This window comes from Lysobacter yananisis (assembly GCF_031199375.1).
Taxonomy (GTDB): domain Bacteria; phylum Pseudomonadota; class Gammaproteobacteria; order Xanthomonadales; family Xanthomonadaceae; genus Lysobacter; species Lysobacter yananisis.
The window spans coordinates 1861890-1977232 of record NZ_CP133568.1 but is presented as its reverse complement, the minus strand read 5'-3'; the positions used below and the strand labels follow the sequence as shown (position 1 = coordinate 1977232).

Sequence of the window (115343 nt, the reverse complement as noted above, 5' to 3'; positions counted from 1 at the left end):
CCGGCGATCAGGGTCTGCTGGGTCGGCCGGGTCATCACCGCGCCGAGCGCGTAGCCGGCGACGCAGGCGAGCAATCCGGCATACGAGCCGGCGAAGGCGATGGCGCCGGTGGACAGCGCCATCAGCGCCACGCCCAGCACCAACACCTGCGCCGCGCTGAGCCGCCGCTCCAGCCAGCGCACCAGCCCGTACTGCAAGGCCACGGTAATGCCGGCGCTGAGCGCGAACATTGCGCCGACGCCGTCGACGCTGCCGGCCAGTTTCTGCGCCAGCAACGGAAAGCTGATGTTGATCTGCACCGCCAGGAACCAATACAGCATCAACCACCCGACCAGGGCCGCGAACGCGCGGTTGGCGCGCACCAGCCCGAGGCCGTGGCGCAGCGGCGGCGGTTGCGGCGGCATCTCGAACTTCGGCAGCAAGCGCAGGGCGATGACGAAGTTCAACGCGAAGCACGCCGCCGCGGCCAGGCAGACGATGCGGAAATCGAAGCGCAGCAGCGCCACCCCGAGCAGCGGGCCGAGCGTGGTCGCCACCCCGCTGACCCAGTTGCTGATCGCGTAGTACCGGGGCCGCGACTGCGCGTCGGTCAGCGCGGCGATGCTGGCCTGGTACGGCGCTTCGAACATCGCCCCGCCCAGCGCCGACAGCGCCATCGCCAGCAGCAGCAGCGGCAGGTCGGCGGCGAAGGCCAGGCTTGCGAAGCCGGCCGCGCGCAGCAGCACGCCCAGGCAGATCATGCGCCGCGCGCCGTAGCGGTCCGACAGCATGCCGCCGAGCAGCGCGAGCCCTTGCTGCAGCAACTGCCGCACCGCCAGCGCCAGGCCGACCGCGGCCGCCGCCATGCCCACGCCGTCGACGTAATGCACCGCCACCAGCGGCATCAGCATGGCGAAGCCGGCCACCATGAAGAAGGTGTAGACCAGCAGGCCGTTGAGCGCGCGCTTGCGCGCGGCTTCGTCCAGGACCGGGCCCGCGGCGACGGATGCGGGGGGCGTGGCGGCGGCGTTCATGCCCGCGCTCAGGCGGCTTCGCGCGCGCCGAGGCCGTCGGCGCGGTAGAGGTGGATCGGGGTCGGATCGGCGCTGAACTGCGAGAACGGGAACGGTTCGGCCGACACCGCCGACACGCCGTGGCCGAGAAAGCGCGGCACGATCGCGCTGCCGGTCTGCGCGTACACCACCAGGCCGGTGTCGCGTTCGCGCGCGACCTCGACGATGCGGTCGAACGAGCCGTTGCTTAGGGTCATGCCGGTGGCGATGACCATGTCGGCCCGCGCCAGCACCAGTTCCATGTCGGCGACGACTTCGGTGCCGTCCGCGGTGTGTTTCAGGTTGAAATCGCACGGCAGGCACACGCCGCCGCGTGCGCGGATCGCCTCGACCAGCGGATTGACCACGCCGATCAGGCCCACCCGCATGCCCGGGCGGATGTCGAGCAATCCGGCGATCGCCGCGTCGCGCGCCTTGGCCCGCTCCAGCGGCGTGCCGTGCGGCAGCAGTTGCGCCCGCGCCTGCGCCTGTTCGCGATGCGGATAAGCCAACGCGAGGTACGCATCGAGCGCGGCGATGCGCACCGGCGTGCGCGGATCGCGCAGCAGCTCGGCCAGGCTGCGGCCGGACAGTTCCTCGGCGATGGCCGAGTCGAGCTGGTCGCGTTCCAGGCAGCAGCCGCCAAACGCGGACTCGGCGCGCAGCACCAGATAGTAGTTGCGGTACTTGGTGTCGGTGCCGGGGAACTGGGTGCTTTGGCGGACCCAGAACGCGCCGACCGCGTGCAGCGCGGCGGGATCGGGGCCGTGGGCGCCGCGCAGGACGGCTTCGATGAGGTCGGCGACGGTGGTCGGGGCGGGTGTGCGCATGTCGGGCTCGGTGGGTGGGCGAAAAGTCGCTGCGTCGCGAGTCAGGTCGCGAGTCAGGTCGCGAATCAGGCCGCGGGCGCGACCGCTTCGTCGGCGTAGCGCAGGGTCAGGCCGGCGACGGCGCGCTCGGCGTGGGCGCGCGCGTGCGGGCCGTCCGGGTCGGTGGCGACGACGTGGCCCAGGTAGCAGGCGTTGTCGATCGGCGCGGACACGTCGGTGCCGGCCACCGCGGCGAGGCTGTAGCGCGCCACGCGCGGATCGGCGTCGAGCGCGGCGGCGCCGTCGAGCGCGAGCGCGCGGCCGGCGCGCGGCGGCACCAGGAACCGGATCGCCGCGCTGGCCACGCCGGTGTCGCGCCGGCGCAGGTCCGGCTCGCGGCCCAGCGCCAGTTCGATCTGCGCATCGAGCAGATCGATTCCGGTGACGCGCTGGATCAGCTCGGCGATGTAGTTGCCGCCCGGACGCGGATTGATCTCGACGATGCGCGGCCCCTTCGAGGTCAGCTTGACCTCGGTGTGGCTCAGGCCGTGGTCGTGGCCGACCGCGGCCAGCGCGCCGCGCACCAGCGCCTCGACTTCCTGCGCCAGCGGCGGCTCCAGCCGCGCCGGGAACATGTGGCCGTCTTCGATGAAATACGGAAAGCCGGTGACGCTCTTGTCGGTGATGCCGATCACCGTGGTCTGGCCGCGGTAGGTGCAGGCCTCGACGCTGACTTCCTCGCCGTCCATGTATTCCTCCAGCAACAGCAGCGGCACCCGCTCCTGCTCGCGGAAGTTGCGCGGGAACGCGGCCAGCGCGTCGAACGACTCGCGCAACTGCGCCTCGTCGCGCACCAGCTTGACGAAGGCGCTGGACGCCAGGTCGGTCGGCTTGACGATCAGCGGATAGCCGATGCGTTCGGCCTCGCGCCGCACCGCCTCCCACTCGCCGGCGACGGCGAACTTCGGATTCGGCAGGAACGCGCGCTCGATCGCCTCGCGCACCAGGTCCTTGCGCCGCTCCATCACCACATTGTCGGAGAACGCCTGCGGCAGGTTCAGCGCCTGCGCCACTTCGGCCACGGTACCGATGTAGTAGTCGCAGATGGTCACCACGCCGTCGAACTCCAGCGCCTCGTGCTGGGCGCGCAGGAACTCGACCAGCGCCGGCACGTCGTTGGTGTCGAAGCTCAGCACGTTGTCGGCGTGCTCGATCACCGGATGGATCTCGCGCGAACGCGGGTCCTGGTAGTGGCCGCGGTTGCGGGTGACGAAGGTGTAGCGGTGGCCGAGCCGGGCGATCGCCGGCGGGAAGATCCGGCCGGTGCCGCCGACCCAGCTTTCGATCATCAACAGATGCGCCATGGCGCGAAGCTCCGTGGGAAAGGGGTTCAGTGCGCGGCCGCGGGCTGCGCCGCGGTCGCGGGAAGGGGATGGACGTTCGGCTCGAACGCGGCGCGGTTCCAGCGCATCGCCGACCACGGCAGCCGCAGCTGGTCCAGGCGCTGCACCGGCGTGGGCTGCAGCCCGTCGAGCGCCAACGCGTCCGGGTAATGGGCGAACACGCCCTCGACATAGCGATGGCCGGTGTCGGCGGCGAGGAACACCACGTTGCGCTGCGGATGCAGCAGAGCCTCGCGCCGCGCTACCAGGTAACAGCAGCCGCTGGACAGCCCGGCGAACAGCGCGTGTTCGCGCAGCAGCGCGACGGCGCCGGACAGGCCGTAGTCGAACGAGACCCAATGCACCTGGTCGTACAGCGCGTGGCGCACGTTGCGGAACGGGATCGAACTGCCGATCCCGGCGATGATGATGCCGGGGTCTTCGATGTGCTCGCAGCCGAAGGTCATGCTGCCGAAGGGCTGCACGCCGATCAGTTCGGTATCGCCTGCATGTTCGCGCAGGGCGCAGGCCAGCCCGCCGGTGGAACAACCCGAGCCGACGCCGCCGACCAGGGTCAGCGGCGCGCCGCGCACGCCCGCGGCGATCAACTCGGCGACCGGCTCGTAACCGCAGTAATGGATGTCGTCGTGATACTGCTGCATCCAGTGCAGGTCCGGATCGGCCGCCATCAACTCGCGGATGCGCGCCACCCGCAGGCTCTGGTCGAGCTTGAGCGTGGCTTGCGGCTCAACCTGCTCGACGGTGGCGCCGAGGATGCGCAACTGCACCATCAGCGTCTTGTCCACCGTCTTGGAACCGACGATGCGGCACTTGAGCCCGAACTTGTGGCAGGCCAGCGCCAGCGCATACGCGTAGATGCCGCTGGAGCTGTCCATCAGCGTCGCGCAGGGACGGATCCGCCCGCTGGCGAGCAAGCGCTCGACCGCGACCAGGGTCGAATACACCTTCATCGTCTCGAACCGCGCCACGTACAGGTTCGGCGCCAGCCGCACCAGATCCGGCGCCTTGATCGCATCGCTGATGTGGGCGTGCACGGGGGTCGCGTTCATGGCCCGGTCTCGATCAGGCGGCAGGACCGGCCGAGCCCGGCGAAGAACGCCGAGACCTCGCCCAGTTGCGCGCTGTCGGGGCGCTGCGCGAACAGATAGCCGAGCAGGCTGCCGGTGTGCGCGATCACCAGGCCGTCGGCGCGCAGTTCGCGGCGATGGCGCAGCAGGATGTCCAGGTGCGCCTTCGGCGTCACCCATTGCGCCAACTGCGCGCTGCGGGTGGCGACCTCGCACACCGCGACGGCGTCGCCGCGCTCGAACGCCTCCAGCGCGAGGTCGAGGTGGCTGCGATAGGAAGAACGGTGCCGCCGGTAGTGGCGCAGCAACGGCTCGGCCAGCTTCTCGGTTTCCACCGTGCCGCCCTCGTCGATGTAGCACGCGTGCAGCCGCGGCGCGTGGGCGAACTCGCGCAGCACCCGTTGGCGGCCGCTGAGGTAGAGCGCGTAGCGGTCCAGGAACACGCTGTCGGAGCGCTCGATCGGCCGCAACAGCGCGGTCAGTTGCTCGTGCGTGGTGCGCAGGCCGAACACCCGGTCCAGGCAGCGCACGGTCGCGACCAGGTCGGCGGTAGAACTCGCCATGCCCTTTCCGGTCGGCAGTTCGCTGTCGTGGCTGAAGCGCCCGGGCGGCAGCGAGACCGCATGCAGCTGCAGATACGCCTCGATCGCGCGCCGGCACTTGTCCTTGCCGGCGAGATCGCGCTTGATGTCGCCGTCCTCGCCCGGCAGGAAATGCATCCAGCTGTAGCGCCGCACCGGCAGCGAGATCAGGCCGATGTGCAGCTCGCCTTCGTGCTCGCACGGCCCCTGCCACAACTCGCCCAGGGTGCCGTGGCACACGCCGCTGCAGGCTACGCGCAGCGCCGCCTGCGGCGCCTGCACGGCCGCCGCGCTCGCCGGCTCCAGCGCCGGCCTGTCCCTCGATTCGGTCCGTTGCAACATGCGCATCTCCCCAGCGCGAAGGTCAACCGTCGAAATCCACCGTCAGCTGGGCCACGTAGCGGCGCCCGTCGGTGAGGCCGAAACTGTTGTTGCCGTAGATGTTCCAGGTGAAGGTGTCGCCGACGTTGGCCACCAGCAGGCGCAGGCTCGCCGGCGCGTCGCCGAGGCGGAAGCGGTAGCGCGCGCCCAGGTCGACCAGCGCATAGGCCGGCACCCGGTTGCGGCCGTCGCGCGAGGCCACGCGTTCGCCGTAGCGGCTCATCGATGCGTCGAACGACCAGCCCGGCAGCCACGGCGGCCGGTACTCGACATCGGTGCGCAGCATCTGTTCGGTCTGGCCGATGGGGCGGTCGCCGACCCGGCCCAGCCGCACCGCCTCGCCACTGACCCGCGGCCGCATCAGCACCGCGCCGGCGACCAGGTTCCAGTTGTCGGCGGGTTTGCCGCTCAGGCTCAGCTCGACGCCGCGATGGCGCACTTCGGCCAGCGGCGCGAACACGTTGTTTTCGTCGGTGGCGAAGTACGGTTTGCGCACGTCGAACGCGCCGGCCACCAGCTTCATGTCCTCGCCGAGCTTCCAGCGCAGCCCGGCGTCGCTCTGGCGGGTGCGGATCGCCGGCAGCGCCTGGTTGCGGTTGGCCGCGTCGTCCGGGGCGATGCCGCTTTCCTCCAGGCCGCGGGTATGTCCGGCGTACACCGCCAGGCGCGGACTCAGCTGCAGCGACACGCTGGCGCTGGGCAGCCACGGATCGTCGCGGCTCAGCGCCGGCGCCAGTCCCGGCTGGACGATGCGCTTGCGGTAGCGGCTGCGCTGGATGCCGAGGTTCCACTCGCCGACCTCGCGCCAGCGGCCTTCGTAGGCCAGGCCCGCGGTCCACTGTTCGACATGGTCGTGGGTGCGCTCGCCGAACTCGAACGCGTCCGGACGCGGCTGAGGCTGCGGCTCGCCGAGCGGCCGCCAGCCGTAGTCGATCGCCGGCGCCGAGCCGCCGTATTCGTTGTCGACGCCGCGGCCGCGCACCGCCGCATGCAGCACGTGCAGCCGCGGGCCTTCGCGGAAGCTGCGGCTCAACCGCAGTTCGCCGCTGGTGGAGGCGTAGCGCTGGCGCGGATCGGCGACCACGCGCTCACGGGTCAGCCCTTCGCGGGTCGTGTCGGCGAACAGCTCGGCGAAGCCCTGCGGCTGGTCGTTGATCGAACGCACCACGCCGCCGGCGAAGGCCCAGTCCGCGCCGATGCGCGCCTTGGCCAGCACGCCGAAATTGCGGCTATCGTATTCGTTGTCGCTCCAGCTCTGGCCAAAATGGCGGCGGCGCTCGATCTTCGGCGGCCGATAAGGACCGGCGGTCAGGATGGTCGGCGCCACTTCCTCGTCGCGGCCGCGCGAGATGCTCCAGAACGGCAGGATCTCGACGTTCTCGCTCGGCCGCCAGCGCGGCACCAAGCCCGCACGCACGTAACGCGCGTCGGCGCCGTCGTAATACTCCTCGCGCGAGATCGCCAGGTTCGCGGCGATGCCGAAGCGGCCCTCGGCCAGCGGCAGCCGCGCATCCAGTTCCAGCGCCGGCGCGCCGTAGGCGTTGAGCGCGGCCAGCACGCTGAGCACGCGCTCGTCGCCGGCCTTCTTCAGGCGATAGTCGACGATGCCGGTCGGCGCCGGGAACGGATAGTTCAGCGCCGACGGGCCGACCCGGATCGTCGAGCCTTCCACCAGCGCCGGCGGCACCGTGCCCTGGCGATCGAAGTAGATGCCGTCCATGCGCACGTTGCCGGCGTCCACCGGCGAGAAGCCGCGCACCTGCTTGGCGCTGTACAGGCCGATGCTCTCGTTGCCGAGGGTCGCGCCGAACGCGTCCTCGGCCGCGGTCACCGCGTTGTCGCCGGCGCGCTGGGCCTGGACGGCACCCGCGCACGCCGCGAGCGCGGCGCCCACGGTCCACAACCATGGCGTCGGGATCCGTGTCTGCATGGTCACAGCTCCGCCGGCCACTGGCGCAGGCGCCGCAGCGCCCAGGCGCTCAGCGCGGCGGCCAACAGCGTCAGCCACAGCGCGGTCGGCAGCGCGCCGGCCACCCGCGACCACGCTGGCGCGTCGTGCCAGGCGTACGCCGGAATCGCGTCGAATTCGAGGAAGTTCATCCGCCCGTAGCTGTCCGCGCGCGGCTTCGGCGTCGGCGCGGAGATCTGGCGCTGGATGCGCGGATAGAACCATTCGCGCAACTGCCGCTGGTAGCCCGCCGCCTGCCGCTCGAAACGGCGATGGCGCTGCGCGTCGGTGCCGGCCAACTGCGCCAGCGCCTGTTCCATGCCCAGCGGCGGCGCCAGATAACCGGCCCACTGCGACAGGCGCTCGCGCGCGCTGCGCGCGCTTTCCTGACGGTCGCGCAGCGGCTGCAGCCGCCGTTCCAGCTCCGGCGCGAGGAAGGTCATGCGCGTCGCGTAATCGAGGCTACCGAGCTTGTCGAGCGAGCCAGCCAGATCGCCGCGGGCGCGGAAGTCGCGCGCCAGCAGCGCGTCGCGTTCGCCGGCGATGGCGTCGTTGGCGCGACGTTGCGCGTCGACGTAGGCGATCGGCGCCGGCGCATCGCCCAGCCGCGCTGCCGCGCCGCTGCCGAGCAGCGGCAAGCCGATCGCCAGCACCGCCCAGACCGCGCTCATCAGGCTGATCGCGCCGGCGGCGCCGGGCCACGCGGACACCACGACGAAACCCAGCGCGGCCCAGAACCCCAGGTAGGCCACCACCAGTGCCGCCGACGCGATCAATTCGGGAACGGCCGCGGCGAGATCGGCGCCGGCCGAGAATAAGGACACCGCCACGCCCAGCAACACCGCCGGCGCCAGCCAGGCGAAGATCGCGGCGATGCGCGCGCCCAGCCACGCGCGCGGGCCGACCCGTTGCGCCGCGATCAAGCGCAACATGCCGTGGTCGCGCTCGAAGGTCGCGAGCAGGCCGATCAGCACGATCGCCGCGACCGGCAGCAAGTACACCAGCACATAGCCCAAGTCGAAGCGGCCCAGGCCGAGCGCGCGCGGGTTCTCGAAGTCGTAGGCCGGCTCCACCCCGAACGGCGTTTCCAGCTTCACCGGCAGGCGCGTGGGCATCAGATCGCTGCCGCCGACCGCCAGCGGCGACAACGGCAGGTTGGGCTTGTAGGCGTGGGCGCGCAGGAAGTAGCGGCTGAAGCCGGCGACGTCGGTCGGGTCCTGCCAGTACGGCACCGGCTCGTCGGCCGGCTCGGCGTAGCGGCGCGCGCGTTCGAGGATCTGCTGGGTCCAGGCCAGGTCGGCGGCGCGGCTGCGCTGGATCGCGCGGTCTTGTTCGCGATGCAGCGCCGCGCCGCTGTGCGCGCCCCACAGCATCGCCGCGAACAACAGGCCTAGCACCGCCCACAGCAGGCGGCTGCGGCCGACGTGACCCAACTCCCAGCGCAGCAGTTCGGCGAAGCCGGCGGTGCGCGCGGCCGGCAGGTCGAGCGCGCCGAGGTGTCCGGTCTGCGCGCTCATGGCCGCAACCTGCGCGCGGCCAGCGCCAGCAGGCCCGCGGCCAGCGCCGCCCAGCCGAACAGGCCGGCCAGCGCCGGCGCGGCGTTGCGCCAGTTCGCCGCCAGCGCCGGTTGAGGCGCCTGGAACTGCGGCACCTGCGCCCACAGCGACTCGTCGTTGGTGTGGCGCGGCTGCGCGCCGTTGAGCGGATGCGCCATCACGTCCTCGTTCATGCGGTTGACCAGCGCGCGCCGGTATTGCTCGGCGGCGTCGATGAAGCGGCGGTGGTGGCCGAAGTCGCTGCCGGCCAGCATCGGCGACAGGCTCTGCATCGCCGCCGCCGGGCTCAGCCAGCCCCACGCGGCGAACGCGCGGTCCTGCGCTGCGACGCGGTCGTAGAAACCGCCGAGCACGCGATCGAACACCCGATGCGAATGGCGCTCGCTCAAGTCCAGCTCGGCGCCGCGCGCGTCCACCCGCATGTCGCCCACGTCCTTGGCGCCGTATTGCGCGAGCAGCGCCTGACGGTGTTTCTTCGCCTCTTCGGCGGTCCAGAACGACGGCGCTTCGTCTTGCAGTTGCTGCTTGACCTGTTGGCTCGACGGCAGCGGATGCGCCGCTTCCACCGCGCTGCTGGCCCAACGCGGCAGCGCCAGCGCCAGCGCGATCCACAAGCCGAACAACAGCGCCAGCGCTCCGCGCACGCTGCGCGCCAGCAGCGACACCGACACGCCCAGCGCGGTCAGCACGCCCAGGTACAACGCCATCGCCGCCGCCCACAGCGCCAGGCGCAACGCCAGGTCCGCGTTCAACGCGCCGAGCGCGGCGCTGGCGACGGCCGAAGCCGCGACCACCGGCGCCAGCAACGCCAGCATCAGCGCCGACCAGATCGCCAGCGCCTTGGCCGCGACGATCGCGCGCGGCCGCAGCGCCGCGCCCAGCGCCAGGCGCAGGGTGCCGCGCTCGCGATCCATCGCCACCGCGGTGAACGCGAGCAGGAACGCGACCAGCGGCGCGAACGCGATCAACAGGCTGGCCGGGCTGGCCAGGCCGGCGCGCTGCAGCGGCGAGGCGTCGCCCTGCGGCCGGTACAGCATGTCGTTCTGCACGTGCGCTTCCAGCCACACGGTCTGGCCGACGAAGGGTTCGGCGCCGGGATCCAGCGCCGCCAGCGCCGGGGTCGGCTTGAACGCGAAGATGCTGTAGTGCGCGGCCGAATGCGGGTCCTTCTCGCCCTGCCCCAACCAGCGCGCGCGCTCGGCGCGCGCGGCCTCGTTCTTGGCGGCGTTGCCCGCGGCGACGCCGGCCAGATCGAACGCGAACGCCAGCAACACCAGCGCGGCCAGCGCCAGCAGCGCCCACCACGCGCGCCGGTCGCGGCGCAGCAGGGTCCACTCGTAGCCGGTCAGCGACGCGCTCATGCGGCGGCCGCTCCCGCCGGGTCCGCGGCGTCGAGTTCCTGCAGGTACAGCGCCTCGATCTGCGACGCCGACAGTTCGCTGGTGCGGCGCTCGGTCAACAACCGGCCCGCGCGCAGGATGCCGAGGCGATGGGCGACGTCCTTGACCCGGTACAGGTCGTGCGTGGCCATCAGCACCGCGACGCCGCGGCGCGATGCCGCGCGCACGCCGTGCGAGAGATCGTTGGCGGCGCTGGCGTCCAGGCCCGAGGTCGGTTCGTCGAGCAACAGCAACTGCGCGTCCTTGGCCAAGGCGATGGCGAGGCCGACCTTCTGCCGCATGCCCTTGGAAAAGCCGCCGGCGCGGCGCGCGTGCGCTTCCTCCTGCAGGCCGGCCTGGCGCAGCAGCTCGCGCGCCTGGTTCGCATCGATGCGCCGGCCGCCGAGCAAGGCGAAATAGGTCAGGTTCTCGATCGCATCGAGCTGCGGATGCAGCATCACCGTTTCCGGCAAGTAGGCGATCTTGGCGCGCGCGCCGAGGCGGTCGCGGGCCACGTCGATGCCGGCGACCTCGATGCGGCCGGCATCCGGATCCAGGAAGCCCAGGATCAGGTTCAAGGTCGTGGTCTTGCCGGCGCCGTTGGGGCCGAGCAAGGCGTACACCTCGCCCGGCGCGATCTTCAGCGACAGCGCCTGCAGCGCATGGCGTTCGCCGAAGTCCTTGCGCACGCCGTCCAGTCGCAGCGCGTCCGCGCCGTCGTTCGTCGAGTTCATAGGTTCACCCTCAAGGTCAGCTCGACGCTGCGCGGCGCGCCGAGCACGAACTGGTCGGCGGCGCCGCCGGTCCAGTCGGCGTACAGCGCATCGCCGAGGTTGCGGCCGTACAGCGCGATCTCGCCGAACGGCAGCCGGTAGGCGACGCTGGCGTCCCATACCGTGCGGCCGGCGACGCGCAGGCGGTTGGCGTTGTCGGCGTACCACGGGCCGACGTAGCGGGCGCCGGCGCCGACGGTCAGCGGCAGCGCATCGAAGCGATAGCTCGCGTGGAGCTGGGCCAGGCGTTCGGGCACGTTCGGCGGCACGTTGCCGGCGCGGTCGGCGCCGCCGGCTTCGCGCAGTTTGTCGAAGCGCGCGTCGAGCGCGGCGATGCTGGCGTCGATGCGCAACGCGCGGGTCAGCGACGCCGCCGCGCTCAGTTCGACGCCGCGCGAAGACTGCGTCCCGCCCTGCACCGACAGGTTCGCGTTGTTCGGATCGCGGGTGACGATATCGTCCTGCTCGATCCAGTACGCGCTCGCGCCCAGATCGACGCGGCCGTCCCACACGCTGCTCTTGATCCCGGCCTCGGCCGAGCGGCCCTGGGTCAGTTCGAAGCGCGAGTTGGCCAGCGACAACAGCGGCAAGCTGCCGACCGGCGCCACCGAAGTGCTGTACTGCGCGTACAGCTGGATCTTCGGCGCGAGGTCGTAGACCGTACCGACCCGCCACGACAACGGTTCGTAGTTGCGCTCGAAGCGCGAGCGCGCGCCGGTGTTGCGGTCGACGATGCGCCGTTCCAGCTCGATCCGGTCGTAGCGCAGTCCCGCCAGCAGCAGCCAGCGCTCGCTGAGGTTCAGCGCATCCTCGGCGAACACCGAGTACACCCGGGTGCTCGAATCGAAATCGACGCGATTGCCGGCGCCGGGGAAGTTGGCCGCGGTGTCGGCGAAGCCGGCCGATCCGCGCCGCGGCGCGAACGGGTCCACCGCCGTGGTCGTGCCGAACCGGCGCATGACCGCGAAGTCGCCGTCGCTGACCTCGGCGCCGATCGCGGCACGGTTGCGGCGGCCGCCCCAATCGCCGTCCAGCGACAGGGTCGCGCGCTCGACCCAGAAGCGGTGATCGTGCTCGATCCGGGTGGTGCCGCGGTCGAGCAGGCGAGTGCGCGGGTTGAACGCATAGGTTTCCGAGTTCCACCAGCGGCGCTTGGCGTCGTAGTAGCTGAACTCGTTGGAGAAACGCAGGCCCTCGCCGATCTGCCAGCCCACCCGGGTGCGCAGCCAGTCGCCGCGCGAGTCCTGCAGGCCGTTGTCGACGTTGTAGTTGCGCCGGCGCAGCGAACGGTCGAGCACGCGGCCGTCGGCGCTGCGCACCAGCGACGCCGGATCGCGCGCCAGCGCCGCCGGAACCAGCGGCGTGCCCCAGTAGGCGGTGTCGTAGTCGTCTTCGAAATGGTCGAGCGCGACATCGACCTCGACCGCATCGCTGGGCCGCCAGCGCGCGGCCACGGTCGCCGAGGTCGCCTCGCTCGCGGTGCCGTCGACGTAACCGTCGCTGCGCCGGTGGCTGGCGATCGCGCGCAGCGCCAGGCGTTCGCCGACCGGCTCGTTGAAATCCACCGCATAGCGCTGGCTGCCGAAGCTGCCGATCCCGACCAGGCCCGAGAACGCGCGGCCGTCGAAGTCGGGACGCTTGGGCACCAGGTTGATCGCGCCGGCCAGCGCGCCCTCGCCGTACAGCACCGAGGCGGGGCCCTTGAGCACTTCGATGCGCTCGAAGCTCCAACTATCGAAATCGCGGGTCACCAGCGGCGCCGCGCTCTGGCGCACGCCGTCGTACAGCAGCGCGATCGCGCCGCCGCTGAAGCCGCGCATCGAGGCCATGCCGGGCGAGGACGGCAGCTGCCCGGCGAGCACGCCCGGCGCGGCGTTGAGCGCCTCGACGCTGCCGCGCAGGCCGCGCGCCTGGATCTGCTCCTGGGTCAGGGTTTCGACCGCGGCCGGGATTTCGCGCGCGCTCAGGCCCAGGCGCGAGGCGGTCGGCGCCGGCCGGTCCCAGGGCGCGGCGGCGGCGCTCTCGACGGTGACCTTGTCGAGCAGCTTGGGGGTGGCGCCGCCGGCGGAAGCGTCGGCCGGCGCGATCGGATCGATCGCGTCCTGATCGGGCGCGGCCCGCGCCGCGCCGGTCTGGGCCAGCGCGGCCGGCAGCGCGAACGCCGCCAGCGCCGCGCCGGCGATCCAGCGCGTCGCGCCCAGACGCGCCGCCGCGGGACCGCCGCTCCCGCGTCGTTGCGCTTCGATACCCGCCGCCGCTGCCGCGCGGCCTCCCCGCCTGCCTGTACTCACTGCGACCCCTGCTACGCTCAAAGTGTGAAATGAAACGATATATCATTTCATTATCGACACAAGGTAAGCGCGGCAGACCGGGCCGTCAATACGGGGTGAAGAGATTCCGTCCGGAATTTGTGCGCGCCGCCGCTGCCGGGCGCGGGTAAGGCGGCGCGGGCCGGACCGCGCCGCGCCGGAGCCGACCGCCGGTCAGCCCAGGCGGATGAAATCGCAGGCCGCGGTCTTGCGCGCGCGCTGGGCGACCTCGAAGCCGTTGGCCGAGCCTTTGTGGTCGGTGTTGCCCTCGATGCTGAGGAAGCTCTCGGCATTGCCGTCGAAGGCGAATCCGGTGTGGACCCAGTCGCTGGCGCTCTTGCGCACCAGGAACACCGAGCACGCGCCGAGCGCGCCGAAGCCCGGGCTGCCGCCGGCGACCGTGCGCCCGGCGAGGAAGCGCCCGGCCGCCCTGGCCTGCGCGGCCAGTTCGTCGCAGCCGAAGCTGCCGGCGATGGGCATCGCCCGCTGCGCGCGCTCGGCCGCCTGGCGCAGCACCGTGCTGACGAAGCCGGCGCACCACAGCATCGAATCGCCTTCGCTGCCCTTCATGTACAGCCGCACCCACGGCCCGCGATTGGCGCCGCCGATCTCGATCGGATGGACCGACAGATGCTGCTCGGCGAACCAGCGCACCAGCTGCGGATACGGCTTGTTGGCCGGCGCGGCGGCGGCGATCACCCGCGCCATCGGTTCGGTCAACGCCGCCCACAGCGCCGGCCCGACTTCGCCGGCATAGGCGATGCGCTTGCGCGCGGCGAACCCCTGCAGCGCGCGCTCGGTGCCCGGGCCGAACTTGCCGTCGATGGGGGTGCCGTTGCCGTGGAAGCCCAGCCATTCCTGCACCCGTTTCACCGCCGCGCCGCTGGCGCCTTGGCGCAAGGCGCCGGGGAAGTCGAGTTCGCGGCGAACGAACGATTGATCCTGCAGCGGCATGGTCCTGCTCCTTGAGGCCGACGCGTCCATGAAGGCGGCCGCGCGGCGTGCGTCGCGGCCGGTGCGCGCAGCGCAGGCCGCGCGACGTTGAAGCCAACGCTGCCGCGGCGGCGCGACGGTCACGCCAGGGCGATGCACGAACGCAACGTCGCGGCGGCCGATCAAGCGGCAAAATCGCGTTTCCGCGAACGGTTGAAGAACCTTCTGCGCAGACCCCTCATCTGCCGGCGCTCTTGTGGGAGGGACTTCAGTCCCGACGCTCTTGTCCCAGACCGCGGCGACCCGAGCGAAAAGCATTGGGCCTGAAGGCCCTCCCACCCCGACCGCCGCTCACTGCGCGTCGTGGAAGATCACCCCGAGCGTATGCCGCGTCCCCGCGCGCAACGCGCTTACGCCATGGCGCAGGTTGACCCGGTAGAACCCGCGCGCGCCGCGCTGCGGTCGATGGCGCACGGCGAAGACCACCGCGTCGCCCTGTTGCAGCGGCACGACCTGCGCGCGCGACTGCATGCGCGGGCGCTGCTCGGTCAGCACGAACTCGCCGCCGTCGAAGTCGCGTCCGGGCTGCGACAGCAGGATCGCGACCTGCAGCGGAAACACATGCGCGCCGTACACGTCCTGGTGCAGGCAGTTGTAGTCGCCGGCGCCATAGCGCAGCAGCAGCGGCGTCGGCCGCGTCTGTCCGGCCGCGTGGCAGCGCGCGAGAAACGCGTCGAGCGTGTCCGGATACGCATCGTCCACCCCGAGCATCGCGTTCCAACGCGTCGCCACCGGCGCTAACCGCGGGTACAAGCTTTCGCGCAGGGTTTGCAGCAACGGCGGCAGCGGATAGCGGAAGTAGCGGTATTCGCCGCGGCCGAAGCCGTGGCGCTGCATCGTCACGCGGCTGCGGTAACGCGCGTCCTCGTCGTAGCCCTCGGCCAAGGCCGCGCATTGCCGCGCGCCGAGCAGCTTCGGCAACACGGCCCAGCCGTCCGCGTCGAGCGCGGCGGCGAGCGCATCCCAGTCGTAGCCGGCGATGCGGCGGCACAGGCGCTGGCGCGGATCGCGCGCGGCGTCCGCCGCGGCGTCGGTCTCTGCTCGCATCGGTCGGACGCCCTCAAACGTATACGGATGACGAGCGTCATGCTGGCGATGCGCGCCTGCGCGCGCCATCCGATTCTTGCGCCCGGGCGGTTTGCCGATCATGCGCGGCGATGTTCAGCCGCGAGCAAGGCTGCATCGCGAAAAACGCGAAAAACCCCTTGAAAACCATGACTTCAGGCCTAGTCCGAATCCGAAGTACCGTAAACAGAACGTTTAGTTCCCATAAAAATCCCGGAAAAATTCAGGCGCTATTGAAGCGCGGCGACGATACTGCGCACACCGAATCCACAAGTACGCCTTACCCCGAGGCGCGTGGAAACGGAATAAGACCAATAAGAGGCTAGACCTTCATGAAGCGTGCATTGCTTGCCCTCACCCTCGCCGCCGCGCTGCCGTTCACCGCTTCGGCCGCGGAAGGCATTTCCTACAACTACGTCGAAGCCGGCTACGCCAAGTTCGACGCCAAGAACAAGTTCGCCGACTCCGATGGCTGGACCATCGCCGGTTCGTACGCGTTCCACCCGAATTTCCACGTCTTCGGCAGCTACAGCCAGCAGGAGACCGATTCGAAGAACCTCAACATCGGCGGCAACGTGTTCCGCATCCCGAGCACCGATGTCGACCGCTTCAACGTCGGCCTGGGCTACAACCACGAGCTGAGCAGCCGCGTCGACCTGGTCACCCGCATCGCCTACGAGCAGAACAAATACGACTTCGACAACGCCCTGGGCGGCGGTTCGCAGAAGTTCAAGGGCGGCTTCGTCGAAGCCGGCGTGCGCGGTTCGCTGGCGCCGAACTGGGAAGGCTATGCCTTCGCCGGTTACCAGGACTTCGACAAGGCCGAGCGTTATGGCGACCTGACCAAGCAGTACGACGGCAAGTTCTACGGCCGCGTCGGCACCCAGGTGAAGTTCAACCAGAGCTGGGGCATCACCGCCGACGCCAAGTTCGTCGACGGCGGCCACAAGGAATTCTTCATCGGTCCACGCTTCAGCTTCTAAGAAAGCGCTCCGGGAAGACTCCGGCAACACTCGCGCACTTTTCTCTCTCTCCCTCGAATCGTCGCGATGGAGCCCGGCCGCAAGGCCGGGCTCTTTTTTTGCGTGTCGGTCGCGGCGAAGAGGCGCGCTGCGTTCGCGCCGCGGATCGCACGCGCATCGCGGCATGAAAAAGCCCGGCATCGCCGGGCTTTTGCTCCGTACTACCCGGCGCGCCTCAACCGAACAGGTCGTTCGGGTATTCGGGCTTCTGCTCGCGCGCGAGCAACTGGCGCAGGCCGTCGGACGGCGTGATGCGGCCGTGCAGCACCTCGCGCACGGCGCTGGAGATCGGCAGTTCGATGCCGTGGCGTTCGGCCTGGCGCATGACTTCGTCGGCGGTCTGCACCGACTCGACCACCTGGCCGATCTCGCGCACCGCGTCTTCGATCGACTGGCCGCGGCCCAGGGCCAGGCCCAGGCGGCGGTTGCGCGACAGGTCGCCGGTGCAGGTCAGCACCAGGTCGCCGAGGCCGGCCAGGCCCATCAGGGTTTCGGGCTGGCCGCCGATGGCCTGGTTGAGGCGCAGCATTTCGTTGAGGCCGCGGGTGATCAGGCCAGCGCGGGCGTTGAGGCCCAACTGCATGCCGTCGGCGACGCCGGTGGCCACCGCGAGCACGTTCTTCATCGCGCCGCCGAGTTCGGCGCCGAGCATGTCGTCGCCGGTGTAGGCGCGGAACGCCGGGCCGTGCAGCGCGTCGGCCACCGACTGGGCGAAGTCCGCGTCCTCGGAATGCACGGTCAGCGCGGTCGGCAGGCCCTGCGCGACTTCCTTGGCGAACGAGGGGCCGGTGACGACCGCGAGCGGCACGCCGGCGCCGAGCGTTTCTTCGGCGACTTCGTGCAGGAAGCGGCCGCTGCCGGGCTCGAAGCCCTTGGTCGCCCAGGCCACGCCGGCGTGCGCGGGCCGGTGCGGGGCCAGTGCGCGCAGGGTTTCGGCGAAGGCGTGCGAGGGCGTCACCACCAGCACCAGGTCGGCGTGCGCGAGCGCGGCCGGCAGGTCGGTGGTGGCGCGCAGCGCATCCGGCAGGGCGATGCCCGGCAGGTAGCGCGGGTTCTCGTGGCGGCTATCGATGGCCGCGGCGACGTCGGCGTCGCGGCCCCACAGCACGGTCGGATGACCGTGCCGGGCGATCAGGGCGGCCAGCGCGGTGCCCCAGGAGCCGGCACCGAGCACCGCCACGCGCGGCTTGGGAGTCGTGGTCTGCGAAGTCATGCGCGCGGCGGGCCCCGATGCGTGCGCGGGATCAGGCGTTGCCGGCGGTTTCCGCGTCGGCCAGGTTGCCCTGGGACGCGCGCTGGCGCAGGCCTTCGGCGTACAGCGCGTCGAAGTTGATCGGCTGCAGGAAGAACGGCGGGAAGCCGCCGGCCTGGATCAGGTCGCTGACCAGCTGGCGCGCGTACGGGTACAGCACGTTCGGGCAATGGGTGCCGAGCATCGCGTCGAGGGTCTGCTCGTCGAAGCCGATCAGGCCGAACACGCCGGCCTGCTTCACTTCGGCCAGGTACATCGGCTTGTCGCCGGCGGTGCAGGTCAGGGTCACGCCGAGCACGACTTCGAAGGCGTTGTCGCCGACGCGCTGCACGTTCTGCGACAGGTTCAGCTGCAGCTGCGGCTGCTGGGTCTCGGCGAACACCGCCGGCGCGCCGGGGACTTCGAAGGAGACGTCCTTGACGTAGATCTTTTCGACGGTGAACGCGGGGCCGGTTGCGGCTTCGGCCGGCGCGGCGGCGCCGTTGACGTTTTCTTCGGACATCGTGGTGACTCCCCCAGCAAGATGAAATTCGGAAAAGAGGCCGATTATGCCCGCTCGCCCGCGCCGGGACCAAACGGCCCGGCGGCGGCGGCGCGGGATCGGCCGCGGAACTAAGGTGGATTGAGGCGATTGCGGCGCGATCAAGTCCCCGCGACGCGGGCGGACCGGTCGCCGCGCCGGAACCCCGGCGCGCCTCACACAATCGCCCGGCGCGGTCGCCGGCGGCGAGACGCGGCGCCCAGCCTAAGCGGCGCGCGTGGCGGCGATACGACAGCGGCGACGGGCGCGGATCCGGATTGGGACGGCCGCTGGCGTGGGCGCGGCCTCGCCGGGAAGACCGCGCGAATACGCCGACGCGCGCCGCGTCAGCCGGCGAGTCGGCGCGGCCGCGACAGCGTCAGTTGCGGCCCTTGACCAGCGGCAGCTCGGCCTGTTGCCAGGCGGCGATGCCGCCGTCGAGCCAGTAGACCTTCTCGAAACCGGCTTTCTTCAGGCGCTTGGCCGCGTCGGCCGAGGCCTGGCCGTTGCGGCACACCGCCACCACCGGCAGTTGCTTGGCGTTGGCCAGCAGCTTGCTTTCCGGATCGAACTGGCTCGGCTGGACCGAGCGGCTGCCCGGGATGTGGCCCTTTTCGTACTCGCCGATCGCCGACAGGTCGATGACCAGGGCGTTGTCGCGGTTGATCATCTGGGTCAGCTCGGCCGGACGCAGGGCCTTGTAGCCGCGGAACAGGCGCGCGGTCTCGGTGTAGATCAGCGCCAGGGTCAAGCCGACCAGGCCCAGCGACAGGTACAGGTGGCGGCCGGCGAACGCCAGCAATTCGTCGAAACTCACGGAGTCAGCTCACGCTCGGGCGGGGCCGGCACGGCCCTCGCGGGGCGGGGATTGTCTCTTAGGCGGGGCCGGGGCGCAAAAGGGCCCTGCGGGGCCCGAGCGAGCGGGGAGCGCAGAGGAGCGAGGAGTGAGCGAAAGCGGCTTTCGCTCCTCTGCGCTATTTCCTCGCCCTTACTCGCCTTGCCAGAAATCCGGCAGGCCTCCGATCAGCCACCAGGTCTTGGCCACCGGATCCCATTCCCAGGCCTCGATATAGCGCACGCTGCGCTCGGCCATGGTGTGGCGGTTGATCACGCCGATGTTGACGACGCGCGCCGCGGTGCCCTTCTTCTTGTCGACCTCGCTGCCGACATCGTTGTAGCCGGACACCTGGATCTGCTTGTAGCGCTCCAGCTGCATCGGCGTGGGCGCCAGCTGCTTGCGCAGCTCGGGCTTGATCAGGTTGGCCGCGCCTTCGAAATCGCCCCAGCGCACCGCCGCCGAATAGGCGTACTGCATCTCGGTCAGGCGGTTGTTCTGGGTGCCGGTGGTCTGGCAGCCGGCCACGGCGAACGCGAACAGGCAGGACAGCAGCAGGTACTTCACGAGGCGCATCGCGGGCTCCGGCTCGAAGGCGGTGTGGCGTGCATCCTACCCGCACGCCCGCGCCGCGTCAGGCCCGCGACCGCCTCAGGCCTTGGCGATGGCGACGTAGCGCGCGGTGAACTCGGTCGCCACGCCGCCCTCGGGCAGCAGCGCGCGCGCGACCAGGCCGGTGCGGGCGCGGCCGCGGCCGCGCAGGGTCTGCACGAACAGGTCCCAGTCGGCGCCGTCGGCCAGTTCGGCCTGCACTTCCAGGTCGCCGAACAGCGGCGCCAGGTAGCGGATCTGGCTGTCGGCGACGAACACTTCCGCGCGCAGCTCGGCCAGCTCCAGGCCGAGCGAGACCAGGCCCCACGAGGCCAGGGTCATCACCGAGGCCAGGCTGCCGCCGAACGCGCAGCCCTTGTCGTTGACGTGGTGGCTCAGCGGCGCGCGCAGGCGCAGGCGCCTGCCGTCGTAGCCGGAAATGCCGACGTTCATCGCCGCCACCGGCGGCATGGACTGGTAGTGGGTATGCAGGCGTTGCAGTGCGGCGTCGAAAGTCATCAGCGTCGGTAGCGCGGTGCGAAAGATGTTGAGGAGCGGAACGACACGCCAGGCGAACCAGCGCCGGGCGGACTACGGACCAGGCCGACAACGCCTGGCGAACAAACGCGTGCGAATGGCGCTGCGACGTCCGGCGGCTGCCTTCGCGCGCGGCGCTGTGCGAAGCTGACCGCATGAGCCGCGAGCCGCTGACACCGCCGCGATGGTACGTGATCTCGTTACGTCCGAGTGACGATAACGAGGCGATACGCTGTATCGCAGCGCAATACGGCAGCGCATTGATCGAGCTGTCGCCATGGACGATCCGCAGCGAGAACACCGCCGTCGCGCGCGCGGCGCTGGCCTCGGCGCTGCAGTCGGCGCACGTGCTGGTCACCAGTCCCAACGCCGCGCGCGCGCTGCGCGATCTGTGCGCGGCCGATGCGCGCGCGGCCGCGCCGTCGTTGCCGCGGCCACCGCAACGCGAGGGCCAGGCGTGGTACGCGGTCGGTTCCGGCACGGCACAAGCCTTGGCCGAATCCGGCATCGCCGATGTGCGTTGGCCCGAACGAATGGATAGCGAAGGCCTGCTCGCCCTGCCCGGCCTGCAGCGTTTCGACGCCGGCGAAGCGGTGGGCCTGCTGACCGCGCCCGGCGGCCGCGGCGTGATCGCGCCGACGCTGGCCGCGCGCGGCGCGCAGGTGCGGCGTGCCGACATCTACCGGCGCGAGCCGGCGCGGCTGGACCAGTTCATGGTCGCGCGCCTGAGCCAGGCGCGCGCGCCGCTGCTGCTGGCGCTGTCCAGCGGCGAGGCGCTGCAACGCGTGCTCGCGCAGTTGCCGCCGCCGGCGGCCGCGCGGCTGCGCGAGGCGAGAGTCAGCGCGGCCAGCGAACGGCTGGCGCAGTCGGCGCGCGACGCCGGCTTCGCCGACGTCGGCGTCGCCGCCGGCCCCGGCGCGCGCGAGTTGCTGGCGCCACTGGCGCACGGCGATCGCGACTGAAACCGGGTCGGGCGATGCGGCTCGGCCCGGCCGTGCTCGCGGGTCTCTTCAGCTGGACCTGTCCGTGCCGGCGGGCGCGACAGCGCCGGCAAATTCGGATCGGTCAGAAACGGCTCGGCTGGAATGACGCGGTCGCGGCTCGATGCAACGGGCGCCCGATGACGCGGCCGGATCGAAACGGCTCGTTCGGATCTTTCAGGTCGGCGCGTACGGACCGAACCGGCCGCGGCCGCAACGCCCAGGCCGGGACGGCCGCAGCGATCGAGCGAACGCACCGAATCGGAACCGCCCGATCCAAACGCGAGCCGGCGCGGACGGCCGCACTCGCGACGGCCACGCTCGCAACGGCCCGGTCAGCGCCGCCCGTCCCGCCCGCCGTCCATCCCGGCCAACCGCCCGACCGCAGCGCGGCGCGACCGCGTCAAGACTGTCTTGATCCGTTCATCCGGTAGCATGGCCGGGTCATGAACGACCCCATCGATCCCGTGTCCACCTCCCCCTCCACCGCTGCCGCGCCGCGTCGCGGTTCCTCCGCCTGGCTGTGGCTGCTGTTGGCGCTGCTGGTCGCCGCCGGCGGCGGCTGGTTCGGTTGGCGCGAGTGGCAGCAGCGCGAGGTGCGCGAGCGCGAGCAGGCCGCCGACGGCGCGCAGCGCCTGGAGGCGCTGGAGCAGCGCGTGGACACCTTGCGCACCAACCAGGACGCGCAGAACCGCCGCATCGTCCAGGCCGACAGCACCAACCGGGTGCTGCGCGACGAACTGCACGGCATCGGCCAGCGCGCGGCGCTGATCGAAGACAGCGTGTCCAAGCTCGCCGATCCCAACCGCCACGGCGCCCAGGCCATGCGCCTGGACGAAACCGAGCTGCTGCTGACCCTGGGCCAGCAGCGCCTGCAGATCGCCGGCGACCTGGAAGGCGCGCGCCGCGCCTACCTCCTCGCCGGCGGCGTGCTCGACGGCATCGACGATCCGGCCTACCTCAGCCTGCGCCAGACCCTGCTGCAGGAAACCGCCGCGCTCAAGGAACTGGGCATCGAGCCGCGCATGCAGGCGATGGCCAAGCTCGACGCGCTGGCGCAGGGCCTGAGCCTGCCCGAAGACACCGCCAAGACGGTCGCCGCCGAGCCGTCGCCGTGGTGGCGGCGCGCGTTCGGCACCCTGATCGAGACCCAGCCGGTCAACCGCACCGTGGCCTCGCATCCGGCCGACCGCGCCGCCGCGCTGGCCGGGCTGCAACTGGAAATCTCGCTCGCGCGCGCGGCGGCCGAACGCCGCGACGCGGCCGGCTACAAGGTCGCGCTGAAGCGCGCCGAACACTGGGTGCAGCGCCTGTCGCCGCCCTCGCCGGCGCAGGACCAGCAGCTCGCGCGCCTGCGCGAACTGGCGGCGATGCCGCTTTCACTGACGGTTCCGACCCTCGGCACCACACTGCAGCAGTTGCGCCAGCTGCGCACGGCCGCGCATTGACGGCCGCCCGCACCGAACGCACCGACTGGGCCCCGAGGAAGGAGGCGCCGCGATGAACCTGTTCCGCAATCTTCTGTTTTGGATCGTGCTGGCGCTGCTCGGCGCGCTGGTCGCGCAACTGCTGCTGCAGGACCCGGGCCGGGTGGTGATCACCTACGGCGGCTACGACTACCTCACCAACGTGCCCAAGGCGCTGTTGATGCTGGTCGGCGGGCTGATCGCGCTGTGGCTGGTGTGGAAGGCGCTGAGCCTGCCGTTCGTGGCGATGCGCCGGCACCGCAAGAAGCAGGCGCGGGCGCGTTTGATCGACGGCCTGGATGCGCTGCACCAGGGCCATTGGACCCGGGCCGAGAAATCGCTGGCGCAGGCCGCGCGCAGCCGCGACGTGGCCGCGATCGCCGCGGTCGGCGCCGCGCGCGCGGCCGCCGCGCGCGGCGACGACGCGGCGCAGGCGCAGCACCTGGACGCCATCGCCGCCGACCATCCGGTCGCGCGCGCATTGGCCGCGGCCGAACAGGCGCTGGCCGAGGAACGCGCGGGCGATGCGCTGGCCGCGCTCGACGCGCCGGCCGCGCAGCCGCTGCCGCCGCGCGGACTCGCCCTGCGCGCGCAGGCGCTGGCCGCGCTGGGCCGCGCCGGCGAGGCCTACGGCCTGCTCGGCGCGCTGCGCCAGAACAACGCCTGGCCGACCGCGCGCCTGAGCCGGCTGGAAGCGCAATGGGCCGAAGCCGCGCTGCGCGAAGCCGCCGACGCGAACGTGCTGGCCGACCTGTGGGAAAGCCTGCCCAAGCCGCTCAAGAACGAACCGGCGGCGGTGGCCGCCTACGCCGAGCGCGCCGCCGAGATGCGCTGGGAAGAGGCCGCGGCCAAGAGCCTGGAACAAGCGCTCGACGCGCGCTGGGACGAGTCGCTGGCGGCGCTGTACGGCCGCCTGCCGATCGGCCGCCTGGACGCGCGCCGCGCCCAGGCCGAACGCTGGCTGGCCGGGCATCCCGGCAGCCCGGGCCTGTTGCTGAGCCTGGCCCGGCTGGCGCGCATGCAGGGCCAGTGGCCGCAGGCCGAGGCCTACCTGCATCGCGCGCTCGCGCAAGGCGCCGGCAGCGAAGCCTGGGAAGAACTCGGCCATGGTTTCGCCCAGGCCGGCGACGAAAGCCGCGCGCGGCTGAGCTACCTCAACGCCCTGCGCGCCGCGCGCGGCGAGGCGCCGAGCGAGCTGCCCGGACGCGACCTGCGGCAGAAACTGTTCGACGAGGCGGTGGTCGAAGAGCGCGACGAATTCGGCATGCCGCGGTTGCGCGGCTGAGTTTTCGGGTACCGCGGGATTGCGCGCGGTTTCGTCGCGACTGATACAAAAGCGTCGGGACTGAAGTCCCTCCCACAAGAGCGCCGGCGTCGCCGGCCTGTGCGGGTGTGGTGGGTGGGCCTTTCAGATCTGATGCCATTCGCCCAGGTAGCCGCTTGTTCCTTCGCGATCGACAGGAAGCGTCGGACTGAAGCCCCGCCCACAAGAGCGCCGGCGTCGCCGGCCTGTGTGGATGCAGTGGGAGGGCCTTTCAGGCCCGATGCCGTTCGCCCAGATGGCTGCCCACTCCATCGCGACTGACACAAGAGCGTCGGGACTGAAGTCCCTCCCACAACAGCGATCCGGCTCGGGTATGGGGCTTCAGGCCCGGCGCTTTTCGCGCAACTCGACGGCCTGTTTCATCGCAGCCGAGACAAGAGCATCGGGCCTGAAGGCCCTCCTACGACTGCCGCTTGCTCTTGTGGGAGGGCCTTCAGGCCCGACGCTGTTCGCTCAGGTCGCCGGCCTGTTGCGACGCGGCCGATACGAAGGCATCGGGACTGAAGTCCCTCCCACTGGCGCTCAGCGCAGCGGCACCGTCAACGTCGCCGGATTCGACGCCGGCGAGCTGAAGCTCACCGTGCCGCCGATGCGGCTGGCGCCGGCGTAGCGCGCGTCGACGGTGTCGATCACCAGCACCAGGCGGCGGCCCGGGGCGATGTCCCAGCTGGTCGCTTCCAGCCGCAGGTCGAGGTTCTGCGCCACGCCCGGGCGCGCGCCGCGCAACGAGATCGGCTTGTGGCTGAGCAGCTCGCCGGTGCCGAGCAGGTCGACGCTGTAGAGATAGGCGAACAGGCTCACCTCGCTCTGGCTCGGCGTCGCGGTGATGCGCAGCTGCGGCATGCCGCGCAACTGCGCGCCGCTCCAGTACACCGGCGTCTGCCACACCGCCGCGCCGGCGCGCGCGACCAGCGGGATCGACGCGACCGGCGCCACCTGCAGCGATTGCAGGAAGCCGCTGACCATGGCCACGCCGGAGCCGGCCACGGTCGGCAGGCCGGTCAGGATCGAGTGGTTCCAGCCCACGCTCGGCGCGCTGCGCAACTCGCCGGTGGGCGCGATCGGGCCGCTGGGCTTGCTCAGCGCGAACACGGTCGCGCCGGCTTGCACCGCGTTCCAGTCGGCGTAGCCGCGCCAGTCGCCGTCCTGCGATTTCAGCCGCACCGCCGGTTCGCGCGGCACGCCGTTGTCGGCGCCCTTGAGGTGATGGTCGAACCAGCGCTGCACCGCGGTGTAGGTCTCGTTCGGCAGGCCCAACGCGCCGGGCGCTTCGATGGTGGCGTGGTCGCCGTGGGCGAACAGCAACTGCTTGGGGCCGCTGAGCGCGTTGTAGAAATCCACGTACTGGCCCGGCGGAAACAGGCTGTCGTTGAAGGCGTTGGCCAGCAGCACCGCGGTGCCGTTGCGGTTCAGCGCGGCGACCTCGGTCATCGGGCTGCGCTGCGGCACGACCGGCAGCAGGCCGGCGACGGCGCCGTCGAAATCGCCCAGGGCGATGCGCGCGGTGGCCTGGGCCAGTTCCGGCCCGGGCCGGCCGGTGACCGCGCCGGCCACCACCAGCAAGGCCGCGCCCTGCTGGCTGACGGTGCGGTTGGCGTACAGCGACGCCTCCAGGTCGGCCCAGCCGCTGAGCGCAGCCACCGCCTTGATGCGCGGGTCGCGCTCGGCCGCGAGCAGGCTGATGCCGGCACCGTAGGAAATGCCGCTGGCGCCGATCCGTTCCGGGTTGGACGGCGTGTTCGCCAGCGCCCAGTCGATCACCGCGCTGACGTCCTCGACCGTGCCCGGCCCGGCGATGTCGATCTTGCCGGCCGAATCCCAGAACCCGCGCGAGGTGTAGCTGACCACCACGTAGCCTTGCGATGCCAGCTGGCCGCCGCGGCCGACGTATTCCAGGTTCGGCACGCCCCAGCTGGCCGGCATCACCAGCAGCGGGAACGGGCCGGGGCCCTGGTCCTTGGGCACCATCACGAAGGCGCCCATGTCGGCGCCGTCCCAGCCGGGTATGCGCTCGTAGCGGCCGGCGAAGCCGCCGGCGTAGGCCGGGGCGAGGATGGACAGGCACAACAACAGACACGACAGCCACAACGAATGAATCCTGCGCATGAGCTCGTCCCCTCCCAAGGACCGGTCCTGCACTCGTGGATACGTTTGCGTATGGTTTACCGCCCCAGGACCGTACCACCGCGAATGGATGCACAACAATCGCGATCCCGGAGCAGCAAGGTGAACGAGGACGACGTGGGTCACGGGATGCACATTTCGTACCCAGAAAAGTGCAGCTTCGGCATGCATTCGAGGGCCGACGGCCGCGCTCCGCCCCGTGCCGCGGCAACCTCATGCCGCAGCGTCGCTCCGGCGCCCGCGTGCGCAGGGCCCGGATGCGGCCGTCCGCGGCCCGCCGCGCGGGTTTACCCCCGTGGGCGGCGCACCTAGACTCGGCCCTGCGCCCTCGCCGTCCGCGCGAGTCCGGATCGAGGTAAGGATGCTCATGACCCCGCCGCGCGCACCGCTGCCCTGGCTGCTCGCCATCGCCTGTCTGGCGGCGGCCGCTTGCGGTTCCGGCGCCGCCCCGCCCCCTGCCGCCGAGGCCTCCCGCCCGATGACGCCCACCGACGCGAACGCAGGCGAACGCATGGTCGAGGTCAATCTCGGCCCGCACCGCTTCCGCATTGCATCCAACTACTTCGACATCGAGCGCGGCCAGGACGCCCAGGGCTTCATGCGCCTGATCCTGCGCTGGCCGGAGCTGGCGCCGCTGCCCGCCGGCACGCATTACCTCAGCGGCGGCGAAAGCGAACGCGCGCGCAACATCGACATCAGCCCCGATTACATCGACCGGGTGCCGCTGCAGACCAGCCTGGAGCGCGACCTGATCTCCAACACCGATTCGGAGCAGGAGCGGCGCGAGAACCCGACGCTCAACCCCGATCTGCGCATCCACGGCGATCCGGTCCATGGCCTGACGCCGTACTACACCGACTTCGCCAAGGTCGACGCGTACTACCGCGAGCGCTACGGCAAGCACGGCGACACCGCCGCGCAGCGCCACTCGCCGTTCAACAACGACTGGCTGGTCGGCCGCGACGCGCAGGGAACGCTGACCACGGTCATCAAATGCACCTCGCGCGAAGAACCCGAGGGCGCGCGCATCGTCGAAGGCCGGCTGGAACTGCTCGATGCGCCGATGCTGCCCAGTTGTTCGCACAGCTTCCTGATGCCGCGCTACGGCGCCAACGTGCGGGTGAGCTACCAGCGCATCTTCGTGCGCGACTGGAAACGCATCGAGCAACGCATCCGCGAGATCTTCGACAACGGCTACCTGGGCGACGCGCCCGCGCGCTGAGCCGCCACTTCAGGGAGGAAACATGAGCGGATTGACCCAGCAAGACCTGAACGTCCTCGGCCACTACGCCCGCACCGGCAATCGCGAGCTGTACTGGAACTACCTCGCCCGGCACGAGGATTCCGACGGCTATGGCCGGCTCGCGCTGGGCGTGGTGCGCAACGACAACGCGCCCGGGCGCGTGGCCAACATCTATGCCGACACCCGCGCGCGCGAAGACGGGCGCAACCTGCGCGAAAGCGACTGGGAACGCTTCGGCGTCGACCTGATCAACCAGGACCTGCGCCGCCGGCAGATGCATTTCAACGACAACCGGCCGGACCTGGCGCTCAACCTGCCGGCCCGCGATGTCCAGCGCTCGCACGACGTCGCCTTCCACAACGCCCGCATCGATCCCGACGCGTGGACGCCGCGCGCCCTGCTGGAAGCCGCGCGCAACGGCCGCGGCGAAAGGGAGGTCGAGCGCATCTGGTCGAACATGCTCGACAACGGCTACTTCGGCGGCCCGCGGCTGGGCAACACCATCGGCTCCATCGCCTCGAACATGTCGGTGTGGGAAGGCGGCGCGTACACCGGCCGGCTGTTCGCGGCGCGCGGCCTGGCCACCGGCGCCCACGCCACCACCGACCCGAACACCATCGGCGGCCCGCCGCTGACCTTCAGCTACAACGAGCGCGACCGCAGTTGGACCCAGATCAGCAGCGGCGGCATGGTGTCGCACGTCAGCGAAGTCACCAATCCGCGCATGCTGGACGACCTCAACGACGCGCGCAGGACCCGCCTGCACCGCCAGGACCTGCGCGACGATTTCCATCCGGCCGACCCCAACCGCAATCGCCCGATCATGAGCAGCCCGTGGGTGGTGGCCGACGCCGGCGCCGCGGACCGGCCGGGCCAAAGCGCGGTCGCGCTAGCCGCGGCGCGGCCCGGCGAGCTCAGTCCCGCGCAATGCGCGATCCACGACCAGTGCCGCGACGGCGTGCAGCGCCTCGCCGCCGGCTACGGCCCCGAAGGCGAAGCCAACCTCAGCGCGCGCCTGGCCCGGCTCGCCGGCGACCAGGGTTTCCGTCAGGTCGACGCGGTGCTGACCGGCGGCGGCAATGCCTTCATCGTCGAGGGCAACCCCACCGACCCGGCCAACCGCAACGCCCACGTCGGCCTGCGCGAGGGGCTGGAAACGCCGGCGCGGGACTCGCTGCAGGCGATGGCCGCGCAAGGCGCGCAGCCGCGCGAGGACGCGACGCCGCAGCAAGAGCAGCAACGCACCGCGGCGCGGGCGATGGTCTGAGGGCGGGCGCGGCCGCAGCGGTCGCGTTGGCTCGCGTCGCGGCGCTATGCGGCCTCGACGCGAGCGCCGGAAGCTGCGCTGCGCCGGCAGGCGCGCGCCGTCAGAAATCGACGATCTCGCCGTTCTCGTCCAGGCGCGCGTGCGCGACGCTGCGGTCGCGGATCAGCGCGAGCTGGGCCTCGACGATCTTGCGCCGGTAGTCGGCTTCCTCGGCCTCGAGCCGTTTGCCGGGAAAACCGCGGTCGGCGCGCAGCGCCTCGAAGGTCGCGCGCGCGTCGTCGAAACGGCCGAGCCGGCGCTGCAATTCGCCGACGAGCATGCGGGTGTCGTAGCCGCCGCTGCCGGCCTCGCGCAGGGCGCGCCGCTGCCAGGCCGCCAACGCTTCTTCGGCGTAGCGCGGGTAACGGCGCGGGCCGGCCTCCCAGGTGGCGACCAACAGGCTCTGCGCGATCGCGTCCTCGGACTCGCCGAGCAGGGCCTGCTGCCGCGCCAGCCGGTAGTACGGCGTGTCGTTGGCGACCCAGCCGCGATACTCCGCGCTGGCGACGAACTCGCGCAAGCGCGCCAATTCTGCCTCGCCGTAGCGGCGTTCGCGGTCGAGCACGACGAAGCCGTTGCCCGGGCAGACCGGCAGCGGCCAGGGCGAGGCGATCGGGCCGTAATGCTGGCCGTCGAAGTAGCGGCCGAACGCAGTGCCCGACGCCGCGACCCGGGTCTGGAACGGCTGGCCGTCGATGGGGCAGACGAAGTTCGCTTCCATGAACGTCATCGCCGCGGCGGAGTGCGGCAGCGATGCGAGGGCGAACAGCAACAGGGCGTACGGGCGCATGACAGGTCCTTGTCGTGGCGGGTGGGCATTGTGCCCCAAACCGCGCGGGCCGGCCCTGGGGATCGCGGTGGGGCGGGAATGTCGCGGCGGATACGAGAGCGTCGGGACTGAAGTCCCTCCCACGTCGTCGCGCTGTCGCAGCGGCTTCCCGCTGCGTCGCTACGCAGCCGCCTCGCGGGCGCGCAGTCGCGAAGCCCGCCGTCTTAGCGAGGCCCCGGCCATTGTCGGAGGTCCCGGCAATTCTTGGAGAGCCTTGCAGTTGCGGGAGGGTCTTGCAGTTGTGGGAGGGCCTTCAGGCCCGACACCTTCCGATCCGCCGCCACGCAAGGGCCGGTCCCGGCCGAGACAAAAGCATCGGGGCTGAAGCCCCTCCCACGTCGCCCTTTCCGCTTCGCCGCAGCCGCGGGCGCCTGCGCAATCGCCGGCGCCCGGGCTCAACCGGCGCTCAACGCTCCAGGATCGCCACCACGCCCATGCCGCCGGCGGTGCAGATCGAGATCAGGCAACGCCCGCCGCCGCGCTGCTTGAGCTCCTTGGCGGCGGTGGCGACGATGCGCGCGCCGGTCGCGGCGAACGGATGCCCGGCCGCCAGCGACGAGCCGTTCGGGTTGATCTTGGCCGGATCGATCCGGCCCAGCGGCGCGTCCAGGCCGAGCCGGTTCTTGCAGTAGTCCTCGCTCTCCCACGCGCGCAGCGTGCACAGCACCTGCGCGGCGAAGGCTTCGTGGATTTCGTAGATGTCGAAATCCTGCAGGGTCAGGCCGTTGCGCTTGAGCATCTCCGGCACCGCCACGGTCGGCGCCATCAGCAGGCCCTCGCCGTGGACGAAGTCGACCGCGGCGACCTGCGCGTCGCGCAGATAGCACAGCACTTCCTGGTTGTGCGCCTGCGCCCACTCTTCCGAGGCCAGCAGGCACGCGGCGGCGCCGTCGGTCAGCGGAGTCGAGTTGGCGGCGGTCAGGGTGCCGCGGCCGGAGATCTTGTCGAACGCCGGCTTCAGCGTGGCCAGCTTTTCCAGCGTGCTGTCGGCGCGCAGGACGTTGTCGCGCGAGACGCCGCGGAAGCTCACCACCAGGTCGTCGAAGAAGCCGCGCTCGTAGGCGGCGGCGAGCTTCTGGTGCGACGACAGCGCCCACTCGTCCTGCGAGTCGCGCGAGATGTTCCACTGCTTGGCCATGTCCTCGCAGTGATCGCCCATGCTCTTGCCGGTGCGCGGCTCGGCCACGCCGGGGAACTCGGGCTTGAGCTCGCGCAGGTGGAAGCCCTTGAACGCGGCGAGCTTGTCCTTGGTGGTCTTGGCCCGCGCCGCGGTCAGCAAGCGCCGGCGCAGGCTCTTGCCGTAGACGATCGGCACGTCGGAGGTGGTGTCCGAACCGCCGCCGATGCCGGCCTCGATCTGGCCGGTGGCGATCTTGTTGGCGATGGTGATGATCGAATCCAGCGAGGTGCCGCAGGCGCGCTGCAGGGTGATGCCCGGGGTCAGCGGCGACAGCCCGGAGGACAGCGCGGCCTCGCGGCCGAGGTTCCAGTCGCTGCTGTGCTTGATCACCGCGCCCATCGCCACTTCGCCGAGCTGCTGGCCGTGCAGGCCGAACTTCTCGACCAACGCGCCCAGCGTGCGCACCGACATGCCCAGGTTGCCGACGTCCGCATAGGCGGTGTTCTGCCGGCAGAACGGGATTCGCACGCCGCCGAGCACGGCGACGGGACGGTTTTGACGCATCGGCAGCACCTCTGAAGACCGGGTTTCGGGGAAATTCGTGCGGTTTTTGACGCGGGCCCACCCGGCGGAGCGGGCATAATGGGCTTCAGTGTAGCGCCGCCAGCGCGCTCTACCAAACGCCAGCGTATCCTCGGTGACCATGACCTCCGAATCCCCCTCCGCACGCGGCCCGGCCGCGCCCCTGCACGTCCTCGGCGCGCTCGCCCTGGAGCTCAAGGGCGACGCCGCCGTGCAGCGCAGCGCGCTCGCCCGCCACGACGCCGGCGCGCTGTCGGAGAAGATCGCCCGCGACCTGGCCGGCTTCGCCGCCGATACCGCCGCGCTGGACCTGGTCACGGTCGGCGCCCACTACGACCCGGTCGAGCTGCTGCGCCCGGGCTGGCCGCTGCACCGCGAACTGGACGAACTCGCCGCGCGCGCCCCGCGCGAACGCGGCGCCGAACAGGCCGGCCGGGTCATCGCCTTCGGCGCCCACGACGACCAGTTGCCCGGCGCGCTGACGCCCTCGCCCGACTTCGCCGGCGGCCCGCTGCGGCTGGTGCCGTTCGCGCTCAGCGGCTCGCCCGAGCTGGTCGCCCGGGTCGGCGAGACTCTCGAATCCAGCCTGCTCGAACGCGGCATGGCCGGCGCCGACACCGCCCTGGCCGCGCAGGCCGCGTTCGGGCTCAAGGTCGAGCACGCCCGCTACCTGACCGTGCACGACCTTGCCGCGATGATGGCCCTGCAGTACGACCACGCCGGCCTGGGCCCGCTGTGGCCGTTGCTGGAGACCGCGCTGCTGCAGCCCGAAGGCGAACAATGGCTCGACGCCCTGCCCGAGCCGCTGGTGCACTACGCCGACGGCGAGGCCCGCATCGCCCTGTTCTCGCCGGCCGCCTGGCACGCGCGCTACGCGCCCGAGGCCCCGTGCGACACCGCCGAATGCCGCGACAAGCTCAATCGCCGCTACCAGCACTTCGAAGCTCGCTTGCGGCAAATCGCGGCGGTGCTCGGCGCGCATGGGGTGCCGGTGACGTTCGTGCATTGCGACGGCGAGCAGCCGCGCGAGGAAATGTAGGCGCCGCCGCGCGGCATCGCGCAGCGCGCGCTGCGCGGGCCAAGACGGCCTCAGCGGTCGGCCTCAGTGATCGGCCTCAGTGGCCGCCTTTAGTGGGAGGGACTTCAGTCCCGACGCCTTCCGTTCCGCTCTGCGCGCCACCACCCGCGCTGAAAACTCACTCGCCGGCACTGCGCCCGCCCGCGCCGAATTCCTGTTCGAACAAGTCGTAGCCCGCATCGACCATGCCCTGCGCGCGATAGGTGCGCTGCGCCGCGGCGTTGCCGCGTTCGACGTACAGCCGCAGGCCGACGACATCGGGCGTCGCCTGCGCCAACGCCGCGACATGACTGTGCAGCGCTTCGTACACGCCCTGGCGGCGGTGTTCGGCGGCGACGTAGACGCTTTGGATCCACCACCACTCGCCGTTGCGCCAGTCGCTCCACTCGCGGGTGAGCATCAAGGTGCCGGCGGGAACGGCGATGGTCTCGTGGCCGGCGGTCTGCGCTTCGCGCATGGCGACGAAGTAGCGCGCCTTGGCCGGATCGGCCAGGCCGGCGCCGACGCCGGCGTGGACGGTGGCCGGGTCCAGGCGCTTGTGTTCGGTTTCCCAGGCCATCGCCAGCATCCACTGCGCGATGAGGTCGCAATCGGCGGGGGCGGCGTCGCGGATGCGCAGGTGGGTCATGGCGATGGGCGCTTGTGGGGTTTGCGGTATCGGATCGGAAGGCATCGGGCCTGAAGGCCCTCCCACTAAAAGCGCGAGAGGGCGATGCAACGGCGCGACGCGCTGCGGACGCGTCGCGCTTGCGCCGGCTGCAACGGCCGGCCTGTGTTCAGCGGCCGGTCTTGATCACGCCGCAGGCCAGGCGCGCGCCGGCGTTGCCGGTCGGCTGGGTTTTGTAATCGTCCGCCGAAGCGTGGACGATCACCGCGCGGCCGGCGACGTCGTTGGGCGCGCCGCCACCGAGGGTCACGCCGCTGGCGTGCGCGTCGACCTTGGCCACGCCTTCGGCGTTGGCGACGAGGTTGTCCATGTCGCCGGCGTGGTGCGCGCCGCGATCGACCTGGCCGTGCGGCTGCGCGGCCGGATTGAAGTGGCCGCCCGCGCTGGTGGCGTCGGCGGCGCTGCAATCGCCCTTCTCGTGGATGTGGATGGCGTGGGTGCTGTTCGGGGTGAGGCCGCCGATCTCGCCGGTGATGTGCACGCCGTCGCCCATCGGACGCACGTTGAGCTTGCCGCTGACCAGGCTGCCCGACGCCGAGGCCAGCACCACGCTGGCCGAACTGGCGGTGGACACCGGCTTGGCGATCGCGGCCGGCGGCGGCGTGGGCTTGACGGACTGGCCGCCGCACGCGGCGAGCGCGGCGGTGGCGGCGGCGAGGACGGCGATGCGAAGAGTCGCGTTCATTGCGGTGCTCCTGGTCGGCGGCGTCGCGCAGCGACGCCGGGTCGTGGAACCGACGCTAGCTGGGCCTGGGTTCAGCGCGGGTGAAGCGCGATGGCGTGGCGGCGCGGTAGGGGTGGCCTTGCCGCGCGATTATGGCGGCGATGCGGGCGATGGCGCCATCGATGCGGCGATCGGACAGGACGCGCATCGTCCAGCGCGAAATTTTTTCGCGAGCCGATTCCGTGGTGGAAGCGCCCTCGGATCCGATGCTGTTGTGGGAGGGCCTTCGGGCCCGACGCTTTTGTCTCGGCCGGGACGATGCCCGCGGCGAGCTTCATCGAGTCGGAGCGAAAGGCGTCGGGCCTGAAGGCCCTCCCACAACAGCCATGAAGCACGCTCCCGCAGAAGCGGTATCGCTGAGGTCGTACTCAGACCGCATCCCTCCTCAGCGGCGCTTGCGCCCCGGCCCGAGCTTGCGCGTCAGCGTGTTGCGCCCCAACCCCAGGCGCGCGGCCGCTTCGGTGCGGCGTCCGCCGGTGTGCGCCAGCGCGGCTTCGAGCAGCGCGCGATCGAAACGCTCGCGCGCGTCGGCGTGCAGGTTGGCGCGGCCTTCGGCCAGTTGCGCGCGCGCCCACGCCGACAACAGCGCCTCCCACGCTTCGCCGGCATCGGCGGCGCGCGCGGGTTCGGCGCCGAGCGCCTGGTCGAGGTCCTCGCGCGCGATCGCGTCGCCCGGCGCCAGCGCGGCCAGCCGCCAGCACACGTTCTCCAATTCGCGCACGTTGCCGGGCCAGTCGTGCGCCATCAGCCGTTCCAGCGCGGGCTTGGACAAGCGTTTGAGCGGCGTGCCGAACCGCTGCGCGGCGGCGGCGAGGAAACGCTCGGCCAACTGCGCCACATCGCCGCGGCGCTCGCGCAGCGGCGGCAGGCGCAGGCGCACCACGTCCAGCCGGTGCAGCAGGTCGGCGCGAAAGCGCCCTTGCGCGACCAGCCCTTCCAGGTCTTGATGGGTCGCGGCGATCACCCGCACGTCCACCCGGATCAGCTCGCGCCCGCCGACGCGGAAGAACTCGCCTTCGGCCAGCACCCGCAACAACCGGGTCTGCAACGGCAGCGGCATGTCGCCGATTTCGTCGAGGAACAGACTGCCGCCGTCGGCCTGTTCGAAACGGCCGACATGGCGGCGCTGGGCGCCGGTGAAGGCGCCGGCCTCGTGGCCGAACAATTCGCTTTCCAGCAATTCGGCCGGGATCGCCGCGGTGTTGAGCGCGACGAACGGCCGCTGCGCGCGCGGCGACTCGCGATGCAGCGCGCGCGCGACCAACTCCTTGCCGGTGCCGGTTTCGCCGGTGACCAGCACCGACAGCGGCGCCTGCGCTAGCCGGCCGATGGCGCGGAACAAGGTCAGCATCGCCGGCGTGTCGCCGATCAGCGCATCGGCCGGCGCGGCATCGGCGGCGGGCGGCGGCTCCGCGACTGGCGCGCTCGTCGAGAGCGTGCGCGCGGCCAGCGCCACCGCGTCGTCGAGATCGAACGGTTTGGACAGGAACTCCTGCGCGCCGCCGCGGAACGCGCCGGCGGTGCTGGCGACGTCGGTGTAGGCGCTCATCACCACCACCGGCAGCGCCGGCGCGCGCGCCTTGAGTTTCTCCAGCAACGCCAGCCCGCCGTCGCCGGGCATGCGCACGTCGGTGAACAGCAGGTCCGGCGCGCCGCGCTGTTCCAGCGCGTCGAGCGCGTCGGCGGCGTTCTCGAAGCCGTCCACGGCGTAGCCGGCCTCGCGCAGCGCGGTGGCGAGCACGAAGCGGACCGAGCGGTCGTCGTCGACGACCCAGATGCGCGCCGCGCTCATGCGCCGGTCTCCGCGCTGGCGTTGTCTTCGATATGCATCGGCAGCAGCAGGGTGAACACGGTGTGGCCCGGACGCGAGCGATAGGTCAGCGAACCGCGGTGCTCGCGCGCAACCTGCTGCGCCAGCGCCAATCCGAGCCCGCTGCCTTCGGCGCGGCCGGACACCAGCGGCAGGAACAACTGCTCGGCCAGTTCGTCGGGCACGCCGCGGCCGTCGTCGATGATCTCCAGACGCAGCGCGATCGGATGCGCGCTGTCGCCGACGCGCGCGCCGTGCTCGACCCGGGTGCGCAGGTGGACGTGGTTGGCGCCGGCCTCGATCGCGTTGCGCGCCAGGTTCCACACCGCCTGCATCAGGCGGTCGGCGTCGCCGGCGAATTCGGGCAGGCTGGGATCGTAATCGCGCACCAGCCGCACCGCCCAACCGGCGTCGGCCTCGGCCAGGCGCAGCACGCGTTCGAGCACGGCGTGGATGTTGAGCGGCGCGTGCGGGCGTGGCGGCGCCGGGGTCAGCAAGCGATCGACCAGGCCGGTGAGGCGCTCGACTTCGCTGTCGATCAATTCGATCAACTCGCGCGCATCGCGATCGTCGATGCGGCGCGCGAGCAGTTGCGAGGCGCCCTTCAAACCGGCCAGCGGGTTGCGCAACTCGTGCGCGAGGCCCTTGAGCGAGGCCGACAGCGCCGACGGCAGCAACAACGCCGGGTCGTCGCCGGGAAACTCGTCGACCGGATGCGCTTCCAGCAACCAGCCGCCGTCGTCGCGCCGGCTCAACCACAGGTCGGCGAAACGCTCCTCGCCGTCGGCGTAGCGCAGGCGCATGCGGCGCATGCGCAGCGGCGCCTCGTCGCCGCCCGCGCGCGCCACCGCCAACGCCAACCGGCCGTCGGCGTCGAGCCCGGCCAGCGGCCAACCCAGCAGCCGGCGCACGCCGATGCCGAACCAGCGCGAGAACGCGAGGTTGCAGCCGGTCAGGCTGCCGGCCGCGTCGCTCCAGGCCACGGGAGTGGTCAGGGCATCGAGGCTGAGGTCGGTGGAGGGCGCGGGATCGGAGGGCATTGCACCATGTTAGTGCAAAGAATCGGTCGTTGCGGTCGCGTTCCGCCAGTTCCCCGGCGGCCTGCCGATCATCGCGCCCGCTGCAGACTCAGGAACTTGTACATGTTCTCGATCGTGCGTTGGCGCCGCGAAGGATCCATTCCGCCGTCGTCGACCAGTTCCAGCCCGGCGTCGGCGATCCGGTTGGAAACGACCGCATTGTCGATGTCGAGGTCCTGGCGGCGGACCAGGCCGGACACCCGGTAAGTCTGTTCCCTGCCGTCGACATCGAGCGTCAGCAGGCCCCGGATGCGCACGCTGCGTTCCGGGTTTACCGCCACCACCTCGGCCGGAATGATGGTCAGCAGATTGCTGGACGCGGCCTGGGGATTGCTCGCGACCGGGGGCTTGGCCCAGGTCGATTTGAGCGCGAAGACCTTGATCGCATCGCCTACCCGATGCGCGGGCTGGGTCGCGGGGTAACCGACATAGTCGTTGACGTCGACCGGGCCCTTGCGCTCCAACGCGGACGCCGGCGGCGGCGACATCGGCAACGGCGGCGCCTCCAGCACCGGCCCGGACGGCTCCGGAGGCGGAGGCGCGGCCACCGCGGGGCTCCGGGCCCCGACCGGGCCGGCGCCTGCGGCCAAGATCATCAGCAGGGCCAGGATCGATGCGTGTCGGCTATTGGCTTGGGTACTCATCTGGGACGTCCTTTTCATTTCCGGTCGCGGGCGAACGAGCGAAGGGGCCGATTTGTCCGTACCCGGGCGGCAAGGCGTTCCGGATACAGAAGGGTCTTTCTGTGCCGGGGCAACCGGCTGAAAAGCAGAAACGCCCGTGGCCGCGGCTATTTAACCACATGGTTGACAGCAAGCCAGGACAGGGTGTCGACTGGCGTCCCGGCCGCCGACCTGGCCCATCCGATCGAGGAAGACTATGCAAGGCGAACTCGCAGGCAAGGTCGCGGTGGTCCACGGCGGCAGCGGCGCCATCGGCGGCGCGGTGGCGCGGGCGTTCGCGCGCGAAGGCGCGCGGGTGTTCCTGGCCGCGCGCGGACGCGAGCGGCTCGACGCGACGGTGGCCGCGATCGGCGCGGCCGGCGGCGACGCCGAAGCCGATTGCCTCGACGCGCTCGACTCCGACGCGGTCGCGGCCCACGCCGACCGCGTCGCCGAACGCGCCGGCCGCATCGACCTCGTGTTCAACGCCGTCGGCTTCGTCCACGTGCAGGGCGTGCCGTTCACCGAACTGAGCCTGGCCGACTTCGAACTGCCGGTGCACCGCTACATCCGCAGCCAGTACGCGATCGCCCAGGCCGCGGCGCGGCACATGGGCGACGGCGGCGCGATCGTGTCGTTGGTGACGCCGGTGTCGCGCATGACCGGCCCCGGCTACCTCGGCCACTGCGTCGCCTGCGCCGGCGTGGAAGCGCTGTCGCGTCACCTCGCCGGCGAACTCGGCGCGCGCGGCATCCGCAGCGTGTGCCTGCGCTCGCATGTGATTCCGGAAACCTTGGAGCACGGTTCGCATGCGCGCGAGGTGTTTCAGCCCCAGGCCGATGCGGCGGGCATGAGCCTGGACGAGATGATGCGCGCTGCGGCCGCGAGCACGCCGCTGCGGCGGTTGCCGACGCTGGACGATATCGCAGCGGCGGCGGTGTATGCGGCTTCGCCGCGGGCGGCGGCGATGACCGCGGCGATTCTCAATCTGACCAGCGGGGCGTTGGTGGATTGATGCCGCCGCGGCGTTGGCCGCGGCGGCACGCGGATCAGGGTTGCTTGACCGCGTTCGACGAACCGTTGGCGACATAGATGCTGTTGCAGTTGCCGGCGCCGTCGTGGCTGAAATCGATGTAGGAATCCGGCCCGACCGCGCCCGCCGCCGTGACCAGCGCCGCGCCGGTCGTCGTGCAACTCACGTAGCCGCCGGCCGCGTTCTGCGCCTCGCACCCGGCCTGCAAGCTGTTGCCGAGCGCACTGACGAAACAACCGATCGACTGTTTGGTGTCGGCGCTGTTGCGCGCGGTACCGGCCATGCCGAACGCGCCGATCGTATGACCCTGAGCGTTGGTCTTGAAGGTCACCGGCACATTGGCCTTGTCGCCGGCGTGGGCAGTCGCGGCCAGCGCCAAGGTTGCGGCCAGCGCCACGGAAATTGCGGGTTTCATTGTAGTTCCTCCCTGAAAGCCCTTCGGAATGAAGGGGCGCGGGCACTGGAACACGCGCCGGCGATGGCCACAATCGCGATTGCCGATCCGAATCGTGGAGCGCGCCGGCGGTCGCAGCCGCAGCGTGCCGGCCATCGCAACCGCCCTGCTCTGACCTGCGCGGCAACCCTGCCGCCTTTGTGTCGCGAGCCCTGAGCAGGCGCGGGCGCCTCATAGGCCGGCATCGCCGCGACCAACGCCGCTACCGATCCGCCATCGCGGCCGTGCCCTGGAACGACCGCGATGGCGATCGGCTCACGGCTGCCTGACCGGATTCACCGAGTTGCTGGCGACGTACAGACCATTGCGGTTGCCGTTCGCGTCGCGGTTGAAATCGACATAGGGATCGGGCCCGATCCTTTACCGAATGAACTCGCCCGTATCGAGTGGGCAGGCTCCCGGCTGATGATAGAGGCGATGCTTTTCGCAATACTCGGTTCCGGAGTTGGGATTGCAGTCCCATTCCACAAAAACGGCCGACTCAGGTACCACGAAATCGGGCAAATCCTCAAGCAGTTCCGGCAACGCCCCCCATCCCACCGGCGCGAATACCTTCACGTATCGCCCCTGCGAAATGTCCTGCGTCATTTCGCGAAAAGCTTGTGGAACGGTAATCGGCACTTCGAGTTTTTCCACCATCCACTTCGCAGCGGACATTATCCGGTCCTGGTCCACCAGCCCCCAGACTTCGAACTGGGAAAAAGTAGAGAACTCATCATGTTCCGACATCGAAAAAGCCCTCAAGATAGAAAAAACCGTCAACGCAAACCGCTGCCATCATTGAACATATAGCTTCGACCGGGCTTGTATACAATTCTGCTGTTGTTGACAACACCGTAGTCCATATTGGTCGAGGTCTGATTAAAGCGGAACGGCGGGGCGTTGGCAGGCACAATGATCGAAGAACGCTGCGGAGACCCGGCTGCGATGAATCCATCGAGCGAGAACTGGTCGCCGGATCTGTACACCCGCCCCATGGCGATGTCCTGGGGAGTCGGATTGCTGACCTCTTCCCGATTGTAGATGCTGCGCCAGTTCCGGCCGCTCGCCATCCGCGCCCCGCCTGGATGGGTGTGCATGATGAGCATTACATCTTTCGATCGAGGCCCGACCGACACGGACTTGGCCGTACCCGAATAGAGCGTATAGAAGCCGCCGCCGCCATTCTTTCCAGGTCCGTGGGTATAGGTCACGGCAAATTCGACGCCGTGCTTTTTTGAAGCATCGATGATTTCCGAGAACGTGGGACGCCGCGCGATCGCGACACCTGCCGCACCCGGCAACCCCTCTCCGGGGAGCACGCCATACAGCAGCATGTTTATCTCGTCGGGCGTTTCAAGACTGACCGTTTTTCCGGCCGTATCCCGCAAGCGAGCGGCAGCTTCCAGCCCCGGCATCGCAAATGCTTCGGCGCGCGTCGTTGCGCCGACTTGAGTGACGTTGGACAGATCGTCACCCGCCATCAATCCCGAAGAACCCGCCTGCCCGCGCGGGCCCAACGGCGCCCAGAGCAAATCCTTCATGGAAACGGCGCCACGAATCTCGATGGCCGCTGCGCCCACGCCGAGCACCCCGCCGAGAATCTGCAGCCCTCCGGAAACGTAATTTCCGTCGTAGATGTCCCGCGCACCCGAACCTATGCCGGCGCCGCCCATGAAGGCTCCGAACACCGGAACGAGAGTTCCTGCAGCCCCGAGTGCGCCGGCGGCCCAAGTCGCTCCCATGAACTTCAGGAACTGCTTGGAGTTCTCCCAACGGAACTCACGCCACTGTTCGTCGGTGATGTGCATGTACCGCTCGCCGACGCTGGACCGCCGCGGACCGGTGTATGTCGAGTTCAGCCACTCCCCGTAAGCGTTCTGCGCCTGCATCGCATGCTGCGACCGATAAGCGTTCAGATCGGAAACGATCGCGGATGTAGGGGCTTCCCGTCCGGTTTCGCGCGCCGAGAACCATTGCTCCACGAAATAGCGGTTGCCCCACTCATTGTTGGCCCGGACCTCGATACGAGGCTCCCACAGATTTTTATATCTGTCGGTCAGGGCGCTGTACGTGTGGTAGTAAGACGAAGGATCCTCGCCCGGAGCCATGGCCGGAGCCCCACGCGCCACGGCCCATCGCTGGAACCGTTCCGACTGGGATTCCGCAGGCGGTCGATCCATACGCAGGCTCTGCGTCCCGCGGCCGTCGCCGATATCCACGGACAGCGGCATCGATTCGAGCTGCAAGCTTTCGGGCTGGACCGGTCCAACGGCGCGATTGACGGCGGCATCGACGATCGCATTGCCGATCGTCGAGCCCAATGCGTTAGCGCCGAGCTCGCTCAATGTCGTGCTGTTCAAGTTGCCGCGGGCCGCCGCGCTGACCATGCCTCCAGCCATGTGCTGGGCGAACCCGCGAATCGCCGACAGCCCCACGTCCTGACGGGTCGCCCCGCTGGCCAAGGCGCCCTTCCAGGCGTCCTTGCCGCCATACTGGCCGCGGCCGATGCCTTCGCCCACGCCGTACGACACCCCGGCCGCGACCGCGGAAATCGCCAGGCCCTTCCAGTCGAAGCCATTCTGTTCGCCGGTCAGGATGTTCAACGCTTGGTTGGCGACGTTGTTGGCGCCGGCGGTAACGACGGCCTTGCCCAGGCCATTGCTGATCTTCGAGATCACATCGAGGTTGCCGATGCCGGCGGTGATCGCCGCGCCCGCTGCGCCCAATCCCACCTGTTTCCAGTTGAAACCGTCCTGCATGCCGCCAGCGATCAACACAGCCTGACTGGCGATCGACCCAACCGCACCGCCCAATGCAGCCGAACCAATGATGGTCCCTGCAGTTAGACTCAGGCTGGCGCCGCCCGCCATGACCGCCGCACCTTGCGACATCGCGCCCACGAAGCCCCAACCGGCACCCGAAGCCACGCCGGCGGTGTAGATGGAAACGACCACAGCCACCACCACCGCCAATATCTTGACGAACCCACCACACCCCTTCTTAGCCGCCGGCGGCGGCGGCGGTTCCGGCACCGTCGGGCTGGTGTTGCCCATCGCCGAGCCCGCGTCGTACGGCTTGAACGTGCTGGCGTTGTTGTGGATGTTGGCGACCTTGTTCGGCACCGTGAGCACGGTGTTCGGAATCAGGGCCTGGGTCGGGGCGAGGTTGTTGGCGTCGGCCAGCAGGTACCACATCGCCGAGTCGCCCCACAGCGCGGCGGCGATGGTCTGCAGGGTGTCGCCGGCCTTGACGATGTAGCTGCCCGGCGCGGCGGTCGGGTAGAGGCTGTTGATCGGCAGGTAGTTCTGGTCGAAGTCGGTGCCGGAGACCGGGGCGAAGCGCTTGTGGCGCTCGTCGTTCTGGGCGCCGGGCTTGACTTGGTTCTGGGCCAGCTCCTTGGCGTAGTCGATGCGGTCGATGCCGTCGTTGCCGGCGTTGCCGACCTGGCGGTCGTCGAAGAAGTAGTAGCTGTGGAAGCGGTTCTGGGTGCCCGAGGAGAAGCTGCCGTCCGGCCGCTCTTCGACGCCCAGCAGTTCGTCGCGCTGCAGGATGCGGCCTTCGCCGTCGGTCTCGTAGGAGAACGCGCGCCCGCCCTTGACGTCGCGCGCGGTCTTGATCCGGCCCAGGTCGTCGTACTCGAACACCGAGAACCCCGGCGCCCACGGGCCCCGCACGCTGCCGTTGCTGGCCTGGACCCTGATCTCGCTCTGCTTGGCGCTGTCGAACCAGCGGTAGGTGTAGGTGGTGGTGACCGTGGTCGCTTCGCCGTAGGTCTCGGTCGAGGTGACGGTGCCGTCGGCGTCGCGGTAGGTGATCGTGCCCTTGTTGGCCTGGTTGTCGTGCTCCTGCAGCAGCAGGCTGTCGTTGTCCCAGTAGCGGGTGGTGCTGCTCTTGAGCGCGCCGCTGGCGTCGTACTCGTAGTAATCGCCGACGCGGCCGGCGAGGTCGTTGACGCGGCGCGCGCGCAGCGTGCCGTCGATGGTGGTGTCGGTGAGGTAGCCGCGGATGTCGTAGGCGTAGCGCTCGGTATGGCCGTCGCGGCCGTAACGCGCCATCACGCGCTGGTTGGCCTGGTCGTAGGCCAGGAGCACGCCGTCGCCGCTGCCCTCGTTCACCTGCACGCGGGTGTCGTCCACGCTGGTGCCGCGGACTTCGTTCTTCTCGCCCAGCGTGCCCATGGTCACGACGAACCGGTTCATGTTGTCGTAGCGATACCAGTAGTCCTGCTGGGACCGCACGCCCGACACCGGGTCGTTGTACGTGGACAGCATGTGGATGCGGTTGCCCTGCGCGTCGTACTCGTACTCGATGACGTAGCGCGGGTCGATGACCTTCTTCAGGCGGTTGAGCTGGTCGTATTCGGCCCTGGACTGCTGGAAGGCCCAGGTGCCGCCGCGGGTGGTGAAGCCCTCGAAGGTGCGGTTGCCGTTGCGGTCGTACTCGTAGTAGCCGCGGATGCCGCTGACGATGTCGGTCTGGCTCTTGATCAGGCCGTTGCCGTAGTACTCGTACACCGTGTTGCCGGCCTTGGCGAGCAGGCCGGCGAGGTTGTAGTCGTAGACGAAGGCGTTGTCGCCGAAGTCCACGTGCGACAGCCTGCGGCCGCTGGCGTCGACCAGGTCGGTCGAGCTCTTGTTGTTGGCCAGCACCGTCACCTTGTGCCAGGCGCCCTTGCCGCCGTTGGCCTGCGCGTCCCAGGTGGCCGAGTAGCGGGTGACGCGCCCTTCGGCGCTGACCACGCGGCTGACGGCGCCTTCGATGTCGAAGTCGGTGGTGTCCTGGCCCAGGCTGGAGACGGTATGCAGGATGCGCCGGTCGAGCTCGTCGTACTGGTAGGTTTCCTCCAGCGCCTGAGTCTCGTTCGCGGCCTTCGGACGGGTCACCGAGATCAGGCGGTTGCCGGCATCGTAGCGGTAGCTGGTGGTGCGGCCGATCTCGTCGGTGACCACGCGCTGCTTGCCGTGCACGTCGAAGCCGTAGCGCCTGGCGCCGCCGTCGGCATGCCATTCGCCGACCAGGGTCGGCTTGGCGCTGCCGTAGTTCCAGGCCTGAGTGGTCAGGTTCCGGTTGGCGTCGTAGTAGGCGACGATGTTGCCGACCCGGTCGTAGACGTACTCCACCAGGTTGCGCACCGTGGCCACGTAGCCGTTGGCGTAGGTGATCTCCGCCAGCGGATCGAGCTTCTTCACCATCTTGCCGAGCGTGTTGTAGCTCAGGTTGGTGGTGTTGCCGTTGCCGTCGGTCTCGCTGGCGATCTCGCCGAAGGCGTTGTAGCTCTGGTAGCGGTGGATCAGGTTGGCCGAGGGCTGGATGGTGCCGAACTCCCAGCGCACTTCGCTGGCCGGGCGGTCGAGGTCGGGCCAGAAATAGCCGGTGTTGCGCACCAGGCTCAGGCCGGCGCCGGGGTTGCGCGCGTCGGCGAGGGTGCGGAACGCGTCGTAGAAGTACTCGTAGGTGATGCCCTTGTCGAGGGTCACGCTGTCCCAGTGGAACTTGCCGTCGGCGCCGCGCAACACCACCACTTCGCTGAAGTTCGCGGCGGTGTTGCCGTCCGGACGGTAGTGCAGCACCAGCACCTGGGCTTCGGCCTGCTTGGGGTCCAGGGTCAGCGAGTACAGGTGGCCGGCGAGCTGCAGCACCGGCTTTTCCTGCCGGCGGCGCGGGCCGATTTCGATGGTGCCGGAGATCTCGTAAGTCTGCGCCGGATCGACCATGCGGTCGGTCACGCTCAGCAGCAACCGGTAGCTGCGCACGCCGTCGCCGACTTCGGCCAGCAGTTCCGGCGGGATGTTCCAGCTCAGCGCACCGTTGACCACGCTGAGATTGAAGGCCTGGGCGGCGACGCGGTTGCCGTCGAGCACCTGCAGGTTCAACGAGCTCGCGTTCGGCGGCAGGTTGGCCAGGCTGATGACCGGCGCGTTCTTGGCGAAGTCCAGGTTCACCGCCGGCGCGGCGCCGACGCTGATGTCGCCGGTGACGGTCTCGATCACGGTGTTGTTGGCATCGCGCAGCTTGAGCACGACTTCGTAGTCGCCGCTCATGCCCGCGGTGTCCCAGCGGTAGCTGCCGGCGGTGCCGAGCGGCGGTTGCAGCGGCAGGTTCGCGGTGCCCGCCCACGGGTCCTGGCTGCCCTTGCGGCGGTACTCGACGATCGCGGTGTAGGGGATCACGCCGTCGCGGGTGCGCAGCGCGCTCATGTCCAGGCCGGCGTCGGTCCAGACGAAGTTGCCCAGGCCGTTGGCCTGGAACGCCGCCGAGTAGGCCGCTTCGTTGTCTTCCAGGCGCTGGACGCTGAGGTTGGGGCCGGCGACGAAGTTGTAGCGCTCGCGCCGCACCAGCTGGCCGTCGGTGTTCTCCACCACGTAGAGCATTTCGTACGACTGCCCGGCCGCGAGGCCGGCGGTATCGACCATCGCCTTGTCGTTGACGATGCTGATCGGCCGGCTCTGGAACGGGCCGTTGGAACCCATCGGGCGGACATAGACCTGCGCGCTGTTCGACGCCTGGATCGCCTCGGCCGGCAGGATCACGCCGCCTTGGGTGCCTTGCGGCAGGTTCGAGGCTTCTTCGTCTGGGGCGCGGTACTGCAAGCCGAAATACTTGTCGCCGCTGATCGCCTGGAAGTACCACTCGTGTTCCTGGTACTCCTCCAGCTCGACGATGACGCCACCGCCGACGTCGACCGGCGTGGTGGTGTAGCGGCTGATGAGGACCGGATTGCCCGGGTCGGACTTGCGCACTACCAGCACGCGGAAGGCGACCTCGATCCGGTACGGATTGCTGAGCTGCAGGATCTGCCCGAACAGGCCGCCGTTGGCGGCGTTGTTCTTGTCGAGATGGATCGTGACCGGGCCGGTGCCGAGGCCGTAGCCGACCACCGGGCTGCCCATGGTGGTGGGCGAGAACGCTTCGACCTTCAAGTCGTACTGGCCGAAGATCGAGGTCAAATCCGGAACGTTGACCGTCAGGTCCACGTCCAGCGACGAAACGCTGTAGTGCGAGTCGAAGCTCAGCGTGCCCTCGGCCTGGAAACTCATCTTCACATCGCCCAGCGCCGGCTGCGCCTGGATCACGCCGTGCGCGGCGCCCAGGTTCGGCACCTGCCGTTCGGCGCCGATGCGCCCGCCCACGCCGACCGAGATCTCGCCCGGGCGGGTCGGATTGATCGGAGTCGGCTTGAGGCCCAGGCGCTGGCCTTCGGCGCTCATCGCCGCCTGGATCACCTGCACCGCGTTGTTGCGCTTGTCGTACAGGGTCAGCGTGCTGAACAACGACGCCTTGTCCTCCAGCGACATGTTGCGGACGGTTTCGAGATCGACCCCGCTCAGGTCGGCGGTCTGCGACTCGATCTTGACCGTGGCGTTGCCGTTGCGGTCGTACGCGTACAGCCGCATCACCCCGCCTTCCATGTTGCTGCGGTACATGCGGCCGGCGCGGTCGTAGTCGGCGACCTCCTGCCATCCGCTCGCGCCGGTGCCGCGGCCGGTGACGTCGCCGAACAGGTTGTAGCGGGTGCGCCGCTCGACGCTGCGGCTGCCGTCGCTGCCGACGGTGACGCGGCTGGTCTCGCGGTTGTCCTGGTCGTAGGCGACCTGCACGGTCTCGGTGCGCTGGCCGCCGCCGGAATCGGTGCGCCGGTAGCTCATCGTGAGCATGTTGCCGGCGAGGTCGTAGCCGAATTGGGTGGTGTAGCCCATCGCGCCGGTCTTGCTCAGCAAGCGGCCGCCGCTGCCGTAGACGTAGGTCGAGGTCTGGTCGGCCTCGACGCCGCCGCCGCGACGCACTTCCTTCACCACCTGGTTGAGGCCGTTGTAGGTGTACTCGGTGCGCGAGCTGACGCTGCGGCCTTCGTAATCGACGAAGCCGGGCAAGATCACCGCGGTGTTGCGGCCGGCCTTGTCGTACTCCCAGGAGAACAGGCTGCCGTTGGCGTCGGTGCGGCGCAGCAGGTTGCCGGCGGCGTCGTAGGCGTATTGGGTGAGCGCGCTGCCGGTGGCCTGGGTCAAGCGGCCGTTGCCGCTATCGACCGTGCCGTATTCCACGCCCAGGCGCGTTTCGCTGAGGCGCCGGCCCATGCGGTCGTAGGTGTATTCGGTGACGCGATGCGCGCCGGAGTCTGCGGTCGCGGCCGGCCAGGCGTCGATATAGGCCTGCAGGTCGGCGCCATCGGCCGGCGCTTGCGGGTTGCGGGTGGCGTAGCGGGTTTCCTTGAGCACGTTGCCTTCGGCGTCGCGCACCCAGGCCACGCCGTAACCCTCCGCATCGATCTCCAGGCGCTTGTTGCCCAGCGCGTCGTACCAGGTGCGGGTGACGCCGCGGTTGCCGTCGGTGTGCTCGATCAGGCGGCCGCCGAGGTCGTAGTGCCAGAGCTCTTCGATCTGGCCGATGTTGAGCTGGTAGCTGCGGGTCTGCTGGTTGGTGTCGCCGAAGATCGCGCCGAGGGTGAGCGCGCGGGTGCGGCGGCCGTTGGCGTCGTATTCGAAGGTCTGCTCGCGCGCCGCGCTGGCCTGGCCGGTGGTCGGATCGTTCGGAATCGCCGGCACGGTGGCGCCGGCCGGCAGCGCCACCGGCGTCAGGAACGCACGGGTGCGGATCAGGTTGCCGGCCTTGTCGTAGTCGTTGAGGGTCAGCAGGCCGTTGGCGCCGACCTGGCCGATCAGGCGGTCGGCGGCGTCGTAGTAGAACGCCGTGCGCGCGCCGTTGGCGGCGATCTTTTCGACCAGGTTGCCGCGCGCGTCGTAGAAGCTCTTCTCGACCGCGTTGGCGTTGGCGCTGCCTTGCGCCGTCGCCACGGTCTGGGTGCTGGAGATCGCGCGATCGAGCGCATCGTAGGCGAACACCGTCACCCGCTCTTCGGCCGTCTGCACCGCTTCGGCGCGGCGGATCAAGTTGCCGCGCGCGTCGTAACGGTTCTGGATGCTCAGCGACCTGGGCGCGCCGCTGTATCGATCGACCACGGTCACGTCATAGACCTCGGTCACCACCCGGCCGAGCTTGTCGTAGAAATAGGAGGTCTTCGCGCCGAGCTTGTTGGTGAACAAGCTCCTGTTGCCGAACTGGTCGTAACCGTACAGCTCTCCCTTGCCTTCCGCATCGGTGGTCGAGATCAGCTGGCCGAGCCCGTTGTAGTTCATGCGGGTTTCCGACACCGCGCCCGCCGGAATCGCCGGCAGCGCACCCGGCGCGACCGCGCCCGAAGTGCGGTTGGCATAGCGGCGCACGACCACGGCATTGCCGCGGTAGTCGTACTCGGTGACGGTGAGGAAACCCTCGGGATCGACCTGGTGGGTCGTGTTGCCGTTCGCATCGAAATAGAACGTACCGACGTTGCCGAGCGCATCCTGCACGGAGACCGCATTGCCGAACGCGTTGTACGTCCGGGTCACGGTGCCGCGGAGCGCATCGATCGACTGGATCAGGCGCCCTTGGCGGTCATATACCGCACGGCTGGTGTAGGCATCCAACAGCACGGCGCGCTGTGCCGGGCTCAGGTCGGCGGCGCGCAAGGCCGCTCCGGTTTCGTTGACGAAGTCCATCGACTTGCGCAGTGCCAGCGCCCAGGCCGAATCCGATTCGGCCAGTTCGACGCCGCGCGGATCGATGGTCGCGATCGCCTGCCCGAACGCATCGTAGACATAGCGCGTGTGCGCGGCCAAGGCCGTGTCCGCCGCCCGGGTCTGCTCCAGCAGGCGGCCGGCCGCATCGAAACGCCGGCGCGTGGCGACCTGAGCCGCAGTGCCCCAGGCCTGGAATTCGGCCGTCACTTGGCCGAGCCCGTCGTACTCGTAGCGGGTGGTCACGCCGAGCGCGTCGACCCGGTCGCGCACCCGTCCAGCGGCGTCGTAACGGTACAGCGTCGATGCGCCGTCGCCGCCGGCCACCCGGGCGGCGATAGCCGCCACGGTTTCGCCGTCGGTGATGGTGTTGGCCGCGCCGGTATAGGTCGGCCACTGCTTGTCGTACTGGATAGTCCGTTCGAGATTGCCGCGCGCGTCGTAGCGCTTTTCGATGAAGTAGCCTTCCGCATCGAACGAGAACACCTCGCGTCCGGCGGCATCGTAGAACCACAGTGTCGTCGCGCTGGCGAAGGTGTAGACGCCGCCGCCGGTGACCCTCGTCGCCCATGCGCGCATGCCCGCGTCGGTGTAGGCGTCGGGCCTGGTGTAGGGATATTCGGTGCCTTCCTGATACTGCATTCGCCGGGTCCGCTGCCCGGCGGCGTTGTAGACGTTGCCGACCACATAACCGCCGGCGTCGATCTCCCACGCCAGCCGGTTGGCGGCGTCATAGACCCAACGCTGGCGCGACACCGGAGGCGAGGCCGCGTTTTCGTTGAGATCGGCCCAGGCCGTCAGTTCGCTCAGGCCGGTGCCGGCATTGCCCGGATACGGCCAGTAGTGGCGCACCCGTCCGGTCAGGTTGCCGTTGCTGTCGTAATAGTTGCGGGTGACATAGCGGTTCGCATCGAGCTGGAACACCATCCGGCCGGCAGCGTCGTACACGAACTGCGAAGCGCGATCGGCCGCGTGCGCGCTGGCGCCTTGCGCCGCCAGCGCCGCCGCCACGTCCGCGACCGTGGCCGCTACCGCCGCACCGACGGCCGTTGCGTAGGCGACGGTCCGCACCACGTTGCCGCCGTTGTCGTAGACCGATTCGACCACGTAGTTGTAGGAATCCAGCACGTAGCGCAGGCGGCCGTCGCGGTCGTAGACGTAACGCGCGACGCGGTCCTCGCCCTGCGCCGTCAGCTTCTGTTCGATCTCGGCGGCGGTGGGATACGCGCTCACGCTGGCCGGATCGATCCGGCCGGCGTAGGCCGTGGTCCGCGCCAGGCGGCCGTCGGCGTCGTAGGCGCGGATCTCCACCGCGCCGGTGGCGTCGACCGTATGGGTCAGGCGGTTGTTGACGTCGTAGACGTAGCGGGTGACCTTGCCGTTGGCGTCGGTGCGGGCGACTACATTGTCGCGCCAGTAGGCGAACTGGGTCTTCAGCGCCAGCCCGTCCGGATCGACCGTGACGCTGAGCAGCTGGCCCTTCTTGTCGTAGCTGTTGAGCGTCACCTTGGCCGCGGCGGTGCCGGCGCCCTCGGTGACCCGCAGCAAACGGCCGAGCGGATCGTAGTCGTACGCGGTGGTGAGGTTGAGCTTGCCCTCGCCCGCATCGACCACCACGGCGATCTTCTGTCCGCCCAGGTCGTAGCGGGTCTCGGTGACCATGCCCAGCGGATCGGTCGCGCGGACCAGCTGGCCCTTGGCGTCGTACTCGTAGGTGGTCTTGATCTTGAGGCCGTCGGGATCGACCACGCGCTCGAGCACGCGGCCGGCCGCGTCGTAGGCGAAGGTGGTGCGCACGCCGCGCGCGTCGGTGCTCTCGATCACCTGGCCGGCCTGGTCGTACGCGTTGCGCACGGTGCCGGCGGGCGTGGTGGTGCGGATCAGGCGGCCGTCGAGGTCGTACTCATAGACGGTGCTGTTGCCGCGCCCGTCGATCACCTCTACCGTCTGCCCGTGGGCGTTGCGCTTGACGACGGTCTGGATGCCCTCGGCGGTGGTGGTGCGCACCTCGCGGTTGAAGGCGGTGAAGCTGTATTGGGTCGTGTTGCCGCTGCGGTCGGTCTGGCTGAGCACGTTGCCGAAGGCGTCGTACGTCATCTTGGCCCAGGCGTCGCCGCCGTCGAGCTGCTGCACCGCGCGGCCGTTGCGGTCGAAGCTGGTCAGGTACTGGCGCAGGCTGTATGCGGTGCCGAAGTAGACCTGCCCGAACGCGTTGGCGATTTCGGTGGTGGTGCGGCCGTTGTTGAGGACGTCGTCGACCCGCGCGTTGCGGTTGCCGCGCCGGTCGTAATAGAAGAGCGTGCGCGCCTCGTTGTTGGAGATGCGGTTGGCGCGATCGGTCCACTGCGAGGTCTGCTCGAGCTGGCCGAAGACGGTGTAGCGGTAGTCGGTGTAGCTTCCCAACGCATCGATGCTGCGGCTCAGCGCGCCGGCGATGGTGTAGCTCAGGTCGACCCGGCTGGCCTGCGCGTCCTCGAGCAGGGCGAAGGCCTGTTGCACCGCGCTGCTGAGCGCGCCGCCGTGCATCTGGCCCAGCGAGGCGGAGGTCAGGCGCTTGGCATAGGAGACCGTCTGCGCCACGTCGCCGAACGCGTTGTAGCGCTTCTGGGTCACTTCGCCGGCGGCATTGACCACATGGGTCGCGCGGCCCATCGCGTCGTAGTAGTACAGCGTCGCGCGGTCGAGCGCGTCGGTGACCGAGGCCAGCCGGCCGGCGGCGTCGTAGGCGTAGCGGATCGCGCGGTCCTGCCAGAGCGCGTCGACCTGCGCCGCGGTGGCGCCGCTGCCCAGCGCCGCCAGCGCCTTGGCGCCCTCGCCGGACAGTTCGGCCACCACCCGGCCCAAGGCGTCGTAACGGAACAGCGACTTGCGATCGTCGCGAACCTGTTCGACCACCCGGCCCTGGCTGTCGTAGCGGAACGTCGACAGCGTGGTGCCGCTGGCCGAATACTCGGTCTGCTTGAGCAGGCGGCCGTCGAGGTCGTACTGGTACTCGGTGGTTTCCAGCACGCCCGGGGCCGAGGCCGTCAGCGCCAGCAGGTTCGACGGCGCCACCATCCAGCGCAGCGCGCCGGGCGCTTCGAGCTGCTGGGTACCGGCGGGCCTGACCGACACCAGGCCGCTGTCGGCGCCGGTGCCGCCGGCGTCCCACACCGCGGCCAGGCCGGCATCGAAGGCCACGCCGGCATAGCTGGCCCGCTCGATCCAGACCTTGCGCTCGCTGCTGGCGTCCACCACCACCAGCGCGATCTGATGATTGCCGCCGACCGCGGCATCGGCGAAGAAGTTGTAGGTGTTGCTGGTGCTGTTGAGAGTGACGGTCTGCACCTTGGCCCCGTCGACCCACACCTCCACCTTCGGCCACACGCCGTCGGCGCCGGCGCCGGCGCGGGCGGTGAAGCTGCCGCCGAACCGCACCGGCGTGGTCGCCGGGAAGGCGACCTGGGCCAGCTTGAGCCCGCGCACGCGACGCGACACGTTGCCGGCGCTGTCGTAGTCGTAGCGGGTGACGTAGCCTTCGCCGTCGACTTCGGCGACCAGCAGGCCGCGTTGGTCGTAGAGGTAGTCGTGGAAGCGGTCGGTGCCGTCCAGGCTGGGGCGGATCTGATCGACGGTCGCATCGTCGGTCAGCTGCACCTGGCCGTTGTACGCGATCTCGCGCACCTTGCGGCCGGCGCCGTCGTAGACGATTTCCGTCATGTAGCGATCGCCGTCCACCTGCGCGCGCAGCAGACCGTCGCGGTCGTAGAAGTAGCGCATGGGACGGTCGAAGAACTTGTCGGTGACCGTGCCCAGCGACACCGCGTTGGCCGCCGTCGGCGCGGCCAGGAACGCGGTCATGTCGACGCGCTTGTAGTGGGCCATCGTCGACAGCAGCCGCGACGCCGCATCGTAGGCGTACTCGACCAGCGCGCCGTCGGCGCCGACGGTCTTGGACAGGCGGCCGGCGGCGTCGTAGAACCGCCACTGCGAGCGATCGTTGGCCGCGTCCGCGGCCGGACGCAGGCCGGAGTTCGCCAGCGTCAGCGCGACGGTCTGGCCACCAACCGTCGCGGTCTGCCGCGGCTGGCCGTTGCCGTCGACCAATCCCGCCAGCGCCGTCGCGTCGACCGGCGCGGCGTAACGGGTGGTGCGCACGATCTGGTTGTTGCCGTCGTAGACGTACTCGGTCAGCGCCCCGGCCGCGTCGATCTCGGCCACGCGGCGGCCGGCCTCGTCGTACAGCACGTGCGTCCTCGCGCCCAGCGCGTCCTCGCTCATGCGCAGGCGGCCGTCGCTGTCGTAGCGGAAGTTCACCTGCGACAGCACCGTGCCGCCGTTGCCGGACTCGGTCACCGCGATCAGCTCGCCGGCTCGGTTGTAGCTGGAGGTACGCACCAGGCCGTTGGCGAAGCTGACGATGGTGCGGCGCTGCGCGTCGTCGTACTGGGTGACGGTGACGCTGTCGTCGAACGCGGTGGCGGTCAGCAGCCGGCCCAGGCCGTCGTAGGTGAACTGCTCGACATCCTGCTGCGCCGTGCCTTCGCCCTTGTAGCGTTGCAGCAGGCGGCCCTGCGCGTCGTAGACATAGCGCGTGGAGACGACGCCGGCGTTGACGCCGTCGCCGTTCTGCAGGCGCGTCTGGTAGCGGGTTTCCAGCGTCAGGTTGCCGCGGAAATCGTAGCCGTAATCGACCTGCTCGCCGATGGACTGGGCGCCGGCCCAGGCCGCCAGCGCCGCTTCGCTGCGGTCGGCGCCGGCGTAACGGGCCTCGGCGAACTCCCGCATCGACACGGCCTGGCCTTCGGCGTTGTAGCGCCACTCGGTCACCCGCCCTTCCGCGCTGATCTTGAAGCGCAGGTGCTGCTCGGCGTCGTACACATACCGCGTCGTCGCCGCGGCCGTATTCGGCCCCGACACCGTCTCGCTCAGCAACTGGTTGTCGCTGCCGAAGGTGCGCTCGACCACCGTGCCGACCGCGTCTTCCTGCTTGATCAGGTTGCCGGCCGCGTCGTAGGTGTACTTGACCTCGTTGCCCAGGCCGTCGCGGATCGTCGCCACCTGGCCGGCGGCGTCGTAGCCGAAGAACTGGGTCTGGCGCGCGCCGTTCACCGCCGGGCTGCTGGTCTGCAGCAGTCGGCCCTGGGCGTCGTAGGCCAGGATCGTGTCTTGGCCGAGCGGATCGGTGATCGTGGTGCGGCGGTTGGCGGTGTCGTAGCTCAGCGTGGTCGTGCGCAGCACGCCGACGTCGCTGGTCTGGGCGATGCTGATCACGCGGTACTGGCCGTCGATCAACTGATAGCCGAAGGCGACCTTGGCGCCGTCGGACTGGGTGATCGAGGCGATCCGGCCGGTGCTGCCGTCGTAGCCGTAGGTGGTGGTGAACACCTTGCCGTCGGCGACCGAGTTGTCGTCCGGGCTCAGGTCCAGGGTCACCGTGCTCAGCCGGCCGGCGCCGTCGTAGCCGTAGCGCACCGCGGTCGAGGTCTGCGGGCCGCTGCCGTTGTTGGTGACGGTGCGGATCTTGCTGAGGCGGCCGTTGCCGTCGTAGTCGAGGTAGGTGATCTCGCCGTTGGCGGTGCGCACTTCGCCGAGCGCGCCGGCGGCGTTGTAGACGTAGCTCGTCGCATTGCCGTCGCGGTCGACGCTTTCGAACACGCGGCCGTTCTTGCTGGCGTCGTAGCGCTCGATCAGCTGGCTGCCGCCCTGGGTCCAGGTCCAGCGCTGGTTGCCGGCGTCCCAGGCCAGCGTGTCGCGGGTGCCCGCGCCTTCGCCGGCCACGTACAGCGAACGCGCCGCGTCCCAGGCGTAGGCGATGCGGCTGCCGTCCCAGTCGGTGCGGTAGACCACGCTGCCGGCGGTGTTGGCCGTCCCGGTCAGGCCGCCGACCTGCTTGCTGACCCCGGCGCGCCAGCTTTCGCCGATCAGCTGCGCCTGGCTGTTGTAGGCCCGGTACAGCTCGGCGTCGACGCCGCGGCCCATCAGCCATTGGTCGCGGTCGCGCAGGATCAGGTTGCCGGTCGCGGCGTTGACGAACACCTGCTCGCCCGACTTGCCGAATCCGGCCGTGCCGACCTGGCCCCTGCCGCCCAGTCCCAGCGCCGAGGACGCCTGCAGACCGAGTCCATTCCCTGTGACGATCGCGACCATGTGTGCCTTCCCGTTCCATTTGTGCCGCCAAGGGGCGGCTCTCAAATGGACTTCTCGGCACTTCGCGGAAAAAGTTTAGCCGGCCCTCGCAGCGGCCTTCCCGGGGCCGGCCCGGATCGTCGCAAGGCCCGTCCCGCCTGGCTTTCGCCGTTTCGAGGGGGTGTCGGGCCCGGGCGGGACGATGGCCGTGGCCTACCCCGTTGCGGGGGCAGGCGCCCCGGCGCCGGGTTACGTCTTAGCCAGCGAGGCCCGCACGCCCTGCAGGCGCCGTTCGAGCATCTGCCGGGTCGCCTCGTCGGGCCCGAAATCCAGGCAGCGCTCCAGGTCGGCGATGGCGGCGGCGTGATCGCCGCGCTCGATGTGCAAGGTCGCGCGGTTGTTGTAGGCGAAGGGGTGGCCGGGTTCCAGCTCGATGGCCAGGTCGAAGCAGCGCAGCGACTCGTCGAAACGGCGCAGCGCCAGCAACACCGAGGCGTACGTGGTCAGCAGCCAGCCGTCGCGCAGCCCCATCGCCATCGCCCGCTCCAGGTCGCTCAGGGCCCGCTCGTGCGCGCCGAGCATCGCGTGGGTGGTGCCGCGGTCGGCATAGCCGTGGGCGTGGTCGGGGAACGCTTCGAGGACGCGGTCGTACAGTTGCAGCGCTTCGTCGGTGCGGCCCTGGCCGACCAGGGCGCGGGCGCGCTGGCATTGTTCTGAGGGATTCATGCGGGCTCGTTCATGACACGGGCGGGAGGCTCGCGCGGGCCGGACCAACGCGCCGGCGCGGCGCGCACGCAGTCTACCGGCGCGCGCGCCGATGCGGCCACGGCCTGCACAGTCCCGCACCGGCGCCGGTCCTATAGTGCCGACAGTCGTTCTTCGCCTGGAGCCGCGCCATGTGGGACCCCGCCAAGTACCTCGACTTCGCCGACCTGCGCGGCCGACCGTTCTTCGACCTCACCGCGCGCATCGGCGCGCGCGAGCCGCGCCGGGTCGTCGACCTGGGTTGCGGCCCCGGCAACCTGACCGCGGCGCTGGCCCAGCGCTGGCCGCAGGCGGCGCTGGAGGCGAGCGACAATTCGCCGGAGATGGTCGCCGCCGCGCGCCAGGCCGGCCTCGATGCCCAGTTGCTCGACGTGCGCGACTGGACGCCCAAGCCCGACACCGACGTGGTGATCTCCAACGCGGTGCTGCAGTGGGTGCCCGAACACCGCGAACTGCTGCAGCGCTGGGTGCGCGAACTGCCGGCGGGCGCGTGGATCGCGATCCAGGTGCCGGGCAACTTCGACGCCCCCTCACACGCGCTCACGCGCCGGCTCGCGGCGAGCGCCGGCTGGGCCGACACACTCGGCGCCATCGGCCTGCGCGACGAAGGCGCGGTCGACGCGCCGACCGAGTACGCCGAACGGCTAGCGCGGCTGGGCTGCCAGGTTGACGCCTGGGAAACGAGCTACACCCAGCGCCTGCACGGCGAGAACGCGGTGCTGGAGTGGATCACCGGCACCGCGCTGCGGCCGATCAAGGCGGCGTTGAGCGCACACGACTGGCAACGCTTCCGCGCCGAGCTGGCGGCGATGCTGGACGAGGCGTATCCGCCGCGCGGCGACGGCACGACCTGGTTCGAGTTCCGGCGCATCTTCGTGGTGGCGCGCACGCCGGAGTGAAGCTCGCACCCGCGCAGATCTCCTCCGGCCCGCCTCGTCCTCGTTCCCGTCATTCCGGCGGAAGCCGGAATCCATTTTGCTCCTGCTGTTGCCGTGGCGGTTGCCGCTGCTCGTGCTCGCTCCCAAGCCCGAAGCCGTCGTCCCGCAGCCCCGGAGGGCGTGCGCATGGATGCGCACGCGCGCCATGGGGCAGGATGCCCCTTATGGCGCGGCCCCGCGCCGCTGCGAGCCATAGTGGCTCTTGATCCGAAAAAGAAGAGGCCTTTTCTTTGGTTACTTTCTTTGTGGCTTCAGACAAAGAAAGTGACCCGGCCGCTTGCGGACGGAAGCTCTTGATCTTCGCTTGTCGTCAAGCGAGCGCACACGCAAAGACGAACCCCGCCGCGGCACGCCCCCTGTAGGAGCGGCGCAAGCCGCGACCGCGCCACCGCAGCGATGGCGAAAGTTTCATCGTAGTTGCGTTGGCGCGGTCGCGGCTCGCGCCGCTCCTACAGTCGGATACGCAACCCCACGTCCGTCATTCCGGCGAAAGCCGGAACCCATGTTGACTTTGCTGTTGCTTTCGCCGTTATCGATGTGTCGCGCGACGACAAGCCACCATCCAAAGCTTTCGTCCGCAAGCGGCCGAGCTACTTTCTTTTGTCAGCGCGACAAAAGAAAGTAGCCAAAGAAAAACGCTTGTTTAAGGTCACAAGCCACTAGGTCCAGCACCGGGCGCGGGGATGCGCCATAAGGGACATCCTGTCCCATGGCGCACGCGCGCATCCATGCGCGCGCCCTCCGGGTCTGCGAGGCATACGCCTCAGGCGAGGGCCAGAACGGCAACAGCAAAAGCAAGGGCAACAACAACGGCAACGGCAAAATGGATTCCGGCTTTCGCCGGAACGACGGCGCGGGAAACTGCCGCTTATCCATCGCCCATAAAAAAGCCCCTCGCCACCATCCTTGTGGCGAGAGGCCAAACCCTGAATACCTCGGCGCGGGCGACGCCCGCGCCGGTCGCGCGCTTACAACGCCGCCCCGCCGAACTTGTGCGTGTACTGCACGAACACCTGACGCCCCAGCGCATCGAACCAGGACACGTCGTAATACGGATAGCCGGTGTAGCTCGCGTCCTTCGGCGGCATCTTGTCGAACAGGTTGGTCACCGATACCGACAGCTGGTTGTGGTCGGTGAAGCGGTACTGCAACGACAGGTTGTAGCGGTAGGTCGCGCCGATCCACGGGCTGCCGCCCTCTTCGGGATCGTAGGCTTCGTTGTAGGAATCGTAGTTGGGCAGCTTGCCCAGGCGCTCGCCGTGCACGGTCGCGGTCCAGCGGTCGCGCTCCCAGCTCACGCTGGCGCTGGCCTTGCTGCGCGGGATGTCGAAACCGCTGTTGATCGCGAACTGGTCCTCGACCCGGTCGCCGGCGTACTGCTGGCTCTCGTGCTCGCGCACCCAGCTGTAGTTGCCGCTGAAGCGGAACACGCCGGCCGCGGTCTCCCAGCGCCAGCGCGCGGTGAAGTCGACGCCGTTGGTGCGCTCGCGGGCGATGTTGATCGGGTTGACGTAGGTGCCGTACAGGCGGCCGTCGGCGCTGCGCACCACCCGCGCCAGCGCTTCCACGCAGGTCGGCGAGCCCGCGCTCACCGGGGTGCCGTCGGGACGCTGGCCCAGGCGGCAGTCGGCTTCGTCCTGCAGCACGCTGTCGGCGCGCAGGTCCTGCACCTGGTGGCGCAGGTCGATGTCGTAGTAGTCCAGCGAGAAGTCCAGGTTCGCCAGCGGCGACCAGACCACGCCGGCGGTCCACGAGGTGCTGGTCTCCGGATCGAGCTTGCGGTTGCCGCGCCGGGTGACGATCAGGCTCTCGTCGGAATAGCTGCAGTCGGCGTAGTCCACGCCCGGCTCTTCGCTGCGGCAGCGGTAGTAATCGATCGCCGCCGATTCGCTGTTGCCTTCGCCGGCGAACACGTAGTGCAGGTCCGGCGCGCGGAACGCGGTGCCGTAGGAGCCGCGCAGCAGCAGCGTGTCCAGCGGCCGCCATTCCAGGCCGGCGCTGTAGGTGAACTTGTCGATGCTGCCGCCGCCGTAGCGGTATTGGTCGTAACGGCCGGCGACGCTGAGGTTCAGCCGCTCGAACAAGGGCAGGCGCAGTTCGCCGGCCGCAGCCCAGCGGTCGCGGCTGCCGCGGCCGTTGGAGTCGCGCCAGCTGTAGTAGTAGTACTGCGTGGCCAGCGGGTCCGGACGCAGGTCGTAGCTCTGGTTGCCCGCTTCGACGGTGCCGGCGAAACCGGCCGCGCCGGCCGGCATCTGGAACAGCTCGGTGTTGGTGAAGGTCAGCGACAGCGTGTCGGTGCGCGACTTGGGCTGGTAGACGGTGCGCGCGGCGATCGAGTCGTATTCGGCGCGGCTCAGCGGCCGGTACAGGCGCGAAGGGTCGGCGTCGAAGGTCGGATAGCCGTCGTCGTCGGTGCCCAGCTGCGGGCCGAGGAACAGCGCGTTGGCCTTGGCCGCGACGATCTGCGGCCAGCTGATCGTGGACTGGTACTGCGAATGGCTCAGCGCGGTTTCCCAATCCCAGTTCGCGCCCCACCGGCCCTTGAAGCCGGTGGTCAGGCTGAAGGTCTTCTGCCGGGTGCGGATGTCGCCGTTGTTGAGCCCGCCCATTTCCTCGGGCGTGAACTGGCGCTGCCAGTATTCGAGCTGGTCGGTGGCGCGGTTGAAGAAATAACCGCTCTCGTCGCCGTCGGGACGCTGGTACACCCACTGGGTCACGTCGCGGAACATCGACAGCTCGTGGTAGCCCAGTTGCAGGTCGGCGAACCATTCCACGTCGTTGTCGAAGCGGTAGCTCAGCGAGCCGTAGGCGTTGAGCCCGCGGCGCTTGCTCAAGATGGTGCCGTAGCCGATCGAACGGTCGCTGCCGCAGTAATAGCCGTCCTCGCCGTCGACGCCGTAGCCCGGGCGCGAGGCGCGATAGGTGTTGCCGCCGTTGAGCGCGGCGACGCCGTCGCAGGCGCCTTCCGGGTCGAGGTATTCGTCGTACCAGTTGGTGCGCAGGAAGGTGCGGCGCGGCGCGCGGCTGCCCGCGCTGGGGCCGTCCAGGGTCGAGTCCTGGCGCGAACGGTCGTAGGCCCACAGCGGGTTCTGCACGACGATCTCGGCGCCGTAGATCGCGGTGAAGCGGTCGTTGCTGTAGCCGCTGGACACGCTCAGGTCGAACGACTCGGCGCCGCCGCGGGTGGCGTCGCCCATGCGCACGTCGACCGTGGTGCCGTCGGCCTGCTTCTTGAGGATGAAGTTGACCACGCCGGAGATCGCGTCCGAGCCGTAGATGGCCGAGGCGCTGCCGGTCAGGATCTCGATCCGCTCGACCATGCCCAGCGGGATGTTGGAGATGTCGGTGAAGTTGCTGCGGCCTTTGAACGGCATCGGGAAGTCGGCGATGCGGCGGCCGTTGACCAGCACCAGGGTGTGGTTGGGGCCGAGGCCGCGCAGGTCGACCTGCTGCGCGCCGGGCGAGAAGTCGGCGCCGCTGGCGGACTGCTGGCTCTGGGTCTCGCCGCCGTTCTGGGTCATCGCCCGCAGCACGTCGGGCACGGTGGTGAAGCCGTTGGCCTTGATCTCCTGCGCGGTCATCACCGTGACCGGCGCCGGGCCCTCGATCTGCGCGCGCGGAATGCGCGAGCCGGTGACCTGAATGGTCTCCAGGTCGGTCGCCGCCGGCGGTTCCGGCGAGGCGCCGCCGCTGGTCGCCGGCGCGCGCGGCGCGGCCGCGGCGGGCTTGGCCGCGGCCGCGTCCTGGACGATGACCAGGCCGCCGGACGGGTCGCGGCGGGCGACGAAGCCGCTGCCGCGCAGCAGCCGGTCGAGCGCGTCGCCGGCCGCCATGGTGCCGCTGACGCCGCCGGTGCGCAGGCCGCGCAGCTGGTCGGCGGAGTAGACGAACTGGGCGCCGGACTGGCGCGCCAGCGCGTCCAGCGCGGCCGACAGGTCGCCGGCGGGAATGTCGACCCGCGCCGGCGCCCCCTGCGCCTGGGCGGACAAGGCGGCCGAACAGGCCAGCGCCAACAGCAGCACACGCACACCACGCACAGCTCGCACCATTGGTTTCCCCTCTCCCCGTCGGCGCTCGTACGGCGCCGTTGTGTATGTCAGACGAACGAAGTCGGCAAATCCCGCATGCGGCGGCGGCTGGGCCGGGGCTGCGGGGGGGGCATAGTCTGCCCGGCTTTTGTGGGAGGGCCTTCAGGCCCGAAGCTTTTCGCTCCGACGCAGCGATCCGGCCGGAGGCACCGGGCCATCAGGCATGAGGCTTTCGGGTCGGTCGGCCGCGACCCGGCGCAACAGCGTCGGGCCTGAAGGCCCTCCCAAGATGTCCGGTCCACGACTGCGGCCGACCCGGGCCGCCCTCAGCGGCTGTGCAGCACGATCCGGTCCGGCAGCCGCTCCGCCCGCACCGGCATCGCCTGTTCCAGCAGGCCGACGAACATCTCCGCGTTCGACCAGCGGAAATTCCCGCCGACGCGCAACTCGCCCGCGGCGGTGTCGGCGATCACCAGCTTGCGCGCGCTGTAGCGGTTGAATTCGGCCGCGGCCTGCGCCAACGGGGTGTCGCGGAACACCAGGAAGCCGTGGCGCCAATCGACATAGCGCTCGGCCTCCTCGACCGCCACGCTGCGCACCAGCACGCCGTTCGGCCCGGCCAGGGCGATGCTGCCGGCCGGCAGCAGCGTGGTCGGCTGCGGGTGGCCGCCGACCGGTTCGGATTCCAGCCGCACCGTGCCCTCGGTGACCACCACGCGCAGGTCGGCGCCGTCGCGGCGGACCGAGAAATGGGTGCCCACGGCGACCACCCGGCGCGCGCCGGCTTCGACCGCGAACGGCCGGCCCGGGTCCTTGGCCACGTCGAAGAAGGCCTCGCCCTGGGCCAGCTCGACCCGGCGCCGCGCGCCCGACAGCGCCACCTCGATCCGGCTGTCGCTGCTGAGGGTCGCGCGCGAGCCGTCGGCGAGCGCCACTTCGTCGGTCGCGCCCAAGGCGGTGCGGTAACTGGCGCGCTCGGTCGCGCCGTAATGCAGCCAGCCCCAGCCCAGCCCGACCGCCAGAACGGCGACCGCGGCGGCGGCGGCGGCGAAGGGCCCGCGCGACGCCCGCACCGGCTCGCGCCGCGGCTGGAACGTCAGCGCATCGGCGCGCGGCGGCGGCGGCGCGACGCGGTCGCGATCCTCGCCCGCGTCAGCACTCGTAAACGGCGCGCGCGGCGGCGCGACCTCGTCCCACGCGGCGCGCGCGGGCACGCCGTCTTCGCCGGCGGCCAGCGCCTGCAAGCGCCCGGCCTGCCGCCATGCCGCCTGCAGGCGCACGAACGCGACCCGGTGCGCGGTCGCGCGCGCCAGCCAGGCCTCGAGTTCGGCCTGCGCGGCGGCCGGCCAATCGCCGCTGTCGCGACGGGCCAGCCACTGCGCGGCGATTTGTTCAATCTCCCTGCTTCCTGCCATGTCCGTCCTGTCCGTGCGTGCCTTCGTCCGTCGCGGACGGGTGCGCCGCCTCGCGCCACGCCCGGCCTTGCGCACCCGCCCCGTCCGCCTGCGCCTCGCCGCCGAAATAGTGCTCGGCCAGCAGGCGCATGCCCTTGGCGATCTGCTTCTCCACGGTCTTCTCGGTGATGCCCATGCGCTGCGCCACCTGTTTCTGCGGCAGTTCCTCGACCCGGCGCAGCCACACCGCCTCGCGGCAGCGCTGCGGCAGGCGGTCGAAGGCCTCGGCCAGGCGGCGCAGGTTCTGGCGCGCGCCGAGCCGGCGCTCGGGCGAGCACTCGTCTATTAGGACGTTCAAGGACTCGAAATCACCCACCGGCTCGATCGACACCACCCGGCCGCGGCGCAGCCGGTCGGTCATCAGGTGGCGCGCGGTGGCGAACAGGAACGGCTTGGGCTGGTGCGGGCGGGCCTTGCCGGCCGCCTCGTAGACGCGCACATAGACTTCCTGGCGCAGGTCGTGGATCTCGTCCGGATGCGGCCACACCCGGCGCAGGTACTGCACCAGCGCCGCCTCGTGCACCAGGATGTCGGCGGCGAACCACGCGTCCAGATCGGTGTCCATGCGCGGACATTAGCCCAGCCCCGCGCGCGGCGCACCACTCGGGCGTCGGCCGCGCGCGCGGCGATCGTCGATGGGGGATCGCGCCGCCCTGCTTCGTCGTGATGTACAGATCCCGATTCGGAGAGCGTGCGATGCGCAGTTCGTCGATGTGGTCCCTGTCCGCGTTGCGGCGCAAGACGCTGGCGGGGCTGTGGCTGGCCGCGGGGCTGGCCTGCGCGACGCTGGGCGCGTACGCGCAGGCGCCCGCCGGCGGCGCCGACCCCGCGCAACGCGACGGCTATCGCTATTACGAAATCGGCCGCCTCGACGCGCCGCGCCCGCAGCCGACCCGCGCCGGGCTGATGCTGGTCGGCGGCGGCGACTGGCCGCGCGAGGCCTTCGCCTGGATGGTCGAGCGCGCCGGTCACGGCCGCATCGTGATCCTGCGCGCGTCCGGCACGGTCGAGGCGCAGAACGAATTCTTCGACGACATCGGCGGCATCACCGGCGCGCAGACCCTGGTGTTCCAGGACCGCCGCGCCGCCAGCGACCCGCAGGTGCTCGACATCGTCCGCCAGGCCGACGGCATCTTCATCGCCGGCGGCGACCAATCGCGCTACGTGCGTTTCTGGAAGGACACGCCGCTGGCGCGCGCGCTCGACGCGCACGTGCGCGCGGGCAAGCCGATCGGCGGCACCAGCGCCGGGCTGGCGATCCTCGGCGCGTACGCCTACGGCGCGATGGACGGCGGCAGCGTGGTCTCGCAGACCGCGCTCGACGATCCGGCCGGGCCGAAGCTGACCATGGTCGACGACTTCCTGCACCTGCCGTACCTGCACAACGTCGTCACCGACAGCCACTTCGGCAAGCGCCAGCGCCTGGGCCGGCTGATCGCGTTCCTGGCGCGGCTGTCGAAGGAACACGGCCGCCACGATCTGGTCGGCCTGGGCGTGGACGAATACACCGCGCTGTGCATCGACGCGCACGGCGAAGGCAGCGTGTTCAGCGGCAACGGCGGCAAGGTCTGGCTGGTCAAGCCGCGCCAGCCGGCGCGGGTGTTCGCCCAGGGCGAGCCGCTGAGCCAGCGCGCGGTGCCGGTGATCGGCATCGGCGAAGGCAGCGCCTTGCGCATGCGCGATTTCAAGGTCGAGCGGCCGGCATTCGTCGAGCTTTATGATGTCGAATCCGGGCAGCTGATCCTGCGCGAGGACCCCGTCGACGGCGACGCCGCGCGCGAGGGCCTGCGGCTGCCGAACCTGTCCTATGGAGCCGATGATGACGAACTGGTTGCGCCGTAACCTGCACCTCGATCTGCGTGGCGCCTGCTGCGCCGCCTTGCTGGGATCAGTGGCGCTCGCGCCGGCCGCATGGGCCGCGGATGCGGCCAAGCCCGCCTCGCCCAAGCCCGTGCTGGTGATCCACGGCGGCGCCGGCGTCGAGCGCGCCGGCCTCAGCGAGCAGGACCAGAAAGACGCGCGCGCGGCGCTGGAAAACGCGTTGCGCGCCGGCCACGCCGCGCTCGCCGCCGGCAAGCCGGCGCTGGACGCGGTGACCGCGGCGATCGTGGTGTTGGAAGACGCGCCGATGTTCAACGCCGGGCGCGGCGCGGTGTTCACCCACGACGGCAAGAACGAACTCGATTCGGCGGTGATGGACGGCGCCAGCGGCCGCGCCGGCGCGGTCGCCGGCGTGCACCGGGTCAAGAACCCGGTGACCCTGGCGCGCGCGGTGATGGAGAAGTCCAAACACGTGATGCTGGTCGGCGACGGCGCCGAGGTCTTCGCCAAGGAAGCCGGCGTGACCCTGGTCGATCCGTCGTACTTCCGCACCGAGAAGCGCTGGCAGCAGCTGCAGAAGGCGCTCAAGGAAGAGGCGTCCGGCCAGGCCCACGAGGACATCGAGACCGCCAAGCACTTCGGCACCGTCGGCGCGGTCGCGCTCGACGCCCAGGGCCGCCTCGCCGCCGGCACCTCCACCGGCGGCATGACCAACAAGCGCTACGGCCGCGTCGGCGATTCGCCGATCATCGGCGCCGGCACCTACGCCGACGCGCGCTGCGCGGTGTCGGGCACCGGCTGGGGCGAGTACTACATCCGCGCGGTGGCCGCGCACGAGATCTGCGCGCGCATGCGCTACGCCGGCCAGAGCGTGCGCGAAGCCGCCGAGGGCGTGATCGACCGCGACATCCCCGCCGCCGGCGGCGACGGCGGCGCGATCGTGCTCGGCGCCAACGGCGACTTCGCCCTGCCGTTCAACACCGAAGGCATGTACCGCGGCTGGATCGGCGCCGACGGCGTACCGCACGTCGCGCTGTTCAAGGACGAGAAGCTGGCCGAGCCGGCGGTGCGCTGAGCCGCGACACCGCGGATACGTCGCGACCGGCTACCCCGCGGTCGCGGCTCGCGCCGCTCCTACAGGGAGCATCCGCCGCTTGCATCGCAGCGGGAAAAACTCACGGCACGCCCCGACACAGCCGCAATCCCCCCCTGTAGGAGCGGCGCAAGCCGCGACCGCGACGCCGCAACTACGACGCAGCCACTACAGCCTCAGCGATTGGCCATCCGCAACTGGTTGACCATCACCTGCAGCTTGTCGCGCGGCATCTGGTTGATGTAGTCGATCGCCGCCTGCCCTTCCAGCGGGCGGCCGGCGCCGATGCGGTCGTCGCGCGCGGCCTGCATGATCAACGGCACCGTCGGGATCGACAGGTAGTATTCGTCCTCGCCCTGGTCGCTGAGCACCGCCGCGGCGTCGGCGTCGAAGCCGGCGTTCTGCAGGAACTTCATCGAGCCCTCGACCTTGCCCTGCTTGTCGCGGTAATCGCCGAGCGCGGACTGGCCGAACACCGACACGCCGATCATCACCGAGCCGACCAGCGCGCCGACCGGGCCGGTCGACACCGCCATGATCACGGTGCCGGTCGCGCCCAGGCCGTACAGGCCGGCTTCCACGCCCTTGAGCGGACGGTCGGACAGCAGCGCGTCGACCAGCTTGGCCACGTCGCCCACCGCCGACACCACGCCCAGCACCTTGTTGACGTTCTCGAAGCGCTTGAGCCCGCTTTCCAGCGCTTCCATCGCCGCCGGCGAGTTGCGGTCCACCGCCTGCGCGGCGGGGTTGGTCAGCAGGTCGCGCGCGTCCTTGACCAGGCCGGCCGCGTCGCCGAACGCGGCGATCTGGTTGGCCCAGGTCGGATCGGAGATGGCGTCGGCGGTGGACTTGCCGAAGGCCAGGCCGGCCGCGGCCACGCCGAGCGCGCGGAAGGTGATGCCGGCCGGCTGCTTGGCGCCGAAGCCCTCGATGCCCTGCAGTTCGGTGTGGAACTTGTTGAGCTGGGTCGCCATCGCCTGGGTATCGCCGGCGGGCACGTCCAGCAGTTTCTCCAGTTCGCCGATCGCGCGGCGGTACTGTTCGGCATCGGCGCCGAGCGCGCCGGAGTACTGCCGGCTCATCGCCTCCAGCCGGGTCTTGCCGTCGGCGACGCTGGCCGGGTTGTCCGGATCGACGCCGGCGAACACGCTCATCGCGTTCTGGTTGATCGCCTGGCTGGCGAGCCGCTTCAGGTACTCGGCGCCTTCCTTGGAGACCTTGGTCGCGTCGAACAGCGCCGCGGTCGAATCGGCGTTCTCGCCGACCAGGAAGCGGTCGTCGCTGCCGGCGGCCAGGCCGAAGGCCTGCAGGGTGTCGTCGTCGTTGGCGATGGACTTGATCGTGTCCATCAACTCCGGGTTGGTCGCCTTCACCTGCGCCGGCAGCGCGTTCAGGCCGCCCAGCGTTTCCTGCAGCAGGCGCCCGTCGGCGGCCAGGTCCTTCTCCAGTTTCTGGTACTTGCTCAACCAGTCCGGATCGTCCTTGCCCTTGGCGGCAAGGTAGTCGTTGACCGCCTTGTTCAACTTGTCCGGCGGCAGGCCTTCGGAGTACTTCAGCAAGCGCGCCAGCTCGCCCATCATCTCCTTGTACTGGCCGAGGTTGCCCTCGATGCGCTGCTGCAGCAGCTCCGCGCCGTGGCTCACGCCGCGCAGGAACACGCCGGCCAGTTCGTTCTCGCCCTTGCCCTGCAGCTGCCTGGCCATCTCCAGCGCCAGTCCGGGACCGACGCCGTCGCGTATCGCATTGGAAATGTTCTCGGAGAACGGATAGCCCTGCCCGCGCCAGTCGCCGGAATGGCCGACGTAGCTGGCGGCGAGGTCCGAACGCAGGCGCGGGCCGTCGCCGGTGTCGCCGAGCGATTCGTACACCCGGGCCATGTTGGCGTAGGACGTCGCTTCGCCGAACTTGTTGCCGCCGGCGTACATCGGCTTGACCTCGGTGATGCGCAGCACCGTGTCGAGGTTCTGGGTGACCACGGCCTGCGCCAGCGCCGGCGGCAAGCCGTCGGTCAGTTCGGCCAGGCGCCGCGAGGCTTCGTTGGCCGGGGCCATCAGCGCCTTGGGATCGCCGCCGGAATCCACGCCCTTGAACGGCTCGGCCACGTACGGTTCGATCTTCTCGTTGATCAGCTTGCCCAGCTCGATGCTGGTCGACAGCCGCTGCTGCGCTTCGGGCGAGATCTTCGACCACTGGTCCTTGAGGATGGCGACCACCGACTTGGGATCGCCGGCGTTGGCGACCATCACCGTTAACTCGACTTCGTGGTCGACGCGGATGTCCTTGCTCACCGCCTCGATGCCGGCGCGCGCGGCCGGATCGTCGGCGTAGCGCTCGGCGATGCTGCGGCCGTAGCCGTCGATGGTCTTGGCGTCGTACACCGCGCCGGTCGGGCGGGCGTCGAATTCGGCCTGGTAGCGCGACTGCATCTCGGCCTTGACCGCGGCCTTGAGCTCGGCGCGGGTTTCCGGCGTGGAATGGGCGGCATCGGCCTGGACCGCGGTGTCCACGCGCTGCACTTCCGGCGACTTGTCCGTCTTGTCCGTCGCCTGCTGGGTGTAGGCGACGGTCTGAACCTGGGCGCCGTCGTGCTCGGCCGGCGGCAGCGCGATCTCGGTGTCCGGGTACAGCGCTTCCCAGTTGAGCACCTGCGGGTTGGCGTCCTTGATCTGCTGTTCGAAGGTCTCCTGCGGCACCGTGCCGCGGTATTGCGCGGCGATCTGCGGCAGGGTTTCGTCGCGGGCGATGGTGTGCACCGGCGGCAGCGGCTTGGGCTGCGTGGCCAGCTGTTGGACGGTGCGCGCGACCGAATCGATGAGGCTGAAGAGGGACATGGCGGGGGCCTTGGGATTCAACCCGCAGACCGTAGCACCGGGGCCGCCGTGGCGATGCCTGGGGGCGGCCCCAGGGGGCGGGAAATGCGGGCGGAAACTGTCCTCGACGACCGGCATCCAGCAGCGTTGCGCGCGGCGGCGCGACCGCAGTTCGCAAGACCGGCACAACGCGCGCGCAGTGCGTATGTTCAGCCACGATCGGGCCCTGCAGCAGCGGCGCAAGCTGCGAACGCGACACCGCAGGACGACGCGACCAGCCACCCGCGGCGCGGCTCGGGCCGCTCCTGCAGAGGGCCCACAACTTACGGCGACGCTGCAATTTCCCCTGTAGGAGCTGCGCAAGCTGCGACCGCGACACCGCAGGGACGACGCAACCGGCTACCCTGCGGTCGCGGCTCGCGCCGCTCCTACAGGGCGCTATCGCAACTTCCGTCGTCGATGCCGTTGCGCCCCGGGGGTCAGGCCTTGCGTGCCAGCCGGCGCGCAGTGGCCGGGCCGTTGAGTTCGCGCAGCGCGTCCTTGCCGTTCCAGCGCGAGCTCGGGTCGGCGGATGCGGCCAGATGGGTCGCGCTGCGCAAGGCCGCCGCATGCAGCGCGGCGTTGCGCTTGCCGATCGAGCGCAGCGCCCAGTTCACGGCTTTCCTGACGAAGTTGCGCGCGTCGCCGGCATGCGCTTCGACCAAGTCCAGGCCGCGCAGGAACGGTTCGTCGCCGGCGCTCTTGTCGTGCACGCTCTTGCTCGCCAGCAGCGCGAACGCGGCGCGGCGCACGAACTCGTCCTCGCGCCGCGCCCATTGCTCGATCTTGCGCCAGGCCAGCGGGCTGCGGTCGAACAGGGCGAAACAGACGGTGTCGCACACCGCCCAGTTGTCGAAGTCGCGCGCCCAGCGGTCCATCTGCGCGGCGGTGACCGCGGCCGGGTCGTCGAGGTAGGCGGCGAGCAGGCGCGCTTCGTACCAGCCGCTGTCCCACAGCGCCGCGGCGAGCGCGCGGTCGCGGCCCAGGCGCTTGGCCACGGCCTGGACCTGGGCCATCGGCACGCCGAAGGCGCGCTCGCTCGGGATCGCGAAGCGCGCCATGCCGTCGCGGTGACGCGCGTCGGCGGCGGCGCGCAGGGCGTGCAGCGCCTGCTCCAAACGCGCCGGCAGCGGTTGCGCGGCGAACGCGGCCTGCGCGGCCTTGCGCGCGGCCACGGTGGTCTTGCCGTCGGCGCGTGCGGTTGTTCGCGAACGGTTCGGCGCCGATATCGCCGCGGAGGTCTGGGTGGCGATCTTCGCCGCGGCCTTCGGCACGGATCGCTTGGTCGCGGCTTTCTTCGCCACCGCCTTGCCCGCGGCGGGCTTCTTCAGCGCAGGCTTGTTCGCAGCAGATTCGTTCGCAACACCGCGTCGCGGCCCGCGCTTCGACGCCGGCGTCTTCGCGCCCGCGGCGTCCGCCGGCGCGGTCGCGGCGCGGGCGGACGTTCGGGCGGTCGCGTTCTTGGCCATGGCGGCGCCTCGGATCGGCGCGGCCGCCAACGAAAAGGGCCGCGACGCCAATGTACCCATCGGCGCCGCGGCCCGCTATCGGCTCAGGACTGGACTGAATGCCTCAGTGCCCGCCCGCCTCCGGCTTCGGCGGCCGCACCAGGCTCAGCACTACCGAGGTGCCGATGATCGCCGCCACACCCAGCAGCGAGACCAGGATCGGGATCTTGTAGATATCGATCAGCAGCATCTTGGCGCCGATGAACACCAGCACCGTCGCCAGCCCGTACGGCAGCAGGTGGAAGCGGTCGGCCATGCCCTGCAGCAGGAAGAACATCGCGCGCAGGCCCAGCACCGCGAACACGTTCGAGGTCAGCACGATGAACGGATCGGCGGTGATGGCGAAGATCGCCGGGATCGAGTCGACCGCGAAGATCACGTCGGTCACGCCGATCAGCGCGATCACCGCGAACAGCGGGGTGAACCAGCGCTTGCCGTCGCGCACGATCGACAGCTTGCTGTCGTGGTAGTCGTCGGTCAGGCGCAGGTGGCCGCGCATCCACTTGAGTACCGGGTTCTGCTCCAGGTCCGGACTCTTGCCCGCGGCCATCAGCATCTTGATGCCGGTGAACACCAGGAACGCGCCGAACACGTACAGCACCCAGTGGAACTTCGCCAACAGCAGCGCGCCGGCGAAGATCAGCACCGAGCGCAGCACGATCGCGCCGAGGATGCCGATCACCAGCACGCGCTGGCGCTGCTCCTCGGGCACGGCGAAGTAAGTGAACAGCATCAGGAACACGAAGATGTTGTCGACCGCGAGCGACTTCTCGACGAGGTAGCCGGTCAGGAACTCCAGGCCGATCCGGTTGCCCACCTCGGCGCCGGACTCGCGGCTCACGTACCACCACAGCGCGGCGTTGAACACCAGCGCCAGGGCGATCCAGCCCACGCTCCACCACGCCGCTTCCTTGAACGTGACCTTGTGCGGCCCGCCGTGGCGCATCAGCACCAGATCGACGAGCAGCGCGACGACGACGAAGGCGGCGAACGCGCCCCACAGCATCGGACTGCCGATGGTTTCCATTTGACTCTCCCGCAAGACGTTGGGGGCGCAAGCGCGCCGGTTTCGAGGCCGCAGGCCACGAAGCGTCGTCCGGAGGGAATTCGGGAGACATGCCTTCGCCGCTGCGGCGAAGGTCTTGCTCGCATCCGGCCGACCGATCGGCGGTCCGGACACCTGTCGCACCGGGGCGGTGAGCCCGTAGTGACGGCGACGACAGCGGGAGCTACTCCCCTTCTGGCGGGGAAGATACCACGCTTGCCGCTGAACTGCCGTTCAGGCTCGGCATTCGTGGGAGGGCCTTCAGGCCCGATGCCTTCCGATCAGATCATCCCAAGCTGAGACGAGAGCATCGGGCCTGAAGGCCCTCCCACAAGAACCCCGCTCACGCGCCGCGGTAGACGGCCACCGTCGCGATCCGCGGCAGATCGTAGGCGTGCTCGATCACCAGCCGCAGCCGCCGCGCCCGCACCGGGTCGAACCGCTCCAGGCGCTTGCAGCCGATGGTCGTGCCCCAGGCCACGGTCTTCCAGCCGCCGTCGCGCCAGGCTTCGAAACGGTGGTTGGCGACGTGCTGGCCTTCGGCGACGGCTTCCTGCAGGCACAGCAGGTCGAACTCGATCTGTTCGCCCGACTCGAACTCCAGCCAGGCCTCGCCCGCGTCGGCGCGCCAGTACGAATCCGCGTCGCCGTCGAGCACGCGCGCGGGCGCCGCGCCGCCGCTGGCGCGCACGCGCGCGCCGGCCAGAAGGTTGCCGCCGGCGAACAGCGCCGCGCGCTTGCGGCCGAACTCGGCGAGGCGGGCGACGTCGGTGTCGTGGAAGCGCCCCGCGCGCGTCGGCGGCACGTTGAGCAGCAGCTTGCTGTTGCGTCCGACCGAACTGCAGTACAGGTCGATGAGGTTGTCGGCGCTGCGCACCTTGGCATCCTCGGCCGCGTGCCAGAACCAGCCGGGCCGGATCGACACGTCGGTTTCGCCCGGCCGCCAAGCGCTGCCGTGCGGGTCGCCCTGCTGCAGCGCCTCGCCGACCCACGGCCGGTCGAAGCCCGGATACGGCACCCGCGCCGGATCCACCGTCGCCCAGCAGGTGCTGCCGGCGACGCCGCGCTCGTTGCCGATCCAGCGCACGTCCGGGCCGGCGTCGGAGAAGATCACCGCATCGGGCTGCAGCGCGCGCACGGTGCGGTGGATGCGCGCCCAGTCGTAGGCCTGGCGCCGCCCGTTCGGGCCTTCGCCGTTGGCGCCGTCGAACCACACCTCGACCACCGGGCCATAGTCCGTCAACAGCTCGGTGAGTTGGGCGATGTAGAAATCGTCGTAGGCGCGGCCGCTGCCGTAGCGCGGCTCGTGCCGGTCCCAGGGCGAGAGATAGAAGCCCACGCCGAGGCCCTCGCCGCGGCAGGCCTCGACGAACTCGCGCACCACGTCGCCGCGGCCGTCGCGCCACGGGCTGCTGCGCACGCTGTGCGCGGTGGTCGCGGTCGGCCACAGGCAGAAACCGTCGTGGTGCTTGGCGGTGAGGATCAGGCTGCGGAAGCCGCCGGCCTTGGCCGCGCGCGCCCATTGCCGCGCGTCCAGATCGGTCGGCTCGAACGCGCGCGGATCTTCGTCGCCCTCGCCCCACTCGCGATCGGTGTAGGTGTTGACGGTGTAGTGCACGAACAGCGCGAGCTCCTCGCGCTGCCACGCCAGTTGCTGCGGCGTGGGCCGCGGGCGCGCGCCGTTCGGCGTCGCGGCGGCGGGCGCAGTCGCGGCGGACGCATCCAACGCGAGCGCGGACGCGGAAAGCGCGCAGGCGGAACTGGCGAGCAGGAAACGGCGACGGTCCATGGCGATGCGAAGGCGGCGGCGATCGCGGCAGTCTAGTGGCGATCGCGCGCGCCGCCATGTTGCGCCGCGATTGTCGCGCTTTGGATTTGTTTGGACATCGCGCATGCGTGGCGAATCGCGCGCAATCCGAAAGCAGACGCGCGCGCGCGGCGGCGAAACGAAAGCGCGCGATGCAGCGCCGGTTGACCGCATCGCGCGCGGTCTGCTGGGATGCCGTGGCCCGCTTCGAGGAGAACACCGATGACGCCGCTGCATGCCGCCCCTTTCGCCAGCCGGATCGTCGCCGCCCCGCTCCTGGCAGGCTTGATCGCCGCCGGCCTGGCCGCGCTCGCCGGCGCGGCCCACGCCGCCACGCCGGCCGCGTCCGTGCCCAAGCCCGCGGTCGCCGCGGCGACCGAATCGCAGGCCGCGTTCGACGCGCGCATGCGCTGGTGGCGCGAAGCGCGCTTCGGCCTGTTCGTGCACTGGGGCCTGTACTCCGGCGCGGCCGGGCGCTGGAACGGCGAACCGGTCAAGGGTTCGGCCGAATGGATCCAGCGCAACGCCCACGTGCCCACCGACGAGTACGCGCGGCAGATGCTGCCGTTGTTCGAGCCCAAGCCCGGCTTCGCCCGCGAATGGGCCAAGCTGGCGAAACAAGCCGGCGCCAAGTACCTGGTGTTCACCAGCAAGCACCACGAAGGTTTCGCCCTGCACGACAGCGCGGTCAGCGACTTCGACGCCAAGGACGCCACCGGACGCGATCTGGTGCGCGAGATCGTCGAAGCCGCGCGCGCCGAGGGGCTCAAGGTCGGGCTGTATCACTCGGTGATCGACTGGCATCACCCGGCCTATCCCTACCGCGACTTCGCCCGCCTCGAACACCCGCTGCCGCATCCGCTGGAAAAGGCCGGCGACGCGCAGGACCCGGAGTACGCCAAGCGCGCGAACCTGCGCCAATATCAGGACTTCCTGCACGCGCAGGTGCGCGAACTGGTCGAACGCTACGGCCCGATCGACGTGCTGTGGTGGGACTATTCCAACCCCGGCGCCGAAGGCGAGACCTGGCGCGCGCAGGAACTGATGACGATGGTGCGCAAGGACCAGCCCGGCATCGTCATGAACAACCGCCTGTACCGCTCGCTCGGCTACGACGATCCGCAGGGCAGCCTGCAATGGTTCGACCGCGCCCACGGCGACTTCACCACGCCGGAGCAGGCCATCCCCGCGCGCGGCGTGCCCGGCGTGGACTGGGAGGCGTGCATGACCATGAACGGCACCTGGGGTTACAGCGCGCTGGACACGAACTGGAAGTCCACGCGCGAGTTGCTGCGCGACCTGGTCGACACCGCGAGCAAGGGCGGCAACCTGCTGCTCAACATCGGGCCGATGGCCGACGGCAGCGTACCGCAGGCCAGCGTCGACCGGCTGTGGCAGATCGGCGCGTGGCTGCGTCGCAACGGCGAATCGATCTACGCCACCAACGCCAATCCGCTCGGCGAGGTGGCATGGGGCCGGATCACCGCCAAGCGCACGGCCGCCGGCGAGCGGCTGTATCTGCACGTATTCGAACGACCGTCCGATGGCGAGCTGCGGCTGCGCGCGCCGGGGCGGTGGACGGCGCGCCTGCTCGACGGCGGCACGGCCCTGCGCGTGCGCCGCGACGGCGATGAGCTCGCGGTCGCAATGCCGCGGACGCCGGCCGATACCATCGACACGGTGATCGAACTGGTTCCGGCGAAATCCTGAGGGCGGCCGGACCAAAACCCGTTCATCAAACTGATCGGCGACGGCCGGGTCGGCTGCCGCAATGGGTAACGCTTCTGCCGCGCCGGGTCAGTTTGTCATGCCGCGTCACGGGTATACCGCCGGGCATCACAATTCATGTGGACCGGATCGAAAAAATACCCTTGTTTTTTCGCTATTTTTCGTGATTTTTCATCACGCGGCCTTTACGTAATGCCCTCGTAAATAGCAAGGACGTCAGGGGGCGTCATCCATGAAGAACATCGAGGTATTCAGCATCGCCACCGCGCGCATCTGCGCGACGGCGCTCGAGCAGCATCCCGTCGTAGCCCGTTTCAACGCCGAGGAATCGGCGCGTCATCTGCCGGGCCTGGACCCGACCAATCGCGAAGCCATGGCGCAGGCGGTGCTCGCCTGCGGCGCGACCTTCGAATGGCTGCTCGACGAGGGTTACGTGCGCAGCACGGCCTGCGTCAAGGAGTCGTTGAACGGAGTTGCGTTCGTGCACGTGGCGCTGCGCTACCGCCTCACCGAGAAGGGCCTGGCGATCCTCGGCGCGCACGCCAGCAGCAACGACGAAACCAAGACCATCGGCGAGCGCCTGATCGCCGCGGTCAAGCTCGGCGGCGCCGAGCGCATCAAGGAATCGGTCAAGCTGATGATCGGCGCCGGCGCGGGCACGCATGCCGCGCGTCCGGCCATGCAAGCCATCGCCTGATCGAGGCGCCTGCGAAAGAAAACGCCCGCGCGGTCCGCGGGCGTTTTCGTTTGTGCCGCTGCGCCGTGGGCTCGCACGGCCGTAGCGCTCAGGGCGTGTAGGTCAGGATCAGCTGCGGCGCGTTCGTGCCCTCGCGCGAGGACCAGTCCACGCCGTCGCTGGAGCTCGACGCCAGCACCACGCCGTTGTTGGCGACCGCGCCGGAGGCCCAGTTCTTGACCAGCTGCAGTCCCGCGGCATTGAGCGCGATGGACTGCGCGCCGGTCGCGTTGGGCACGATCGAACCGATCTTGGTGCCCAGGCCCACGCCGCTGTAGCTGGCGTTGGACTCGGTCCACGCCGCGCCCGCGGCGTACAGGTCGTAGGTGCCGCCGGAGCGGTCGCTGACCTGCAGCTTCACCTGCGCGGCGGTGAGGGTCTTGCCGGCCGCGCTGGACACGTCCCAGCCCATCAGCCCGCGCAGCACCTGGCCGCCGTCGCTGCCGTCGGCATAGAGAGTGGCGCCGTTGTCGCGGCTGCCGCCGGACTTCACCGTCACGTCGCGCACGCTGTTGAGGGTCAGCGTCTGGGTCGGCGGATTGCCGTTGCCCTTGTTGCAGGTGCCGGTGAAACGGTCGGTGTAGCTGCTGCCGGCGCGCGGTACGAAGTCGCCGGTGTAGCCGGTCGCGGTCAGGGTCAGCTTGAGCACGCCGAAGGTGCTGTCGTTGCTGGCTTCCAGCAGCGCGTGGCTACCGCTGATGCCATAGAACGCGCGCCCGCCGGTGCCGACCAGGACCTGGCGGATGCCGTCGCTGGCCGCGGCCTTGTTCGGATCCATCTTGGCGTAGCGCTGGTAGTTGTGGTCGTGGCCGACCAGCACCAGGTCGGCCTTGGCCGCGTACAGCGCGTCCCAGAACGGCTTGACCTGGCTGTAGCCGGAGTAGCTGCCGCGGCTGAGCAGCGGATGGTGGAAATAGGCCGCGGTGCAGGGCTTGGTGTTGGCGGCGAGGTCGGACTTGAGCCAGTCGATCTGGGCCTGGGCGACGGTGCCGCCGCTCATGGTGTTGAGGGCGATGAAGTGCCAGTCGCCGACGTCCCAGCTGTAGTAGCCCTTGCTGCGGTCGCCGGCCGGGCCGGTCTGGTTGCCGCTGCCGTTGAAGTAGTCGAAATAGCCCTTGGCGCCGGTGGTGCTGTAGTCGTGGTTGCCCGGCGACGGGCTGGTCAGCGCCTTGAAGCGGCCCCAGGTCGGCGCGTAGCGGTTGTTGTATTCGCTCAGGGTGCCGCTGTTGTAGGCGTTGTCGCCGGCGGTGAACACCGCGGTCGGGTTGATCGACACGATCAGATCGGAGGTGCCCTGGCAGGCGTTGCCGCTGGTGTCGCAGATGTCGCCCGCGCCGGCCACCACCACCGTGGCCTTGTCCAGCGCGACCGCGCTGTAGTCGTAGCGGTCGAGCTGGAAGGCGCTGTCGGGCTGGCTGAAATACGGCTGGATGTCGACGCACTCGCCGCGCAGCGCGCGGGTGGTGAAGCTGCGGTCGTTCCAGTGCTTGCCTTCGAACACCAGCTTGTCGCCGCCGCTGCTGGTCAGCACCAGCGAGTCGTAACCCGACAGCTTGAGCTGCTTGAAGCCGACGCGCAGCCACTTGGCGCCGGTTTCGCAGACGCGGTCGGCGGCGCCGGCCTTGGCCAGCGGCGTGCCGCGCACCGACGCGGCGCTCACCGGCTTGCTGTGGGTGGCGTCTTCCGACAGCTGCAGGGTGCGCTGGGCGGCGTGCGCCGGCGCTAGCACAGCGGCGCCGATCAGGGCGGTGGCGAGGGCGGCGCACAACGGGGCGCGCGGGGCGATGGCGGTCACTGGCTGTCTCCGGCGGTGGAGTTGGCTGAAGGCGGGGATCGCGACCGACGGCCGCGATGGCTGCGGAGTTTGGCCGGAAAACTGCTACACGATTGCGACGCAATGCGCGGGTGCGGCGGGGGTTAGCGCGCAGGACGTCACAAGTCGCGATTCGGCCGGGGCCTGCGGCCGAACCTCGGCGAACGTTCCGATTCGCGAAGACGCGAACGCCGCGAAGTTTATCGATGCCAATCGCATTCGGACGCGCGGCCCGCCGGCGCGGTCGCCCGCCGGCAGTAAGGCGGCGGCGGGCTGCGCATGCGATGCCACCCGATGCCGAAGCAGGTTCCGCCAGCCAGCTGGCCGAAAGAGTTGCACGTCTATTACTCGTAATTGGCGCGCGGATTGCACGCAGTTAAAGCGTAATCCGCAGCTCGAGCTTCATTGCGTGCGCCGGTACGTATTTTCGCGCCGCGAAAGCCGAGTTTCCGATGAAGCGTCTGTTGCGATTCGTGCTATTTTCCGCGCCGCTTCACGATGGGGCCGCATGCGCGAGGGGAGTCGCCGCTATGCGCCATCCCTCTTTCAGTCCAGCGGAGCTTGCGTGCAATCAGGACGCGCGCGGCGCTTCGCCCGCAAGAGACGTACCGATGAAACTTCTTCGCTTCCGCGCGCTGGCGCTGTCCCTGCTCGCGGCCACCGCGCTCGTCGCGTGCGGCGGCGGTGGCGGCGGCAAGGACGCGCCGAACGCCGGCCCCAATCCCGCAACGCCGGGAACACCGGGCACGCCCGGCCCCGCCGCACCGTCCGCTCCGACCCGCCTGATCGCGAGCGCGGGCGTGGGCCGCGTAGAGCTGTCGTGGAACGCGGCGCCGGGCGCCACCAGCTACGAGATCTACCAAGGCCTCGCGCCCGGCGCGCAAGGCGCCGCGCCAGTCGTGCGCAACGTCGCCGGCACCGCGGCGACCGTCGCCGGGCTCGCGCCGGGCAGCACGTATTACTTCATGGTCCGCGCCGTCAACGCCGGCGGCAGCAGCGCGCCGTCGAACGAAGCCAGCGCCACGCCGCTGGCGCAAGCGCCGACCGCCGCGCTCGACATCGCCGCGCTGGAACTGGCGCAAACGCATGTGCTGCCCGCGCAGGGCCTGGGCTGGACGCTGAGCGCCGCCAGCGAGTCCTATCACGCCATCGGCGGCCGCCCCGCGCTGGCGTTGCTGCGGTTGTCGGCCGCCGATGCGCGCAACGTGCGCCTGGAAGGCTGGGCCGACGGCACGCTGCTCGGCGCGGTCGAAGTCGCGCCGCCCGCGGCACTGCCGCCTACCGAAGGCGCCGGGCCGGCCTATGCGACCGACCGCTACAGCGCGGACATTCCCGCCGCATGGATGACGCCGGCGCTGCAGTTGCGGCTGCGCGCCGACAACTACCTGCCCGGCGCGGCGCAAGCGCCGCTGATCGGCGCCGACAGTTCGGCGGTGCTGCGGGTGCTGCCGTTCTATCTGTTCGGCGCGACGCCGGACAATTCGGTGCCGCTATCCGTCTCCGGTCTGCCCGATGCCGCCACCGTGGACGAGATCTACGCGAAATGGCCGGTGGCCCGCCTGATCGCGCAGAACCATCCGGCGCAGGCGACGATCTGGCCGACCCTGGTGGTCCCGCCCCAAGGCGGCAAGCCGGCGTATCTGGCGCACAACGCCGACGCAGTGTCCGACAAGTTCCATCTGATGTCGTCGGTGCTGGCCGTGCTCGGCGGCCTGATCGACGCCAACGGCGAACGGCCGGCGCCGGTGCAGTTCTACGCGCCCTTGATCCTGTTCAACGCCGCCGGCCGCGTCGTGTCTCCCGGCGGCGGCCTCGGCGGCGGCGAAGTCGGCACCGGCGATCACGCCTACAGGGGCATCTTCATTCACGAGCAGGGCCACGCCATGGGCCTGCCGCATCAGGGCGAGGCCCATCGCGCCGGCCGTTATCCGTATGCCGGCGGCAGCCTCGCCGGTTCGGCCTGGGGCTACGACGCGGTCGGCAAGCGCTTCCAGCCGCCGTTCATGCCGACCACCTCGACCCGCTACGCGCGCTGCCGCGGCGATACCTTCGACGGCGCGCCGCGGCAGATCGACGCCGAAGGCCGCTGCGTCAAGCAAGACCCGATGCAGAGCGGCGCCAGCGATCAGGCGCCGGAGTACCGCTTCAGCACCTTCTCCGACTACAGCACCGGCATGTACCAGCGTTACTTCGAGGGCACGACCCAGCGCTCCGCCGACGGCCGCCGCAGCTACAGCGGCGGCAGCGTGATCCAGGACGCGGCCTTCGCCAGCGGCTACCGGCGCTGGGACACGATCGACCGGCGCTGGGTCGAGGCGGCCACCGCCACCACCAGCGGCGGCTTGTTCGGCCTCGATCAGAACCTGCCGCAACGACGCGACGTGCCGCTGTACGCGATCGCGATGACGCTGAGCAACGCAGGCACGCCCGAGGTCAGCCAGATCTATCCGCCGCTGAGCTACACCGGCAACCTGCTGCGCTACATCGACCCGACCGACGCGGCCCAGCGCGCCAGCATCGTGCCCGACACCAGCGTCAACTTCTGGTACTGCCGCAACGGCGGTTGCGACTACACGCTGCGCGCGACCTACGCCGACGGCAGCGTCCGCCACGTGCTGATCCAGGACGGGTTCCGCCCGTTCAACCAGGCGCGCGGCACGCCGCCGGCCAGCGCCAGCGATCCGCTCGACGGCGACAGCTTCCGCACCTGGGTCGTGCACGTGCCGGCCGACAAGGCGCTGCGCCGGATCGAGCTGCTGCACACGCCGATGGTCTGGGAGGGTTTTCCCGCCTCGCCGGCGGTGCTGGCCGCGCGCGACGTCGCCGCGCCGCTGGCGCCGCTCGGCTTCGGCGCGGACGCGGCGTCCTGCACCGAGCTGCCGACGATCGCGGTGCCCGCCTCCGCGCTGCCGCCGCCGCGCTGCGCCGATCCGGCCGCTGCCGCGGCGGCCGCCGTGTCGCAAGCGCAGTCGCGGCTGCGCGGCTTGTTGCGCGACGCGCTGCGGCGCTGAGCGCAGCGGCCCGCGCCGTCATCGCAATCCCGGGCGCGTCCGCGCGGCGCGCCCGTCTTTTCTGCCGAGGAAGTTCATGTCCGTTTCGTCGAAATCCGTTGTATCGAAATCCGTTCTGTCGAAATCCGCACTCGCTGCCGCGCTCTGCCTGCTTGCCGTTCCCGCGCCCGCGCAAGAACGCAGCCGCACTTACCTGGACGCCGGCTATGTCGCGCAAAAGCTGAAATCCGCTGGCTCCAATCCGCTGCTGCGGCTGGACGATATCGACGTGGACGGCGCGTACGCGGCCGGTTCGGTCGAACTGGGCTCGCAACTGTTCTTGACCGGCAGCCTGCACAAAGGCAGCGGCGACAACCGCTTGCGCGCCGGCCAGGACGTGCTGGCCGAGTTCGACGTGGACGCGCAGCAGGCCGGCATCGGCCTGGGCTATTACCGCGCGCTCGGCGAACGCGCAGAATGGACCGCCGAGGTCGGCTATCAGAACACTCGCATCGAGTTCGAAAACCGCGCGCTGCGCTTCAGCGAGAAAATCGACGGCAACGATTACCGCGTGTCGCTGGGCCTGCGCGACGATCTGGCGCCGAATCTGGAAGGCTGGGCCCGGGTCAACTACATCGACGGCGACGTGTACGAGCGCGAATTCAGCGGCACGGTCGGCGCGCTGCTGAAGTTCAACGCGATGTGGGGCCTGAGCGCGGAAGCCAGCGCTGGCGCCGGCAACCAGCGCTACCTCGTCGGCGTGCGCGCGAGCTTCTGACGCCGCGGTTTCACTCGTCGTGCGTCGGCGCGCCCTGGCCTGCGATCTCCAGCAGTTCCACTTCGAACGCCAGCACCGAGTTCGGTTCGATCTGCCCGGCCAGGCCGCGCTCGCCGTAGGCCAGCTTCGGCGGCATCCAGAAGCGGTACTTGGCGCCCGGCGCCATCAGCTGCACGCCCTCGGTCCAACCGGGCATCACCTGCGCGAGCACGAATTCGGCCGGATGGTCGGTGTCGTAGGTGCTCTCGAACTTGCGCCCGTCGATCAGCGTGCCGACGTAGTTCACCCGCACCGTGTCGCTGGCCTTGGGATGCGCGCCCTTGCCCTCGCGCAGCATCTGGTATTGCAGGCCCGAGGCGGTGGTCTTGACCCCGTCGGCGTTCGCGTTCTTGCTCAGGAACGCCTCGCCGGCGGCGAGATTGCGCGCCGCCAGCGCCTTGACCTGCTGATCGTGCTTGTCGCGCAGATGCGCGCTGAAGCCGTCGCGGATGCGCTTGGTTTCGCTCTCGTCGAACAGCGACGGCCGGCCGGCCTGGGCGTCGCGGATCGCGCGCAGCACCAGTTCGGCATCGAGTTCGGCGCGGATCGGCTCGACGCTGCGGGCGAAATCGCGACCGACCACGTAGCTGATCCTGGCTTTCTCGCTCGCCACGTCCGCCGCCGCCAGCGGTGCCGGCGCGGCGGCGGCGCCCGGCTTCGGTCCGCCGCTGGGCGCGCAGGCGACCAGGGCGGCGGCGAGCGCGAGCGAGAGCGCGGACAGGACGAGCAGGGAACGCGGCATGGCGGAACTCCGGGAATGCGGGAAGCGCGAAAGAAGGAATACGCAACGGGCGGCGCGGGATCAGTCGGCGACGGCGAAGGTCAGCATCATCCCCATGTCCTCGTGTTCGAGGTTGTGGCAATGGAGCATGTAGCGCTGCACGCCCTGGAACGGCTGCGAGAAGTCGATCGCCAGGCGCACGATCTCGCCGGGCCACACCACCACCGTGTCGCTCCAGCCCAGGTCCTGCGCGGTCAATCCGTTCGGCGCGACCTGGCGGCCGCGGATGTCCGGCGGGCTGATCGCGCGCGAGACCACGCGGAACTGGAAGCCGTGCAGGTGCATCGGGTGCGGCATGCTGGTCATGCTGTTGCGGATCTCCCACACCTCGCGCGTTCCGCGCTTCACCGTGAACGCCGGTTCGTGGCCGCTGAGGTGGAAGTTCCAGTCGTTGATGAACCAGCGGCCTTGTTCGTCCATGCGCAGGCGCAACGCGCGCACCGGCCAGCCGGCGGTGTCCGGCGGCGCCGGCACGGCCGACATCGCGTCGAGCGAAGGCAGTTGCGCGGGCGGACGCTGGGTCGCGCACTCGATCACCCGCAACTCCATCAGGTCCAGCGGCTCGCCCATCGCCACCGCGCCGGGATGGTCGCCCATCGGGTCGGGCGCGAACGCGCCGGATTCGTCCTCGTTCTCCATCGCCACATAATCCAGGCTGCGCAGCACCGCCTTGGCGCCGGGCGCGAGCGCGCCGAAGTCGACCAGCACGTCGGCGCGCTGGGCCGGCGCCAGGAACAGGTCGTCGATCGGCCAGGCGCGTTCGAGCAGGCCGCCGTCGCCGCCGATCAACAGCATCGGCAACGGCTTGTCCTCGTGCAGGAAGCACGGCCGCAGCATGCGCGCGTTGCTCACGTTGGCGAGGCGGAAGCGGTACCACGCGGGAATCACATCGAGGTAAGGCTCGGGCGTCCAGTTGACCAGCACGCGGTTGCCGATCCAGTCGTCGGCGCCGTCCTTGTAGACGATCGCGTTGCGCGCATCGACTTGCTTGTCGGCGATCATCAGCGGCAGGTCGCGCTCGCCCCAGCGCAGGCCCAGGCGCTGGCGCAGCGCGAGTTCTTCTTCGTCCTCGACCAACAGCAGGCCGGCCAGCCCGCGCTGCAACTGCGCGCCGGTGCGGCCGTGCGGATGGGCGTGGTACCAGTACAGGCCGGCGCGGTTGTCCACGCGCAAGCGATAGCGGCGGCTGGCGCCGGCGGCGACCGGATGCAGCCCGCTGCCGTCGTTGGCCTCGTCCACGTGCAGGCCGTGCCAGTGCACGGTGGTGTCTTCGTTCAAGCGGTTGCGCAGGCCGACGTCGATGCTGTCGCCGCGGCGCGCGCGCAGCAGCGGGTTGAGCGCCTCGCCCGCGGTGGTACGCGCGGTGTAGGCCCACAGCGCGGTGGCGGGGCCGGGGAACAGGTTCGACTGCGTCGCCTGCGCGCTGAGTTCCAGCGGCGCGCCCAGATCGATCTCGGCCATCGGGCCGGCGCTGCCGGGCAGGCGCAGCGGCTGCACGAAGCGCGCGTCCGGCGGCAGCGATTGCAGGTCCGGCGGCGCGCCCAGGCTGTGGCCGTGGCCGCCGGTGTAGCGCCATAACGCGATCGGCCCGGCCACGGTCGCGGCGCCGCCGACGGTCAGGCCGATGAGGAAACGGCGGCGTTGCGGATCGGTCATCGGGCGCGGGCGTCGGCAGGCGGAAGTCGGTGCCGCCCGCGGCCGCGGGCGACCCGCCATGATGTTCGCGGCCGATGGCAATTGCTTTGCGCGACGGCAGGAATTTATGCGATGCCGATCATGATTCGGACATGCCGCCGCGCATCCGCGCATGTGCGACACAGGCGACGCCCGCGGCCCGGGCGCCCGGGCCTCAGATCGAATCGTCTAGCCGCGCCTGCCAGACCCGGTCGCCCATCTCGTGTTCTTCCACGCCGGCGAAGAAGTCCTCGCCGAGTTGGCCGTAGTCGGGCTCCTGCTCGCCGCGCCAGTCCAGGAACTTCGGCCGGTGCACGGCGAAGCCGAGCGGATGGGCGGCGTTGCGGTACGGCACGGCCAGGGTCAGCGCGCCTTCGCCGGCGAAATCGCGCACGCTCAGGATCAGCGCGTCGGTGCGGCCCGAGGGCAACGTCAGGAAGCCGTCGTGCACCAGCACCGCGTGCTGCGCGCCGTCCGGGTTCGCGGCCAGCCGAGCGCGCGCTTCGGCCACCGCGTCTTCGACCTGCTCGCCGGCGTAGCGCACCATCTTGCGCTCGCCGGCGGGGTCCTCGAAGGCGTAGAGAGGGATCAGGTCCTCGCCGTCGGCCACGCACCACACGCCATGGGCGGCGAAGAAGCCGGCCAGTCGGATTGCTTGCTGCACTTGCGTCCCCTCGGTGCGTCTCGGCAGCCCCCTGCGGCGTCAATGTAGCAGGAGCCGAGGAGCGCGCGTGGAGGACCGAGGAGCGAGCAAAACCGCGCCCGCACTCCCCCGCTTTCTCTCGCTCCTCACTCCTCCACGCTCACTCCTCGCTCCACCCCCACAGCCTCGCCTCGCGCCGCCGCTGCAGGAAATACGCCGGCTCGATCAGCAGGCCCGGCATATACGACCCAGACGCCGGGGCGGTAGAACGGCGAGCAAAAGCGCGCCCGCACTCTCCGCTTTCTCTCGCTCCTCACTCCTCCACGCTCACTCCTCGCTCCACCACCCGCAACCCCGCCTCCTGCAGCCGCCGCAGAAAGTACCCCGGCTCGATCAACAGGTCCGGCGTGTACAACCCCGGCGCCGGCGCCTCGGCGCCGTCCAGGCCGAGCAGCCGTTCCACGCCCAGGGCGATGCCGAGCGCGGTCAGCGGCGCCTGGCCCTGCGGATGCACCAGTTCGTGGCGGGTGCGCACGCGCCGGCCGTCGGCGTCCTCGCCTTCCAGTTCGATCGCGATCTCGGTGGAGAACGCCTCGCCGCGACGACGGCTGGCGGTTTCGCCCAGCGCCAGGTCGAGCCGGATCGAATGCGCGCCGGTGGCCGCGGCCAGGCTGACCACGTCCATCGGCGAATAGGCCTGCGCCGGCATCGGCGTGCCGTCGACGCTGACGCCCGCGCCGGCGGCCTGCTCGCCGCGCACCCAGCGCCAGCGGCCGCGCTCGAGGATCTGCGCGGCGGCGGCGCTGGTCAGGCGCTCGTAATCGGCCGCCGCGGCCGGACCGCCCATGTCGTGTTCGTCGAGCAGGGCGAACAGGCCGATGCGTTCGACCCGGCGCAGGGCGGCGGCGAAATGCAGCGCCGGCAGGGTCGCCGCGCCAGCGAGCCAGTGGCTGGCCAGCAGCATCGGCGAGCGGCCGGGATGGCGCAGGTGCAGGCTCACTTCCGGCGCGATCTCGAACGAGCCGCTTGAGGTGCTGACGTACGGCAAACGGCGATGCAAGGCGTACTTCAGGGTGTTGAGCGTGTCGTCCTTGACGAACACGACCACCGCGCTGAAACGCGCGTCGGCCGGCAGGCCGAGGTCCTCGCGCTGCAGGTCCACCGCCAGCGCGCTGGCGCCGCCGACCCGGGCGGCGACCGCCTCGGCGCGCGCGCGGTCGCGACCGGCGATGGCCAGCGGCAGCCGCGGATGCAGCCGGCGCAGCGCTTGCGCGCCCTGCGCGCCGACCACGCCGGAGCCGCCGACGATCAGCACCGGCGCGAGCGCCGCCGCATCGGAGACAGCGGCAGACGGCGCGGGAGTGGCGGAAGAAACCGTGGCAATGTTCATGATCGCGATCCGATAGGCATCGCGCCGGCGCCGCGCCCCGATGGCGCCGGCACAAGCTACGATTGGTAAGTTACCTACAGTAGGATACAATCCTCGCGCCGCTGTCAAGCGCGTTCTTTCTCCGCACAGGCCGACCGATGACCACCGCTCCCGCCAAACGCATGTCCAAGGCCGACCGGCGCGAACAGCTGCTGGAAACGGCGATGGCGATGGTGCGCGAGCAAGGCACCGATGCGCTGAGCCTGGGCGCGCTGGCCGAGCGCGCCGGGGTCAGCAAGCCGATCGCCTACGAACATTTCGGCACCCGCTCGGGCCTGTTGATCGCGCTGTACCGGCGCATCGACGAACGCCAGGCCGCGACCGCGGCGCAGGACTTCGCGCGCACGCCCAAGCGCCTGGGCGACGTGGCGCGGCTGATGGGCGCCAGCTACATGAGCTGCTTCCGCACCGCCGGTCCGGAATGCCACGCGATCTTCGCCGCGCTCAAGGGCGACGAGGAAATGGAGCGGGTGCAGAGCGAACTCACCGCGGCCTACGTCGAGTTCTATCGCGGCCTGCTCGCGCCGTACGCGAAAGTCGACGACGCCGAACTGCAGCGGCGCTGTGTCGCCATCGTCGGCGCCGGCGAGGCGCTGTCGCGCGAGATGACCCATGGGCGCATCGACGAAGCCGATGCGGCGGCGACGATGGCGAGCTTGATCGAGGCGACGCTGGCGCGCGCCTGAGCGCGCGGATGCAAGCGCGTATCCGACTGTAGAAGTTGCGCAAGCCGCGACCGCGAGATCGCGCTTGCGGCGTAATTGCGGTTTCGCGGCCGCCGCTTGCGCAGCGCCTACAGCTCGCTAGCGGCGACTCAATGGCAACCGCCGCCTCCGCCATCGCCACCACCACCGCCGCAATCGCCGCCGCTACCGCCATCGCCGCCGCCATGGCAGCCGCCGCTGGAATCGCTGCCGCAATACGAACCGCCGCTGCCGCCGCTATCGACCGTCGCGCCGACGTGCGCCCAGAACGCCGCGCCCTCGCCCGCGGGTCCGCGGCGCGCGCCGTGCGAGCCGGCGACGATCCGCACCCGCATCCGCGCCGGCACCGCCGGCAGCTCGGTCGCCAACAACGCCCAGACCGCGCCGAACACTGGCAGCAGCCACACGCCTGCGATCAGCGCGCCGCGCACGCCCGGCCTCAGCCGCCTGCAGCGCCACGCCTTGCGCGTGGCGAGCGCGTTGGCCGCCAGCAGCATCGCCAGTCCTGTCCATGCAACCGCGTCCATGTCCGCATCCTGTCGTCGCTTGCCGCGGATCGTGGACGAAGCCGCGCTGCGCTTGCGTAAACGATTCGATAAAAACGCCGCTTCCGACGGTTTCGTCGCGTGTGAATTCCAGCAGCGCAACGTTGCGGCGGCGACCCGCAACGATCCGACGCGGGCCAACGTCGCGATGCGCGAACGCCGGTCGCAACCGCCCCGATCACGAGCGAAGCGTGGGCCTCGGACATCGACGACGACGCCGGCCGCACCACATCGAATCCATGGCCGCGCAAGCGCGCGCACGGCGGCGTCGGCCGAACCGGCACGCCGCCGACACAGATCGGCTCGGCAGCCGGCGGCGCGGCGCGGCGCTGCAACCTTGTAACAGCCGCGACTGAACCGGTTCTGGCGAATCGCCGTCGCCGCTGCGCAACGGGGTTGACCCGGCCGCGATCGGCGAGGATCATGCGCCCCGCACGACCCCCTTCCGCCCTCCAGAGGCCCCCTTGGACAGTCGATCTAGACCTTCGCTGCAGCGCTCGCGCTGACGGATCGCTCCAGGTCTGGGATGTCCCAGGTCGGCTCCGTTCGCGCAGAACGAAGCCGAGTCGCACGTAACCCATCACCGATGCTCCGCCCGCTCCGCGCGGTGCGGGCGCGCGCTCGCTTTCCCATCGCACTGCAGTCAAAACCCAGACCGCTTCCGGGTGGCCGCTGGCGTTTCCGTTCGTCCGGAGCGCGCCGATGCCCTTCCGTTTCGCCCTGTTTTGCCTGTTCGCGGCGCTGTCGCTGCACGTCGGTGCCGCGCGCGCCGGCGCCAGTCTCTACGTCGACGATGCCGCCACCGTCGAACGCGGCCGTTGCCAGCTCGAAAGCTGGCTGCGAACCGCGGCGCCGGCGCGCGAACTGACCCTCGCCCCGGCCTGCAACCTGGCCGGCACCGAATTCGGCCTGAGCCACAGCGACTACGCCGCGCCGCACGCGCCGGCCGCGCAGGTCCTGAGCGCCAAGCGCACGCTGCACGCCTCCGCGCACGGCTGGGCCCTGGCCGCGTCGCTCGGCGCCAACTGGAACGGCGCCCGCTACGACGGCTGGAACTTCAACCTGCCGCTGACCCTGGGCCCCGATCCTAGCGGCCCGCGCCTGTGGCATTTCAACCTCGGCTGGAACCAGCCGCGCCACGGCCGCGCGCGCCTCACCGGCGGCGTCGGCCTGGAGCAGGCGCTGGCCGCGGACTGGACCGCGTTGGCCGAGCTCTACGCCGATCCGCACGGCGACCTCGGCGGCCAGCTCGGCCTGCGCCGCGCGTTCGGCGCCGACGCCAGCCTCGACCTGTTGCTCGGCGACCGCGCGCGCGACCCGCGCGGCCCCTGGCTGACCCTGGGCTTCAACCTCGCGCTGCGTTGAACGACGCGCGCTCACGCACGGTCCGCGCGACCGCAAGGAGCACACCATGACCTTGCTGCACTTCCCCGCCAACCGCCTGCGCCCGCAGCCCGGCAAGGCCCCGTACCGCGCCATCGCGCCGCTGCTGCGCCTGGCCTGCGCGCAGTTGCGCGAACGCGACGCCGCCGACGCGCGCGGCGCACTGGTCGCGACATGGCGGCGTTCGCCGCAGAGCGGGCGCCTGGAATGCCGCTGGACCCGCGCCGGCGCGGCCGAGGAACCGCCGGGACGAGAACGCATGGATCGCCGCGACCGCCGCGATCGCCGCTCCGACCGCCGTGCGCACCGCGATGCGCATCCGCTCCGCCGTTCCGAGGCCTGTCCCGATGTTCCGTCCCTTCCTGCAATTTCCGCCGGCGCCGCTGCGCGCGCGCTGGTGGCCCAACGCCTATGACCTGATCGCCTTCGCCCTGCTGATCGCCGCCGCGGTGGCGCTGGCGCACGCGGCGATGGAAACCCGCGCGCCGTTGGCGGCGCTCGACGCCGCGCCGGTCTCGCTCGATCCGGCGCGCCTGCCCGACTACGCGTTGCGCACCACGCTGCGCATGTTCGCGGCGATGCTGGCCTCGTTGCTGTTCACCTTCACCGTCGCCACCTGGGCGGCCAAGAGCCGGCGCGCCGAACGCCTGATCGTGCCGGCGCTCGACATCCTGCAGTCGGTACCGGTGCTGGGCTTTCTGAGCTTCACCGTGGCCGCGTTCCTCGGCCTGTTCCCGGGCCGCCAGCTCGGCGCCGAATGCGCGGCGGTGTTCGCGATCTTCACCAGCCAGGCCTGGAACATGGCGTTTTCGTTCTACCAGTCGCTGCGCACCTTGCCGCGCGATCTGGACGAAGTCGCGCGCGGCTTCGGCCTGAGCGCGTGGCAACGGTTCTGGCGGCTGGAAGCGCCGTTCGCGATGCCGGGTCTGGTGTGGAACGCGATGATGTCGATGTCCGGAGGCTGGTTCTTCATCGTCGCCTCCGAGGCGATCAGCGTCGGCCATACCACCATCGCGCTGCCGGGCGTCGGCTCGTACCTGGCGTTGGCGATCGCGCGCGAGGACTTCGCCGCGGTCGGCTGGGCGGTGGCGGCGATGGCGGCGGTGATCGCGCTGTGCGATCAACTGGTGTTCCGGCCGGTGGTGGCCTGGGCCGACAAGTTCCGCAGCGAGCAGACCGCCAGCCAGCAGCGGCCGCGCTCGTGGATGTACGAGCTGATCCGCCGCACCCGCGCCGGCAAGCGCGCGCTGCGGCCGCTGGCGTGGCTGTGGCAGCGCGCGCTATGCCTGCGCTTGCGGCCGCGCGTGCCGGTCGCCGCGGCCGGCGTAGTCGCGCCGGCGTCGCCGTGGCCCGATCGCCTGTGGCTGGCCGCGTTGCTGCTCGCCGCCGCGGCCGGCGCGTGGCTCGCGCTCGACTACGGCCGCCAGCACCTGCAAGCGGACGACCTGCGCGCCGCGTTCGGCGGCGGCTTGGCGACGCTGCTGCGGGTGGTCGTGCTGATCGCCATCGCCAGCGCGATCTGGGTGCCGGTCGGGGTGTGGATCGGCCTGCGTCCGCGCTGGGCCCAGCGCGCGCAACCGGTGGCGCAGTTGCTCGCCGCGTTTCCGGCCAACGTGCTGTTCCCGGCGGCGGTGATCGCGATCCTCGCCACCGGCGCGAACCCGGACGTGTGGCTGTCGCCGCTGATGGTGCTGGGCACCCAGTGGTACATCCTGTTCAACGTCATCGCCGGCGCCAGCGCGGTGCCGACCGACCTGCGCGAGGCGGCCAGCGTGTACCGGCTGCGGTCGTGGACGTGGTGGCGGCGCGCGATCGGGCCGGCGGTGTTCCCCTACTACGTCACCGGCGCGCTGACCGCCTCGGGCGGTTCGTGGAACGCCAGCATCGTCGCCGAGCTGGTGACCTGGGGCGATCGCAAGGTCGAGGCCTACGGCCTGGGTTCCTACATCGCCCGCGCCACCGAGGCCGGCGACTTCCCGCGCATCGTGCTCGGCGTGGCGGTGATGTCGCTGTTCGTCACCGCCTTCAACCGCGCCCTGTGGCGCCCGCTGTACGCCTACGCCGAACGCCGCCTGCGCCTGGATTGAGCGCACGCGTGTCCGCACCCCGAATCGAAGGAGTTTCGCCATGACCCTGCACACCTGCCTGCGCCCGCTGATCGACGTGCGCGGCCTCAGCCAGCATTACCCCAAAGCCGGCAGCGAACCGCTGCGCGTGCTCGACCACGTCGACCTGCAATTGCGCGCCGGCGAGATCGTCGGCCTGCTCGGCCGTTCCGGCTCGGGCAAGTCCACCCTGCTGCGCGCCATCGCCGGACTGATCCGGCCCAGCGCCGGCGAGGTCGAGTTCCTCGGCACGCCGTTGAGCCGCGCGCCGGCCGACATCGCCATGGTGTTCCAGAGCTTCGCCCTGTTCCCGTGGCTGACCGTGCTGCAGAACGTCGAGCTGGGCCTGGAAGCGCGCGGCGTGGCGCCGGCGCAGCGGCGCCCGCGCGCGCTCGCGGCGATCGACCTGATCGGCCTGGACGGCTACGAGAGCGCGTACCCGAAGGAACTGTCCGGCGGCATGCGCCAGCGCGTCGGCCTGGCCCGCGCGCTGGTGGTCGAGCCCAAGGTGTTGCTGATGGACGAGCCGTTCTCCGCGCTCGACGTGCTCACCGCGCAGACCTTGCGCGGCGACCTGCTCGACCTGTGGGCCGAACGGCGCATGCCGATCGAGGCGATCCTGATGGTCACCCACAACATCGAGGAGGCGGTGCTGATGTGCGACCGCATCCTGATCTTCGGCTCGCATCCGGGCCGGGTGGTCGACGAGATCCAGGTGCCGTTGGCGCAGCCGCGCGATCGCTTCGACCCGGCCTTCCGCGGCTTGGTCGATGCGATCTACGAGCGTATGACCGGCTCGGCGCATCCGGGCGCGAACGCGCGCGGCGGGTTGGCGATGGAGCTGCCGCCGGTGTCGAGCAATCTGATCGCCGGCCTGATCGAGGCGGTGGCCGAGCCGCCGTACCGCGGCCACGCCGACCTGCCGGCGCTGGCGGCGCAACTGCAGTTGGAGGTCGACGAACTGTTTCCCATCGCCGAAAGCCTGCAGCTGCTCGGCCTGGCCGAACTCGGCGACGGCGACCTGCGCCTGAGCGAGGCCGGCGCGCGCTTCGCCGCGCTCGACACCGATGCGCGCAAGCGCCTGTTCGCGCGCCAGCTGGCCGCGCACGTGCCGCTGGCCGCGCACATCCGCCGGGTGCTGGACGAGCGCGCCGCGCACCAGGCGCCGGCGCGGCGCTTCCGCGACGAGCTCGAAGACCACATGTCGCCCGACTACGCCGCCGCGACCGTGCGCGCGGTCACCTCGTGGGCGCGCTATGCGGAGTATTTCGCCTACGACGAGGCGGCGGACCGGTTCAGCCTGGACAATCCGGGCTGAGTCCGGCGACCTGCGACAAAAGCGTCGGGACTGAAGTCCCTCCCACAACAACCTTCATCCGCCGCCGCCAAACTTCGGCGGCAGAGCTTTCCGAGTCCTTGTGGTAGGGCTTCAGAGCTCTCGTGGGAGGGCCTTCAGGCCCGATGCCTTCCGCTCAGACACGACGATCTTCCAGCACCTCTCCCCCGGAGCCTCCATGCGCTTCCTGCACACCTTCCAACTGCTGCCGTTCCTCGACACCGTCGCCAGCCTGCTCGCCGCCTTCGTCCTGGGCACCCTGATCGGCGCCGAACGCCAGTACCGCCAACGCACCGCCGGCCTGCGCACCAACGTGCTGGTCGCGGTCGGCGCGGCCGCGTTCGTCGATCTGGGCATGCGCCTGGCCGGCAGCGTCGAAGCGGTGCGGGTGATCTCCTACGTGGTCTCCGGCATCGGCTTCCTCGGCGCCGGCGTGATCATGAAGGAAGGCATGAACGTGCGCGGCCTCAACACCGCCGCGACCCTGTGGTGCTCGGCTGCGGTCGGCGCCTGCACCGGCGCGGACATGATCGCCGAGGGCGCGCTGCTGACCGCGTTCGTGATCGCCGGCAACACCTTGCTGCGGCCGCTGGTCAACGCGATCAACCGCGTGCCGATCGACGAACGCGTGTCGGAGGCGACCTACGAGGTGCGGCTGAGCGTGGCGCCGGAATCGGCGCCGGCGGCGCGCGAGTGGCTGGTCGATCACCTGGAGGCGGCGAACTATCCGGTCGGCGACGTCGATGTGGACGAACACGGCGAGACCGCGACGCAGATCGTCGCGATCCTGGTCAGCACCGCGGTGGTCGCGGCCGAGCTGGATGCGGTGGTGGAGCGATTGCGGCGCCTGCCGGGAGTGATGCATGCGACCTGGGAGTCGAGCACGCGCGATTGAGCCGCTTCGGATATCGCGAATGCCCCCTGTAGGAGCGACGCAAGTCGCGACCGCGGGGTAGCCGGTCGCGTCGCAAGCGCGGTGTCGCGGTCGCGGCTCGCGCCGCTCCTACAGGGGCTATCGAGGCGATGCAGCGCCGGAGGTCACGCGCACTCCGCCGCGCGGCCCAGCAAAAAATCGCGCTCGCGCGCGTTGCGGGTCAGGCCCGCGGCGCGCTCGAACTCCACGCGCGCTTCCTCGCGCCGGCCGAGCTTGAACAACAGGTCGCCGCGCACGCTCGGCAGCAGGTGGTATTGCTTCATCGACGGCTCCTGCAGCAGCGCGTCCACCAGCGGCAGCGCGGCTTGCGGACCGAACGCCATCGACACCGCAACCGCGCGGTTGAGTTCCACCACCGGCGACGGCGTGCGCGCGGCCAAGCGCTGGTACAGCTGGGCGATGCGCGCCCACGGCGTGTCCTGCGCGGTCGCCGCGCGCGCGTGGCAGGCGGCGATGGCGGCCTGCAGCACGTAGGGCCCGTCGGAACCGCCGAGCTGCACCGCGCGCTCGAGCGCGGCCAGGCCGCGCTGGATCTGCAGCCGGTCCCAGCGCGAGCGATCCTGGTCGAGCAACAGGATCGGCTGGCCGTCCGGGCCGGTGCGCGCCTTCGAACGCGAGGCCTGGATTTCCATCAGCGCGACCAGGCCGAACGCTTCGGCTTCCTTCGGCATCAGCCCGGCCAGGATCCGGCCCAGGCGCAGCGCGTCCTCGCACAGGTTCGGCCGCATCCAGTCGTCGCCGGCGGTGGCCGAATAGCCTTCGTTGAACACCAGGTAGATCACTTCCAGCACCGAGGACACGCGCTGCGCCAGTTCCTCGCCGCGCGGCACTTCGAACGGCACCTGCGCATCGGCCAGGGTGCGCTTGGCGCGGACGATGCGCTGGGCGATGGTCGGCTCCGCGGCGAGGAAGGCGCGCGCGATCTCGTCGGTGGTCAGGCCGCCGAGCAGGCGCAGGGTCAGCGCGACCCGCGCCTCGGTCGACAGCACCGGATGGCAGGAGATGAACACCAGCCGCAGCAGGTCGTCGCCGATGTCGTCGTCGAGCTTGTCGAAGAACTTCTCTTCGTGGCCGTCCTGGTCGGATTCGAGTTCGTAGCCGATCTGCTCGTGCTTGCGGTCGAGCAGCTTGCGCCGCCGCAGCCGGTCGATGGCGCGGTTCTTGGCGGTCTGCATCAGCCACGCGCCCGGATTGTCGGGCACGCCGGTCTCGGGCCATTTCTCCAGCGCGACCACCAGCGCGTCCTGGGCCAGTTCCTCGGCCAGGCCGACGTCGCGGACCATGCGGGTGAGTCCGGCGATCAGCTTGGCCGATTCGATGCGCCAGACGGCGTCGATGGCGCGGTGGGTGTCGGTGGCCGTCATGGCGAGGGATGACACCACCTCGCGCGGCCGCTCGCAAGGGCCGGCGGCCCGCGCGCGGCGCGGGACCGGTCGGTCGCAACGGCGGCGGCGGAGCGGGCGGTCGGACCGCGCGCGCCGTCGCCGCGAACGCGCGGTCAGGCCGCGGCCTGGCCGTGTCCTTCGCCGTCCACGCAGCCCATCGCCTGCACGCAGTTGACCATCCACGGCACGCCGAAGCGGTCGGTGAGGATGCCGTAGGCCAGCGCCCAGAAGGTTTCCTGCAGCGGCATCTCGATCTTGCCGCCCTGCGCCAGCGCCTTGAAGATGCGCGCGGCTTGTTCCGGATCGTTGAGGCTCAAGGCGACGTGCGCGCCCTTCACGCCCTGGTACGGGTGCTGTTCGGTCGCGTCGGTGCCCATCAGCATGAAGCCGTCGAGTTCGTAGCAGCCGTGCATGATCTTCTCGCGCTCGGCGGCGGCCAGGCCTTCGCAACCCGGGTTGTCGCCGAACGGCATCAGCGCGTGGATCTTGCCGCCGAGGATCGTCTGGTAGGTCTCGAACGCCTCGCGGCAGTCGCCGTCGAAGGACAGGTAAGTGGTGAGTTGCATGGTGGCGGTTCCTTTGGATGGAATGAGGGAAGGCGCGGACGCGGCGGAGGCGTGGGTCGCGCTTTCACTAGGACGACGAATGCGCGGCGGGTGGATCGACACGGCCGGCGGATTTCTTTCGCTGTTGTGGGAGGGCCTTCAGGCCCGATGCTTTACGGTCGGCTCGCCGTCGCCTGCGACAAAAGCGTCGGGCCTGAAGGCCCTCCCACGGCATCGGCCTGCGCCGCGGCGCAGGCCTTTCCCGCAGGTTCAATGCCGGCCGCCGACCTGCTCGCGCAGCCGCGCTTCGGTCGCCTGCAGTTCCGGTGTCAGCGCCTCGCCGAAGTCGGCCGCATCGAACACGCGGCGGATCTCGATCTGCGACTGCGCGCCGTCCGGGTTCGGCACGCGCTTGACCCACTCCACCGCCTCTTCCAGCGAGCGCGCCTGGATCAGCCAGAAGCCGGCGATCAGTTCGCCGGGCGCGTCGAACGGCCCGTCCGCCACCCGCCGCGCGCGGCCGTCGAAATACACCCGGGCGCCGCGCGCGCTCGGATGCAGGCCCTCGCCGGCCAGCAGCACGCCGGCCCGCACCAGTTCCTCGTTGTAGGCGCCCATCGCGGCCAGCAGCTCGGTGCCGGGCATGACTCCGGCCTCGCTGTCGGGCGTGGCTTTGACGATCAGCATGAATTTCATGGTCGTGGTCCTCGTCGCGACCGGCGGAGCGCCGGCCTTGACGGAGCGACGAACCGGGGCGGCGGGGATCGACATGGCCGGGCGGAAGGCAGCATGGGCTCATGCGGTCGTGGGAGGACCTTCAGGCCCGATGCTTTTGTTTCCGATCGCGGCGACCTGACCGAAAGGCATCGGGCCTGAAGGCCCTCCCACAACAAAGAAAGGCCCGCCCCGCGAACGCGGAGCGGGCCGGAACAGCCCGAAACGGCTGGAGAACGGCTTACTGGAGGGTGGGCCGACAGGTTCGCCCGTCAGCGGCGGGCGGATGGGTTACTGGAAGTCGTACTTGACCCCCACGGTGAAGTAGCGGCCGATCGCGCCGCTGGAATGCATCGGGTTGTAGTTGATCGCGCCATAGGTCAGCGGATCCAGCGGCGCGATCTTGTCGGTCACGTTCTGCACCGAGCCGAACACTTCCACGCCGTCCTTGGCGCGCCAGCGCCCGGACAGGTCGAAGGTGGTGAACGACGGGATCCGGCAGCCGTTGCCCGGCGCCGGGGTGCCGTCGGCGTAGCGGCTGGCGCAGGCGTTGCCTTCGGCGGTCACGTTCTTGAAGTCGGCGATGTAGTTGGCCACGCCGCTGAGGGCGAAGTTGCCGATCTCCCAGGTCGCGCCGAGGTTGATCTTGTTCTTCGGCGTGCCGATGCAGTTGGTCACGTCGCAGTTGCCGTGGGTGCCGGCGTACTCGAACGTGGTGCCGTCCTCTTCCTCGCGCTCGTAGGTGCTGATGTGGCTCCACTGCAGGTCGAGGTTGAGCTTGCCGTAGCCGCCCAGCTCGAACCCCTGGCGCACGTCCAGGTCGATGCCGCGCACCGTGGTCGAGGCCGAGTTGACGTAGGCGGCCTGCGCCGCCAGCAAGGTGCCCGAGTTGGGAATGCCCGGCAGGTTGTTGTCGCTGCGCACCACCCGTCCGGCGGCGACCGCGGCCGAGGTGGTCTCGACGTTGATCTCGTTGCTGCGCTTGATCTCCCAACCGTCGAGGGTGATGGTGGTGTTGCTGGTCGGCTCGAACACCAGGCCCAGGGTGTAGCTCTTGGATTCCTCGGCCTTGAGGTCGGGGTTGGGGCTGGTGATCACCGCGATCTGGATGTCGCAGTCGCGCACGCTCGCGCCCGCCGTCGGGTTGCCGCCGGGGCAGCGCACCGGGTCGGCGGAGGCGGTGAAGCCGGCAAGGCCGCCCTTGCCCGACTCGGCCGGGTTCGGCGCGCGGAAGCCTTCGGCGTAGGTCGCGCGCAGCGCCAGCTGCTGCAGCGGCTTCCACTTGATGCCGACCTTCGGCGTGGTCGCGCTGTCGCCGCCCTTGTAGCTGTCGTAGCGCACCGCCGCCGACAGCTCCAGGCTCTCCAGCACCGGCGCCACCATCTCGGCGTAGGCCGCGGCGACTTCCTGGGTGCCGCGATACGCCGAATAGCCCAGGCCGATGATGTCGCCGGTGTCGGTGTAGGTCTGCGGATCGAGCTGCGCCTTCTGCCGGCGCCATTCCGCGCCGAAGGCGATGCCGAGCGAACCACCCTTGAGTTCGGTCAGCGAACGCGAGCCCTTGATGTCGAACAGGTCCAGCGTGGTCTTGCCGTCGGCGTGGATGGTCGGCGAGATGTAGTCGTACAGCGCCTGGTTGTTGAGGTTGGCGTTCTGGCCGATCCGCCACCAGCCGCCGGGGCCGGTGCCGTTGGTCAGCGCGTCGCGCACCGCGCTGTAGCGCAGGTAGCCGTCGCGGGTGTTGGTCAGTTCGCTTTCCGAATGCAGGTAGGCCACGTCCAGGTCCCAGCCGCCGGCGGTGCCCTTGATCCCGGCCAGCACGCGGCTGAATTCGCTGTCGCCGCGGATGATGCGCGGGCCGACGTCGAACGCCGAATAGCGCAAGTTCACCGCCTGGCCCGGGAACGGGTTATCGGGATGGTTCGGCCCCAGCACCACCGCGCCGTCGCCGGAATCGGCGTTGACCGGACCGCCGGGATAGCCCCACGCGCCGGACACGCTGTTGGGCGTGTTGTGGAAGGTGCTCTTCTTGCGCGAATAGCCGGCCTCGACATAGGCCTCGAAGTTGTCCGACAGCGCGAAGGTGCCGCGGCCGAACAGGTTCACGTACTTCTCTTCCGGCGCCAGGCTGTTGAACTGGCCCGACTGCCACAGGCAGCCGCCGTTCGGGTCCTGCGGCGTGATCGGCGAGAACTGCGCGCAGCCCGGCAGCGACTGGTACTGCCCGGTGATCGGATTGCGCACGCTGCCGGCCGGCGACGGCGAGGCGTCGTCGCCGAGGATGAAACCGTTCATGAAACGCTTGGTCTGGCTGTAGCCCCAGCGGCGCGCGTCGCCGGTGCCGATCCACTTGCGATCGCGGCGGTCGGCGACGCGGATCTCGTCGGTCTGGCCGCCTTCGATGTTGAAGTAGACGTTGTAGCGGTCGTCGTTGAGGCTGCCGAAGCCGAACGTCGCCGAGGCCTTGGCCATCTGGCCGTCGCCTTCGCCGGACACGCCGTAGCTGCTGCGCACCGACACGCCCTTGAATTCCTTGCGCAGGATGATGTTGACCACGCCGGCGATGGCGTCGGAACCGTAGATCGCCGAGGCGCCGTCCTTGAGGATCTCGACCCGCTCGACCGCGTCCATCGGGATCACGCTGAGGTCGGTGAACACTTTCTGGCCATCGTCGGCGAGGCCGTACGGCGCCATGCGCCGGCCGTTGAGCAACACCAGCGTCGAACCCGCGCCGAGACCGCGCAGCGACACGCCGGAGCCGCCGGACGCGAAGCCGGTGCCGTAGGTGCGCGGTACCGAGCCGGCGCCGTCGGAGGTCAGCGTCTGCAGGTATTCGGCCAAGGTCGCCTTGCCGCTGCGGTCGATCTCCTGGCGGGTGATCGACTGCACCGGCGAGGCGGTCTCCATGTCGCCGCGGCTGATGTTGGAGCCGGTGACCTCGATGCGGTCGAGCGTGGTGGTCTGCGCGGCATTGGCGTCCTGCGCCTGCGCCGCGGCCGGCGCGAGGCTGGCGACGGCGGCGGCGAACAGCGCGCGGCGGATCGCTTTGTTCAAGGGCGCGCGGCTGAAAGTGGCGTGCGGCATGAGCGGCTGGCTCCTGTTGAGTGGATTCCCTGGGAATGTGCTGCGAAGGACGACGGCAGTGTCGAAAACCTCAGCGAGCGCCGTTGAGCGCATCTAGCGCGAAGGCTGCGCGCGGACATCGCGAACGATGCGCCGCGTGTGCGCGATCGCGCGAAGTGTCGATCGCCGCGCGGCGCGCGGCGTGGAGTCCCCGGATGAGTCGATGCATTGTTCAGGCGTGTGTGGCGACGCGGCGCACTCCCTCGGCGCGTGGGAGACGCGTGCAGCGACGTTAATACGCGACGTCCGCGCGGTACTTCGACGCAGTTCCGTTTAGCGCGCGCGAAACTTTGCGGAGTATGTCCAACGGATGCCCGGCGGCGCGCACCGCGTCATGCGCGGTGACGACGGTCTTGTGCGGTTTGTTAGCGCGCAACGCGACGACGCCCGTATTCGCATGCATCGCGCGCTCGATGTTATTTGTGCGGGTGCGTCATCGGCGATTACCGAATCGGCAAAGTCGCGCGACACTGCAGGCTCGTGTGGGAGGGGCTTTAGCCCCGACGCTTTCCGATCAGATCGCGGCGAATTGAACCAACTGCGTCGGGCCTGAAGGCCCTCCCACAACCGCGTGCTCGTGTGGCAGGAATTTCAGCCCCGAGGCTTCGCGCTCGGATCGCGACGAACCGAAACCGGAAGCGTCGCGGCGGAAGCGCTCGCCGACAACGCCACCGTCGTCTTGATCGCGCTGGCCAACGGACTCGGCAAGCCGCAGCACGGCGCGCGTGTCGGCGCGGCCGCCGCGCCGCCGGCCGCGGCGGAACGTGCACGCGCGGGCCGGCCGGCGTCAGCCATGCGCGCGCTCCACCGCGGCGCGAACGCGCGAGGTCGGTGCGGACGCGGCAGGTTCAGGCCGGCGGATCGTCATGCGGCGCACCGGGCGCGGCCTGCAGTTGGGTCAGGTAGTCGTCGAGCCGCTGCAGGCGCTCGTCCCACAACTGGCGGTACTCGTCGAGCCAGCCCGACACTTCGCGCAGGCGCGCGGTCTCCAGCCGGCACGGCCGCCACTGCGCGCTGCGGCTGCGCGCGACCAAGCCGGCGCGCTCGAGCACTTTGATGTGCTTGGAGATCGCCGGCAGGCTCATCTGGAACGGTTCGGCCAGTTCGGTCACGCCGGCTTCGCCGCTGGCGAGGCGGGCCAGGATCGCGCGCCGGGTCGGATCGGCGAGGGCGGCGAAGGTGGTGCTTAGCGAGTCGGCAGGCATAACTGAACCAGAAGGTTAAATAACATCGATAGTGGATGCCTGGCGCGCGCAGGGTGTCAAGCCGGCCGTGATGGCGCCGTCAGCCGGCGACCTGCCGGCGGGCCTTGAATCGTTCAGTGAATTCATGAACGAACGCGGCGCGGCTGACTCACGGAAACTCACTTCATCACATAATAATTGTGACGATGTTCGCACTAATGGAGAGGCGCTGAGTCGGCCGCATGTCCCGTTAGTCGTTTCCTGCCAGGACCCGCGTCGCCCATGAAGCCTCCCCACTCCAACGCGATCCCTGCAGCCGCGCGGCCCCCGCGTGTCGGCGCGGGCTTTGCCGTGGAGGCCGCATGCGCATAGGCCTGGACTACCGCGCCGCCACCCTGGCGCCCGGCAGCGGTCCGGCGCGTCAGGTGCTGGCGCTGGAGCGCGCGCTGCGGCGCCGGCCGGATACCGAAACGGTGCTGTTCACCGAAGCGCCGCTCGACCATCCGCACCGCGCCATCGCGGTCGCCGCCGACCTGCCCGCGGCCGCCCCGACGGGCGCCGGTGCGAGCGTCGGTGCGGCCGCCGGCCTGCGCCGGCGCTGGCGCTTCGAGGCCGGCTTCCTGCCCGCGGCGCTGCGCGCCGAACAGGTCGACGTCTACATCGCCGCGGCCGAAGGCGGCCTGCCGGTGTGGCGCAAGCCGGCCTCGGTGCGCCAGGTGCTGCTGCTGCACGATCTGTTCAAGCTGACCCTGCGCCGGCCGAAGTCCTCGCCGCTGCGCGCGCTGGCCGCACGCATGCTCGACGAGGCGGCGATCGGCCATTCCATCGCCAGCGCCGACGCGATCTGGACGCCCTCGCGCTACACCACCGCCGAGTGCGGCCGGCTGTATCCGGCGCATGCGCACAAGCTCTACGTGTTGCCCGACGCGGTGGCGCCGATGCCGGCGCCGGCCGAGCGCAGCCGCCTGGGACAGCCGCTGCCGCCGCGCTACTGGCTGCTGGTCGGCACGCGCGAGCCGCGCCGCAACGCCGACCTGTTCCTGCGCGCGTGGCTGGACGCGCGCCGCCAGCATTACGACACCCCCGACCTGGTCGTGGTCGGCTCGCCCGCCGATGTGCCCGCGGAACTGCAACGGCTCAACGGCGTGCACTGGTTCGAGCAGGTCGCCGACGACGAACTGGCGCGGCTGTACTACGACGCCGAACGGCTGTGGCAACCCTCCTATGCCGAAGGCTTCGGCCTGCCGGTGCTGGAGGCGCTGGCCGCCGGCACCCCGGTGGCGGTGGCCGAGGGCGGCGCGCTGGAGGAAGTGGCGCCGGTCGACATGCCGCGCTTCGACCCGCACGACCGCCCGCAACTGGCCCAGTTGATGATCCGGCTCAGCCGCGAATCGGTGGTCGGCAACGCCGAGCAGCGCCGCGCCTTCGCCCAGCGCTTCGCCCCCAACGCCTACGCCGCGCGCGTGGGCGCGCTGCTCGACGAGTTGCTCAAGCGCAGCGACCGCTGAGGTCGCCGCGGGGATGGCGGCGCTGCGGAGACAGCGGACAGGCGTTGGGAGAGAGCGAAATTGCGCTTTCGCTCTCTCCCAATGCCTATGCGCCAAATTCGCCGCAGTTCGCCGTCCCGTCCCGCTCGCCGCACCTCACTCGTAAGGCGCGTGTTCCAGCCCTTGCGCGGCGATGATGCGGTTGATGTGCGAAACCACCCGGCAGCGGTCGTCGCGCGGGGTCACCGTCAGCAGGCGTTCGATCAGGCTGTCCACGCGCGGCCAGAACACCGCGTCGTCGCTCCAATGACGCCGCCACAGCGGCAACGCCGCGGTGAGTTGGCACAGATCGCCGTCGAGTTCGGCGCGGGTTCGGTGCATCGATTGGCTCCCCTGGCAACGGCGGGACCGGCCCGCCCTTGGTGACGCACGCGCGGCCGAAGCCGCCGCGATGGTGGTGGTGGACATTCCGCCGCCGCCGGGGGGTGCGGGACGGATCGGAGGGACGCCGCCCGGCTGCGATCCCCATCGCAGGCCGCCGACCTCCCGACACTCCTATGTACGAACGCAGTGCGGACACCCGGCCCCACCTTCGATCACCAAAAATATACAGAAAATGCGAGTTCAGTCACGCTTCTGATGCAGCAACTGCGCGGTCGGGGCTGGGGGCAGGGCCAGGAGCAGCGCCCAGGGGAGTCGAAGCGGCCTTGCCCGCGCCCGTGCGCTCACTGGCGGCCCCACACCGTTCCACCCGCGCCGCATTGACCTCAAGCGGGCTTGAGGTCCCACCCTGGCGGCCATGTTTCCGACCCGGTCCGCGCGCATGAAATCGACGTCCCTGCCCTTCTCTGCGCAGCCGCCCAGCGACACGGCGCCCGACCGCCCGGCCCAGGCGGACGCCGCCTCGACCGACTGGCGCGCGGTCGCCGCGGTGTTCGGCGCGGGGCTGATCGCCGCGCTGCAAGTCGGCAAGACCGCCATCGCCCTGCCCGCGCTGCGCGCCGACCTCGGCCTGGACCTGCGCGCCGGCGGCTGGCTGATGGCGGTGTTCGGCCTGCTCGGGCTGTTCGCGAGCGTGCCGGCCGGGGCGCTGGTGGCGCGACTGGGCGACCGTCGCCTGCAGGTCGCCGGGCTGGCGGCGATGGCGCTGGGCAGCGCGCTCGGCAGCCAAGCCGATAGCCTGACGGCGCTGATGGCCACCCGCGTGCTCGAAGGCGCCGGCTTCCTGCTGTTCGCGGTCGCCGGCGCGAGCGTGCTGCAGCGGCTGTCGCAGGCGCGCGACCGCGCGGTGGTGTTCGCGATCTGGAGTTGCTACATGCCCGCCGGCATGGCCCTGGCGCTGGCCACCGGCGCCGCCCTGGACGGCTGGCGCGGATATTGGGAACTCAATGCGCTGTTGTGCGCGGCGGCGGCGCTGGCCCTGCACTGGGCAGTGCGCGCGCCGTCGGCGCAGGCCGCGCGCGCCGCGGCCGCGCGGCCGTGGCGGGCGATCGCCGCCGATGCGTGGGCGGTGGCCGGCGCGCGCGGCCCGCTGCTGCTGGCGCTGGCGTTCGCGCTGTACGCGCTGCAGTTCTATGCGCTGCTGAGCTTCCTGCCGACCTTGCTGATGCAGCGCATGCAGGTCGACGCCGCCGGCGCCGGCCTGCTCAGCGGCGCGGCGATCGGCGCCAACGTGCTCGGCAACCTCGCCGCCGGCGCGTTGCTGCGCCGCGGCGCGCGGCGCTGGCGGCTGATCGCGCTCGCCAGCGCGACGATGGGCCTGTCGGCCGCGGCGGTGTTCGCGCTGCCGCTGCCCGCGACCGTCGCCTACGGCCTGTGCGTGCTGTTCGCGCTGGCCGGCGGGTTGTTGCCGGCTTCCACCATCGGCGGCGCCGCCGAGTTGGAACGCGATCCGGGCCGGATCGCGATCGCGGTCGGCCTGTTGATGCAGGGCAGCTACCTGGGCCAAGTGATCGGGCCGTCGTTGTTCGGCAGCGTGGTCCAGGCGGCCGGGTGGCCGGCGGCGGCGTGGCCGGTGGGATTGGCGGCGCTGGGGGCGGTGGCGGCGGCGGTGGCGCTGCGGAGGTCGTTCGCGGCGGAGGGTGGGCGTGGTTGAGGGCGGGTGGTTTTTGGGAGCGGCTCCGCGTGTCTTCAGTCGCGTATCCGACTGTAGGAGCGGCGCGAGCCGCGACCGCGGCAACGCAACTACGACGGAACGTTCACTGTGTTTGCGGTGGCGCGGTCGCGGCTTGCGCCGCTCCTACAGGGGGCGTGCCGCGGTGGGGTTCGCCTTTGCGTGTGCGTACTTGTGAAGACAAGCGACCATCAAGAGCTTCCGTCCGCAAGCGGCCGGGTCACTTTCTTTGTCTGAAGCCACAAAGAAAGTAACCAAAGAAAAGGCCTTGTTTTTTCGGATCAAGAGCCACTATGGCTCGAAAAGGGCGCGGGGCCGCGCCATAAGGGGCATCCTGCCCCATGGCGCGCGTGCGCATCCATGCGCACGCCCTCCGGGGCTGCGGAACATCGGCTTTGCTTGGGGTTGCGTCAAAGCGAACAGCGAACAACTAACGGCTGGAGACAACGACAAACTGGATTCCGGGTGTCGCCGGAATGGGGCGGATTCGGATTCGCGGCGATTCGAGTTGGCGCAAATCCGACGGCCGGTTGAGCCGGCTCAGATTCGGATCGACGCAGATCTTGGCGTCTGCAACGCCCGCGCTGTGTATCAGGCCGCGGCCGCTTCGCTCGCCGTCGGCGACGTCGCGCGGCGACTGCGGATCAGGCCGTCGCGCAGGCGCAGGAACGGGCGCTCCACGCTGTAGTGCAGCAATGCGCCGCCGGCCAGCGCGGCGGCGGCATAGGCGCAGAAGGCCAGCAGCGGTCGCGCGTCCAGCGCTTCGCCGAACGCGCCGGCCATCAGCGCGAACATGCCCTTGTGCCCCAGGTACAGGCTGAAGGACGCCGCCGCCAGCCAGCCGGCGCCGGGGATGCGCAGGCGGCCGGTCCAGCGCTGTTCGGACGCGCCGGCGGCGACCAGCAGCGCCATCGCCAGCGAGATCAGCGGGAAGCCGAACACCGAGGCGGCGAAGCCCAGGCGCTCGCGCGAGATCCACATCGCCGCCGCCAGCACCGCCGCGCCGGCCAGCGCGAGCCAGCCCGAGCGCCGCATCATCGCCGCCCACGCGCGCGGTCGGTACGCGCGCAGCGCCGCCAGCGCGACACCGAACAACAGTCCGTCCAGGCGCATCCAGGTCGGGTAGTAAATGCGCTCGACCCAATGGTTGGCGTTATCGTCGAGGCCGTTCCACACCCAGGCGCGCAGCGCGATGCCGGCCAGCGCCAGCGCGATCACCGCGGCGACGCCCTTCCACAACGCCGGCCGCCGCGTCAGCGCGATCGCCAGCAACGGAAACAGCAGATAGAAATGCTCTTCCACGCACAGCGACCAGGCGTGCGAGAACGCCTTGTTGCGTTCGTAGTCGATCAGCAGGTTCAAGGTGAAGCTGAAGAACTGCCAGCCCGACTCCAGCCCGGGCCGCTCGCGGAACGCCGGCCACAGCAGGTACAGCGCCAGCACCGTCCAGAACGCCGGCAGCACGCGCAGCGCGCGGCGCAGGTAGAAGTCCTTGAAATCGAGCCGGCGGCCTTCGCTCAGCGGACGCAGCACCTGCCAGCCGATCAGATAGCCGCTGAGGGCGAAGAACAGATCCACGCCCATCCAGCCGAACTGCGACATCGGCATCCACGGCGAGCCCAGGCCCTGGCCGGCGGCGTGGAAGAACATCACCCAAACGATCGCGATCGCGCGCAGCAGATCGAGGCCGGGCAGTCGGCTCATCTTGGTTCCTGGTGTGTGGGAGCGTTGCGGACGTCGGTGCCGCGTTCGCCTGGCGACCTTGCATCGCGGGCAGCGAACGCGGACACAGTGTGCGCGCGGGCGAAGCGCGCAACAAGACGAAATACGCGCGCAACGCGGCTGCGTTGCCACGTTTGCGAAGTCGAATGCGCGCGCATCCGGCGCGCTGCAAACGCGGCTTTCGCCGCATACAAGAATCTTTTGTGGGACGCGTTCGCGCAGCGCGTTCGTCGATGCGTTTTTCATCCGCGCGTGTTTCGTCGGCGGGTCTTCATCGATGCATTCGGCCCAGGTGTGCGACCGATACGCGCGACCTGGCGCAACCCGGCGCGGCACCGCCAAGATGCACGATCGGTCGCGCCGACCTAGGGCCGCCCCGAGGATGCCGCGGCCGCGGCGCGGCGCTACCGTCGCAGCAACGTCCCTGCGGCAACGGGCGATCGTGCGTGCGGGTGCGGCCATGTCCATCGACTTCCCGAGCAATCCCCTGGGTAACCTGCTGTCGGGCCTGGGCGGCGGCGCGTCCGGCCTGCCCGGCGGCCTGCCGTTGCTGGGCGGGAACAGTCCCGGCCTCCCCGGCATGCCGTCGGCGCCCGGGGAGGGCGACAACGACCCGCAATCGCCGCGCCTGCCGTCCAACAATCTGCCCGGCGCCAACGGTCAGGGCCCGGGCGGCACGCCGGGGCTGCCCGGCGGCGGTCTGGGCAACACGCCGGTCGGCACCGCGCCCGCGCCGGGCAGCAACGCGCCGCTGATCAATCCCGACAATCCGCTCAGTCGCATGCTGCAGGGCTCCTCGCCGAGCGCCTACAACCACCCGTTCGGCAACGGCCCCGCGCCGACCCAATACCCGGCGCCGACCCTGTCCGAGCGCGCCTTCAACGCCGCCCAGTACGCACTGCTCGATCGCGGCGCGGTGCCGGCCGCGGCGGGCTCGGCCGCCAGCGCCGGCGCACAGGGCCAGTCGCTGCCGGCCTCGGTCGGCGGTGCGTTGCCCAGCGGCGGCAGCGCCGGCGGCACGGCCGCGGGCGCCGCCGCGCACGGCGCCGCCACCACCGCCCAACTCAGCGCCGCGCCGGCTTCGACCCTCGCCGCCGCCAATGTCGTTCCCAACGCCGTCGCCGGCTCGCCGGCCGCGGCGGCGCTGTCGCAGGACGCGTTGATCGCCCAGCAAGCCCTGCTCGCGCGCCTGCCGGCCGGCACCCACGCGGCGGCCGGCAACACCGCCGCGGCCGCCGCGGCGCCGCCGTCGGAAACCGCGGCCGCGCTGCCGGCGGTCGGCACCCACACCACCAGCAACGATCCGCGCAATCTGCCGGCGGCGCTCAACGACCGCGCCGTGCAGCAGCGCGGCGACGGTCCGAACGCATCGGTCTACACCGGCGACACCGCGGCACGGCGCGCGCCCGGCCGCGGCCGCGTCTCCGGCGCCACCCTGACCCACTGGCTGTGGCGCTTCGGCCGCGGCGGCGCCCACCGTCCCAGCCACGACGACACGCCCGAAGTCGAGGCCGTGCGCGCGCTGCAGTGGCTGTTCTGGGTGCTGACCGTGGTCGCCTACGTGTGCCTGGCGATGGCGGTGGTCCTGCTGCTGCCGGGCGGCAGCTTCGACAGCCAGCGGATCCAGACCGGCGGCAGCGGCGCTGCGTTGGCGCTCGGCGTCGCGGTCGCCGCCGGCGCGTGGTGGCTGGGGCGACGGATCAACAAGCGTCCTTGAACGAAATCGCGCCGGCACAAGCGGCGCCGGATCGGCGCAGCGGCTCCCAAATGCGCCACGCGCGCTTAGCGCGGCGCCCTCAGCGCCGCGCGCTCAGTCCCTGGCCGCCGACCAATTCGTAGCGACGCAGATCCAGCCCCTGGCGCTCGACCTCGCGGCGCACGCGCTCGCCGAGCGACACCAACTCCTGGCGCGCGCCGGTCTGCCGATACACTTCGTAGCTCACGCCGTGGCGCATCGCCGCATAGGCCAGGCGCTCGGCCAGTTCCTGCTTCTGCGCATCGCTGAGCGTGCGCAGCCCCGGGCTGGCGAGCAAGGCGCGGCGCAATTGCTTGCGCAACCCGGCTTCGCCGCCGGGCACATCCTTGGCGTTGCGGTCGTTGGCGACTTCCCAGGCCATCGCCAGATAAGCGGCGGCGACGTCGCCGAGATCGTCGCGCGCGTAGCCGTAACGCAGCAGCAGCGCGTCGAAGCGCTCGCGCATCTGCGCCGGCGTCATCGACAGGCCTTTCAGCGCGACGCCGGCCTGCTCGCCCTGGACCCGCGCGCTCAGCGCGGGATCGCGGCGAAAACGCAGGGCCGAATCCGGCGCGGCGGCGGCGCCCGCGGCGCCGCGCGCGAGCGCGGTCAGCGACTGCGACCACACGCTGCTCGCCGCGACCGCGCCCGGCGCGGCGCGGCCGCGGCCGGCGTTGAGCGCGCCCTGCTCGGCCGACAGCACGTTGCCGGTATGGACTTGATGCTGGTGCATCAACACCGCCTGTCCGGCGGCGTCGAACTGGGCCTGCGCCGGCGCGGCCAGGACGCAGCCGATGGCCGCGGCCACGAGCGGCTTCGCGCGCGCTGCGGCAGCCAAAAGCGCTACGGATCGCGCCGTCGCCGCGCGCAAGCTCGAACGACAGGCCCGCAGGCATCGCGCCCGCCAGCCGTCGATCTGCGGCGTCCGGACCCGCATGCCCGTGGCCCGCGACTCCAGACCCATCGCCGACCCGCCCCGTTCCACGCTCGCTCGATCGCGCATCGCACACCTCCTTCGGCCCGCCGCGTCGCGGCGCATCGCCGCGGGCGCAAAAACGAAGAACGCCAAGCGGCAAGCTTGGCGTTCTTTCGCGGCGGCGCAAGCCGCCGGGCGCACACTTCAGGGCTCGCGCGCGACCGGCGCGCACAGGCCGTTCAGCGCTTGCTGATTTCCTTCAGGCCGTTGCCGATGGAATCGAGCGCGCTCTTGATCGCGTTGCTCTCGATACCGAAGATCTGGCTCTGGGTCTGGAAGTCGGTCATCGCGCGCATGTATTCCTTGGACTGCTGCTCGCCGCTCTTCGGGTCGAGGGTTTCCTTGTAGTTCTCGACCATGCGGTTCTTGGCGTCCATCATCGCGTTGACGCGGTCGCCGAGGATGTCGCCGAGCGCGGCGGCCAGCACCTCGAACCAGGAACCGCCCTTGGCGGCCTTGACGCCGCTGGTGCTGCGAGCTTCGCCCGAGGCGATGCGCTCGTTGGTCATGGAAATGCCGAGATCGGAGGTGGACATTTCGTTGCTCCCTGTGGGTTCGTTGGTCCGCCGGAAGGCGGATCGGATCAGTTCGGATGGTTCGATCGGTTTCCGGCGCCGGCCCGCGGGGTAGGCGAGCGTCCGTCCGGCGGTGCGGTTACGGCTTACATCCGCATTCTCCATGCCCGCCGGCGCGCCGTAAGTCGGGGCGTGCCCTAGCTAGGGTTGACCCCAGGGTCCGCCTCGGGGTCAGCCCCAGGGGCCGGGCTTGCGCGCCGCGGCGACCTTGCCGATCTGCGGCGGCAGGCCCTGCACCACCTGCACCGCGGCGCTGGCGCCGCGGCTGCGCTTGATCTGGCCGATCTGCTCGTGCAGCCAGGCGTGCGCGCCGGCTTCGCCGTCGCGGGCCAGCCGGCGTACGAACTCCTCGCCCAGGTCGCGGGCTTCGTTGTCTTGGCCGCCGAAGGCCTGGTCGAACTTGCCCAGCAGCGCCTCCTGTTCGGCCTGGCCCAGACCCAGCTCGGCCACGCTGTCGGCCCAGGCCTGGCGGTCGAAACCGCGGCCGCCGGCTTCCGCGTTCTCGAACGCGTCGCGGAAGTGCTTGAGCAGGAAGTCGCGATCGGCCGCATCCAGGTTCGGCTGCTCTCGCAACGAGGCCTCCAGCTGGTCGATGAATTGGCGGCCGTCGGCGGCAGTGTTGGCTTGGGATGACATGGGGCGATGCGCTCCTGCAGGGTTGTCCATAGAGGGCGGGGCGGCCCGGCCGGCCGCGACGGCGCCGGGCGACCGCGTTCAGTCGTGGAAATGCGGGTCGATGCTGAGCCGGCCGAGGTTGCGCTCGGCGAAGCGGCGCATCAGCTCGGGACCGGCCTCGCGGATCGCGTCGTAGCTGGAGCGCGAACGCGAATCCGCGCGCAGCTGCCAGCCGTCGGCGGTCTTGCTCAGCAACAGGTCGGTGCCCGGCAGGGTCTGGTCGGACAGGCGCAGCAGCACCTGGCCGTCGCCGCCGTCGGCACCGCCGCCGCCGACCGCGAGCTGGCGCACGTGGCGCTCGACCAACTCGGCGAAGGCCGCCGCGTTGGAGGTCGGCGCCGGCGCCTGCATCGGCGCGGTCTGGTCGGCGCGCATCGCCTGCTGCGCCAGCCACAGGCCGGACTGCTCGGACGATTGCCCGTCGCCGCCGCCGCGGTCGAAGCCGACCGAATAGCGCTGCTCGTCGCGCGATTTCTGCTCGACCCCGTGCTGCCGCGCCTGGCCCTGGGCGGCCTGGTTCTGCGCGGTCTGGTCCTGCGCGTATTGGTTGCGACCGCGCTCCAGCGCGTTCTGCTGGCGCCCGCGCAGGGCCTGCGCGGCGGCGTCGCCGGCGGCGTACTGGCCGTCCTCGGGCTGGGCGCCGAGGGTCTGTTCGCCCTTCTGGCCCACCGCCTGGCGCTGCTGCATCAGTTCGCGGAACTGGTCGACCGACTCGGCCGGCGCGGACTGGCGCGCGGCGCGCTGGCGGTCGGACAACTGCGCTTCCTGGGCGAGCTGTTGGGCGCGCTTGGCGTCTTCGTTCGCGGAGCTGTTGCGGATCGTGCTCATGGCGACCTCAGAAGGGGGAGTTGTGGTGGGTGGAACGTTGCCGCGCGGCCAGCAGCAGGTCGGCCGACTGCGCTTCCTCGCGGCGCTGGGCGATCGCGCTTTGTTCCTTGCGCCACACGTCGCGGCGTTTCTCCAGCGCTTCCAGCCGCGACTTGGCGCGGAAGAAGGCCTTGCGCGCCTCGTCCAGCGCGGCCTCGGCCTCGCGCAGCTTGCCCTGCGCGTCGGCCAGGCGCTGGCGCGCGGCGTTGGCCAGTTCGGCCAGATGATCGACGTGCGCCTCGCGCTGGGCCATCGCCATCGCCCACGGCACGCCCGCCGGCGGCGGATCGAGCAGGCGCAGGCGCTGGCTGGCGCGCTCCTGGTTCAAGGCGACGATCTCGCCCTCGATCGCGGTGCAGGCCTCGCGCCGCGCCTGCACCTGCGCCTGGCGCTCCATCACCAGCGCGCGCGCGGTCTCGACGCGGTGCTCGCGCAGCTGCAGCAGCGTGGCCAGGGGGAAGCGTTGCTTGTTCATCCGAACAACCTGCGCAGCGCGTCGATGGATTGCTTGTAATCGGCCAGATCGTTGGACGATTGCTTGAGCAGCTTGCGGATCGGCTCGATCTTCTCGATCGCGATGTCGGCGTCGGCGTCGCTGCCGCGCTTGTACTCGCCCAGTTGCAGCAACAGCTCGATGTCCTGGTGCTTGGCCAGGTACTTGCGCAGCTGGCCGGCGGCGCGCTGGTGCGCTTCGTCGGCCACGCGCGGCATGGTCCGGCTCAGGCTCACCAGCACGTCGATGGCCGGATAGTGGTAGGCGGCGGCGAGCTTGCGCGAGAGCACGATGTGGCCGTCGAGGATCGAACGCACTTCCTCGGCGACCGGGTCGTCGCCGTCCTCGCCTTCCATCAGCACGGTGTAGAACGCGGTGATCGAGCCCTTGTCGTTGTTGCCGGCGCGCTCGAACAGGCGCGGCATCTGGCTGAACACCGACGGCGGGAAGCCGCGCCGCGCCGGCGGCTCGCCGATGGCAAGGCCGACGTCGCGCAGCGCGCGGGCGAAGCGGGTGACCGAATCCACCAGCAGCATCACCCGCTTGCCGCGGTCGCGGAAGTATTCGGCGATGGCGGTGGCGACCCAGGCGGCGCGGCTGCGCTCCAGCGCCGGGCGGTCGGAGGTGGCGACCACGATGATCGATTTCTTGAGCCCTTCCTCGCCGAGATTGTCGTGGATGAACTCGTTGACCTCGCGGCCGCGCTCGCCGACCAGGGCGATCACGTTGACGTCGGCGTCGCCGCCGCGCGCGAGCATGCCGAGCAAGGTGCTCTTGCCGCCGCCGGCGACGGCGAAGATGCCCAGGCGCTGGCCGACGCCGGCGGTGATGACGGTGTCCAGCGCGCGCACGCCGGTGGCGAACGGGCGGTCGATCAATTGCCGCGCGAGCGGATTGGGCGAGGCGGCGTAGATCGGCATCTGCACGGTCGGGCCGAAGCCGCCGCGGCCGTCGATGGCGTCGCCGTTGGCGTCGAGGATGCGGCCGAGCAAACCCTCGCCGCAGCGCACCGAGGCCTGGCGGCCGGTGGCGATCACCTCGGTGTCGTGGGCGACGCCGTCGAGCGCGCCCAGCGGCGTGAGCAGGGTGTACTGGCGCGACACGCCGACCACTTCGGCGGCGAGGCGGAAACTACGGTCGCGCGGGCTGCGCAGTTCGCACAGCTCGCCGATCATCGCCTTCAGGCCGGTGGCGCGGATCATCGTGCCGTAGGCCTCGGCGACCTTGCCCACGCGCACCACGCTGGGCACGCGCGCGAGCGCGGCGATCAACGGATCGATCTGCACCGGCGCGGGCGCCGGCTGCAATACGGTGCGCGGCAGGCTGCTCATCGCGCGCACTCCGGCGTCTCGGCGCGCGCGGCGGTGGCCATCGACAGCGGCGCGCGCGGGTTCATCCGCCGTGCTCCGCGCCGTGTTCGGCACCGTACTCGGCGCCGGACAGCGCGATCCGGATCGCCTCGATCTGCTGGGCCACGCCGGCGCGCACTTCGCCGACTTCCGACACCACCACGCAGCTGAGCTTGTCCAGGCTTTCGTCGTCGACCAGTTCGATCACGCCCACCACCGGATGCGCCTGGCGCACCAGGCCCAGGCCCTGGGCCACTTCCTCGCGCACGCTGGGGTGCACGCGGATCAACAGGAACTGTTCGGCCTGCGCGGCCTCCACCGCCTGCATGACCAGCGGCGGCACCACCGCCCGCGCGTCGAATTCGGGCGAGATCCGCGCCACGATCGCGCAGGCCAGCTCGGTCACGCGGCTGCCGGCGTCGGCCAGCACCCGCGCGCGACGCTCGTTGAGGTCGGCCAACTGCTGCGCCATCTGCTGCTGCGCGCGCGCCAGGCCCTCGGCGAAACCGGCGGCGTAGCCGGCCTCGCGCGCCTGCTGGATCTCGTCGCCGGCCTGGTCGTAGAGCGCGTTGACCCGGGCCAGGGTCTGGTCCATCTCGACCACCTGGCTCCACTGCTGCGCCGGCACCACGGTGCCGGCCAGCGCGCGCTCGAACTGCTTGCGCTCGAACACCGCCACCGTGCCCGCGGCGCGGCCGAGGTCGCGCCGCGCCGTCAGGTCGGCGACGTTGCTCGCGCCGGCGGCGGACGGGGCTTCGTAGCGGAGCGGATCGGCGGGCATGGCGGTTCCGGTTTGGAGGCAGGAATTCAGAGGCGGAAATGAGGCGCGCGCTCAAGCGCTCAGCGGGCGCGCGCCGTGATGGGTGTGCAGCCGCTCGACCACGTCCGGCGGCAGGTGCGCGACCAGCGCCGGCGCTTCGTCGTGCAGGTGGCGCGGCAGCAGCAGGCGGGCCCAGTCGGCCAGGCCGGGGTCGCGGCGCTCGGCCCACAGCCGCAGTTCGGCGCGGCCGCGCAGGTCGAGCAAGGCGTACAGCGGCGCATCGTCGGCCGCGCGCAACGCGCGGTCGAGGTGCTCGCCCAGCTGCAGGGCCAGTTGGTTCTGCACCTTGCCGTCCCAGACCTGGCTGTCGAGCGCGAGCAGGTAGGCGTTGTCCAGCGCCTGCTTGAGCCGACGCACCGGCTCGCGCCGCACTTCGGCGCGGATCGCCGGAGCGTAGGCCAGCGCCCCCAGGTCGCGCACCAGCCGCTCCACCCGCGCGCGCGGCCAGCGCAGCGCGGCGGCGGCGAAGCCCGCGCCCGGTTGCGGCGCCAGCAGTGCCGGCGCGGCCTCGGCGGCGAGCCAGGCGCCGAGCAGGCGGCGGCCGATCGCGCTCTCGCGCCCGGCCGCCAGCAGTTCCGGGGCGATGCGCTCGTCCTCGCCCAGACCGTGCCAACTGGCATCGGTCTCGGCCAGAACCGCGCGCAGCGCCGCGGCGCTCATCCGTTCCACACTCCGCCGCGCGCGTTGCTCTGCGGCGGCGGCTGCGACGGCGGGAAGAAGCGCGAGCGCAGGCGGCCGAAGAAGAACGCCGCGATCGCCAGCAGCACCAGCACGCCGGCGCCGATGATCACCGCGCTCAGGTCGATCGAGCCGATCACCGCGTTGAGCGGGCCGGCGGCCTGGTGCACCTTCGGCGGCGACTGCACGGTGAAGAACTTCACCGTGACCTTGTTGACGTCGTCCAGGCCCTCGACGCTGTCCTTGACGAACACCTTGATGTCGGTCTCGCGGTCGCGCAGGCTCTGGCCCGGGCGTTCGAAGATCAGCACCGAGGCCGAGGAATCCTGGACGTTGCCGCCGAGCGGGTCGCGGTCGGGCAGGGCGATGTGCACGCGCGCCTCGACCACGCCGTCGATCCGGGTCAGGGTGCGCGAGAGTTCCTGCGACAGGCCGTATAGGTAGCGCGCCTTCTCTTCCAGCGCCGAGGAGGCAAAGCCCTCCTTCTTGAACACCTCGCCGAGCGAGCGGTACTGCGCACGCGGCAGGCCGCGCGAATTGAGCACCTGCATCGCGTAGGGAATGTCGCCGCGGTTGACCATGACCTCCCAGCCGGTCTTGCTCGGCGAGGGGTCCTTCTCGGCGGGAATGCCCGCATCGAGCAACGCCGCCATCAGTTCGTTGGCCTGCTGCTCGTCGAGTTGGCTGTACAGCGGCGTGCGCGTACACCCCACGATCAGCAGGCAGGCCAGCAGGGCCGCCAGAATTCTTCCCGCCTTGAAGCCGGCCGCCTTGAAACAGGCCGCTTTGAAGCCGGCTGCGTTGACGCCTGACGCCCTACCCATGCATCCCCCGTGTTGTGATGTGCCTTGCGTTGTTACGACTGCTGGCGGAACAGCTGCTGGATGCCGTCGGACGTGCGGTTGGCGACGTTCGAGGTCAGCTGCGAGGTGAACATGAACTGGTGGCACTTCATGGTCATCTGGATCATCTCGCCCGGGGTCAGTTCGGCGGCGTTGGCCGAAATGCTCTGGCTGGCCTGGCCGATGCTCTCGGCGCCGCCGTTGAGGTTGTCCAGCGCCGCCAGCACCGCGCGGGTGCCTTGCGACGGTTCGGCCGCGCCGGCCTGGGCGACGCCGCCGGCCTGCACCCCACCGGCGGCACCCGGCGCCGAACCGCGGTCGAACGCGGCGGCGAACTCGCGGATGTCGTAGGCGGAGGCCTGCGGCGACTGCGCCGGCGAAGCGGCGGCCGGTTGCGCGGCTTCGGCCGCGACTTGAATGGCTTCGATCATGAACCTGTCTCCTGCAACGGTAGGTTCGACAGCGTTGGGTCGGTACGCATGCGGGCCTGGCCCGGCTTACGACGCCAGCGCCGCCGCGAAGGCCGCGGGCGCCCGGACACGGGGTTCCGGGCGCCGCGACGGCAGGCGGCAGACGTCGGGCCGCGCGCCGGTCAGTTCTTCGACGCCAGCTTCTCGATGCCCTGGGCGACCGAGTTGATCGAGGTCGAGGCGCTGTTGGAGATGAACTGCATGCGCAAGCTTTCCGAGGTCAGCGAGATCATGCTCGACGGCGTGTCGTTGCCGCCACCGATCGAACCCGACAGTTCGGTGATGCGCGAGGCCTGCGCGTCCATGGTCGAGCCCCAGGCCTTGGCCATCGCGGCGTACCAGCTGTTGCTGCCGCCCGCGCCGCCGCCGGCCGCGATGCCGCCGCCGCCACCGCCGCCGGCCGAACGCGAGCCCTTGCCGTTGCCGATGGCGTCGTTCTTGTTGACGTCGGCGATGAAGGTGCCGACCAGGCCGGCGGTACCGCCGGCGCCGTTGATTGCGTTGTTGCTCATGACGTCTCTCCTGCTCGTTTGCGGCCAGGCCGCGCAATGGCGTGGAACAACGGATGGCACCGAAAACTTGTCGCGAAACTTGACGCCTATCGCAGTTATTCAGGTCTCAGCGGGCGATGGGTGCAAGGTGCCGAGGTTGGATTAGATCGGCGCCGCGCGGGTGAAACCAGCTAGTGCTGACCCTGGGGTCGCCCTGTTCATTGTCGACTCCCCGGCCGCGGCGGCGCTTCGGCGACGGTCGGACGCGCGCTCGCCGACGGCTTCGCGGCGCTCGGCGCGGCAGTGGTCGGCTTGGCGGCGCTCGGCGCGGCGGCATTGGCCGCCTGCGGCGCGGCCGGAGCCGGGGCCGGCGTCGTACCCGCGGGCGCGGCCGCCGTGGCCGCGGCATCCGTGGCCGGCGCCGCGCCGCTGGCGAGGGCCAGTTCCTCGGCCGTCAGCGGCTGCGCCTTGATCTGCTCGCTCACGCCGGTGGTCTTGTTCAGCGCCCAGGCCTTGTCGCCGATCGCGATCAGGTCGCGTCCGTCGGGCAAGGTGTCGCCGACCGCGTAGTCGGTGCCGTCGATGTCGGTCACGTGCGGGCTGTCGCCGCGCACGATCTTGACGATCCGGGTCGGCGGCACCGGCGCGGCGGGCTTGGCCGGCTCGGCCGTGGCGACCGCCGGGCCCGCCGGCGCGTGGCTCTCGTCGAGGTTGCGCGGGACCACCCGGCGCACGCCGTTGACGTCCTGCATCGCGCGCGAGGCGATCGCGCGCTGGAACTGCGCCGGATCGGCGAAGCGGCCGCTGACCTCGACATCGCCGTTGCCCAGGTAGCGGGTCTGCACCGCCAAGCCCTGGCTGCGCAGCACTTCGCGCACATCGGCGGCGATGTCGTCGCCGGTGCGCAGCTCCAGCCGCGCCTCGACTTCATCGGTGGCCAGGCGCTTGCGGATCGTCTCGCGCGTGGCCGCGTCCTTGACCGTGCCCGACAGCACCAGGGTGCCGTCCGGGCTTTCGCTCAGGCGGCCGCCGGCGATCGAGAATTCCTTGATCAGCGGCTGCGCCAGTTCCAGCGGCGAAGGCTTCTTCTCGAAGCCCGGCATCACCGCCGCGGCGATCGCCACCGACACCAGCGACAGCGCGGCGAGGCCGGCGATCAGCGGCAGGTGGCGCATCGAGGTCTTGGCCGGACGCACCGCGTCGGCGAGGTTGGGCAGCATCGTCGCCCAGCCCGGGTCCTCGGCCGCGCCGACCGCGAACGAGGCGCCGCCGAGGTCGACCCGCTGCATCGGGCCCAGCTCGGCCGGATCGCCGGGATTCAGCGTCTGGCCTTCGATCCGCAGCGGCGCGTCGAGCGCGCGCAGCGAGACCGTGCCGCCCATGCGGGTCAGAAAGGCGTGGCGCGGGGCGACGTTGGGATCGGACAGGACGATGTCGCAATCGCCGCTGCTGCCGATCAGCACCGTTTCCTGCGCCGACAGCGGACGGCTGCCGCCGGTGTGCAGGCCGGAGACGATGCGCAGCACGCTGACCGCCGGCGCGGCGGCGCGGATGCCGTCGCCGGCGCGCGGCGGCGGCGAGGGCGCTTCGGCGGCGCGCGGCTCGCCCGCCTCAAAGGCGCCCTCAGGCGTGGAATGTGGATCGTGGGACATCATCGCGATGACTCCTGTTCAGACGCCGCCGCCGAAGGCGGGGCGCGCGGCCGGGACGCGCGATACGCGCGGGCCGATCGGCCGATGAATGGGGGAAAGGACGCGCTCCGCGCTGTGCATGCTCATTCTCCTCAGGCGTTGACCTGGCCTGCCTGCACGATCCGCAGATCGGGCGCGAGTTCCTGGTAGGACAACACCGGCAGTTCGAAGAAATCGATCTCCAGCAGCTTGCGCAGGTGGCGGCGAACGTCCAGTGAACACAACAGCACCGGCTTTATGCCTTCGCCCTGTCGCGCCAGGTGCGAGCGCACCTCCGCGCCCAGCCGCCCGGCCAGTTCCGGCGA

Annotated in this window: 91 protein-coding genes and 2 pseudogenes (2 of these 93 cut by a window edge); 30 read left to right on the top strand and 63 right to left on the bottom strand. The window is 70.6% G+C overall.

The genetic code is table 11. From position 1 onward, the window contains the following. The 11 genes from RDV84_RS08320 to RDV84_RS08270 all read right to left on the bottom strand — a co-directional run. Window positions 1-1013, bottom strand: partial view of an MFS transporter gene (locus tag RDV84_RS08320; RefSeq protein WP_309153058.1) — the 5' portion only. 217 nt of this gene lie to the left of the window's left edge; the window shows 1013 of its 1230 coding nt (coding positions 1-1013); its start codon is at window positions 1011-1013; its stop codon lies off the left edge, out of view. Between the two features lie 8 nt (window positions 1014-1021). Next, a complete protein-coding gene (locus RDV84_RS08315; RefSeq protein ID WP_309153057.1) occupies window positions 1022-1861 on the bottom strand; it encodes a Rossmann-like domain-containing protein in 840 nt (279 codons plus the stop codon). Between the two features lie 65 nt (window positions 1862-1926). Continuing rightward, on the bottom strand, window positions 1927-3204 hold the full coding sequence (locus RDV84_RS08310; RefSeq protein ID WP_309153056.1) for an ATP-grasp domain-containing protein: 1278 nt from the start codon (window positions 3202-3204) through the stop codon (window positions 1927-1929). Window positions 3205-3230: 26 nt separating this feature from the next. Next, on the bottom strand, window positions 3231-4292 hold the full coding sequence (locus RDV84_RS08305) for a pyridoxal-phosphate dependent enzyme (protein WP_309153055.1): 1062 nt from the start codon (window positions 4290-4292) through the stop codon (window positions 3231-3233). Continuing rightward, window positions 4289-5233 carry a GHMP family kinase ATP-binding protein gene (locus tag RDV84_RS08300; RefSeq protein ID WP_309153054.1) on the bottom strand — a complete coding sequence of 315 codons (945 nt, stop codon included), beginning with the start codon at window positions 5231-5233 and terminating at the stop codon, window positions 4289-4291. Before RDV84_RS08300 ends, RDV84_RS08305 begins: the two co-directional genes overlap by 4 nt. A 22-nt stretch (window positions 5234-5255) precedes the next feature. Then, window positions 5256-7202 (bottom strand): TonB-dependent receptor, encoded by a 1947-nt coding sequence (locus RDV84_RS08295; protein WP_309153053.1) that lies wholly within the window; start codon window positions 7200-7202, stop codon window positions 5256-5258. A 2-nt stretch (window positions 7203-7204) separates the two neighbouring features. Further along, a complete protein-coding gene (locus RDV84_RS08290) occupies window positions 7205-8737 on the bottom strand; it encodes a DUF3526 domain-containing protein (protein WP_309153052.1) in 1533 nt (510 codons plus the stop codon). Continuing rightward, window positions 8734-10137: an ABC transporter permease subunit gene (locus RDV84_RS08285; RefSeq protein WP_309153051.1), complete on the bottom strand. Its 1404-nt coding sequence runs from the start codon at window positions 10135-10137 to the stop codon at window positions 8734-8736. Before RDV84_RS08285 ends, RDV84_RS08290 begins: the two co-directional genes overlap by 4 nt. Next, window positions 10134-10889: an ABC transporter ATP-binding protein gene (locus tag RDV84_RS08280; protein ID WP_309153050.1), complete on the bottom strand. Its 756-nt coding sequence runs from the start codon at window positions 10887-10889 to the stop codon at window positions 10134-10136. Before RDV84_RS08280 ends, RDV84_RS08285 begins: the two co-directional genes overlap by 4 nt. After that, window positions 10886-13219 (bottom strand): TonB-dependent receptor, encoded by a 2334-nt coding sequence (locus RDV84_RS08275; RefSeq protein ID WP_309153049.1) that lies wholly within the window; start codon window positions 13217-13219, stop codon window positions 10886-10888. Before RDV84_RS08275 ends, RDV84_RS08280 begins: the two co-directional genes overlap by 4 nt. 192 nt (window positions 13220-13411) lie before the next feature. Beyond that, window positions 13412-14509, bottom strand: a complete 1098-nt coding sequence (locus tag RDV84_RS08270) for a DUF6053 domain-containing protein (protein ID WP_425606293.1) — start codon at window positions 14507-14509, stop codon at window positions 13412-13414. On the opposite strand from RDV84_RS08270, the gene RDV84_RS26040 reads away from it, so the two are divergent. Continuing rightward, entirely contained in the window at window positions 14427-14609 is a 183-nt protein-coding gene (locus RDV84_RS26040; protein WP_425606294.1) for a DUF6053 domain-containing protein, read from the top strand. The genes RDV84_RS08270 and RDV84_RS26040 overlap by 83 nt on opposite strands. Here the strand turns inward: RDV84_RS26040 and RDV84_RS08265 are convergent. Continuing rightward, window positions 14522-15277: a 2OG-Fe(II) oxygenase gene (locus RDV84_RS08265; RefSeq protein WP_309153047.1), complete on the bottom strand. Its 756-nt coding sequence runs from the start codon at window positions 15275-15277 to the stop codon at window positions 14522-14524. The two genes, RDV84_RS26040 and RDV84_RS08265, sit on opposite strands and share 88 nt — an antisense overlap. 350 nt (window positions 15278-15627) lie before the next feature. Here RDV84_RS08265 and RDV84_RS08260 point away from each other — a divergent pair, with 350 nt between their 5' ends. Beyond that, on the top strand, window positions 15628-16278 hold the full coding sequence (locus tag RDV84_RS08260) for a porin (RefSeq protein WP_309153046.1): 651 nt from the start codon (window positions 15628-15630) through the stop codon (window positions 16276-16278). Between the two features lie 214 nt (window positions 16279-16492). On the opposite strand, the gene RDV84_RS08255 is transcribed toward RDV84_RS08260, so the two are convergent. The 5 genes from RDV84_RS08255 to RDV84_RS08235 all read right to left on the bottom strand — a co-directional run bounded on the left by RDV84_RS08255 (window position 16493) and on the right by RDV84_RS08235 (window position 20034). Next, window positions 16493-17530: an NAD(P)H-dependent glycerol-3-phosphate dehydrogenase gene (locus tag RDV84_RS08255; protein ID WP_057949500.1), complete on the bottom strand. Its 1038-nt coding sequence runs from the start codon at window positions 17528-17530 to the stop codon at window positions 16493-16495. Between the two features lie 31 nt (window positions 17531-17561). Beyond that, window positions 17562-18071: a protein-export chaperone SecB gene (gene secB, locus RDV84_RS08250; RefSeq protein WP_057949501.1), complete on the bottom strand. Its 510-nt coding sequence runs from the start codon at window positions 18069-18071 to the stop codon at window positions 17562-17564. Window positions 18072-18468: 397 nt separating this feature from the next. Next, window positions 18469-18906, bottom strand: a complete 438-nt coding sequence (locus tag RDV84_RS08245) for a rhodanese-like domain-containing protein (protein ID WP_078998131.1) — start codon at window positions 18904-18906, stop codon at window positions 18469-18471. A gap of 171 nt (window positions 18907-19077) precedes the next feature. Then, window positions 19078-19500 carry a hypothetical protein gene (locus tag RDV84_RS08240; RefSeq protein WP_231783900.1) on the bottom strand — a complete coding sequence of 141 codons (423 nt, stop codon included), beginning with the start codon at window positions 19498-19500 and terminating at the stop codon, window positions 19078-19080. A 75-nt stretch (window positions 19501-19575) separates the two neighbouring features. Next, window positions 19576-20034 (bottom strand): YiiD C-terminal domain-containing protein, encoded by a 459-nt coding sequence (locus tag RDV84_RS08235; RefSeq protein WP_057949503.1) that lies wholly within the window; start codon window positions 20032-20034, stop codon window positions 19576-19578. Window positions 20035-20312: 278 nt separating this feature from the next. Here RDV84_RS08235 and RDV84_RS08230 point away from each other — a divergent pair, with 278 nt between their 5' ends. From RDV84_RS08230 to RDV84_RS26030, 5 genes are all read left to right on the top strand, one after another. Continuing rightward, entirely contained in the window at window positions 20313-21014 is a 702-nt protein-coding gene (locus RDV84_RS08230) for a uroporphyrinogen-III synthase (protein ID WP_309153045.1), read from the top strand. Between the two features lie 464 nt (window positions 21015-21478). Then, window positions 21479-22480: a hypothetical protein gene (locus RDV84_RS08225; RefSeq protein ID WP_309153044.1), complete on the top strand. Its 1002-nt coding sequence runs from the start codon at window positions 21479-21481 to the stop codon at window positions 22478-22480. Between the two features lie 52 nt (window positions 22481-22532). Further along, window positions 22533-23783: a heme biosynthesis HemY N-terminal domain-containing protein gene (locus RDV84_RS08220; RefSeq protein WP_309153043.1), complete on the top strand. Its 1251-nt coding sequence runs from the start codon at window positions 22533-22535 to the stop codon at window positions 23781-23783. 339 nt (window positions 23784-24122) lie between these two features. Beyond that, window positions 24123-24326, top strand: a complete 204-nt coding sequence (locus tag RDV84_RS26035; RefSeq protein WP_425606428.1) for a DUF6053 domain-containing protein — start codon at window positions 24123-24125, stop codon at window positions 24324-24326. Continuing rightward, window positions 24244-24432, top strand: a complete 189-nt coding sequence (locus RDV84_RS26030) for a DUF6053 domain-containing protein (protein WP_425606429.1) — start codon at window positions 24244-24246, stop codon at window positions 24430-24432. The genes RDV84_RS26035 and RDV84_RS26030 overlap by 83 nt, the downstream gene beginning before the upstream one ends. Here the strand turns inward: RDV84_RS26030 and RDV84_RS08215 are convergent. Beyond that, window positions 24345-25919 (bottom strand): CocE/NonD family hydrolase, encoded by a 1575-nt coding sequence (locus tag RDV84_RS08215; protein ID WP_425606430.1) that lies wholly within the window; start codon window positions 25917-25919, stop codon window positions 24345-24347. The two genes, RDV84_RS26030 and RDV84_RS08215, sit on opposite strands and share 88 nt — an antisense overlap. Before the next feature lie 394 nt (window positions 25920-26313). Between RDV84_RS08215 and RDV84_RS08210 the strand changes: the two genes are divergently transcribed. Next, complete coding sequence (locus RDV84_RS08210; protein ID WP_309153041.1) at window positions 26314-27168, top strand: hypothetical protein; 855 nt, start codon at window positions 26314-26316, stop codon at window positions 27166-27168. 22 nt (window positions 27169-27190) lie between these two features. Continuing rightward, window positions 27191-28456: an XVIPCD domain-containing protein gene (locus tag RDV84_RS08205; RefSeq protein ID WP_309153040.1), complete on the top strand. Its 1266-nt coding sequence runs from the start codon at window positions 27191-27193 to the stop codon at window positions 28454-28456. Window positions 28457-28556: 100 nt separating this feature from the next. Here RDV84_RS08205 and RDV84_RS08200 read toward each other — a convergent pair whose 3' ends face one another. After that, window positions 28557-29285, bottom strand: coding sequence for a hypothetical protein (locus RDV84_RS08200; RefSeq protein WP_309153039.1), 729 nt, complete (start codon window positions 29283-29285; stop codon window positions 28557-28559). 445 nt (window positions 29286-29730) lie between these two features. Then, window positions 29731-31008 carry an acetyl-CoA C-acetyltransferase gene (locus RDV84_RS08195; protein WP_309153038.1) on the bottom strand — a complete coding sequence of 426 codons (1278 nt, stop codon included), beginning with the start codon at window positions 31006-31008 and terminating at the stop codon, window positions 29731-29733. 139 nt (window positions 31009-31147) lie between these two features. On the opposite strand from RDV84_RS08195, the gene RDV84_RS08190 reads away from it, so the two are divergent. Next, on the top strand, window positions 31148-32065 hold the full coding sequence (locus RDV84_RS08190; RefSeq protein WP_309153037.1) for a hypothetical protein: 918 nt from the start codon (window positions 31148-31150) through the stop codon (window positions 32063-32065). Window positions 32066-32222: 157 nt separating this feature from the next. On the opposite strand, the gene RDV84_RS08185 is transcribed toward RDV84_RS08190, so the two are convergent. The 5 genes from RDV84_RS08185 to RDV84_RS08165 all read right to left on the bottom strand — a co-directional run bounded on the left by RDV84_RS08185 (window position 32223) and on the right by RDV84_RS08165 (window position 37028). Beyond that, window positions 32223-32732, bottom strand: coding sequence for a GNAT family N-acetyltransferase (locus RDV84_RS08185; protein ID WP_309153036.1), 510 nt, complete (start codon window positions 32730-32732; stop codon window positions 32223-32225). 148 nt (window positions 32733-32880) lie between these two features. Then, on the bottom strand, window positions 32881-33456 hold the full coding sequence (locus RDV84_RS08180) for a superoxide dismutase family protein (protein ID WP_309153035.1): 576 nt from the start codon (window positions 33454-33456) through the stop codon (window positions 32881-32883). A 424-nt stretch (window positions 33457-33880) separates the two neighbouring features. Beyond that, complete coding sequence (gene ntrC, locus RDV84_RS08175) at window positions 33881-35287, bottom strand: nitrogen regulation protein NR(I) (RefSeq protein ID WP_057949514.1); 1407 nt, start codon at window positions 35285-35287, stop codon at window positions 33881-33883. Continuing rightward, window positions 35284-36345, bottom strand: coding sequence for a two-component system sensor histidine kinase NtrB (locus tag RDV84_RS08170; protein ID WP_309153034.1), 1062 nt, complete (start codon window positions 36343-36345; stop codon window positions 35284-35286). Before RDV84_RS08170 ends, ntrC begins: the two co-directional genes overlap by 4 nt. Window positions 36346-36413: 68 nt before the next feature. Further along, entirely contained in the window at window positions 36414-37028 is a 615-nt protein-coding gene (locus RDV84_RS08165) for a flagellar basal body L-ring protein FlgH (protein WP_309153033.1), read from the bottom strand. 235 nt (window positions 37029-37263) lie between these two features. Here RDV84_RS08165 and RDV84_RS08160 point away from each other — a divergent pair, with 235 nt between their 5' ends. Further along, entirely contained in the window at window positions 37264-38061 is a 798-nt protein-coding gene (locus RDV84_RS08160) for an SDR family NAD(P)-dependent oxidoreductase (RefSeq protein ID WP_309153032.1), read from the top strand. A 34-nt stretch (window positions 38062-38095) separates the two neighbouring features. On the opposite strand, the gene RDV84_RS08155 is transcribed toward RDV84_RS08160, so the two are convergent. From RDV84_RS08155 to RDV84_RS08140, 4 genes are all read right to left on the bottom strand, one after another. Continuing rightward, the gene (locus RDV84_RS08155; RefSeq protein ID WP_309153031.1) at window positions 38096-38629 is read right to left on the bottom strand and encodes a hypothetical protein; all 534 of its coding nucleotides are present in this window, start codon (window positions 38627-38629) and stop codon (window positions 38096-38098) included. A 264-nt stretch (window positions 38630-38893) separates the two neighbouring features. Then, a complete protein-coding gene (locus tag RDV84_RS08150) occupies window positions 38894-39262 on the bottom strand; it encodes a hypothetical protein (RefSeq protein ID WP_309153030.1) in 369 nt (122 codons plus the stop codon). A 29-nt stretch (window positions 39263-39291) separates the two neighbouring features. Beyond that, window positions 39292-54198, bottom strand: coding sequence for a LysM peptidoglycan-binding domain-containing protein (locus RDV84_RS08145; RefSeq protein ID WP_309153029.1), 14907 nt, complete (start codon window positions 54196-54198; stop codon window positions 39292-39294). 228 nt (window positions 54199-54426) lie between these two features. Then, complete coding sequence (locus RDV84_RS08140) at window positions 54427-54903, bottom strand: tetratricopeptide repeat protein (RefSeq protein ID WP_079000003.1); 477 nt, start codon at window positions 54901-54903, stop codon at window positions 54427-54429. Between the two features lie 170 nt (window positions 54904-55073). Here RDV84_RS08140 and RDV84_RS08135 point away from each other — a divergent pair, with 170 nt between their 5' ends. Continuing rightward, complete coding sequence (locus RDV84_RS08135) at window positions 55074-55841, top strand: trans-aconitate 2-methyltransferase (RefSeq protein WP_309153028.1); 768 nt, start codon at window positions 55074-55076, stop codon at window positions 55839-55841. A gap of 1007 nt (window positions 55842-56848) precedes the next feature. On the opposite strand, the gene RDV84_RS08130 is transcribed toward RDV84_RS08135, so the two are convergent. Continuing rightward, window positions 56849-59929, bottom strand: a complete 3081-nt coding sequence (locus RDV84_RS08130) for a TonB-dependent receptor domain-containing protein (RefSeq protein ID WP_309153027.1) — start codon at window positions 59927-59929, stop codon at window positions 56849-56851. Between the two features lie 127 nt (window positions 59930-60056). Here RDV84_RS08130 and RDV84_RS26025 point away from each other — a divergent pair. Then, window positions 60057-60185, top strand: a pseudogene (locus RDV84_RS26025) (DUF6053 domain-containing protein); the annotation flags it as partial. A 49-nt stretch (window positions 60186-60234) separates the two neighbouring features. Here RDV84_RS26025 and RDV84_RS08125 read toward each other — a convergent pair. Both RDV84_RS08125 and RDV84_RS08120 read right to left on the bottom strand, forming a co-directional pair. Beyond that, the gene (locus RDV84_RS08125; RefSeq protein ID WP_309153026.1) at window positions 60235-61323 is read right to left on the bottom strand and encodes a FecR family protein; all 1089 of its coding nucleotides are present in this window, start codon (window positions 61321-61323) and stop codon (window positions 60235-60237) included. After that, window positions 61301-61927 (bottom strand): RNA polymerase sigma factor, encoded by a 627-nt coding sequence (locus RDV84_RS08120; RefSeq protein ID WP_309153025.1) that lies wholly within the window; start codon window positions 61925-61927, stop codon window positions 61301-61303. The genes RDV84_RS08125 and RDV84_RS08120 overlap by 23 nt, the downstream gene beginning before the upstream one ends. A gap of 131 nt (window positions 61928-62058) precedes the next feature. Here RDV84_RS08120 and RDV84_RS08115 point away from each other — a divergent pair, with 131 nt between their 5' ends. Beyond that, window positions 62059-63204 carry a cyanophycinase gene (locus tag RDV84_RS08115; protein WP_309153024.1) on the top strand — a complete coding sequence of 382 codons (1146 nt, stop codon included), beginning with the start codon at window positions 62059-62061 and terminating at the stop codon, window positions 63202-63204. Next, a complete protein-coding gene (locus RDV84_RS08110) occupies window positions 63182-64258 on the top strand; it encodes an isoaspartyl peptidase/L-asparaginase family protein (RefSeq protein WP_309153023.1) in 1077 nt (358 codons plus the stop codon). The genes RDV84_RS08115 and RDV84_RS08110 overlap by 23 nt, the downstream gene beginning before the upstream one ends. Before the next feature lie 194 nt (window positions 64259-64452). On the opposite strand, the gene RDV84_RS08105 is transcribed toward RDV84_RS08110, so the two are convergent. From RDV84_RS08105 to RDV84_RS08090, 4 genes are all read right to left on the bottom strand, one after another. After that, window positions 64453-67107 (bottom strand): LysM peptidoglycan-binding domain-containing protein, encoded by a 2655-nt coding sequence (locus RDV84_RS08105; protein ID WP_309153022.1) that lies wholly within the window; start codon window positions 67105-67107, stop codon window positions 64453-64455. Window positions 67108-67565: 458 nt separating this feature from the next. Further along, window positions 67566-68399 (bottom strand): DNA alkylation repair protein, encoded by an 834-nt coding sequence (locus RDV84_RS08100; RefSeq protein ID WP_309153021.1) that lies wholly within the window; start codon window positions 68397-68399, stop codon window positions 67566-67568. Window positions 68400-68697: 298 nt separating this feature from the next. Beyond that, window positions 68698-69660, bottom strand: a complete 963-nt coding sequence (locus RDV84_RS08095) for a TerC family protein (protein WP_057949527.1) — start codon at window positions 69658-69660, stop codon at window positions 68698-68700. Window positions 69661-70021: 361 nt separating this feature from the next. Further along, entirely contained in the window at window positions 70022-71467 is a 1446-nt protein-coding gene (locus RDV84_RS08090) for an alpha-L-fucosidase (RefSeq protein ID WP_309153020.1), read from the bottom strand. Between the two features lie 240 nt (window positions 71468-71707). Between RDV84_RS08090 and RDV84_RS08085 the strand changes: the two genes are divergently transcribed. Continuing rightward, window positions 71708-73195: an alpha-L-fucosidase gene (locus tag RDV84_RS08085; RefSeq protein WP_309153019.1), complete on the top strand. Its 1488-nt coding sequence runs from the start codon at window positions 71708-71710 to the stop codon at window positions 73193-73195. A gap of 250 nt (window positions 73196-73445) precedes the next feature. Continuing rightward, window positions 73446-73910 (top strand): hypothetical protein, encoded by a 465-nt coding sequence (locus RDV84_RS08080; protein ID WP_057949529.1) that lies wholly within the window; start codon window positions 73446-73448, stop codon window positions 73908-73910. 88 nt (window positions 73911-73998) lie between these two features. Here the strand turns inward: RDV84_RS08080 and RDV84_RS08075 are convergent, their stop codons facing one another. Next, window positions 73999-75744, bottom strand: a complete 1746-nt coding sequence (locus RDV84_RS08075; RefSeq protein WP_309153018.1) for a DNRLRE domain-containing protein — start codon at window positions 75742-75744, stop codon at window positions 73999-74001. 629 nt (window positions 75745-76373) lie between these two features. Between RDV84_RS08075 and RDV84_RS08070 the strand changes: the two genes are divergently transcribed. Further along, window positions 76374-78773, top strand: a complete 2400-nt coding sequence (locus tag RDV84_RS08070) for a M66 family metalloprotease (protein WP_309153017.1) — start codon at window positions 76374-76376, stop codon at window positions 78771-78773. Window positions 78774-78849: 76 nt separating this feature from the next. Then, window positions 78850-79530 (top strand): outer membrane beta-barrel protein, encoded by a 681-nt coding sequence (locus RDV84_RS08065; protein ID WP_309153016.1) that lies wholly within the window; start codon window positions 78850-78852, stop codon window positions 79528-79530. 10 nt (window positions 79531-79540) lie between these two features. Here the strand turns inward: RDV84_RS08065 and RDV84_RS08060 are convergent, their stop codons facing one another. The 4 genes from RDV84_RS08060 to RDV84_RS08045 all read right to left on the bottom strand — a co-directional run bounded on the left by RDV84_RS08060 (window position 79541) and on the right by RDV84_RS08045 (window position 84057). Beyond that, on the bottom strand, window positions 79541-80311 hold the full coding sequence (locus tag RDV84_RS08060) for an FKBP-type peptidyl-prolyl cis-trans isomerase (RefSeq protein ID WP_078997879.1): 771 nt from the start codon (window positions 80309-80311) through the stop codon (window positions 79541-79543). 60 nt (window positions 80312-80371) lie between these two features. After that, window positions 80372-82006 (bottom strand): multicopper oxidase family protein, encoded by a 1635-nt coding sequence (locus tag RDV84_RS08055; RefSeq protein WP_309153015.1) that lies wholly within the window; start codon window positions 82004-82006, stop codon window positions 80372-80374. A 193-nt stretch (window positions 82007-82199) separates the two neighbouring features. Next, a complete protein-coding gene (locus RDV84_RS08050) occupies window positions 82200-82688 on the bottom strand; it encodes a hypothetical protein (RefSeq protein WP_139381986.1) in 489 nt (162 codons plus the stop codon). A gap of 292 nt (window positions 82689-82980) precedes the next feature. Continuing rightward, the gene (locus tag RDV84_RS08045; protein WP_309153014.1) at window positions 82981-84057 is read right to left on the bottom strand and encodes a hypothetical protein; all 1077 of its coding nucleotides are present in this window, start codon (window positions 84055-84057) and stop codon (window positions 82981-82983) included. A gap of 137 nt (window positions 84058-84194) precedes the next feature. Here RDV84_RS08045 and RDV84_RS08040 point away from each other — a divergent pair, with 137 nt between their 5' ends. Further along, window positions 84195-84782 (top strand): TetR/AcrR family transcriptional regulator, encoded by a 588-nt coding sequence (locus tag RDV84_RS08040; RefSeq protein ID WP_057949537.1) that lies wholly within the window; start codon window positions 84195-84197, stop codon window positions 84780-84782. Window positions 84783-84910: 128 nt separating this feature from the next. Here the strand turns inward: RDV84_RS08040 and RDV84_RS08035 are convergent, their stop codons facing one another. Next, entirely contained in the window at window positions 84911-85486 is a 576-nt protein-coding gene (locus RDV84_RS08035; RefSeq protein WP_309153013.1) for a hypothetical protein, read from the bottom strand. A 561-nt stretch (window positions 85487-86047) separates the two neighbouring features. On the opposite strand from RDV84_RS08035, the gene RDV84_RS08030 reads away from it, so the two are divergent. From RDV84_RS08030 to RDV84_RS08010, 5 genes are all read left to right on the top strand, one after another. Then, the gene (locus RDV84_RS08030) at window positions 86048-86710 is read left to right on the top strand and encodes a hypothetical protein (protein WP_309153012.1); all 663 of its coding nucleotides are present in this window, start codon (window positions 86048-86050) and stop codon (window positions 86708-86710) included. A gap of 46 nt (window positions 86711-86756) precedes the next feature. Further along, window positions 86757-87143, top strand: coding sequence for a hypothetical protein (locus RDV84_RS08025; RefSeq protein ID WP_309153011.1), 387 nt, complete (start codon window positions 86757-86759; stop codon window positions 87141-87143). Next, window positions 87076-88815, top strand: coding sequence for an ABC transporter permease (locus tag RDV84_RS08020; RefSeq protein WP_309153010.1), 1740 nt, complete (start codon window positions 87076-87078; stop codon window positions 88813-88815). Before RDV84_RS08025 ends, RDV84_RS08020 begins: the two co-directional genes overlap by 68 nt. Window positions 88816-88855: 40 nt before the next feature. Further along, entirely contained in the window at window positions 88856-90151 is a 1296-nt protein-coding gene (locus tag RDV84_RS08015) for an ABC transporter ATP-binding protein (protein WP_309153009.1), read from the top strand. A 196-nt stretch (window positions 90152-90347) separates the two neighbouring features. After that, complete coding sequence (locus RDV84_RS08010) at window positions 90348-91064, top strand: MgtC/SapB family protein (RefSeq protein WP_057949543.1); 717 nt, start codon at window positions 90348-90350, stop codon at window positions 91062-91064. Window positions 91065-91207: 143 nt separating this feature from the next. Here RDV84_RS08010 and RDV84_RS08005 read toward each other — a convergent pair whose 3' ends face one another. After that, entirely contained in the window at window positions 91208-92467 is a 1260-nt protein-coding gene (locus tag RDV84_RS08005; RefSeq protein ID WP_309153008.1) for an RNA polymerase sigma factor, read from the bottom strand. 134 nt (window positions 92468-92601) lie between these two features. Continuing rightward, the gene (locus tag RDV84_RS08000) at window positions 92602-93054 is read right to left on the bottom strand and encodes a VOC family protein (RefSeq protein WP_309153007.1); all 453 of its coding nucleotides are present in this window, start codon (window positions 93052-93054) and stop codon (window positions 92602-92604) included. Between RDV84_RS08000 and RDV84_RS26020 the strand changes: the two are divergent. Beyond that, window positions 92968-93261, top strand: a pseudogene (locus RDV84_RS26020) (DUF6053 domain-containing protein); the annotation flags it as partial. The gene RDV84_RS08000 and the pseudogene RDV84_RS26020 overlap by 87 nt on opposite strands. 42 nt (window positions 93262-93303) lie before the next feature. On the opposite strand, the gene RDV84_RS07995 reads toward RDV84_RS26020, so the two are convergent. From RDV84_RS07995 to RDV84_RS07985, 4 genes are all read right to left on the bottom strand, one after another. Then, on the bottom strand, window positions 93304-93729 hold the full coding sequence (locus tag RDV84_RS07995) for a YciI family protein (RefSeq protein ID WP_057949546.1): 426 nt from the start codon (window positions 93727-93729) through the stop codon (window positions 93304-93306). Window positions 93730-93828: 99 nt separating this feature from the next. Further along, window positions 93829-93921, bottom strand: a complete 93-nt coding sequence (locus tag RDV84_RS27310) for a DUF6053 domain-containing protein (RefSeq protein ID WP_486624514.1) — start codon at window positions 93919-93921, stop codon at window positions 93829-93831. A 117-nt stretch (window positions 93922-94038) separates the two neighbouring features. Then, the gene (locus tag RDV84_RS07990) at window positions 94039-96831 is read right to left on the bottom strand and encodes a TonB-dependent receptor (protein WP_309153006.1); all 2793 of its coding nucleotides are present in this window, start codon (window positions 96829-96831) and stop codon (window positions 94039-94041) included. Between the two features lie 887 nt (window positions 96832-97718). Further along, a complete protein-coding gene (locus tag RDV84_RS07985; RefSeq protein ID WP_057949548.1) occupies window positions 97719-98075 on the bottom strand; it encodes an ArsR/SmtB family transcription factor in 357 nt (118 codons plus the stop codon). A gap of 341 nt (window positions 98076-98416) precedes the next feature. On the opposite strand from RDV84_RS07985, the gene RDV84_RS07980 reads away from it, so the two are divergent. After that, window positions 98417-99562, top strand: coding sequence for a glycosyltransferase family 4 protein (locus tag RDV84_RS07980; protein WP_057949549.1), 1146 nt, complete (start codon window positions 98417-98419; stop codon window positions 99560-99562). A 135-nt stretch (window positions 99563-99697) separates the two neighbouring features. Here the strand turns inward: RDV84_RS07980 and RDV84_RS07975 are convergent, their stop codons facing one another. Beyond that, window positions 99698-99922: a hypothetical protein gene (locus RDV84_RS07975; protein WP_057949550.1), complete on the bottom strand. Its 225-nt coding sequence runs from the start codon at window positions 99920-99922 to the stop codon at window positions 99698-99700. Between the two features lie 442 nt (window positions 99923-100364). On the opposite strand from RDV84_RS07975, the gene RDV84_RS07970 reads away from it, so the two are divergent. Further along, window positions 100365-101636 carry an MFS transporter gene (locus RDV84_RS07970; RefSeq protein WP_309153005.1) on the top strand — a complete coding sequence of 424 codons (1272 nt, stop codon included), beginning with the start codon at window positions 100365-100367 and terminating at the stop codon, window positions 101634-101636. Between the two features lie 609 nt (window positions 101637-102245). Here RDV84_RS07970 and RDV84_RS07965 read toward each other — a convergent pair. Continuing rightward, window positions 102246-103358 carry an acyltransferase family protein gene (locus RDV84_RS07965; protein WP_309153004.1) on the bottom strand — a complete coding sequence of 371 codons (1113 nt, stop codon included), beginning with the start codon at window positions 103356-103358 and terminating at the stop codon, window positions 102246-102248. A 478-nt stretch (window positions 103359-103836) separates the two neighbouring features. Here RDV84_RS07965 and RDV84_RS07960 point away from each other — a divergent pair, with 478 nt between their 5' ends. Beyond that, window positions 103837-105093 (top strand): hypothetical protein, encoded by a 1257-nt coding sequence (locus RDV84_RS07960; protein WP_309153003.1) that lies wholly within the window; start codon window positions 103837-103839, stop codon window positions 105091-105093. Between the two features lie 79 nt (window positions 105094-105172). Here RDV84_RS07960 and RDV84_RS07955 read toward each other — a convergent pair whose 3' ends face one another. Further along, complete coding sequence (locus tag RDV84_RS07955; protein ID WP_309153002.1) at window positions 105173-105919, bottom strand: DUF6683 family protein; 747 nt, start codon at window positions 105917-105919, stop codon at window positions 105173-105175. Between RDV84_RS07955 and RDV84_RS07950 the strand changes: the two genes are divergently transcribed. Next, window positions 105906-106280, top strand: a complete 375-nt coding sequence (locus tag RDV84_RS07950) for a hypothetical protein (protein ID WP_309153001.1) — start codon at window positions 105906-105908, stop codon at window positions 106278-106280. The two genes, RDV84_RS07955 and RDV84_RS07950, sit on opposite strands and share 14 nt — an antisense overlap. On the opposite strand, the gene RDV84_RS07945 is transcribed toward RDV84_RS07950, so the two are convergent. The 12 genes from RDV84_RS07945 to RDV84_RS07890 form a co-directional block, all read right to left on the bottom strand. Then, a complete protein-coding gene (locus RDV84_RS07945) occupies window positions 106267-106623 on the bottom strand; it encodes a hypothetical protein (RefSeq protein ID WP_057949554.1) in 357 nt (118 codons plus the stop codon). The two genes, RDV84_RS07950 and RDV84_RS07945, sit on opposite strands and share 14 nt — an antisense overlap. A 210-nt stretch (window positions 106624-106833) precedes the next feature. Continuing rightward, the gene (locus tag RDV84_RS07940) at window positions 106834-107298 is read right to left on the bottom strand and encodes a hypothetical protein (protein ID WP_078997018.1); all 465 of its coding nucleotides are present in this window, start codon (window positions 107296-107298) and stop codon (window positions 106834-106836) included. A gap of 78 nt (window positions 107299-107376) precedes the next feature. Continuing rightward, the gene (locus tag RDV84_RS07935; RefSeq protein ID WP_057949556.1) at window positions 107377-108165 is read right to left on the bottom strand and encodes a hypothetical protein; all 789 of its coding nucleotides are present in this window, start codon (window positions 108163-108165) and stop codon (window positions 107377-107379) included. Between the two features lie 7 nt (window positions 108166-108172). Then, complete coding sequence (locus RDV84_RS07930; protein ID WP_057949557.1) at window positions 108173-108679, bottom strand: hypothetical protein; 507 nt, start codon at window positions 108677-108679, stop codon at window positions 108173-108175. Then, window positions 108676-110028, bottom strand: coding sequence for a FliI/YscN family ATPase (locus tag RDV84_RS07925; protein ID WP_078997020.1), 1353 nt, complete (start codon window positions 110026-110028; stop codon window positions 108676-108678). Before RDV84_RS07925 ends, RDV84_RS07930 begins: the two co-directional genes overlap by 4 nt. Window positions 110029-110089: 61 nt before the next feature. Next, window positions 110090-110827 carry a FliH/SctL family protein gene (locus RDV84_RS07920; protein WP_309153000.1) on the bottom strand — a complete coding sequence of 246 codons (738 nt, stop codon included), beginning with the start codon at window positions 110825-110827 and terminating at the stop codon, window positions 110090-110092. 51 nt (window positions 110828-110878) lie between these two features. After that, window positions 110879-111526 carry a hypothetical protein gene (locus tag RDV84_RS07915; RefSeq protein ID WP_057949559.1) on the bottom strand — a complete coding sequence of 216 codons (648 nt, stop codon included), beginning with the start codon at window positions 111524-111526 and terminating at the stop codon, window positions 110879-110881. Continuing rightward, window positions 111523-112368: a type III secretion system inner membrane ring lipoprotein SctJ gene (sctJ, locus tag RDV84_RS07910; RefSeq protein WP_057949560.1), complete on the bottom strand. Its 846-nt coding sequence runs from the start codon at window positions 112366-112368 to the stop codon at window positions 111523-111525. Before sctJ ends, RDV84_RS07915 begins: the two co-directional genes overlap by 4 nt. A 32-nt stretch (window positions 112369-112400) precedes the next feature. Continuing rightward, window positions 112401-112817: a hypothetical protein gene (locus RDV84_RS07905; protein ID WP_091800212.1), complete on the bottom strand. Its 417-nt coding sequence runs from the start codon at window positions 112815-112817 to the stop codon at window positions 112401-112403. Between the two features lie 161 nt (window positions 112818-112978). Then, window positions 112979-113368 (bottom strand): hypothetical protein, encoded by a 390-nt coding sequence (locus tag RDV84_RS07900; protein WP_197414790.1) that lies wholly within the window; start codon window positions 113366-113368, stop codon window positions 112979-112981. 197 nt (window positions 113369-113565) lie between these two features. Then, window positions 113566-114999 carry an FHA domain-containing protein gene (locus tag RDV84_RS07895; RefSeq protein ID WP_309152999.1) on the bottom strand — a complete coding sequence of 478 codons (1434 nt, stop codon included), beginning with the start codon at window positions 114997-114999 and terminating at the stop codon, window positions 113566-113568. A gap of 131 nt (window positions 115000-115130) precedes the next feature. Beyond that, window positions 115131-115343, bottom strand: the final stretch of a protein-coding gene (locus RDV84_RS07890) for an FHIPEP family type III secretion protein (RefSeq protein ID WP_057949563.1). The gene runs 1827 nt beyond the window's last position; 213 of the gene's 2040 nt are visible here — the last part of the coding sequence; its start codon lies off the right edge, out of view; the stop codon is at window positions 115131-115133.

Excerpts from the sequence above, each read along its gene's own strand:
- RDV84_RS08200 (WP_309153039.1), bottom strand. The coding sequence starts at position 29,285 with ATGCGCCCGTACGCCCTGTTGCTGTTCGCCCTCGCATCGCTGCCGCAC.
- RDV84_RS08160 (WP_309153032.1), top strand. The coding sequence starts at position 37,264 with ATGCAAGGCGAACTCGCAGGCAAGGTCGCGGTGGTCCACGGCGGCAGC.
- sctJ (WP_057949560.1), bottom strand. The coding sequence starts at position 112,368 with ATGGGTAGGGCGTCAGGCGTCAACGCAGCCGGCTTCAAAGCGGCCTGT.
- RDV84_RS08000 (WP_309153007.1), bottom strand. The coding sequence starts at position 93,054 with ATGCAACTCACCACTTACCTGTCCTTCGACGGCGACTGCCGCGAGGCG.
- RDV84_RS08290 (WP_309153052.1), bottom strand. The coding sequence starts at position 8,737 with ATGAGCGCGCAGACCGGACACCTCGGCGCGCTCGACCTGCCGGCCGCG.
- RDV84_RS08085 (WP_309153019.1), top strand. The coding sequence starts at position 71,708 with ATGACGCCGCTGCATGCCGCCCCTTTCGCCAGCCGGATCGTCGCCGCC.
- RDV84_RS08165 (WP_309153033.1), bottom strand. The coding sequence starts at position 37,028 with ATGAGTACCCAAGCCAATAGCCGACACGCATCGATCCTGGCCCTGCTG.
- RDV84_RS08125 (WP_309153026.1), bottom strand. The coding sequence starts at position 61,323 with ATGGCAGGAAGCAGGGAGATTGAACAAATCGCCGCGCAGTGGCTGGCC.
- RDV84_RS08090 (WP_309153020.1), bottom strand. The coding sequence starts at position 71,467 with ATGGACCGTCGCCGTTTCCTGCTCGCCAGTTCCGCCTGCGCGCTTTCC.
- RDV84_RS08080 (WP_057949529.1), top strand. The coding sequence starts at position 73,446 with ATGAAGAACATCGAGGTATTCAGCATCGCCACCGCGCGCATCTGCGCG.
- RDV84_RS08065 (WP_309153016.1), top strand. The coding sequence starts at position 78,850 with ATGTCCGTTTCGTCGAAATCCGTTGTATCGAAATCCGTTCTGTCGAAA.
- RDV84_RS08155 (WP_309153031.1), bottom strand. The coding sequence starts at position 38,629 with ATGGCCGGCACGCTGCGGCTGCGACCGCCGGCGCGCTCCACGATTCGG.
- RDV84_RS08040 (WP_057949537.1), top strand. The coding sequence starts at position 84,195 with ATGACCACCGCTCCCGCCAAACGCATGTCCAAGGCCGACCGGCGCGAA.
- RDV84_RS08060 (WP_078997879.1), bottom strand. The coding sequence starts at position 80,311 with ATGCCGCGTTCCCTGCTCGTCCTGTCCGCGCTCTCGCTCGCGCTCGCC.
- RDV84_RS08305 (WP_309153055.1), bottom strand. The coding sequence starts at position 4,292 with ATGAACGCGACCCCCGTGCACGCCCACATCAGCGATGCGATCAAGGCG.
- RDV84_RS08255 (WP_057949500.1), bottom strand. The coding sequence starts at position 17,530 with ATGACTTCGCAGACCACGACTCCCAAGCCGCGCGTGGCGGTGCTCGGT.
- RDV84_RS08220 (WP_309153043.1), top strand. The coding sequence starts at position 22,533 with ATGAACCTGTTCCGCAATCTTCTGTTTTGGATCGTGCTGGCGCTGCTC.
- RDV84_RS08115 (WP_309153024.1), top strand. The coding sequence starts at position 62,059 with ATGCGCAGTTCGTCGATGTGGTCCCTGTCCGCGTTGCGGCGCAAGACG.
- RDV84_RS08110 (WP_309153023.1), top strand. The coding sequence starts at position 63,182 with ATGACGAACTGGTTGCGCCGTAACCTGCACCTCGATCTGCGTGGCGCC.
- RDV84_RS08285 (WP_309153051.1), bottom strand. The coding sequence starts at position 10,137 with ATGAGCGCGTCGCTGACCGGCTACGAGTGGACCCTGCTGCGCCGCGAC.
- RDV84_RS07935 (WP_057949556.1), bottom strand. The coding sequence starts at position 108,165 with ATGAGCACGATCCGCAACAGCTCCGCGAACGAAGACGCCAAGCGCGCC.
- RDV84_RS07940 (WP_078997018.1), bottom strand. The coding sequence starts at position 107,298 with ATGTCATCCCAAGCCAACACTGCCGCCGACGGCCGCCAATTCATCGAC.
- RDV84_RS07970 (WP_309153005.1), top strand. The coding sequence starts at position 100,365 with ATGAAATCGACGTCCCTGCCCTTCTCTGCGCAGCCGCCCAGCGACACG.
- RDV84_RS08130 (WP_309153027.1), bottom strand. The coding sequence starts at position 59,929 with ATGGTGCGAGCTGTGCGTGGTGTGCGTGTGCTGCTGTTGGCGCTGGCC.
- RDV84_RS08010 (WP_057949543.1), top strand. The coding sequence starts at position 90,348 with ATGCGCTTCCTGCACACCTTCCAACTGCTGCCGTTCCTCGACACCGTC.
- RDV84_RS08005 (WP_309153008.1), bottom strand. The coding sequence starts at position 92,467 with ATGACGGCCACCGACACCCACCGCGCCATCGACGCCGTCTGGCGCATC.
- RDV84_RS07925 (WP_078997020.1), bottom strand. The coding sequence starts at position 110,028 with ATGAGCAGCCTGCCGCGCACCGTATTGCAGCCGGCGCCCGCGCCGGTG.
- RDV84_RS08315 (WP_309153057.1), bottom strand. The coding sequence starts at position 1,861 with ATGCGCACACCCGCCCCGACCACCGTCGCCGACCTCATCGAAGCCGTC.
- RDV84_RS08295 (WP_309153053.1), bottom strand. The coding sequence starts at position 7,202 with ATGCAGACACGGATCCCGACGCCATGGTTGTGGACCGTGGGCGCCGCG.
- RDV84_RS08195 (WP_309153038.1), bottom strand. The coding sequence starts at position 31,008 with ATGCGTCAAAACCGTCCCGTCGCCGTGCTCGGCGGCGTGCGAATCCCG.
- RDV84_RS08030 (WP_309153012.1), top strand. The coding sequence starts at position 86,048 with ATGCCCTTCCGTTTCGCCCTGTTTTGCCTGTTCGCGGCGCTGTCGCTG.
- RDV84_RS07930 (WP_057949557.1), bottom strand. The coding sequence starts at position 108,679 with ATGAACAAGCAACGCTTCCCCCTGGCCACGCTGCTGCAGCTGCGCGAG.
- RDV84_RS07990 (WP_309153006.1), bottom strand. The coding sequence starts at position 96,831 with ATGCCGCACGCCACTTTCAGCCGCGCGCCCTTGAACAAAGCGATCCGC.
- RDV84_RS07895 (WP_309152999.1), bottom strand. The coding sequence starts at position 114,999 with ATGTCCCACGATCCACATTCCACGCCTGAGGGCGCCTTTGAGGCGGGC.
- RDV84_RS08260 (WP_309153046.1), top strand. The coding sequence starts at position 15,628 with ATGAAGCGTGCATTGCTTGCCCTCACCCTCGCCGCCGCGCTGCCGTTC.
- RDV84_RS07905 (WP_091800212.1), bottom strand. The coding sequence starts at position 112,817 with ATGATCGAAGCCATTCAAGTCGCGGCCGAAGCCGCGCAACCGGCCGCC.
- RDV84_RS08225 (WP_309153044.1), top strand. The coding sequence starts at position 21,479 with ATGAACGACCCCATCGATCCCGTGTCCACCTCCCCCTCCACCGCTGCC.
- RDV84_RS08045 (WP_309153014.1), bottom strand. The coding sequence starts at position 84,057 with ATGAACATTGCCACGGTTTCTTCCGCCACTCCCGCGCCGTCTGCCGCT.
- RDV84_RS08310 (WP_309153056.1), bottom strand. The coding sequence starts at position 3,204 with ATGGCGCATCTGTTGATGATCGAAAGCTGGGTCGGCGGCACCGGCCGG.
- RDV84_RS08120 (WP_309153025.1), bottom strand. The coding sequence starts at position 61,927 with ATGGACACCGATCTGGACGCGTGGTTCGCCGCCGACATCCTGGTGCAC.
- RDV84_RS07900 (WP_197414790.1), bottom strand. The coding sequence starts at position 113,368 with ATGAGCAACAACGCAATCAACGGCGCCGGCGGTACCGCCGGCCTGGTC.
- RDV84_RS07965 (WP_309153004.1), bottom strand. The coding sequence starts at position 103,358 with ATGAGCCGACTGCCCGGCCTCGATCTGCTGCGCGCGATCGCGATCGTT.
- RDV84_RS08095 (WP_057949527.1), bottom strand. The coding sequence starts at position 69,660 with ATGGAAACCATCGGCAGTCCGATGCTGTGGGGCGCGTTCGCCGCCTTC.
- RDV84_RS08300 (WP_309153054.1), bottom strand. The coding sequence starts at position 5,233 with ATGTTGCAACGGACCGAATCGAGGGACAGGCCGGCGCTGGAGCCGGCG.
- RDV84_RS07975 (WP_057949550.1), bottom strand. The coding sequence starts at position 99,922 with ATGCACCGAACCCGCGCCGAACTCGACGGCGATCTGTGCCAACTCACC.
- RDV84_RS07960 (WP_309153003.1), top strand. The coding sequence starts at position 103,837 with ATGTCCATCGACTTCCCGAGCAATCCCCTGGGTAACCTGCTGTCGGGC.
- RDV84_RS07980 (WP_057949549.1), top strand. The coding sequence starts at position 98,417 with ATGCGCATAGGCCTGGACTACCGCGCCGCCACCCTGGCGCCCGGCAGC.
- RDV84_RS08020 (WP_309153010.1), top strand. The coding sequence starts at position 87,076 with ATGTTCCGTCCCTTCCTGCAATTTCCGCCGGCGCCGCTGCGCGCGCGC.
- RDV84_RS08210 (WP_309153041.1), top strand. The coding sequence starts at position 26,314 with ATGACCCCGCCGCGCGCACCGCTGCCCTGGCTGCTCGCCATCGCCTGT.
- RDV84_RS08170 (WP_309153034.1), bottom strand. The coding sequence starts at position 36,345 with ATGCCCTCCGATCCCGCGCCCTCCACCGACCTCAGCCTCGATGCCCTG.
- RDV84_RS07950 (WP_309153001.1), top strand. The coding sequence starts at position 105,906 with ATGGCCGCGGCCACGAGCGGCTTCGCGCGCGCTGCGGCAGCCAAAAGC.
- RDV84_RS08190 (WP_309153037.1), top strand. The coding sequence starts at position 31,148 with ATGACCTCCGAATCCCCCTCCGCACGCGGCCCGGCCGCGCCCCTGCAC.
- RDV84_RS08145 (WP_309153029.1), bottom strand. The coding sequence starts at position 54,198 with ATGGTCGCGATCGTCACAGGGAATGGACTCGGTCTGCAGGCGTCCTCG.
- RDV84_RS08070 (WP_309153017.1), top strand. The coding sequence starts at position 76,374 with ATGAAACTTCTTCGCTTCCGCGCGCTGGCGCTGTCCCTGCTCGCGGCC.
- RDV84_RS07920 (WP_309153000.1), bottom strand. The coding sequence starts at position 110,827 with ATGCCCGCCGATCCGCTCCGCTACGAAGCCCCGTCCGCCGCCGGCGCG.
- RDV84_RS07985 (WP_057949548.1), bottom strand. The coding sequence starts at position 98,075 with ATGCCTGCCGACTCGCTAAGCACCACCTTCGCCGCCCTCGCCGATCCG.
- RDV84_RS08055 (WP_309153015.1), bottom strand. The coding sequence starts at position 82,006 with ATGACCGATCCGCAACGCCGCCGTTTCCTCATCGGCCTGACCGTCGGC.
- RDV84_RS08135 (WP_309153028.1), top strand. The coding sequence starts at position 55,074 with ATGTGGGACCCCGCCAAGTACCTCGACTTCGCCGACCTGCGCGGCCGA.
- RDV84_RS08265 (WP_309153047.1), bottom strand. The coding sequence starts at position 15,277 with ATGCGAGCAGAGACCGACGCCGCGGCGGACGCCGCGCGCGATCCGCGC.
- RDV84_RS08180 (WP_309153035.1), bottom strand. The coding sequence starts at position 33,456 with ATGAACGCGACTCTTCGCATCGCCGTCCTCGCCGCCGCCACCGCCGCG.
- RDV84_RS08240 (WP_231783900.1), bottom strand. The coding sequence starts at position 19,500 with ATGCGCCTCGTGAAGTACCTGCTGCTGTCCTGCCTGTTCGCGTTCGCC.
- RDV84_RS08235 (WP_057949503.1), bottom strand. The coding sequence starts at position 20,034 with ATGACTTTCGACGCCGCACTGCAACGCCTGCATACCCACTACCAGTCC.
- RDV84_RS08280 (WP_309153050.1), bottom strand. The coding sequence starts at position 10,889 with ATGAACTCGACGAACGACGGCGCGGACGCGCTGCGACTGGACGGCGTG.
- RDV84_RS07915 (WP_057949559.1), bottom strand. The coding sequence starts at position 111,526 with ATGAGCGCCGCGGCGCTGCGCGCGGTTCTGGCCGAGACCGATGCCAGT.
- RDV84_RS08205 (WP_309153040.1), top strand. The coding sequence starts at position 27,191 with ATGAGCGGATTGACCCAGCAAGACCTGAACGTCCTCGGCCACTACGCC.
- secB (WP_057949501.1), bottom strand. The coding sequence starts at position 18,071 with ATGTCCGAAGAAAACGTCAACGGCGCCGCCGCGCCGGCCGAAGCCGCA.
- RDV84_RS08140 (WP_079000003.1), bottom strand. The coding sequence starts at position 54,903 with ATGAATCCCTCAGAACAATGCCAGCGCGCCCGCGCCCTGGTCGGCCAG.
- RDV84_RS08015 (WP_309153009.1), top strand. The coding sequence starts at position 88,856 with ATGACCCTGCACACCTGCCTGCGCCCGCTGATCGACGTGCGCGGCCTC.
- RDV84_RS07995 (WP_057949546.1), bottom strand. The coding sequence starts at position 93,729 with ATGAAATTCATGCTGATCGTCAAAGCCACGCCCGACAGCGAGGCCGGA.
- RDV84_RS08025 (WP_309153011.1), top strand. The coding sequence starts at position 86,757 with ATGACCTTGCTGCACTTCCCCGCCAACCGCCTGCGCCCGCAGCCCGGC.
- ntrC (WP_057949514.1), bottom strand. The coding sequence starts at position 35,287 with ATGAGCGCGGCGCGCATCTGGGTCGTCGACGACGACCGCTCGGTCCGC.
- RDV84_RS07945 (WP_057949554.1), bottom strand. The coding sequence starts at position 106,623 with ATGTCCACCTCCGATCTCGGCATTTCCATGACCAACGAGCGCATCGCC.
- RDV84_RS08105 (WP_309153022.1), bottom strand. The coding sequence starts at position 67,107 with ATGTCCCTCTTCAGCCTCATCGATTCGGTCGCGCGCACCGTCCAACAG.
- RDV84_RS08185 (WP_309153036.1), bottom strand. The coding sequence starts at position 32,732 with ATGACCCACCTGCGCATCCGCGACGCCGCCCCCGCCGATTGCGACCTC.
- RDV84_RS08150 (WP_309153030.1), bottom strand. The coding sequence starts at position 39,262 with ATGTCGGAACATGATGAGTTCTCTACTTTTTCCCAGTTCGAAGTCTGG.